Annotated in this window: 105 protein-coding genes and 1 tRNA gene (2 of these 106 running past the window's edge); 38 read left to right on the top strand and 68 right to left on the bottom strand. The window is 70.8% G+C overall.

All coding sequences use genetic code 11. The annotated features are described in order from the left end of the window. Positions 1–1323: the beginning of a hypothetical protein gene (locus AB0G10_RS24615; RefSeq protein WP_360925978.1), read on the bottom strand. The gene continues 3471 nt to the left of window position 1, outside the view; only the first 1323 of its 4794 coding nucleotides appear in the window; its start codon is at positions 1321–1323; its stop codon lies off the left edge, out of view. Between the two features lie 395 nt (positions 1324–1718). Here AB0G10_RS24615 and dnaB point away from each other — a divergent pair, with 395 nt between their 5' ends. Further along, positions 1719–3146, top strand: coding sequence for a replicative DNA helicase (dnaB, locus tag AB0G10_RS24610; RefSeq protein ID WP_360925975.1), 1428 nt, complete (start codon positions 1719–1721; stop codon positions 3144–3146). A gap of 68 nt (positions 3147–3214) precedes the next feature. On the opposite strand, the gene AB0G10_RS24605 is transcribed toward dnaB, so the two are convergent. From AB0G10_RS24605 to AB0G10_RS24590, 4 genes are all read right to left on the bottom strand, one after another. Further along, positions 3215–3523 carry a YbaB/EbfC family nucleoid-associated protein gene (locus AB0G10_RS24605; protein ID WP_360925971.1) on the bottom strand — a complete coding sequence of 103 codons (309 nt, stop codon included), beginning with the start codon at positions 3521–3523 and terminating at the stop codon, positions 3215–3217. A 525-nt stretch (positions 3524–4048) separates the two neighbouring features. Then, a complete protein-coding gene (locus AB0G10_RS24600; RefSeq protein WP_360925968.1) occupies positions 4049–4438 on the bottom strand; it encodes a zf-TFIIB domain-containing protein in 390 nt (129 codons plus the stop codon). Between the two features lies 1 nt (position 4439). Next, positions 4440–5675, bottom strand: a complete 1236-nt coding sequence (locus AB0G10_RS24595; RefSeq protein ID WP_360925965.1) for a glycosyltransferase 87 family protein — start codon at positions 5673–5675, stop codon at positions 4440–4442. Beyond that, on the bottom strand, positions 5672–8191 hold the full coding sequence (locus tag AB0G10_RS24590; RefSeq protein WP_360925962.1) for a bifunctional diguanylate cyclase/phosphodiesterase: 2520 nt from the start codon (positions 8189–8191) through the stop codon (positions 5672–5674). The genes AB0G10_RS24595 and AB0G10_RS24590 overlap by 4 nt, the downstream gene beginning before the upstream one ends. A 439-nt stretch (positions 8192–8630) precedes the next feature. Here AB0G10_RS24590 and moaC point away from each other — a divergent pair, with 439 nt between their 5' ends. From moaC to AB0G10_RS24570, 4 genes are read left to right on the top strand one after another with little or no spacing between them, the layout of a single operon-like run. After that, positions 8631–9122, top strand: coding sequence for a cyclic pyranopterin monophosphate synthase MoaC (gene moaC, locus AB0G10_RS24585; RefSeq protein WP_360925959.1), 492 nt, complete (start codon positions 8631–8633; stop codon positions 9120–9122). Next, on the top strand, positions 9095–9586 hold the full coding sequence (locus tag AB0G10_RS24580) for a MogA/MoaB family molybdenum cofactor biosynthesis protein (protein WP_360926465.1): 492 nt from the start codon (positions 9095–9097) through the stop codon (positions 9584–9586). Before moaC ends, AB0G10_RS24580 begins: the two co-directional genes overlap by 28 nt. A 23-nt stretch (positions 9587–9609) precedes the next feature. After that, a complete protein-coding gene (locus tag AB0G10_RS24575) occupies positions 9610–10815 on the top strand; it encodes a molybdopterin molybdotransferase MoeA (protein ID WP_360925956.1) in 1206 nt (401 codons plus the stop codon). 2 nt (positions 10816–10817) lie between these two features. Beyond that, positions 10818–11240 (top strand): molybdenum cofactor biosynthesis protein MoaE, encoded by a 423-nt coding sequence (locus tag AB0G10_RS24570; protein WP_360925953.1) that lies wholly within the window; start codon positions 10818–10820, stop codon positions 11238–11240. Between the two features lie 4 nt (positions 11241–11244). Here AB0G10_RS24570 and AB0G10_RS24565 read toward each other — a convergent pair whose 3' ends face one another. The 4 genes from AB0G10_RS24565 to AB0G10_RS24550 all read right to left on the bottom strand — a co-directional run bounded on the left by AB0G10_RS24565 (position 11245) and on the right by AB0G10_RS24550 (position 15275). Then, positions 11245–12570, bottom strand: a complete 1326-nt coding sequence (locus tag AB0G10_RS24565) for a glycosyltransferase 87 family protein (RefSeq protein ID WP_360925951.1) — start codon at positions 12568–12570, stop codon at positions 11245–11247. Between the two features lie 204 nt (positions 12571–12774). Further along, the gene (locus tag AB0G10_RS24560) at positions 12775–13353 is read right to left on the bottom strand and encodes a DoxX family membrane protein (protein ID WP_360925948.1); all 579 of its coding nucleotides are present in this window, start codon (positions 13351–13353) and stop codon (positions 12775–12777) included. Positions 13354–13381: 28 nt separating this feature from the next. Next, entirely contained in the window at positions 13382–14587 is a 1206-nt protein-coding gene (locus AB0G10_RS24555; RefSeq protein ID WP_360925945.1) for an AAA family ATPase, read from the bottom strand. A gap of 91 nt (positions 14588–14678) precedes the next feature. Beyond that, complete coding sequence (locus AB0G10_RS24550) at positions 14679–15275, bottom strand: hypothetical protein (protein WP_360925942.1); 597 nt, start codon at positions 15273–15275, stop codon at positions 14679–14681. Positions 15276–15400: 125 nt separating this feature from the next. On the opposite strand from AB0G10_RS24550, the gene AB0G10_RS24545 reads away from it, so the two are divergent. Further along, on the top strand, positions 15401–15901 hold the full coding sequence (locus tag AB0G10_RS24545; protein ID WP_360925939.1) for a prepilin peptidase: 501 nt from the start codon (positions 15401–15403) through the stop codon (positions 15899–15901). Here the strand turns inward: AB0G10_RS24545 and AB0G10_RS24540 are convergent. Together AB0G10_RS24540 and AB0G10_RS24535 are read right to left on the bottom strand one after the other, a co-directional pair. Further along, complete coding sequence (locus tag AB0G10_RS24540; protein ID WP_360926462.1) at positions 15888–19001, bottom strand: UvrD-helicase domain-containing protein; 3114 nt, start codon at positions 18999–19001, stop codon at positions 15888–15890. The two genes, AB0G10_RS24545 and AB0G10_RS24540, sit on opposite strands and share 14 nt — an antisense overlap. A gap of 65 nt (positions 19002–19066) precedes the next feature. Beyond that, positions 19067–20233: a metallophosphoesterase gene (locus AB0G10_RS24535; protein ID WP_360925936.1), complete on the bottom strand. Its 1167-nt coding sequence runs from the start codon at positions 20231–20233 to the stop codon at positions 19067–19069. A gap of 89 nt (positions 20234–20322) precedes the next feature. Between AB0G10_RS24535 and AB0G10_RS24530 the strand changes: the two genes are divergently transcribed. Continuing rightward, positions 20323–21000: a VOC family protein gene (locus tag AB0G10_RS24530; protein WP_360926459.1), complete on the top strand. Its 678-nt coding sequence runs from the start codon at positions 20323–20325 to the stop codon at positions 20998–21000. 241 nt (positions 21001–21241) lie between these two features. Here AB0G10_RS24530 and AB0G10_RS24525 read toward each other — a convergent pair whose 3' ends face one another. From AB0G10_RS24525 to AB0G10_RS24515, 3 genes are all read right to left on the bottom strand, one after another. Beyond that, entirely contained in the window at positions 21242–21484 is a 243-nt protein-coding gene (locus tag AB0G10_RS24525) for a MoaD/ThiS family protein (protein ID WP_360925933.1), read from the bottom strand. Positions 21485–21486: 2 nt separating this feature from the next. After that, the gene (gene moaA / locus AB0G10_RS24520; protein WP_360925930.1) at positions 21487–22503 is read right to left on the bottom strand and encodes a GTP 3',8-cyclase MoaA; all 1017 of its coding nucleotides are present in this window, start codon (positions 22501–22503) and stop codon (positions 21487–21489) included. 100 nt (positions 22504–22603) lie between these two features. After that, a complete protein-coding gene (locus AB0G10_RS24515) occupies positions 22604–23482 on the bottom strand; it encodes a fructosamine kinase family protein (RefSeq protein ID WP_360925927.1) in 879 nt (292 codons plus the stop codon). A gap of 56 nt (positions 23483–23538) precedes the next feature. On the opposite strand from AB0G10_RS24515, the gene AB0G10_RS24510 reads away from it, so the two are divergent. Together AB0G10_RS24510 and AB0G10_RS24505 are read left to right on the top strand one after the other, a co-directional pair. Continuing rightward, on the top strand, positions 23539–24042 hold the full coding sequence (locus tag AB0G10_RS24510) for a GNAT family N-acetyltransferase (protein ID WP_360925924.1): 504 nt from the start codon (positions 23539–23541) through the stop codon (positions 24040–24042). 82 nt (positions 24043–24124) lie between these two features. Next, positions 24125–25156 (top strand): DUF4192 domain-containing protein, encoded by a 1032-nt coding sequence (locus tag AB0G10_RS24505; protein WP_360925921.1) that lies wholly within the window; start codon positions 24125–24127, stop codon positions 25154–25156. Between the two features lie 6 nt (positions 25157–25162). Here the strand turns inward: AB0G10_RS24505 and AB0G10_RS24500 are convergent, their stop codons facing one another. Together AB0G10_RS24500 and fdhD are read right to left on the bottom strand one after the other, a co-directional pair. After that, complete coding sequence (locus tag AB0G10_RS24500) at positions 25163–26794, bottom strand: alkaline phosphatase D family protein (RefSeq protein ID WP_360925918.1); 1632 nt, start codon at positions 26792–26794, stop codon at positions 25163–25165. Positions 26795–26865: 71 nt separating this feature from the next. Further along, positions 26866–27693, bottom strand: a complete 828-nt coding sequence (gene fdhD / locus AB0G10_RS24495; RefSeq protein WP_360925915.1) for a formate dehydrogenase accessory sulfurtransferase FdhD — start codon at positions 27691–27693, stop codon at positions 26866–26868. 69 nt (positions 27694–27762) lie between these two features. On the opposite strand from fdhD, the gene AB0G10_RS24490 reads away from it, so the two are divergent. The 3 genes from AB0G10_RS24490 to AB0G10_RS24480 all read left to right on the top strand — a co-directional run bounded on the left by AB0G10_RS24490 (position 27763) and on the right by AB0G10_RS24480 (position 29733). Further along, a complete protein-coding gene (locus tag AB0G10_RS24490) occupies positions 27763–28362 on the top strand; it encodes an NTP transferase domain-containing protein (protein WP_360925912.1) in 600 nt (199 codons plus the stop codon). Next, positions 28350–28607: a DUF6457 domain-containing protein gene (locus tag AB0G10_RS24485; protein WP_360925909.1), complete on the top strand. Its 258-nt coding sequence runs from the start codon at positions 28350–28352 to the stop codon at positions 28605–28607. Before AB0G10_RS24490 ends, AB0G10_RS24485 begins: the two co-directional genes overlap by 13 nt. 64 nt (positions 28608–28671) lie before the next feature. Next, positions 28672–29733, top strand: a complete 1062-nt coding sequence (locus tag AB0G10_RS24480) for a hypothetical protein (RefSeq protein WP_360925906.1) — start codon at positions 28672–28674, stop codon at positions 29731–29733. A gap of 497 nt (positions 29734–30230) precedes the next feature. Here the strand turns inward: AB0G10_RS24480 and AB0G10_RS24475 are convergent, their stop codons facing one another. Beyond that, a complete protein-coding gene (locus AB0G10_RS24475; protein WP_127554179.1) occupies positions 30231–30686 on the bottom strand; it encodes an Lrp/AsnC family transcriptional regulator in 456 nt (151 codons plus the stop codon). A 68-nt stretch (positions 30687–30754) separates the two neighbouring features. Between AB0G10_RS24475 and ddaH the strand changes: the two genes are divergently transcribed. Next, entirely contained in the window at positions 30755–31579 is an 825-nt protein-coding gene (gene ddaH / locus AB0G10_RS24470; protein WP_360925903.1) for a dimethylargininase, read from the top strand. A gap of 34 nt (positions 31580–31613) precedes the next feature. Continuing rightward, on the top strand, positions 31614–32189 hold the full coding sequence (locus AB0G10_RS24465; RefSeq protein WP_360925900.1) for a bacterial proteasome activator family protein: 576 nt from the start codon (positions 31614–31616) through the stop codon (positions 32187–32189). A gap of 219 nt (positions 32190–32408) precedes the next feature. On the opposite strand, the gene AB0G10_RS24460 is transcribed toward AB0G10_RS24465, so the two are convergent. From AB0G10_RS24460 to AB0G10_RS24445, 4 genes are all read right to left on the bottom strand, one after another. Next, on the bottom strand, positions 32409–33203 hold the full coding sequence (locus AB0G10_RS24460) for an HAD family hydrolase (protein ID WP_360925897.1): 795 nt from the start codon (positions 33201–33203) through the stop codon (positions 32409–32411). Further along, entirely contained in the window at positions 33200–34015 is an 816-nt protein-coding gene (locus AB0G10_RS24455; protein ID WP_360925894.1) for an HAD family hydrolase, read from the bottom strand. The genes AB0G10_RS24460 and AB0G10_RS24455 overlap by 4 nt, the downstream gene beginning before the upstream one ends. Before the next feature lie 105 nt (positions 34016–34120). Beyond that, entirely contained in the window at positions 34121–35380 is a 1260-nt protein-coding gene (serS, locus tag AB0G10_RS24450) for a serine--tRNA ligase (protein ID WP_360925891.1), read from the bottom strand. Positions 35381–35435: 55 nt separating this feature from the next. After that, positions 35436–36206 carry a hypothetical protein gene (locus tag AB0G10_RS24445; RefSeq protein ID WP_360925888.1) on the bottom strand — a complete coding sequence of 257 codons (771 nt, stop codon included), beginning with the start codon at positions 36204–36206 and terminating at the stop codon, positions 35436–35438. A gap of 67 nt (positions 36207–36273) precedes the next feature. Between AB0G10_RS24445 and AB0G10_RS24440 the strand changes: the two genes are divergently transcribed. The 3 genes from AB0G10_RS24440 to AB0G10_RS24430 all read left to right on the top strand — a co-directional run bounded on the left by AB0G10_RS24440 (position 36274) and on the right by AB0G10_RS24430 (position 37906). Then, positions 36274–36702, top strand: a complete 429-nt coding sequence (locus AB0G10_RS24440; protein ID WP_360925885.1) for an OsmC family protein — start codon at positions 36274–36276, stop codon at positions 36700–36702. An 89-nt stretch (positions 36703–36791) separates the two neighbouring features. After that, a complete protein-coding gene (locus AB0G10_RS24435; RefSeq protein WP_360926456.1) occupies positions 36792–37139 on the top strand; it encodes a metallopeptidase family protein in 348 nt (115 codons plus the stop codon). A gap of 26 nt (positions 37140–37165) precedes the next feature. Then, positions 37166–37906 (top strand): AIM24 family protein, encoded by a 741-nt coding sequence (locus tag AB0G10_RS24430; protein WP_360925882.1) that lies wholly within the window; start codon positions 37166–37168, stop codon positions 37904–37906. A 234-nt stretch (positions 37907–38140) separates the two neighbouring features. On the opposite strand, the gene pheA is transcribed toward AB0G10_RS24430, so the two are convergent. The 5 genes from pheA to AB0G10_RS24405 all read right to left on the bottom strand — a co-directional run bounded on the left by pheA (position 38141) and on the right by AB0G10_RS24405 (position 41528). Then, positions 38141–39079 (bottom strand): prephenate dehydratase, encoded by a 939-nt coding sequence (gene pheA / locus AB0G10_RS24425; protein WP_360925880.1) that lies wholly within the window; start codon positions 39077–39079, stop codon positions 38141–38143. A 26-nt stretch (positions 39080–39105) separates the two neighbouring features. After that, the gene (locus AB0G10_RS24420; protein ID WP_360925877.1) at positions 39106–39732 is read right to left on the bottom strand and encodes a hypothetical protein; all 627 of its coding nucleotides are present in this window, start codon (positions 39730–39732) and stop codon (positions 39106–39108) included. Between the two features lie 24 nt (positions 39733–39756). Then, complete coding sequence (locus AB0G10_RS24415) at positions 39757–40149, bottom strand: ACT domain-containing protein (RefSeq protein WP_014448147.1); 393 nt, start codon at positions 40147–40149, stop codon at positions 39757–39759. A gap of 105 nt (positions 40150–40254) precedes the next feature. Beyond that, a complete protein-coding gene (locus tag AB0G10_RS24410) occupies positions 40255–40707 on the bottom strand; it encodes a hypothetical protein (protein WP_360925874.1) in 453 nt (150 codons plus the stop codon). An 83-nt stretch (positions 40708–40790) separates the two neighbouring features. Then, the gene (locus AB0G10_RS24405) at positions 40791–41528 is read right to left on the bottom strand and encodes a hypothetical protein (protein WP_360925871.1); all 738 of its coding nucleotides are present in this window, start codon (positions 41526–41528) and stop codon (positions 40791–40793) included. A 286-nt stretch (positions 41529–41814) separates the two neighbouring features. Here AB0G10_RS24405 and AB0G10_RS24400 point away from each other — a divergent pair, with 286 nt between their 5' ends. Then, positions 41815–43008 (top strand): arginine deiminase, encoded by a 1194-nt coding sequence (locus AB0G10_RS24400; protein WP_360925868.1) that lies wholly within the window; start codon positions 41815–41817, stop codon positions 43006–43008. 243 nt (positions 43009–43251) lie between these two features. On the opposite strand, the gene AB0G10_RS24395 is transcribed toward AB0G10_RS24400, so the two are convergent. From AB0G10_RS24395 to AB0G10_RS24355, 9 genes are all read right to left on the bottom strand, one after another. Next, complete coding sequence (locus AB0G10_RS24395; RefSeq protein ID WP_360925865.1) at positions 43252–44127, bottom strand: DUF5926 family protein; 876 nt, start codon at positions 44125–44127, stop codon at positions 43252–43254. A gap of 60 nt (positions 44128–44187) precedes the next feature. Next, a complete protein-coding gene (locus AB0G10_RS24390) occupies positions 44188–45348 on the bottom strand; it encodes a HAMP domain-containing sensor histidine kinase (RefSeq protein ID WP_360925862.1) in 1161 nt (386 codons plus the stop codon). 84 nt (positions 45349–45432) lie between these two features. Further along, a complete protein-coding gene (locus AB0G10_RS24385; RefSeq protein WP_360925859.1) occupies positions 45433–46227 on the bottom strand; it encodes a glycerophosphodiester phosphodiesterase family protein in 795 nt (264 codons plus the stop codon). Between the two features lie 12 nt (positions 46228–46239). Then, a complete protein-coding gene (locus tag AB0G10_RS24380) occupies positions 46240–46575 on the bottom strand; it encodes a rhodanese-like domain-containing protein (RefSeq protein ID WP_360925856.1) in 336 nt (111 codons plus the stop codon). A gap of 17 nt (positions 46576–46592) precedes the next feature. Further along, the gene (locus AB0G10_RS24375; protein WP_360925853.1) at positions 46593–47774 is read right to left on the bottom strand and encodes an LCP family protein; all 1182 of its coding nucleotides are present in this window, start codon (positions 47772–47774) and stop codon (positions 46593–46595) included. A 100-nt stretch (positions 47775–47874) separates the two neighbouring features. Next, positions 47875–49065, bottom strand: coding sequence for an LCP family protein (locus AB0G10_RS24370; RefSeq protein ID WP_360925850.1), 1191 nt, complete (start codon positions 49063–49065; stop codon positions 47875–47877). Positions 49066–49226: 161 nt separating this feature from the next. Then, positions 49227–50900, bottom strand: a complete 1674-nt coding sequence (locus tag AB0G10_RS24365) for a cation acetate symporter (RefSeq protein ID WP_360925847.1) — start codon at positions 50898–50900, stop codon at positions 49227–49229. Then, a complete protein-coding gene (locus AB0G10_RS24360) occupies positions 50900–51259 on the bottom strand; it encodes a DUF485 domain-containing protein (protein WP_360925844.1) in 360 nt (119 codons plus the stop codon). Before AB0G10_RS24360 ends, AB0G10_RS24365 begins: the two co-directional genes overlap by 1 nt. A 107-nt stretch (positions 51260–51366) precedes the next feature. Further along, complete coding sequence (locus tag AB0G10_RS24355) at positions 51367–51894, bottom strand: flavin reductase family protein (protein ID WP_360925841.1); 528 nt, start codon at positions 51892–51894, stop codon at positions 51367–51369. A 99-nt stretch (positions 51895–51993) separates the two neighbouring features. On the opposite strand from AB0G10_RS24355, the gene AB0G10_RS24350 reads away from it, so the two are divergent. Both AB0G10_RS24350 and AB0G10_RS24345 read left to right on the top strand, forming a co-directional pair. Continuing rightward, positions 51994–52245 (top strand): hypothetical protein, encoded by a 252-nt coding sequence (locus AB0G10_RS24350; RefSeq protein WP_360925838.1) that lies wholly within the window; start codon positions 51994–51996, stop codon positions 52243–52245. 45 nt (positions 52246–52290) lie between these two features. Then, complete coding sequence (locus tag AB0G10_RS24345; RefSeq protein WP_360925835.1) at positions 52291–52518, top strand: hypothetical protein; 228 nt, start codon at positions 52291–52293, stop codon at positions 52516–52518. On the opposite strand, the gene AB0G10_RS24340 is transcribed toward AB0G10_RS24345, so the two are convergent. The 12 genes from AB0G10_RS24340 to AB0G10_RS24285 form a co-directional block, all read right to left on the bottom strand. After that, positions 52515–54113: an ABC transporter permease gene (locus AB0G10_RS24340; RefSeq protein ID WP_360925833.1), complete on the bottom strand. Its 1599-nt coding sequence runs from the start codon at positions 54111–54113 to the stop codon at positions 52515–52517. The genes AB0G10_RS24345 and AB0G10_RS24340 overlap by 4 nt on opposite strands. Then, complete coding sequence (locus AB0G10_RS24335) at positions 54104–54877, bottom strand: ABC transporter ATP-binding protein (protein ID WP_360925830.1); 774 nt, start codon at positions 54875–54877, stop codon at positions 54104–54106. The genes AB0G10_RS24340 and AB0G10_RS24335 overlap by 10 nt, the downstream gene beginning before the upstream one ends. A gap of 40 nt (positions 54878–54917) precedes the next feature. Further along, entirely contained in the window at positions 54918–56543 is a 1626-nt protein-coding gene (locus AB0G10_RS24330) for a cation acetate symporter (protein WP_360925827.1), read from the bottom strand. Next, a complete protein-coding gene (locus tag AB0G10_RS24325; protein ID WP_360925824.1) occupies positions 56540–56911 on the bottom strand; it encodes a hypothetical protein in 372 nt (123 codons plus the stop codon). Before AB0G10_RS24325 ends, AB0G10_RS24330 begins: the two co-directional genes overlap by 4 nt. Before the next feature lie 31 nt (positions 56912–56942). After that, positions 56943–58430: a DUF4173 domain-containing protein gene (locus AB0G10_RS24320; RefSeq protein ID WP_360925821.1), complete on the bottom strand. Its 1488-nt coding sequence runs from the start codon at positions 58428–58430 to the stop codon at positions 56943–56945. A gap of 69 nt (positions 58431–58499) precedes the next feature. Then, complete coding sequence (locus tag AB0G10_RS24315) at positions 58500–59534, bottom strand: ATP-binding protein (RefSeq protein WP_360926453.1); 1035 nt, start codon at positions 59532–59534, stop codon at positions 58500–58502. A gap of 11 nt (positions 59535–59545) precedes the next feature. Next, positions 59546–60229, bottom strand: a complete 684-nt coding sequence (locus tag AB0G10_RS24310) for a response regulator transcription factor (RefSeq protein WP_360925818.1) — start codon at positions 60227–60229, stop codon at positions 59546–59548. 180 nt (positions 60230–60409) lie between these two features. Next, on the bottom strand, positions 60410–61147 hold the full coding sequence (locus tag AB0G10_RS24305) for a LytTR family DNA-binding domain-containing protein (RefSeq protein ID WP_360925815.1): 738 nt from the start codon (positions 61145–61147) through the stop codon (positions 60410–60412). Next, entirely contained in the window at positions 61144–62340 is a 1197-nt protein-coding gene (locus AB0G10_RS24300) for a histidine kinase (RefSeq protein WP_360925813.1), read from the bottom strand. Before AB0G10_RS24300 ends, AB0G10_RS24305 begins: the two co-directional genes overlap by 4 nt. Positions 62341–62873: 533 nt before the next feature. Further along, entirely contained in the window at positions 62874–63539 is a 666-nt protein-coding gene (locus tag AB0G10_RS24295) for a hypothetical protein (RefSeq protein WP_360925810.1), read from the bottom strand. Positions 63540–63681: 142 nt separating this feature from the next. Beyond that, positions 63682–65271 carry a sugar transferase gene (locus AB0G10_RS24290; protein WP_360925807.1) on the bottom strand — a complete coding sequence of 530 codons (1590 nt, stop codon included), beginning with the start codon at positions 65269–65271 and terminating at the stop codon, positions 63682–63684. A 166-nt stretch (positions 65272–65437) separates the two neighbouring features. After that, positions 65438–66298, bottom strand: a complete 861-nt coding sequence (locus AB0G10_RS24285; protein WP_360925804.1) for a DNA-formamidopyrimidine glycosylase family protein — start codon at positions 66296–66298, stop codon at positions 65438–65440. Positions 66299–66322: 24 nt separating this feature from the next. On the opposite strand from AB0G10_RS24285, the gene AB0G10_RS24280 reads away from it, so the two are divergent. Both AB0G10_RS24280 and AB0G10_RS24275 read left to right on the top strand, forming a co-directional pair. Then, complete coding sequence (locus tag AB0G10_RS24280; RefSeq protein ID WP_360925802.1) at positions 66323–67510, top strand: glycosyltransferase; 1188 nt, start codon at positions 66323–66325, stop codon at positions 67508–67510. 31 nt (positions 67511–67541) lie between these two features. Beyond that, positions 67542–69032 carry an arylsulfotransferase family protein gene (locus AB0G10_RS24275; protein WP_360925799.1) on the top strand — a complete coding sequence of 497 codons (1491 nt, stop codon included), beginning with the start codon at positions 67542–67544 and terminating at the stop codon, positions 69030–69032. Here AB0G10_RS24275 and AB0G10_RS24270 read toward each other — a convergent pair. The 3 genes from AB0G10_RS24270 to AB0G10_RS24260 are packed head-to-tail and all read right to left on the bottom strand — an operon-like array spanning position 69029 to position 71506. Beyond that, positions 69029–69751 (bottom strand): CDP-alcohol phosphatidyltransferase family protein, encoded by a 723-nt coding sequence (locus AB0G10_RS24270; RefSeq protein ID WP_360925796.1) that lies wholly within the window; start codon positions 69749–69751, stop codon positions 69029–69031. The two genes, AB0G10_RS24275 and AB0G10_RS24270, sit on opposite strands and share 4 nt — an antisense overlap. Further along, positions 69726–70787, bottom strand: a complete 1062-nt coding sequence (locus AB0G10_RS24265; protein WP_360925793.1) for an iron-containing alcohol dehydrogenase family protein — start codon at positions 70785–70787, stop codon at positions 69726–69728. Before AB0G10_RS24265 ends, AB0G10_RS24270 begins: the two co-directional genes overlap by 26 nt. Then, positions 70775–71506, bottom strand: coding sequence for a phosphocholine cytidylyltransferase family protein (locus tag AB0G10_RS24260; RefSeq protein WP_360925790.1), 732 nt, complete (start codon positions 71504–71506; stop codon positions 70775–70777). Before AB0G10_RS24260 ends, AB0G10_RS24265 begins: the two co-directional genes overlap by 13 nt. 107 nt (positions 71507–71613) lie before the next feature. Here AB0G10_RS24260 and AB0G10_RS24255 point away from each other — a divergent pair, with 107 nt between their 5' ends. From AB0G10_RS24255 to AB0G10_RS24245, 3 genes are all read left to right on the top strand, one after another. Beyond that, entirely contained in the window at positions 71614–72708 is a 1095-nt protein-coding gene (locus AB0G10_RS24255; protein WP_360925787.1) for a PLP-dependent aminotransferase family protein, read from the top strand. Between the two features lie 95 nt (positions 72709–72803). Further along, a complete protein-coding gene (locus tag AB0G10_RS24250; RefSeq protein ID WP_360925784.1) occupies positions 72804–73931 on the top strand; it encodes a magnesium and cobalt transport protein CorA in 1128 nt (375 codons plus the stop codon). A gap of 29 nt (positions 73932–73960) precedes the next feature. Further along, positions 73961–74971, top strand: coding sequence for a type VII secretion protein EccB (locus AB0G10_RS24245; protein ID WP_360925782.1), 1011 nt, complete (start codon positions 73961–73963; stop codon positions 74969–74971). A 5-nt stretch (positions 74972–74976) separates the two neighbouring features. On the opposite strand, the gene AB0G10_RS24240 is transcribed toward AB0G10_RS24245, so the two are convergent. Further along, positions 74977–75531, bottom strand: a complete 555-nt coding sequence (locus tag AB0G10_RS24240) for a hypothetical protein (protein ID WP_360925780.1) — start codon at positions 75529–75531, stop codon at positions 74977–74979. 194 nt (positions 75532–75725) lie between these two features. Between AB0G10_RS24240 and AB0G10_RS24235 the strand changes: the two genes are divergently transcribed. Both AB0G10_RS24235 and AB0G10_RS24230 read left to right on the top strand, forming a co-directional pair. Continuing rightward, positions 75726–76250: a peptidylprolyl isomerase gene (locus AB0G10_RS24235; protein WP_127544167.1), complete on the top strand. Its 525-nt coding sequence runs from the start codon at positions 75726–75728 to the stop codon at positions 76248–76250. A 23-nt stretch (positions 76251–76273) separates the two neighbouring features. Next, positions 76274–77185 (top strand): rhomboid family intramembrane serine protease, encoded by a 912-nt coding sequence (locus AB0G10_RS24230; RefSeq protein WP_360925777.1) that lies wholly within the window; start codon positions 76274–76276, stop codon positions 77183–77185. A gap of 3 nt (positions 77186–77188) precedes the next feature. On the opposite strand, the gene AB0G10_RS24225 is transcribed toward AB0G10_RS24230, so the two are convergent. After that, positions 77189–77590 (bottom strand): PH domain-containing protein, encoded by a 402-nt coding sequence (locus AB0G10_RS24225; protein ID WP_360925775.1) that lies wholly within the window; start codon positions 77588–77590, stop codon positions 77189–77191. 118 nt (positions 77591–77708) lie between these two features. On the opposite strand from AB0G10_RS24225, the gene AB0G10_RS24220 reads away from it, so the two are divergent. Next, on the top strand, positions 77709–78182 hold the full coding sequence (locus AB0G10_RS24220; RefSeq protein WP_360925772.1) for a hypothetical protein: 474 nt from the start codon (positions 77709–77711) through the stop codon (positions 78180–78182). A gap of 9 nt (positions 78183–78191) precedes the next feature. Here AB0G10_RS24220 and AB0G10_RS24215 read toward each other — a convergent pair whose 3' ends face one another. Both AB0G10_RS24215 and AB0G10_RS24210 read right to left on the bottom strand, forming a co-directional pair. Next, positions 78192–79052 (bottom strand): transketolase, encoded by an 861-nt coding sequence (locus AB0G10_RS24215; RefSeq protein ID WP_360925769.1) that lies wholly within the window; start codon positions 79050–79052, stop codon positions 78192–78194. A 5-nt stretch (positions 79053–79057) separates the two neighbouring features. Further along, positions 79058–79735, bottom strand: a complete 678-nt coding sequence (locus AB0G10_RS24210; RefSeq protein ID WP_360925767.1) for a transketolase — start codon at positions 79733–79735, stop codon at positions 79058–79060. A 60-nt stretch (positions 79736–79795) separates the two neighbouring features. Between AB0G10_RS24210 and soxR the strand changes: the two genes are divergently transcribed. Then, a complete protein-coding gene (soxR, locus tag AB0G10_RS24205; protein ID WP_360925764.1) occupies positions 79796–80239 on the top strand; it encodes a redox-sensitive transcriptional activator SoxR in 444 nt (147 codons plus the stop codon). Between the two features lie 473 nt (positions 80240–80712). Here soxR and AB0G10_RS24200 read toward each other — a convergent pair. After that, positions 80713–80797: transfer RNA gene (locus AB0G10_RS24200), tRNA-Ser, on the bottom strand. A 68-nt stretch (positions 80798–80865) separates the two neighbouring features. Here AB0G10_RS24200 and AB0G10_RS24195 point away from each other — a divergent pair. From AB0G10_RS24195 to AB0G10_RS24180, 4 genes are all read left to right on the top strand, one after another. Next, a complete protein-coding gene (locus tag AB0G10_RS24195) occupies positions 80866–81828 on the top strand; it encodes an NAD(P)H-quinone oxidoreductase (RefSeq protein WP_360925762.1) in 963 nt (320 codons plus the stop codon). A 137-nt stretch (positions 81829–81965) separates the two neighbouring features. After that, the gene (locus tag AB0G10_RS24190; protein WP_360925759.1) at positions 81966–82556 is read left to right on the top strand and encodes a DUF4352 domain-containing protein; all 591 of its coding nucleotides are present in this window, start codon (positions 81966–81968) and stop codon (positions 82554–82556) included. A 245-nt stretch (positions 82557–82801) separates the two neighbouring features. Beyond that, the gene (locus AB0G10_RS24185) at positions 82802–83617 is read left to right on the top strand and encodes an NlpC/P60 family protein (protein WP_360925756.1); all 816 of its coding nucleotides are present in this window, start codon (positions 82802–82804) and stop codon (positions 83615–83617) included. A gap of 270 nt (positions 83618–83887) precedes the next feature. Next, a complete protein-coding gene (locus AB0G10_RS24180; protein WP_360925753.1) occupies positions 83888–84418 on the top strand; it encodes a YbhB/YbcL family Raf kinase inhibitor-like protein in 531 nt (176 codons plus the stop codon). Between the two features lie 66 nt (positions 84419–84484). Here AB0G10_RS24180 and AB0G10_RS24175 read toward each other — a convergent pair whose 3' ends face one another. Continuing rightward, entirely contained in the window at positions 84485–85201 is a 717-nt protein-coding gene (locus AB0G10_RS24175; protein ID WP_360925750.1) for a class I SAM-dependent methyltransferase, read from the bottom strand. Between the two features lie 277 nt (positions 85202–85478). Between AB0G10_RS24175 and AB0G10_RS24170 the strand changes: the two genes are divergently transcribed. The 3 genes from AB0G10_RS24170 (at position 85479) to AB0G10_RS24160 (ending at position 89264) form a co-directional block, all read left to right on the top strand. Further along, a complete protein-coding gene (locus AB0G10_RS24170; RefSeq protein ID WP_360925748.1) occupies positions 85479–87467 on the top strand; it encodes a hypothetical protein in 1989 nt (662 codons plus the stop codon). A 143-nt stretch (positions 87468–87610) separates the two neighbouring features. Beyond that, positions 87611–88204: a SigE family RNA polymerase sigma factor gene (locus AB0G10_RS24165; protein WP_360925745.1), complete on the top strand. Its 594-nt coding sequence runs from the start codon at positions 87611–87613 to the stop codon at positions 88202–88204. Further along, positions 88140–89264, top strand: a complete 1125-nt coding sequence (locus tag AB0G10_RS24160) for a hypothetical protein (protein ID WP_360925742.1) — start codon at positions 88140–88142, stop codon at positions 89262–89264. Before AB0G10_RS24165 ends, AB0G10_RS24160 begins: the two co-directional genes overlap by 65 nt. A gap of 169 nt (positions 89265–89433) precedes the next feature. Here AB0G10_RS24160 and AB0G10_RS24155 read toward each other — a convergent pair whose 3' ends face one another. The 9 genes from AB0G10_RS24155 to AB0G10_RS24115 all read right to left on the bottom strand — a co-directional run bounded on the left by AB0G10_RS24155 (position 89434) and on the right by AB0G10_RS24115 (position 105186). Then, a complete protein-coding gene (locus AB0G10_RS24155) occupies positions 89434–89832 on the bottom strand; it encodes a ChaB family protein (RefSeq protein WP_360925739.1) in 399 nt (132 codons plus the stop codon). Between the two features lie 136 nt (positions 89833–89968). Further along, a complete protein-coding gene (locus tag AB0G10_RS24150) occupies positions 89969–90817 on the bottom strand; it encodes a GAF domain-containing protein (RefSeq protein WP_360925737.1) in 849 nt (282 codons plus the stop codon). A 147-nt stretch (positions 90818–90964) separates the two neighbouring features. Next, the gene (locus tag AB0G10_RS24145; protein ID WP_360925734.1) at positions 90965–97279 is read right to left on the bottom strand and encodes a PKD domain-containing protein; all 6315 of its coding nucleotides are present in this window, start codon (positions 97277–97279) and stop codon (positions 90965–90967) included. 249 nt (positions 97280–97528) lie between these two features. Further along, positions 97529–100744 (bottom strand): BTAD domain-containing putative transcriptional regulator, encoded by a 3216-nt coding sequence (locus tag AB0G10_RS24140; RefSeq protein ID WP_360925731.1) that lies wholly within the window; start codon positions 100742–100744, stop codon positions 97529–97531. Positions 100745–100878: 134 nt separating this feature from the next. Next, complete coding sequence (locus AB0G10_RS24135; RefSeq protein ID WP_360925728.1) at positions 100879–101943, bottom strand: alkene reductase; 1065 nt, start codon at positions 101941–101943, stop codon at positions 100879–100881. A 14-nt stretch (positions 101944–101957) separates the two neighbouring features. Next, positions 101958–102893 (bottom strand): NADP-dependent oxidoreductase, encoded by a 936-nt coding sequence (locus tag AB0G10_RS24130; RefSeq protein ID WP_360925725.1) that lies wholly within the window; start codon positions 102891–102893, stop codon positions 101958–101960. Positions 102894–102990: 97 nt separating this feature from the next. Then, positions 102991–103404: a hypothetical protein gene (locus tag AB0G10_RS24125; protein ID WP_360925722.1), complete on the bottom strand. Its 414-nt coding sequence runs from the start codon at positions 103402–103404 to the stop codon at positions 102991–102993. A gap of 107 nt (positions 103405–103511) precedes the next feature. Then, positions 103512–104327: a helix-turn-helix transcriptional regulator gene (locus tag AB0G10_RS24120; protein WP_360925719.1), complete on the bottom strand. Its 816-nt coding sequence runs from the start codon at positions 104325–104327 to the stop codon at positions 103512–103514. 286 nt (positions 104328–104613) lie between these two features. Next, positions 104614–105186 carry a hypothetical protein gene (locus AB0G10_RS24115; protein WP_360925716.1) on the bottom strand — a complete coding sequence of 191 codons (573 nt, stop codon included), beginning with the start codon at positions 105184–105186 and terminating at the stop codon, positions 104614–104616. A 267-nt stretch (positions 105187–105453) separates the two neighbouring features. Here AB0G10_RS24115 and AB0G10_RS24110 point away from each other — a divergent pair, with 267 nt between their 5' ends. Both AB0G10_RS24110 and AB0G10_RS24105 read left to right on the top strand, forming a co-directional pair. After that, positions 105454–108321, top strand: a complete 2868-nt coding sequence (locus AB0G10_RS24110; protein ID WP_360926450.1) for a chemotaxis protein CheB — start codon at positions 105454–105456, stop codon at positions 108319–108321. Then, positions 108322–110277, top strand: a complete 1956-nt coding sequence (locus AB0G10_RS24105) for a SpoIIE family protein phosphatase (RefSeq protein WP_360925713.1) — start codon at positions 108322–108324, stop codon at positions 110275–110277. An 823-nt stretch (positions 110278–111100) separates the two neighbouring features. Here AB0G10_RS24105 and AB0G10_RS24100 read toward each other — a convergent pair. The 3 genes in view from AB0G10_RS24100 to pglZ are tightly spaced (each overlapping or abutting the next) and all read right to left on the bottom strand, a layout consistent with a single transcriptional unit that may run on beyond the window. Beyond that, positions 111101–113206, bottom strand: a complete 2106-nt coding sequence (locus AB0G10_RS24100) for a DEAD/DEAH box helicase (RefSeq protein ID WP_360925710.1) — start codon at positions 113204–113206, stop codon at positions 111101–111103. Further along, on the bottom strand, positions 113203–114519 hold the full coding sequence (gene brxD / locus AB0G10_RS24095) for a BREX system ATP-binding protein BrxD (RefSeq protein WP_360925707.1): 1317 nt from the start codon (positions 114517–114519) through the stop codon (positions 113203–113205). The genes AB0G10_RS24100 and brxD overlap by 4 nt, the downstream gene beginning before the upstream one ends. After that, a protein-coding gene (gene pglZ, locus AB0G10_RS24090; RefSeq protein WP_360925705.1) for a BREX-2 system phosphatase PglZ crosses the window boundary here: on the bottom strand, positions 114516–114729 show its 3' end. Its footprint extends 2525 nt past the window's final position; only the last 214 of its 2739 coding nucleotides appear in the window; the start codon falls outside the window, past its right edge; its stop codon occupies positions 114516–114518. Before pglZ ends, brxD begins: the two co-directional genes overlap by 4 nt.

The raw sequence follows: 114729 nt of genomic DNA, 5'->3' as shown, positions 1-114729 counted from the left end.
CCAGTCGGTGGCACCCTGGTTGTAGCGGCGCGGCCGTCCACCCGGGGCCTGCGGGGTGTCGGTCGGGCCGGTGCCGGTGTCGGCGGGCGAATCGGCGTACGCATCAGGCTCGGCAGCCCGCCGGCGCGCGCGCCGCGACCCGGCGCCGTCGCCCGCTCGCGCACCCTCCGCGAAACCGCCGGCCTCCGCACCGCCGGGCCGGCCGCCGGAACGACCGTCGAAACCGCCCGAGCGCGCCCCGAACGCCTCGGCGCCGCCCTCGAAACCGCCACTCTCGAAGCCGCCGGGCCGACCGCCGTAGCCCTCGGAGCGATCGGAGTAACCGGCCGAGCCGGCCTCATAGCCGCCGGAGCGAGCACCGAAGGCATCCGAGCCGCCATAACCACCGGAGCGATCCTCGAAGCCACTCGAGGGGCTGTCCGAATAGCCATCCGGATAACCGCCCGGGCGCGCCGAAGCCCCCCAAGCCGGGATGCTGCCGGTGTCGGTGTGGCGTTCCCAGCTGTCCGGCTCGGAAGCCGTCGACCAGCCGGAGCCGCCGGAGGGCGTGGAGTCGGGTTCGGGGGCGCGGCGGCGGCCGCGGCGCGGGGACTGGTCGCGCTGCCAGGCCGCGCGGTCGTCGTCGCGTACCAGATGTTGTGCGTCCTCGGCCGGGGACGTCTGCCACCCGGGCGCGTCGGTGCGTTCCCAGCGGGCCAGTCCGGTCGTGTTCTCGCCGGGCGGCTGGTCGGGGGCGCGGTTGTTCCAGGAGCCGGTGCTGCGCTGCCAGGACGGCGTCTGCTCGACGGGTGTGGTGGCGCGGCGCTGCCAGGAGGCCGGGCCGGTGCCGGTGTCGTCCTGTTCGGGCGTGGGCCAGGCGGTGCCCTGGATGGCGGGTTTCTCGTTCGCGGCGGCGAGTTCCTCCTCGGACTGCCACGCCTCGGTGGTGGACCGCCACACGTGGGAGCCGGTGGACGAACGCCACTCGGTGGTCTGCCGCCAGCGGGCGCCGGTGGCCCGCCACTCGGACGTCTCGGTACGCCAGCCCTGCCCGTCCGCCGGGAAGGCGGTGCGGCCGGTGGACGCGACGTCGGACCAGCGGTTCGCGGTGGGTTCGACGTTCTGCCCGCCGCCGCCGTAGACCTCGACCTCGGCCTGTTGCGCCCACGCGTCGGCGCGGCGCTGCCAGCTGAGCGCCTCGTCGCTCGGCGCCATGCTGCCGGTGTCGGTCAGCGAGGCCCAGCGGGGTTCGGAATCAGGTTCCGGTTCGCGGGTGGGCCAAGCCTCCGCAGCGCGCCTCTCGCGCGACATGCGGGCGCCGTAGTCCCACTCCCGTTGGTCCACGTGCAAAGGGTGACGTGCTCAGGACGGAACCGCAACGCCTCAGCGCGACGGTTTGCTCACCCGGCACGTTATTTTCCCTGATCCGCGCTCTTTTCTGCCCTCCACAGGTGGGGATGACAAAACCCCGGGTCAGCGGGGTTGTCCCCAACCGTTGTCCACATGGTGTGCACAGGGCTACCCACAGGCGCGGCCCTTCCTGTCCACAGGTTGTCCCGAGGCTCGTCCACCGGCGTAGTTGGGCAGGTGGGGGCGGGATTCGTAGAGTGGTCCAGCCTCGGGTGCCGAAAATGATCGGAGAGTTCTTCTGAACTCGTCCCGAGGTTCAGCCGAAAGTGTCGTACCCAGGTTGTTCGATCGTCGACAAGCGGGCATGGCCAGCGGAAGGAGTCTCCGGGGTGTCGATCACCGATGACGCAAGGCCGGAGTCTCGTCCGCCGTCACAGCCGGGCGAGGGTGGTGGCGCGTTCAAGGGCAAGAGCAAGAACGAAGGCGCCGGCTTCGACAAGGCCCCGCCTCAGGACGTCGCGGCCGAGCAGGGCGTGCTCGGCGGCATGCTGCTCTCCAAGGACGCCATCGCCGACGTCGTCGAGATCCTGAAGGTCACCGACTTCTACCGTCCGGTGCACGCCACGATCTACGACGTCATCCTTGATCTGTACGGGCGGGGCGAGCCCGCGGACGCGCTCACCGTGGCGGCGGCGCTGGCCGATTCCGGCGAGCTCGGGCGCATCGGCGGGGTGCCCTACCTCCACACGCTGATCGAGAGCGTGCCGACCGCGGCGAACGCCTCCTACTACGCCCGCATCGTCTCGGAGCGCGCGATCCTGCGCCGGCTCGTCGAGGCGGGCACCAAGATCGTGCAGCTCGGCTACGGCACGGGCGGCAACGGCGGCCGGGACGTCGACGACATCGTCGACCTGGCCCAGCAGGCGATCTACGACGTCACCGAGAAACGGGTGAGCGAAGACTTCGCGGCCCTCGGCGACATGCTCCAGCCGACCCTCGACGAGATCGAGGCGGTGGGCGCGGCCGGTGGCGTGATGACCGGTGTGCCGACCGGCTTCCAAGACCTCGACCGCCTGCTGAACGGCCTGCACGCCGGCCAGCTGATCATCGTGGCCGGCCGTCCCGGTCTCGGCAAGTCGACGGTCAGCATGGACTTCGCCCGCAACGCGGCGATCCAGAGCGGCTGCGCCAGCGCCATCTTCTCGCTGGAAATGAGCAAGATCGAGATGGTGATGCGTCTGCTCTCCGCCGAGGCGCGGGTGCCGCTGCACACCCTCCGGTCCGGGCAGCTCTCCGACGACGACTGGACGAAGCTGGCCCGGCGGATGGGCGAGATCAGCCAGGCGCCGATCTTCGTGGACGACACGCCCAACATGAACCTCATGGAGATCCGGGCCAAGGCGCGGCGGCTCAAGCAGCGGCACAACCTGCGCCTGCTCGTGATCGACTACCTCCAGCTGATGAGCTCGCCGAAGAAGACCGAGAGCCGTCAGCAGGAGGTCTCCGAACTCTCCCGTGGCTTGAAGCTGCTGGCCAAGGAGATCGAGTGCCCGGTCATCGCGGTGAGTCAGCTGAACCGTGGTCCCGAGCAGCGGACCGACAAGCGGCCTCAGCTGTCCGACCTGCGTGAGTCCGGCTCGATCGAGCAGGACGCCGACGTCGTGATCCTGCTGCACCGCGACGACTACTACGACAAGGAGTCGCCGCGGGCGGGCGAGGCCGACTTCATCGTTGCCAAGCACCGTAACGGCCCGACCGACACCGTGACCGTGGCCGCCCAGCTGCACCTGTCCCGCTTCGTGGACATGGCCATTTAAAGATCAAGAGCAAGATCAAGAGCGACGAGGGTACGCCGGGAGCCCCGAACCGGCGTACCAGGCAGCTCTCAGGCCTCCGGCCGGTGGTTCGTCACGATGTTCTCGAGCTGCTGATACTTCCCGGCCGCGGCGTTCTGCACGGTCTGCACGATGACCCGGGCCAGGGTGTTGACGTCCCACTCCCGGCAGGCCTTCTGGTTCAGCATCAGGTCGACGAGCCGGCCGTCGGCGTCCACAGTGGCGCGCACGGCGCCGTCCTCGGACTCGGCGCTCACCTGCATCGTGGCGATGCTGCGTTGCAGTTCGTCCACTCCGGAGCGTAGTTCCTCATAGCGGCCGTAGACGTTTTCGAGGTCGTTTCGCAGGGTCTCGGTCACGGTTCTTCCTCCGTTCGCCGCGACAGGGGGCGACGTGACAATACCCAAGATCAGCGACGTTGCGTATTTCTGTAACTTCGTAACGCACACGAAAAGAGAGCCTTATCGAAATAGTTCGCTCTCAAGTGACCGAACGACTCCGCTTTGTGCTCACCGAGAGTGATCAATGCCACGTCACGTGCCGGAGAGTGATCACGCTGAGTGGACGGCGACCGGGGACGGCGACGCGGCGGACGCCAGGTGATCATCCCAATGCGCGGACACCGTTTCGGGAAACGACAGGGCCGACCAAGCCGCGACCACCGGACTGGTCGCGGCCTGATCGGCCGTAGGTCCTGTTTCGTAGAGGATGGCTGGGCTGCGGCGTGGCCCAGCCGCCGCCTGGCCGCACGTCGCGAACACCCGGATACAACCCCGGTATCCGGGCGCCCGCGCCGCACACCCAGACGACACCTGGACCTCGCCTCGCTCCTGCCCCCTCTACGAAACAGGACCTGAGCGCCTGATCAGCTGAGGAGCGGAGCCTCAGTCGAAGAGGTTGTGGAGGAAGCTGCGGCGGCGGTAGTGGCCGTGGTGCTGCCGGTAGTGGCCGTGGTGGCCGTAGGCGGGAGCCGGACGGCCGTAGCCGGGCGCGGGCGGCGGGTAGCCGGCCGGGGCGCCGTAGGCCGGCGGGGGCGGCGGAGGCGGCGGGTAACCGGGCTGGTGGGTCTGGTGCGGAGCGGGCGCGTGAGCCGGGGGCGGCGGAGCTTGCCCCGCGCCGGCCGGACGGGCGTTGTATGACTGCTCGGCAGCGAAGAGCTTCTCGAGCTCACCGCGGTCCAGGAAGATCCCGCGGCACTCGGTGCACTGGTCGATCGTCACGCCGCTGCGCTCGTAGACCCGCATCTCGCCATGACACTTGGGACAGGTCATCATTTCATTGACGGTACAAGGCTGTGTCATGCCGTGGGGCCGTTGTAGCTGTGTGGTTGCTGAGTCCGAGCAGCGCAGGGCTCCACAGCAGCAGCGCGGCGGGGTAGAGCAAGTAACCGAAACGAGTGGTCGGCATCAGCAGGATCGCCGCGAGCAGTCCCCAGCCGCAGAAGAGCGCCGCCGTGGCGGCCGTGCGCGGCGGCCGGCGCAGCAGCAGCACCCCGATCGCCGCGGCGGCCACGACCAGCAGGCCGGCGGCGACGTATCGGCCGCCGGGGACGAACTGCGAGATCAGGTATCCGGGGAACGGCGACTGCGCCGGGCTGGTGACCAGGCCGTGCCCGAGCGGGAACCGCAGCACGTTCTCGATCAGGGCGTCCGCGTCCACCAGCAGCGGCGGCAGCAGGGCCAGCAGCGGCAGGCCGATCGCGCCCGGCAGGAACCGGCGCCAGCGGCCGTTCACCACGGCCAGGACGGCGAGCACGGCGACGACCGGCAGGGCGAAGAGCTTGCAGGCGGCGGCCGCTCCCACGGCCACGCCGGCCCAGCCGTAGCGTCCGGTGGCCGCCAGCGCCAGGGCGAGCAGGCAGAGGGCGAGGACCGGGATGTCGTCACCTCCGGTCGCCAGGGTCAGGGCCGTCACCGGCAGGACCGTGGCCGCTTGGATCCCTCGTACGCGGGCCGGGGTGGAACGCAGAAGCGTGACCGCCGCAGCGAGCGCGACCACCGTCGTGATCGCGAACCAGATCCGGGCGTCGGTCCACCAGTGATCGTCGGCGATCGCGCGCGGAAGGCCGAAAACGCCCATGCCGGGCTGATAGGGGCGGTAGCCGAGCAGACGCTCGTCGAGCGGGATCGCGGCGATCTCGGCGCGGCTCAGATAGGGCGTGCCGGTGTGCAGCAGCGACTCGCCCATGTGCTCGACGACGACCACCTCCTCCTGGGCCCGGTCGGTGCGACCGGCGGACCGCTGCACCGCCTGGACGATCAGCGGGAGCAGGGCCACGGCGGTCCAGGTGACCCAGGCGACGGCCTCGCGGACGACGACCGAGCGGCTGCCGAAAGTGATCAGAAGCGCCGCCAGGTATCCCCACACCGCGACCGCACCCCAGGCACGATGTGGCAGCAGCGTCGACGTGAACGCGGTGATCAGCGCGAACGCCGCCGACACCCCGTAGAGCACCAGGTCGGCGACGCGGCCGTGCCACGCCCGGTCGAAGCGTCTGAGCAGGTCGGTCACGCCGGCAAGTGTGGCAGAGATGATCTGGTGGAGCGCCGCATCGGCATCCGGACCACGGCGCCGCCGTCGTGCAGGGCCGCGGCGAGCACCCCGGGCCGGCCGCCGAAGCCGCGCTGCAGGGCCGAGAGGAACCGTGCCGCGGAGTACGGCCGGGCGAAGAGGTGACCCTGGCCGGCGAGACAGCCCGCCTCCCACAGGGCCCGGCGCTGCGGCTCGCTCTCCACCCCCTCGGCCACCACGGTGAGGTGCAGATTGCGGGCGAGGTCCACGGTCGTACGGATGACCGCGGCCGCCTCCGCCGAGGTCTCCACCGACGCCACGAACTCGCGGTCGATCTTCAACTGGTGCACCGGGATCCGGGAGAGGACCGAGAGCGACGAGACGCCCGTGCCGAAGTCGTCGATCGCCAGCCGGACCCCGGCGTCGCGCAGGTCGGCGAGGGCCCGCTCGACCACGTCGAGCTGGCTGATCGTCAGCGTCTCGGTGAGCTCCAGGGTGAGCCGGTCGGCCGGCACCTCGTGGCGGGCGAGCCGGGCCAGGACGGTGCCCGGGAACTTCGGGTCGAGCAGGCTGCGCGGCGACACGTTCACCGCGACCGGCAGGTCGAAGCCGGCCTCCCGCCAGGTCTGCATGGCGATCAGCGACTGCTCCAGGACCGCGTCGGCGAACGCCGGCAGCTGGCCGGACCGCTCCACCGTCTCGAGGAACTGCACCGGCGTGAGGCTGCCCTGGGCCGGGTGCCGCCAGCGGGCCAGGGCCTCGGCCGAGACCACCTCGCCGCTGCCCAGGTCGACGATCGGCTGGAACTCGACGGCGAACTCGTGCTCGGCCACCGCCCGCCGCAGATCGCCGGTGAGCATGAGGCGCTCGAGGTCGGCCGTGTCCCGGGCGTGCACGTAGATGGCGGTCGGCTCGCCGGTGCGCTTCGCCTGGTACATCGCGATGTCGGCGCGACGCATCAGCTCCTCGACGCCGCCGGTGCCGGCCGCCAGCGCGATGCCGCCGGCCGCGTCCACTGTGATCTGCATGCCCTCGACCTCGATGCTGGCGTCGAGCGCCGTGAGCATCGAGGCGGCCCGGTGGGTCGCGAGCGCCGGGGTGGGCAGGCCGGTCATCAGCACCGCGAACTCGTCGCCGCCGAGCCGGGCCACCAGGTCGCCGCCGGCCGCCGCGCCGCTGAGCCGGCCGGCCACCTCGCGCAGGACGTCGTCGCCGGCGGCGTGCCCCAGTGTGTCGTTCACTTCCTTGAAGTGGTTCAGGTCGATCAGCAGCAACGCGAAGAGGCCGGCCTGACCGGTGCTCTGGTAGAGGTCGCCGGCGTGCTCGTAGAGCCGGCGGCGGTTGGCCAGGCCGGTGAGCGGGTCGTGGGTGGCGGCGTGCTCGTTCTCCGCGGCGATCCGGGCGAGCTCGGCGTAGGCCTGGGCGTTCCGGATCGCGGTGCAGACCGCCGAGGCGAACGTGCGCAGCTTGTATTCCTCGACCTCGGTGAGCCGGACCGCGCCGCCGAAGCAGAGGCGCAGCACCCCGACCCGGACACCGCCGTCGTGCGCCACCAGGTCGACCGCCTTCTCGTCGCGGTGCCCCGGAACGACGATCAGCGGGCCGTCGGTGAGCACGTGCGACTCGGTGGCCCGGACGGTGCGCCCCTGGCCGCCGGCCGTCACGTCGATCGTCGCCTCGGCCGCCGAGAAGATCTGCGCGGCCCGGGTGGTCGCCGCGTGCAGGACCTGGGTGAGGTCGACGGCGTTCAGCTCGTCGGTCGCTTTCGCCAGGCGCTGCCACGACTCGCGCTCCTCGCGGGTGCGGGCGCTGCGGGACTGCCAGAGGTGCATACAGGCCACAACGAGCGGGACGACCAGCAGGAGCAGCATGTCGGCGTCGGCGGCGAGCAGACCGGCGACGAGGAGGCTCGCGGCGAGCTGGCCGAGGAAGCCGAGGATCTTGCGCTTGCCGTTCTTGAGGGCGGCCCGGCGCATCGTGGTGCGGGTGTTCGCCGCCATGACCGGCACGAAGACCACGTTGTCGACGATCGTGAACGCGGCGAGCGCCACCACGATGGCGAGCGCCGGGAAGGACGGGTGCAGCAGGTGCGGCTCGGCGCCGAACGCGAGGAAGACCAGGCCGGCGGCGCTCGCGGTGAGCGCCTCCTTGGCGGTCGCGAAGGCGGTCTTGCGGGTGCCCTGGCGGGCCGCGAGTTTCAGGGCGGCGACCCCGGCGGTCGAGCAGAAGACCACCCAGGGCGCCGGGAACAGGACCAGGCCGACCAGGACCGGGACCTCGCCCCAGGTGGTGCCGTCCAGGCTGGATCGGATGCGGACCGAGACCTTGAGCCGGTTGGCGGCCACCACGGAGAGGCTGAGCAGGGCCAGCGCCCACGGCGGCGGCATCTCGACGGGGTGGCGGACGAGGTAGAGCGCCCAGCCGGCCGTCGCTATCGACGCACCAACGACGACGAGACCGATGAGCAGCCGGAGCCGCTGATCGGTCGCGTCGTCGTTGGTGCTGGTTTCCGTCATCTCGCCTCGTTGCCGAGCGTAAGCGTTTCGTCGCTCCAGGCCCACAGGCAATCCACTTCGCTTACCTCAGCTCCAGTCGTTGCTGCCGCGCATGGCTTTCTCCTCATTCTGGGCGGATGCCGCCGGAAACGTGTTCCGGTGACGGGGATCTGGCACTTGTCCGTCGCGACAGGACAGAACCTAGATTCCGGAGCATGTCGGTTTCAAGTGGATCGTGTCACTATGCGCAGAATGCGAGAATAGATCGCGTCTTCGTTACCGACAGTTTCGGAATGGCGACTCAAAGCGATGAAAATCGCATTCCGAATTTCATTGTCGTAAACTGCGACCCCACCGTTGACCAGTGCCGGAAGCATGCCCTGCCGGTATGGACAAAGTGTGAAGCCAATACAGCGGTGATGCGAACGCGGCGACCTCGAGCGCTCTATAAGCTCCCGGTATGCCCCAGGAATTCCAGCTGACTCATGTCGACGAGGCCGGCGCGGCCCGGATGGTCGACGTGTCCGCCAAGTCGGTCAGCGACCGCCGCGCCGTCGCCGCGGGCCGGGTCCGCACCACCGCCGAGGTGATCGACCTGTTGCGCCGGGACGGCCTGCCGAAGGGCGACGCCCTCGCGGTGGCCCGTCTCGCGGGCATCATGGGCGCCAAGAAGACCCCGGATCTGATTCCGCTCTGTCACCCGATCGGGCTGCACGGCGTCACCGTGGAGTTGACCCCCGGGGACACCACAGTGGAGATCACCGCGACCACCAAGACCGCGGACCGGACCGGCGTGGAGATGGAGGCGCTCACCGCCGTCGCGACGGCCGGCCTCACCGTGATCGACATGATCAAGGCGGTCGACCCGGCGGCGAGCATCGAGGACGTCCGGGTCCTGCGCAAGGAGGGCGGCAAGACCGGCCTCTGGACGCGGCCGGCGGACCGCCCGTGAAGGCCCGGGTGATCGTCGCCTCGAACCGGGCGGCGGCCGGCGTCTACTCCGACACCAGCGGCCCGCGTCTCGTCGCGGGTCTGCGCGAGCTCGGCTGCGAGGTCGGCGACCCGGTCGTGGTGCCGGACGGCGATCCGGTCGCCGAAGCCCTGAGAGCCGCGATCCGGGACGGCGTCGACGTCGTGCTGACCAGCGGCGGCACCGGTGTCACCCCGACCGACCGGACCCCCGAGGCGACCCGGGGCCTGCTCGACTTCGAGATCCCGGGCATCGCCGAGGCGATCCGGGCGTACAGCCGGGACCGGGTGCCAGCCGCCGCGCTCTCCCGCGGCCTGGCCGGCGTCGCCGGCCGGACGCTGGTCGTGAACCTGCCCGGATCCACCGGCGGGGCGAAGGACGGGCTCGCCGTGCTCGGCCCGATCCTGAAGCACACCGTCGACCAGATCCACGGCGGAGATCACTGACGGTCCGGCGATAGGCTCTGCGGGTGACAGTGGATTGGGAGCAGGCGCGGTCGCTGGCCTATCGGGCGGGCCGGGACCTGCCGAAGGAATCCGAGCGCATCCCGCTCGCCGACGCCGACGGCCGGACCCTGGCCGAGCCGCTGCGGGCGCTGACCGACCTGCCCGCCTTCCCGACCTCGAGCATCGACGGCTGGGCAGTGCGCGGCGCGGGCCCGTGGGTTCCCGAGGGCCGGGTGCTGGCCGGCGGGACGCCGCCGCCGCTCAGCGGTGACGGCGTCTGCGTCGAGATCGCCACCGGCGCGATGGTGCCGGAGGGCGCGACCGCCCTGGTCCGGATCGAGGACTCGACGACCGGCCCCGACGGCCGGGTCTCCGGCGAGCCGCGCCGGGGTGGACACGTCCCCGACTGGCGTCTGCCCGGCGAGGAGGCCCGCAGCGGCGAGGAGCTGCTGCCGGCCGGGACGCCGGTCGACCCGGCGGTGATCGGGATGGCGGCCACCTGCGGCTACGCCGATCTGCCGGTGCACACCACGCCGCGCGCCGCGATGCTGGTCTTCGGCGACGAGCTGCTGACCGAGGGGCCGCCCGGTGCCGGCCGCGTCCGCGACTCGCTGGGTCCGCAGATCCCCGGCTGGCTGCGCCGCAACGGCGCGACCGTGACCAGCGTGACCGGCCCGGTGAAGGACACCCTCGAGGCCCACCTCGACGCGATCCGGTCCGGTCTCGAGGAGGCCGACCTGGTCTGCACGACCGGCGGCACCATGCACGGCCCGGTCGACCACCTCCACCCGGCGCTGGCCGAGCTCGGCGCCGAATACGTCGTCAACACCGTCGCGGTCCGGCCCGGCTTCCCGATGCTGCTGGCGCGCATCCCGGGTGACCGCCCGAAGTTCATCGCGGGCCTGCCCGGCAACCCGCAGTCCGCGGTGATCGCTCTCGTCTCGCTCGTCGCGCCGCTGCTGGCCGGGCTGCGCGGCCGGGCGCTGCCGCCGCTGCCGCTCGTCGAGGCGGCGACCGCGGTCCCGGGCCGGGGCGACTTCACCCACCTGGCCCTCGCCGCGCTGGACGCCACCGGCCGCATCGCCACGCCGGTCGGGCACGTCGGCTCGGCGATGCTGCGCGGGCTGGCGAACGCGCACGGTTTCGTCGTGGTCCGTCCCGGCACGTCCGCCGCAGCCGGCGACCTGGTTCCCTTCCTGCCCCTTCCGCTGACCTCCGGGGAGCGTTGACCATGTCTCTCGTCGCCCGCGTCGAAGTGATCGACGCGCCGCTCGATCTCGCTGCTCACGAGGCCGCCGTGGCCGACCCGCGGGCCGGCGCCGTGGTCTCCTTCCAGGGCGTGGTGCGCGACCACGACGGCGGCAAGGGTGTGACGCTGCTCGAATACGAGGGCCACCCGACCGCCGAGAAGATCCTCCGTGAGGTGGCCGACGAGATCGCCGCGGATCCGGCCGTCTACGCGGTGGCCGTCTCGCACCGCGTCGGCACCCTGCAGATCGGTGACGTCGCGCTGGTCGCCTCGGTCAGCACGGCCCACCGGGCGGCGGCGTTCGCGGCCTGCGCCCGGCTGGTCGACGAGGCCAAGGCCCGGCTGCCGATCTGGAAGCGCCAGGTCTTCCGGGACGGGACCGAGGAGTGGGTCAACTGCCCCTGACGGGTCATCCGCCCCGGGGCCCGGGGATCGCGGCCGGGCGTTTCGGGGCGCGGCGGATCGGCGGCCGCGGGGCCGGCTCGTGGCGCCACGGCAGGGCGTTGACCAGGACGATCAGCAGGATCGCGTACCCGTTGCCGGGCACCGCCCCGAACGGGTCGAGCCAGAGCAGGACGCACCCGGCCAGGGCGAGCGCCGCGAAACCCGCGCCGGGGAAGCGGACGCGGGGACGCCGCGCTCCGGTCCGCCGCCGGTTCGCCTCGTCGACCAGGATGAGCACGGCCGGTAGCAGCCAGATCGCCTCGCCGGGACCGGTGACCGGGCCGGCCGCCGCACCGGCCAGCGCGATCAGGGTGAACGCCGCGGTCTCGTCGCCGTCGGCGTGCGCGGACCGGGCGCGGATCAGGCCGACCGCCAGCAGCAGCACCCCGAACGAGATCCAGACCAGCACCGGCGGCGCGGTCAGGTCGTAGAGCCGGGCCAGCACCCCGGCCAGCGACTGGTTGCCGGGATCGCTGATCGGGACGGTCCGGTCGAGCTCCCAGACCGTCGTGCCGTACCAGGTCAATGTCTCCGCGGGTGCCGCCACCAGCGAGCCGAGCGTGACCACTGCCGCGGTCGCGACGGCGGTCAGGGCGGCCCGGCGCTGCCTGCTGACCAGCAAGTAGACGATGAGCAGCAGCGGTCCGGCGGCGAGCGCGCCGGCCAGCCCGATGCCGGCGCCGGCCCAGCCGCCGGTCCGCCACACGTGCCGCAGCCAGGCCTTCGGCGTCCGTTCCCCGGCATGCCACCCGTTGCGAGACGACCAGGCTGCGGGTGAGGACGGGAACGCGCGGGCCCGGCGCAGGGCCAGCAGGTCGGCGACCACCAGGCCGAAGAGGATCAGGTCGGTCCGGCCCAGGCCGATCGTGGCGCGCACCGGGCCGGTGGCCAGGGCGAGCGCCGCGAGCGTCAGCACCAGCGTGGTCCGCCCGCGCCCGTAGCGGCGGGCCATCGGGCCGGTCAGCACGACGAGCGAGAGCAGCAGCGCGGCCAGGCTCGCGAGCGCCAGCAGCAGGCCGGCGATCGGCAGGGGGAGTGCGGCGAGAGGCGCGATCACCAGGGCGAGGGCCGGGGGGAGGGCGGCGCCGGCTTGGGAGCCGCTTTCCCGGTACGCGTAGAGCCCGTCCCCGACGATCCAGGATCGGATCGCCGAAAGCTGCACGTCCAGGGTGCTCAGCCCGTACCCGTGAATGCAGGCCGCGATGAGCAGCAGCGTGACCGAACCGCCCAGCGCAAGCAGTGCGAACCGCCTGCGCGCAGCGCGGCGCGCACCCTCGTTGATTGCCGGCATGGCGCGACCCCCGTCTCGTCCTCCGGGCACGGCACGGCTGTCGCCCGCCCTCGACCGGTCCGAAAAGGACGGACCGGAGGAGAGTGGGCGGCAGGTTTGTAGCCGGGCGGAAGCGAGCTTAGAAGGCGCAGACCGACCGTGCGGCCCCTCGTCCGCTTTAACGCAAAGGCCGCTTAGAGGTTGTTATTCGGACAAACTCGCCACTCAGCCGGGGAGCTTGCGCGCGGCGGTCGCCGACATTGCGGCGATCTTGGCCTCCCGCTTGGCGGTCCGGACGGCGCGCTTCATCTCGCGCTGCGACCGGTCCACCGCGTGGGTGAGCCGGCGCTGGCTGCGGGAAGCGGCGTGCGTGGTCCGGTAGCGCAGGTTCGGCCTGCCCTCGGTGTCGGCCGCGGCGAGCAGGAGGCCGCCGAGCAGACCCAGGTTCTTCAGGAAGTGGGTCTGCTGACCGGGCCGTTCCTCCTTCGGCGCGGACCAGAACGGGTGGCCGGCGACCGTGGTCGGGATCAGGCCGGCGGCGAGCACCGCGGCGGCCGGGCGGGTGAAGTGCCCGGTCGCGAGCGCGACCCCGGCGACCACGTCGGCCGCGGCCTTGATCCGGACCAGCGTCGCGGGGTCGGTGGGCAGGCGCGGATCCGCCTTCTCCAGCAGCGGCGTGAGCGGGTCGGTGACCCGCTTGGCCGCTTCGACCCGGCCCTCGCCGGGCTGAAGGAGCACACGGACCCCGCTGATCACGAAGATCGAGGCGAGCATGGCACGGGCGGCGCTGCGAACGGGCTTCATGAATCTCGTTATACCCGCAGCGACGGCCTCATACCGGTTGCGTTCTGAGGTAGCGGCCGAAGTGCGGGACGGTGAACGCCACCGTGCCGCGCTCGCCGGAGTAGATGAGTCCCTTTTTGATCAGAGCGTCGCGGGCCGGGGAGAGGCTGGCCGGCTTGCGCCCGAGCGACGTCGCGATGTCCGAGGTCGGCACGGCCGCGTCCATGTCGTTGCCGGGGTCGCTGGAGAGCGTCGCCATGGCCCGCATGTATTCCCGCTCGGCCGGGGTGGCCCGCTCGAATCGGGAGCCGAAGAAGCCGACCGCGAGCTCGGCCTCCGCCTCCGGCGCGGCGACCTGCACGTCGTTCGCGGTGATCGGGGTCTGCGGCGCGTGGTCCCAGGTCGCCTTCCCGTAGGCCTGGACGAAGTAGGGGTAGCCGCCGGACTTCTCGTAGAGCAGGTCGAGCGCCTCCTGGTCGTACTCGACGCCCTCCCGCTCGGCCGGCACGCCCAGCGCCAGGTCGGCGGCGTCCCGGTCGAGGCGGTCGATCCGGGCGTACCGGAACAGCCGCTCGGAGTAGGACTTCGCGGCGGAGAGGACGGCCGGCAGGTGCGGCAGGCCGGCGCCCACCACGATCAGCGGCGCGCCCAGCTGGGAGAGCTCGTGGCAGGCCGCGCAGAGCGCCGAGACGTCGGTGGCGCTGAGGTCCTGCATCTCGTCGATGAACAGGGCGATCCCGGTGCCCACGTCGGTGGCGAGCGAGGCCGCGTCGGTGAAGAGCTCGACCAGGTCGATCTCGATGTCGCCGGAGTCGGCGCGGCCCCGGGCCGGCGGCACGTCGATGCCGGGCGTCCAGCGATCCCGGAGCTTCGCGTTCTCGCTGTTGGCGCGAAGGGCGAAGGCCTTGAGTACGCCGAGGACCTCGTCCACCCGGTCGGGGTCGCGGTGGTGCGGCGCCAGCTCACGGATCGCCATGTGCAGCGCGCCGGAGACCGGGCGGCGCAGCGACTGGTCCGGCCGGGCCTCGATCTTGCCGGTGCCCCAGAGCCGGCCGATCGCGGCCGAGCGGAGGGTGTTGAGCAGCACGGTCTTGCCGACGCCGCGCAGGCCGGTCAGGACCAGGCTGCGCTCGGGGCGGCCGCGGGCCACCCGCTCCAGGACGACGTCGAAGACGTCCAGCTCACGGTCGCGGCCGGCGAGCTCGGGCGGGCGCTGACCGGCGCCCGGGGCGTACGGGTTCCGCACGGGATCCATGGCGTAGCACAGTATCGGCCTGTCTAGTGTGAACGCTAGAGTCCGCTCGATTTCACTCTCGACAGCCCTCTAGGGGTTTCTAGCGATTCTGCTAGAGCGGCCCATACTCGCGGAGACAGAGGACCACGTCGACGTCGTCGTACTCGGTGTCGTAGTAGTACCACTTGGTGTACCCCTCGACCTTCGCGCACTTGGACATCGCGTCCTTGTCGCCGGTGGTCTTGCCGTCGATGCGTTTCAGCACCTCGTAGGTGTTCGCGGCACACGCGACGACGCGCAGCTTCGGCTCCAGGTTGCTGCCGTCGTTGCGGACGCACTGACCCTTCGCGGCGAACCGGGCGTCCTCACTGGCCTGAGGGCGAGGGCCGTTGCCGCCCGGCGTGGTCGGCTCCGGTGCGGTCGCCTGCGGCGTGTCGTCCCGGCCGAACGTGTACCAGGCGGCCGTCGCGATGCCGCCGCCGACGAGCACGCTGAGCACGGCGACCAGGGCGCCCATGGCGAAGCCGCGCCGGGCCGGCTGCTGCTGCCGGTCCCACTGCGGAGGCACGTAGGCCGCCGGTGGCTTCTGCTGGTGCGGCAGCGGCGGCGCGGGAGGCGTATCCCAGGGCTGCTGTTCCTGATCGCTCCAGGGGTCGGACGGTTCCGAGTAGGGCTCCTCGGAGTTGCGGCCCGGCCACGGATGAGACATCGGGTTCCTCCTGAACGCTCCGTGCCACCGTAGCGTGCGGTACGGAACGGGACCTTGCCGGAATCGCGGGCGTTGTCGGCAACCCGATCCCCATCGGGGCGGACGGGGCGATACGGTCCCCGATCGTGTTACCCGCCCTCTCCTCGATCCTGGCCGCCGGGGCGCTGGTCGCCGGGCTCGGCCCGGTGCCGCAACTGCCGGCGCTGGCGCTCGCCGCCGTCGTGGGAGTCCGGCTCGCCGTGATCGACCTGCGGTGCCTGCGGCTGCCGGATCCGCTCGTCGGGTTGCTGGCGCTCGTGGCCGGCCTGCCCCTCGCGGTGCTGCGTCCGTCCGGGCTGCCCGTGGCGGTGGCCGCCGGTGCGCTGACCGGCGCGGCCTACCTCCTGCTGGCCCTGCTGCCGGGGGAGGGACTCGGGCTCGGCGACGTGAAGCTGGGCGCGGTGCTGGCGTTCGTGCTCGGCTTCGACGGCTGGCCGGCCGTGGCGGTCGGCCTGGGCGCGGCCCACCTGATCAACGGGGTGGTGGCCGGCTGGCTGCTGATCACCCGCCGGGCCGGCGGCGCGCGGGCGCTGCCGTTCGGGCCGGCCCTGCTGGCGGGCGCGCTGATCGGGCTTACAGCAACCTGAGCTGGCGGTCCTTCGGCTTCGCCGGCGTCGCCTCGCCCAGCCTCTCGAACAGGCCCGAGTCGATGACGTCGAGGAACGGCGTCGGCGACTGCTCCCGCTCGCTGCCGTGCCGGGACCGCTTCGCCGAGTAGCTGACGTACAGGCGGTCCTGGGCGCGGGTGAGGCCCACGAAGAACAGCCGGCGCTCCTCGGCGACGTCCTCCTCGGTGGGCGCCGACCCCGGCCACTTCAGCGGCAGCAGGCCGTCCTCGCAGCCGACCAGGAAGACGACCGGGAACTCCAGGCCCTTCGCGGCGTGCAGGGTCAGCAGGTTGACCGCCTCGGCGCGCGGGTCGAGGGCGTCCACCTCCGCCCCGGTCTCCAGCTGCTGGAGGAAGAGCGGCAGGTCGTCACCGGTCCGCAGGGCGAGCGGCACCAGCAGGTCGGCGGCCGCCCACACGTCCTCGGGGGCCAGCTGCTCGCCGTCGAGGGTCGGTGCGGCGTACCTCTGGGCCAGGACCTGCGCGGCGAGCTTGACCCGCGCCGCGAGCGATCCGCCCGGCCCGCCGGCGTGCCGCAGCTCCCGGGCGATCACCTGGACGCCGGGCCGGTCCCGCAGCCGGTTGTGCGACCGCTTCTGGACCGGCACGCCGGCCCGGGAGAGCGCGTCGAGGATCGGCCCGGACTGCGCGTCGGTGCGGTAGAGCACCGCGATGTCCGAGAACGACAGGGTGCCGGCGACCGCGGCGCGGGAGTCGACGCGGCCCGAGTCGAGCGACCGGTGGGAGAGGCCGCCGACCAGCTCGTCGATGGTCCGCACCACGAAGTCGGCCTCGTCCGAGACGCTGCGTGCCGGGTAGCGGCCGACCAGCGGCGCCTCCGGGTCGAGCCGGGCCGGGTCCAGCCGCCGGCCGCTGACCAGCGAGGTGGGCGCGATGGCCTGCACCGCGGCGGCCAGGATCGGCGCCGACGACCGGTAGTTGCGGGTGAGCCGGACCAGCCGGGCGTCCACGAAGTCGGTGTTGAAGCGCAGGAAGTACTTCACGTCGGCGCCGCGGAAGGAGTAGATCGCCTGGTCCGGGTCGCCGATCGCGCACAGGTTGCCGTCCGGCGGGCTGAGCAGGCGGAGCAGCTCGTACTGCAGCTCGTCCACGTCCTGGTACTCGTCCACGAAGATCCACTGCCAGCGCCGCCGGTACTTCTCGACGAGCGCCTGGTCCTCGCGGAGCAGCGTGACCGGCAGGCTGATCAGGTCGTCCAGGTCGACGAGGTCCTGCTGGCGGAGCAGTTTGCGGTACGCCGCGTCGTCCACCCCGGCCTGCTCGCGCGCCTGGGCCTGCTCGTGCTCGTCGGCGATCCGCCAGTTCGCGCCGAGCCCGGCCGCCTTGGCGTTCTCCTTCAGCACGGTGAGCCCGAGCGAGTGGAACGTGCCGACCGTGATGTCCTCGGCAACGTCCCCGAGCAGCGCCTCGAGCCGCTCCTCGAGCTCGGCGGCGGCCCGCCGGGTGAACGTGATGGCGAGGCAGCGCTCCGGGAAGACGCCGAGCTCGGCGCAGAGGTACGCGATCCGGTGGGTCAGCGTGCGGGTCTTGCCGGTGCCGGGACCCGCCACGATCAGCAGCGGGCCGCCGGGCGCGGACGCGGCCACCCGCTGCATCGCGTCGAGGCGGTCCAGCAGGCCGGTGCCGACCTCCTCCATCCCGGCCAGCATCGGCTCGAACGGCTCGTGCGGGCTGGGTGGCGGCGCGATCGGCGGCGGCGCCGGCTTCTCCTTGACCGGCTTGGCGCGGCTCTTCGGCTTCTCGGCAGCCGCTTTAGGCGTGGGGGAGATGTCGAACAGAGTCTCCATCTGCGGCGCGCTGGCCCGATTCCGCAGCTCTCCCGGCTCGAACAGCGTGATCACGCCGTACTCGCCGTCGTAGCCGGGAACCCGCCGCACATCACCGCGCCGCAGCCGGGTGATCGCCTCGCGGAGCTCCTCGCCGCCGGCCCTGCCGATCTCGTCGACCGGAACGTTGCGGAGGATGTCCAGCTCCGGCCCGAGCGTCGCGACCAGGTGGTTCAGCTGGCCCTCGACGGTCTTCGACTTCGGCCCGACGCCGTGGATCTCACCGATGATCTCGTGCAGCTGGATCAGGTGCTCGACGTGGTCGTCCTTCTGGAAGCCGAGCGGGCGGTCGGCCAGGTCCTCGACCCGGCTCAGCACGCCGACGGTCAGCGGGCGCCCGCACTCCGGGCAGCGGCCCTGCGAGGCGCGCGTCCGGGAGGGCTCCCAGTTCACGCCGCAGGCCCGGTGGCCGTCCGCGTGGTACTTGCCCTCCTCCGGGAAGAACTCGAGAGTGCCGGCCAGGCCGACGCCGTCCTTCACCGCGAAGTAGTCGGGCGTGCCGGTGAAGAGGGTGGCCTCGCGGGCCAGCGCGGCCGGCGAGTGCGCGTCGGAGTTCGAGACGAGGCGGTACCGGTCGAGGCTGGAGACCCGCCAGTTCATCTCCGGGTCGGAGGAGAGGCCGGTCTCCACGGCGGTGATGTGATCGGCCAGGTCGGCGTAGCAGTCGGCGATCGCGTCGAAGCCGGACTTGGAGCCGAGGGCGGAGAACCAGGGCGTCCAGATGTGCGCCGGGACCAGGTAGCCGCCGGACTCCAGCGTGATCTCGAGAAGGTCGCGCGAGTCGAGGCCGAGGATCGGGCGGCCGTCGGCGGTCAGATTGCCGATCCGGGCCAGCGCCGTGTTGATCTTCTCGACGCTGGCGAAGTCGGGCGCGTACAGAAGGTGGTGGACCTTGCGGGTGCGGTCGTCGCGCTTGTAGATCGTCGAGATCTCGACGCTGAGCATGAACCGGGCCGGCGCGGTGCCGCCGAGCGAGCCGGGCAGGCGCTTCGTCACCGGGGATTCATCGGCCAGCCGGAACAGTCCGGGCTCGGCCGGCCGGAGGTTCTCCTTGAGGTGCTCGAACCACGCCGGGTGGGTGAAGTCGCCGGTGCCGAGCAGCGCGATGCCCTTGCGCCGGGCCCACCAGGCCAGGTTCGGCAGGGTCAGGTCACGGCTGCACGCCCGCGAGTATCGCGAGTGAATGTGAAGGTCCGCGACATACGTTCCCGCGGTGTTCTCCACGCCCCGCATCCTGTCACGGCCGTCGGTTCCGCCACGAATCGCCACGCTCAAACACACTTACCGATCTTGATTAGCTATGCCGTACGGAGTTCGATGAGGGTGACTTGCGGTGGGGCGCCGACACGTACCGGCGGACCCCACGATCCGGCGCCGTTCGTCACGTACACCGGCACCCCGTCCACGGTCCCGAAGCCGGAGACTACCGGTTGGGCGAGGCGGACGAGCAGGTTGAAGGGGACCATCTGGCCGCCGTGGGTGTGCCCGGAGATCTGGAGGTCGACCCGGTAGGGCGCCGCGTCCTCGGCGGCGACCGGCTGGTGGGCCATCAGGATCGTGGGCCGGGTCGTGTCCCGGTCGCCGAGCGCGCGGGCGTAGTCGGCCGGCTCGCCGCCGTGTTCCGCCGCGTCGTAGTCGTTCACCCCGGCCAGGTAGAGACCGTCGATCTCCACCCGTTCGTTGAGCAGCGGCCGCATCCCCAGCTCGGTCACCTCGCCGATCCACTCCTCGACCCCGGAGTAGTACTCGTGGTTGCCGGTCACGAAGTAGGTGCCCCTCCGCGATCGCAGGCCGGCCAGGGGCTCGACGAACCGTCCCAACTGCGGCACCGTCCCGTCGACGAGATCACCCACGACGCAGACGACGTCCGCGTCCATTGAGTTGATCATGCGGGTGATCCGCCGCGCGTGTTCCACGCCGGTCCGCGGCCCGATGTGGATGTCCGAGACGACCGCGAGCCGGTAGCCGTCCATCGTCCGCGGCAGCTTCTTCATCGGCATCTGGAACCGGTCGAGCCGGGGAGGTCCGGCCGCGGTCCGCACGCCGTAGGTGGTGATGCCGGTGGCGGTGAGTCCCGCGAAGATCGCTGCTCCGCGCGCGAGGACCAGGCGTCTTTCGACGCCCGCTCTGTCGGTTGCGCTTGCCGGGGCTTCCGCTTCCCCTCGGGTACGGGGGGAAGCCCTCCGCCGTCGCGCGATGACCCATCGCGGAACCTCCAGGACGGCCAGCGTGACCATCAGGTAGAACATCACCGCGACCCACAGGTAGCCGGGCGGGCCCAGCCACTGCACGTATCCGTTCCGCACCCCGAACAGGGTGACCGCCACCGTGACGCCGAGGATCACCATGACGGCGGTGCCGGCCCGGCGCCGCCATCCCGGCCGGATCGTGTCGGCGACCAGTCGTTTCCACAGATAGAGGTGGACGACGACGATGCCCGCCACGACGAACGCGTAGAACAGCAACTCGGAAGTTCCTCCCCCGTACCGGCCTGCCCGGACCAGTGTCCCCGACCGGGGTTGCGGCGGGCTGGGAGGCTGGCCCCGTGGAACGGATGTTGAGCCGTGGTGAGGCTTCGGACGCGGTCAGTGGGCACGGGTGGCGGTTCCTGCTGGGGACGTTGCGGACTTCGGTACGGGTGGGTTCGCTCACCGACGCGGTGTCCCTCGCGGCCCGGGCCGTCGAGGCGTGCGGCGAGCACGCCGACGGTCACCTGCGCACCGACCTGAGGCCGAACCGGGTCGAGTTCGTGCTGGAGACCCGCGAGTTCGCCGCGCTGACCGATCGCGACGTCGAACTGGCCCACCGCATCACCGCGATGGTCGAGGCCCTGGGCCTGCACACCGAACCGGCGATCGACGCCGACCTCCGCTCGGTGCAGGAGCTCGAACTGGCCATCGACGCGCTCGACATCCCCGCGATCAGGCCGTTCTGGAAGGCCGTCCTGGGCTACGCCGACCCCCTGCCCGGAGCCGGCCCGGCCGACCCGCTGGTCGACCCGATCGGCCAGGGCCCGGCCGTCTGGTTCCAGCAGATGACCGAGCCGAGACGCCAGCGCAACCGCATCCACCTGGACCTCTGCGTCCCGCACGACGAGGCCCCGGCCCGAATAGCCGCCGCCCTGGTAGCGGGAGGCCGCCTACTCTCCGACCGCCGCTCCCCGTCCTTCTGGATCCTCTCCGATCCCGAAGGCAACGAGATCTGCGTGACCACCTGGCAGGGCCGCGACTGACCTCCCGGCACGCTGCCGCCCGCGCTGCCTTCGCTCCTCGACCGACATATCCGAAATGTCGGGCGAAGTCGAGGCGGTCGATGCCGATCAGGTCAGCCAGACCGGCGAGCTTCCATCCCTTGCCTGACAAATGCGAAATGTCCGGCAAGGGAGCGTCGCCAGCGAGATGAGCGGGCACGGCAGTTAGGCGGGCGGCAGCTGGGGGCCGGCGGCTGGGCGGGCGGCGGCGGGGTGAGGTGGATCAGCCGCCTGCGAAGGGGGGCAGCACGTCGATGGTGGCGTTCGGGGGCAGGGCGGCTTCTCGGTCGTGGCAGGTGAGGCCGTCGACGAGGAAGCTTGCTGCCTTCATGACCAGGGCCAGCTTCTCGCCGTGGCGATCGGCTAGGAGTTGGGTCATTTCGTCCAGGGTTGTGGCCTCGGCGGGCTCGGAGGACAGGCCGCCGGCTGCGGCTCGGGCCCCGGCGAAGTAGCGGACTGTCAGCACCGTCAGCCTCCGATCGCGGACATGGGGCGGGCCGGCTGGAGGAAGGCCGGGTTGTCGATGCCGTGGCCGGCTCGTTTGCCCCACATCGCGGTACGCCAGGCCTCGCCGATCCGGGCGTCGGTGGCGTCGCCGCGGAGCAGGGCTCGGAGGTCGCTCTCCTCGGTCGCGAAGAGGCAGTTGCGGACCTGGCCGTCGGCGGTGAGGCGGGTGCGGTCGCAGTCCCCGCAGAACGGCCGCGTGACACTGGCGATGACGCCGACCCGGGCGGGCTGGCCGGCCGCGTCGAGGTAGCCCGGGACCAGCCAGGTCTCGGCCGGCGCCGTTCCACGTGAAACATCGTCGGGACGGAGGTCGAACGTCTCGAGGGCGGCCAGGATCTCCGAGGCGGTGACCATCTCGTGCCGGTCCCACTGGTGCTGGGCGTCGAGGGGCATCTGCTCGATGAAGCGCAACTGGTAGCCGTGGTCGAGCGCGAACTTCAGCAGCTCGGCGGCCTCGTCGTCGTTGACCCCGCGCATCAGCACGGTATTGATCTTCACGGGGGTCAGCCCGGCGTCGACGGCGGCGCGCAGGCCGGACAGCACGTCGGCGTGGCGGTCGCGGCGGGTCAGCGTGTGGAAGCGGGCCGGGTCGAGGGTGTCGAGCGAGACGTTCACCCGATCGAGGCCGGCCTCCTTCAGCGCGGGGGCGATCCGGTCGAGGCCGATGCCGTTCGTCGTGACCGAGAGCTTCGGCCTGGGGGTGAGCTTCGCGGCGGCCGCGACGATGCCGACCAGGCCGCGGCGGATCAGCGGCTCGCCGCCGGTGAACCGGACCTCGGTGACGCCGAGCTGCTCCACCGCGATCCGCACGAGCCGGCTCACCTCGTCGTCGGTGAGCTGGTCGGGCTGCGGCATCCAGGCCAGACCCTCCGCGGGCATGCAGTACGTGCACCGCAGATTGCACCGGTCGGTCAGGGAGACGCGCAGGTCGGTCGCGATCCGGCCGAACCGGTCGGCCAGCACGGTCACCGAGACCACCGCGCGAGGGCGAGGTCGGAAGCGGAGATGCTCACGGATCGAATCTAGCCGCTCCGGGCGCACATCGCCGTTACGCATATCGCTGTGTGGACGGCGGGTTTCAGGAGCGGAGGACCCTATCGGCCGCCGCCATGACCGCGCCGCGATAGGAACCGCCGAACGCGGCGGTGTGCACGAGCAGCAGATGCAGCTGGTGCAACGGCACCCGCGCCTCCCATCCGTCGGCGAGCGGCCACTCCTCCCGGTAGGCCGCGAGGATCACGTCGAGGAAGGGCGCCCCGCCGAAGAGTGCCAGCGTCGCGAGGTCGGTCTCCCGATGGCCGCCGTGGGCCGCCGGATCCACGAGCCGGCAACGGCCGTCGGCGCCCCACAGCAGGTTCCCGGGCCACAGGTCGCCGTGGACGCGGGCGGGCGGCTCGCTCCCCCCGTACGCATCAATGGTCTTGAGAATCTCCTCCACGACCGTCGCGTCATCCGCGGAAAGGGCGCCTCGATCAACGGAGAGCCGCAGGTAGGGAAGGAGGCGGCGGGTCGCGAACCACGATCCCCAGGGGCCTGCGGAGGGCGTGTTGTCGAGCGGGAGCGGCCCGATCCATCCCGGCCAGGAGGCGCCGAACGCGGGAGCCCCACTGCGATGCGTCCGCGCCAGCCCACGCCCGAAATCGGCGGCCGCCGACCGCGACGGCGAGCCGGGCGTGATCCATTCGAGAGCCAGAAGATCTTCAAGAGCGGTGAAGACCTCGGGTACGTCGACCGCGCCCGCCGCCAGCAGCCACCCCAAACCGGCGGCCTCCGAGGTGAACATGCCGTCGGGGGCCGGACCCGACGGCCAGGACTTCGCGAAGATCGAGGTGCCGTCGTCGAGCGTCAGCCGCCGCGCCGTGCACACGCCACCGCTCACCGGAGTCTCCCGGATCCGCTGATGTGTCAGAAATGTCGGGAGATGCTGGGGATGCGCGCGCAGGTACGCCAGGTCCACCCGCTTATCTTGCGCTTCCGGTGACGAACATCCCAATGCGAAGGCATGATGGCGACATGACCCCTGTCGCTGTGCGTTCGTATCGCCCGAGCGATCACTCGGCGGGCCGGAACCTGTGGGCGGAGCTCACCCGGCAGCACAACGAGATGTACGGGGAACAGTCCAGCGACGACGGCGCCGGCTTCGAGGAATACCTGACCAGGCTCGATCTCTCCGGTCTCTGGGTCGCCGACCACGCCGACGACGGGGTCATCGGGATGGTCGGGCTGATCATGCGGGGGCGGGCCGGCGAGGTCGACCCGGTCGTCGTCACGGTCACCCACCGGCACAAGGGCGTGGGCCGGGTCCTGCTGCAACACGTCGCGGCCGAGGCGAAGAACCGCAGCATGACGTCGCTGACCATCTCGCCCGAGTCGCGCAACGTCGACGCGATCCGCAGCCTGCACGCCGCCGGGTACGACGTGGTCTCCTCGATCGAGCTGACCATGGACCTGAGCCGGCACAGCAACGCCTATCACCAAGAGGGCCTGCAGCTGCACGAGCTGCCGTTCCGCAGCTGACGGTTTTCCACAGGACGCGCTCGTCCACAGGGCGCCGACCGAGGCATGCGGGCCGGATCGCGGCGCGGCCACGCTGCCCCGCATGACTTATCCCATCACCGTCCGCTCCCCGTCCGATCTCATCGCGGTCCTGCCGTTCCTGCTCGGCTACCACCCGGCCGACAGCGTCGCCGTGGTCGGCCTCTCCGGCCCGGACATCGACTTCGGTGCGTGCTACGAGATACCGCCGCCGGGCAGCGATCCCGATCGCGTCCGGGAGGCCGAGCGGGTGACCGCCGGGACGCTGGCCCGGCAGGAGTCGGCGTGGCTCGTGGTCGTCGGGTTCGGGCCGGCCGTCCGGGCCACGCCGGCGGTGCTCGGCCTGGTGACCGCGCTGGACGCCGCCGGGGTGCGGGTGAAGGACGCCCTCCGGGTGACCGAGGGCCGCTGGTGGTCCTACTTCTGCGCGGATCTGCGGTGCTGCTCCCCGGACGGGACGCCTTGCCTGCCGCCGGACAGCGTCATCGCGGCCGAGGCGACGTTCCGCGGTCAGGTCGCCCTGCCGAGCCGCCGCGATCTGACCGCCCTGGTGGCGCCGATCGGCGGCCCGGAGCGGGTCGCCATGGGCGAGGCCACCGAGCGGGCCAGGAAGCGGTTCGCCGAGCTGATCGCCGGCGCCGCGGCGGATGAGGGGGACGGGAGGCGGCATGCTCGCCGGATCCGGCGGGCCGGTCAGATCGCGGTCCGGCAGGCGGAGACGAGATACCGGTCCGGCCGGGAGCTCGACGCGGACGAGACGGCCTGGCTCGGTGCGCTGCTGGCCGACCGGGCCGTGGAGGACTACGCGCTGGACCGGGTGACGCCGGAGGACTGGCGGATCCGGCTCTGGACGGACGTGCTGCGCCGGGTCGAGCGGGTGTACGTCCCGACGCCGGCGTGCCTGCTCGGCTTCACCGCCTGGCGGTCCGGGAACGGGCCGCTCGCCCGGGTCGCGGTGGACCGGGCCCTCGCCGCCGAGCCCCGGCACCACCTGGCCGGGCTGCTGCACGAGGTGCTCGGGTTCGGGCTCTCGCCGTACCTTCTGAACCCGGACGTGCCGCCGAGCCGGGCCCGCCGCTTCCGGCGGGCCCGGTGAAGCCTTCTAGGGCCGGTTGGTCTCCTGCTCCACAGTGGCGGCGCCCAGATCGCCGGCCGAGCGCAGCGACGCGGACGGCGTCGGGTCGTCCACGATCTGGTGCAGGCCGGGCACCCGGTCCTCGATGACGAACGTGGCCCGGGTGTGCGCCGGCGCGCCCGCTGTCGTCACGTAGGGCAGGGTCACGAAGTCCGCGGTCAGCGCATCCCGGGTGATCGTGGTCCGGACGTACCCGCGCTGGTTGTTGTAGAAGCGCAGGTGCGGGTTCCAGGCCGCCCACGGGTGCGTGCCGGCCGGCACGTCGGCGCCGTCGCCGCCGGACGTGATCGAGGAGCAGACCAGTTCGGTGCCGACGGTCTTCGAGGTCGGGTCGTCGTAGTCCAGCTTCAGCTCGTCGGCCCAGTGCGCGTGCACGTCGCCGGTGAGCACGACCGGGTTGCGGACGCCCGCGTCCACCCAGCCGCGGGTGATCCGGTCACGGGACGCCTGGTATCCGTCCCAGGAGTCCATGCTGAGCACCTTCTGCGGGCCCGCGTTGTTGTCCCGCTGACCGAAGAAGACCTGCTGGCCCAGTACGTCCCAGCGCGCCGTCGACCGCCGGAAGCCGTCGAGCAGCCACTTCTCCTGCTCCGGGCCGGTGATGGAGCGCGCCGGGTCGTACGCGGCAGGGCAGTCCTTGTAGCCGTCCCCGCAACCCTGGTCGTCCCGGTACTGCCGGGTGTCGAGCATGTGGAAGGTGGCGAGGCGTCCCCAGTGCAGCCGGCGGTACAGCTGCATGTCGATGCCGCGCGGCACCGAGGTACGGCGCAGCGGCATGTTCTCGTAGTACGCCTGGAACGCGGCGGCCCGGCGAGCCAGGAAGTCCGGATCGGCCTGCTCGGGCACCTCGTCGGCCCAGTTGTTCTCGGTCTCGTGGTCGTCCCAGACGACGGCCCAGGGCGCCACGGCGTGCGCGGCCTGCAGGTCCGGGTCGGTCTTGTACTGGGCGTGCCGCTGCCGGTAGTTCGCCAGGGTGACGGTCTCCGGTCCTTCGTGGTCGCGAGGATTGCCGCCGGGGATGTTGTAGGTGTCCGGCGCGTACTCGTACTGGTAGTCGCCCAGGTGCAGGATCAGCTCCGGCTCGTCCTCGGCCAGCCGCCGGTACGCCGTGAAGTACCCGTGCTCGAACTGCGAGCAGGACACGAACGACATGGCGAGCGCGCCGACCTGCGCGTGCCGGGCCGGCGCCGTGCGGGTGCGGCCGACCGGCGACGTGTACCGCTCGGCGCGGAACCGGTAGAAGAACTCCCGGCCGGGCGACAGGCCGTCGAGCTCGACGTGCACGCTGTGCCCGCGATCCGGGCGGGCCACGGCGACCCCGCGGCGGACGATTTTGCGGAACCTCTCGTCGGCGGCGAGCTCCCAGGTCACGGCGACGTTCCGGTACGGCATGCCGCCCAGGCCGTCCTCGGCGAGCGGGGTGGGCGCGAGCCGGGTCCAGAGCACGAAGCCGTCCGGGTCCGGGTCGCCGGACGCGACGCCGAGGGTGAACGGGTCGGATCGCAGCGGCCCCCGGTAGGGCGCACCGGCCCCGGCGAGCGGGATCACGGTGGCCGCGCCGGCGGTGGTCAAGAGCAGCGTTCTGCGCGAAACAGACATGACCGCAGCCTGTTGCGCATAGATGACTGTGACTTCCGGGCTGGCTTTACGGCCGGGGGAACCTCACATGGTCAGAAAGTGACGCGCTGCGCGCCCGCGTAGATGTTCATCCGCGGCTCGCGGAGGAAGCCGATCAGCGTCATCCCGGCCTCGTCGGCCAGCTCGGCGGCGAGCGTGCTGGGCGCCGAGACCGCGGCGAGCAGCGGCACGCCGGCCATCCACGCCTTCTGGGTCAGCTCGAAGCTGGCCCGGCCGGAGACCATCAGCACGTGCCCGGCCAGCGGCAGCCGGCCCTCCCGCACCGCCCATCCGATCACCTTGTCGACCGCGTTGTGCCGTCCCACGTCCTCGCGCAGCACCAGCAGGTCGCCGGCGGCCGTGAACAGGCCCGCGGCGTGCAGCCCGCCGGTCCGGTCGAACGTCCGCTGCGCCTTTCGCAGCTTCTCCGGCAGCCCGGCGAGGACCGTCGCCGGGATCTCCAGCGGATCGCCCGCCACGTCGAAGCGCGACCGGGTCCGGACCGCGTCGATGCTGGCCTTGCCGCAGACCCCGCACGAGCTGGTCGTGTAGAAGTTCCGGCTCGGATCGGTGACCGGCGGCGGCACGTGCGGATCGAGCACCACGTCGACCACGTTGTAGGTGTTCGGCGTGTCGGTGCCGGCGCAGAGCTGGGCGGTCACCACGTCGTCGGCCTTGCCGATCACGCCCTCGCTGAGGAGGAAGCCCATGGCGAGGTCGATGTCGTGCCCGGGAGTGCGCATCGTCACAGCGAGCGGCTGCTTCCGCACCCTGATCTCGAGCGGCTCCTCGGCGGCGAGCTCGTCCTGTTTGCGCCGGGTGACAGGCGTCGTCCCCAGGTCGACACTCACCACCGAGCGGCGCGTCACGTTCCTCCCCATAAGAGAACCCTACGGGCTCGAACTGAGCGCGCGGTCACGTCCGGCACGCGGTCGGGATACGGTACTCACGTGGGGGGATTTGCGGCGGTGGTCCTGGCCGGTGGTGCGGCGCGGCGGATGGGTGGCGCGGACAAGCCGACTTTGCCGGTTGCCGGCCAGTCGATGCTGACCCGCGTCCTGGCCGCTGTGCACGACGCCGATCCCCGGGTCGTGGTCGGCCGGGTGCCGGCCGACCTGCCGGTCTCCGTGCACGTGACCCGGGAGGAGCCGCCCGGCGGTGGCCCGGTCGCGGCCGCCGCGGCCGGTCTCGCGCTGGTGCCCGACACCGTGGCGTTCACCGCGCTGCTCGCCGCCGACCTGCCGTTCCTGACCGGCGAGGCGATCGACGTGCTGCGGCTGACCATGGAGTCGGCGCCGATGGAGGGCGCGGTCTACCGCGACGCCGAAGGCCACCTGCAGGTGCTCTGCGGGGTGTGGCGGACGAAGGCGCTGCGTGCCGCGCTGGTCCGGCTCGCCGAGGAGCGCGGCGATCTGAACGGCGCGCCGGTGCGGTCGCTGCTGGAGAAGGTACGGGTCGCCGAGGTCTCCTGGCGCCGGCCGGGCCCGCCGCCCTGGTTCGACTGCGACACCGACGACGACCTGCGCACCGCCGAGGAATGGGCCCGATGAGGGAAGAGATGGACGCCTGGCTCGCCGCCGCCGGCGCCGAGCTCGGCGTACGCCCCGAAGAGGTGCCGGCGACCGAGCTGCTCGACGTGGCCCGGGATGTCGCGCACAACGTCCTGCGTCCCGGCGCGCCCGTCACGGCGTACCTCATGGGTCTTGCCGTCGGCCGTGGCGCCGACCCGGCCGAAGCCGCCGCGAAGATCAGCGCCCTGGCGCTGAACTGGGGCAACCGGCAAGATCAATCCTGACCGGCGGACAGGGCATCCACGAGCCGTCGGCGCTCGATAGGGTGACGGGAACGGAGGTGCGATCATGCCGGACGAAGGCATCCTGCTCGACGAGCCCACCACGGCTGACCTACGAGCGAAGGTCACCGAGGCGTGGCGGGAGTTCGCCGGCGCGCTGGCAACGCTGCTGCCCACCCTCCCCCCGGGTGCGCACGTCGACATCACCCTCGACCCCACCGCCTCCGGCACCGGGACCGCTGTCTACTCGGTGAGCATGCGGGTCTCCGAGGACGGCGTCATCGAAGCCCTCGCGGTCGGCAACGCCGAACTCCCGGCGGAATACCGGATGGATCGGGCCACCGTCGCCGACATGGTCGCGCTCGGCTGGTCCCCGCCCGGCGTGCTGCCCGACTCGGGCGACTCGTTCGGCCTCCGCGGCGAACAGGCCAAGTCGCGGGAGATCGCCACCCTCGTCACGCGCACCCTGCGGGACATCTACGGCGCGCCGCACCCCGCCTTCCTCGTCTACCTGGTCCACGACGAGGAGGACGAGCCGATCGAGACGGCCCTGCTCGGGACCGCCCGGCACGAGCCCTCGGCGACCGGAACCGTCGACCTCGACAAGCTCGAGGGCGACGACGCGCTGGAAGCCGCGCTCGCGAGCGCCGACGCCGACGTGGTGCCGCTCGACGAGCGGGTCCGCACCGTCGTCGCCACCATGTCGAAGACCACCGTCGACCAGCTCCAGGTCGACGCGGACGGCGACATCGGGATCCGGGCCGGCTCGGCCATGGTCTTCGTCCGGGTCCGGGACAACCCGCCCCTCGTCGATGTCTTCTCGCCGATCCTCACCGAGGTCGAGCCGACCGAGCAGCTGTATGTGAAGCTCTCCGAGCTGACCAACCGGATGCCGATCGGGCGGCTGTACTGCGCGCAGGACACGGTGTGGGCGTCCATCCCGGTGTTCGGCCGCAACTTCCAGGCGATCCACCTGATGCTGGCGGTCCAGGTGATGACCGGCCTCGCTGATGAACTGGACGACCGGTTGCACGGGGAGTTCGGCGGCAAGCGCTTCTTCGGCGAGGGCGACAAGCCGGTGCCGCCGAAGACCGACAGCGGTGAGCACCGGCCCGGCATGTACCTCTGACGGGTCTCCTCCGAGCCTCTCTGCTTCGCGCCCTCTCTGCTTCGCGTCCTTCCTGCTCCGCGCCCTTGCTGCTCCGCGCCCTTGCTGCTCCGTGCCCTTGCTGCTTCGCGCCCTTCCTGCTTCGCGCCCTCTGTTTCCGCGATCTTGTGACTTTCCGCGGCACCGGTCCTGCGCAAAGTCACAAGATCGCGGCGGAGAGGGCGCGGGTGGCGTGGCACGGGCGCGCGCGGGGCGGCACGGCACGCGCGCGGGCGGGCGGGCGGCGAGGGTGGCGCGCGGGCGGGCGGCGAGGGTGGCGCGCGGACGCTGCGAGGGCGGCGCGGTACGAAGATGGCGCGGCATGGCGACGGCGCGCGCGGGCTGCGCGGCGCCAGGGATGGCGCGAGGCTGCGCGGGCGCGGGCGCCGTGGGTGGCGTGGGGGCTGCGAGTGGCGCCGGGGTTGCGCGGGGCGGCTCGTGGGCGGTGCGGCGCGGGCGGTGCTAGCGACGCGGGAGCGTTAGGCGGGGCCCACCGTCGTGGGGGTCTCCACGAGCCGCGACAACACCACCATGCTTCGTGTGGAAGTCACGAACGGCTCGGCTCGCAGCTTCTCCAGCGCCTGCTCCAGATGCCCGATGTCGGCGGCCCTCAGATGCACGAGCGCGTCCGCCTGGCCGGACACCGTGTAGGCCGCGACCACCTCGGGATGCCGCCGGGTCGCCACGGTGATCTGGGCCGGGGTCGTCCGTCCCGTACAGAAGAGCTCGACGAACGCCTCGGTGGTCCACCCCACGGCGGCCGGCTCGATGACCGTGGTGAAGCCCTTGATCACGCCGCTGGCGCGCAGCCTGTCGACCCGTCGTTTCACGGCGGGGGCGGAAAGGGACACCTTCGCGCCGATCTCGGCGTACGAAGATCGGGCATCGGCCACCAGCAACGCAATGATTCGCTGGTCAACGGCGTCCATCTGCAACGATTCGCCTCCGAGGAGCAAGATTTCCACCTGTTTGCTGCACCGCAGCCTACCTACTCTTTAGATTCATGAGCCACAGTGAGCGATTGCCGCGAAACAGGACATACCTCATGTGTCCCCCGGAGCATTTCACGGTCGAGTACGCGATCAACCCGTGGATGGACACCGAGGTCGCGGTCGACGCCGGTCTGGCCCTGAAGCAGTGGGACGCGCTGCGCAACACGCTCGTCGATCTGGGCCACCTGGTGCACGTGCTCGACGCCCGGCCCGGCCTGCCCGACATGGTCTACTCGGCGAACGGCGCCTTCTCGGTGGACGGCACCGTCTACGGCGCCCGGTTCAAATACCCGCAGCGCGCCGACGAGGCGGCGGCTCACCGGGCGTTCTACGGGAGTCCGTGGCGCTATCACGCCCCGGAGCAGGTCAACGAGGGCGAGGGCGACTTCGCCTACCTCCCCGGCGCCTACGGTGGCATCGTGCTGGCGGGGTACGGCTTCCGTACCGACCCGGCCGCGCACGCCGAGGCGCAGGAGGTGCTCGGCCGTCCGGTGATCTCGCTGAAGCTGGTCGACCCGGCCTTCTACCACCTGGACACCGCGCTGGCGGCCCTCGACGACCGGCACGTCACCTACTACCCGGGCGCGTTCTCGCCGGCCTCGCAGCGGGTGCTCGCCCAGCTCTTCCCGGACGCGCTGCTGGCCGACCGGGAGGACGCCGAGGCGTTCGGGCTGAACCTGGTGAGCGACGGCCGGCACGTGATCCTCAACACCGAGGCGGTCGGGATGGGGCACAAGGTGCGCGCCGCCGGATATCAGCCGGTCCACGTGGACCTCTCCGAGCTCAAGCGCGGCGGCGGAAGTGTCAAGTGCGCGGTGGCCGAGCTGCGGGCGTGAGCAGCACGAGAAGCGGTGCGCAAAGATAGAACCCATGACCGACGACACCCGCACCACTGAGCACGCCGACGACGGTTCCGTCATCGTCGTGGGCCCGGACGGCCGGCCGATCGGCACGTTCTCCGAGGACGGCTCGCTCACCCCGGAGGAACCGGGCAACCTCATCGAGCAGCCCGCGAAGGTCATGCGGATCGGCAGCATGATCAAGCAGTTGCTCGAGGAGGTCCGGGCGGCTCCTCTCGACGAGGCGAGCCGCGGCCGGCTGCGGGAGATCCACCAGCGGTCGATCAAGGAGCTGGAGGACGGTCTCGCTCCCGAGCTGCGCGAGGAGCTGGAACGTCTCTCGCTGCCGTTCGAGGGTGAGACCCCGCCGAGCGAGGCCGAGCTGCGCATCGCCCAGGCCCAGCTGGTCGGCTGGCTCGAGGGTCTCTTCCACGGGATCCAGGCCGCGCTGGTGGCTCAGCAGATGGCCGCGCGGCTCCAGCTGGAGCAGATGCGTGGCGGCGGAGCCGGGCGCCCCGCGCTGCCGATGGGCGGCGCGGGCCTCATCCCCGGGCGCCAGGCTCCCGCGAACGGCGAGGTCCAGGGCAGGACCGGCCAATATCTGTAAGTCCGGCTTCGCTTCGCTCCGCTGGGCAAAACGCCTTTTGACCCGGTGAGGAGGCAGCTGGTTTCCCGCCGCCCGCAAACCCCGCGGGCGTCGGCAAACCAGGTGCCTCCTCACCGGCGGCGTTTTGCGGGTCGCCCTGTGGCTACGCCTGTACTGGAGCGGAACACGTGGTCGTCCGGCCGGAGACACCGCTGTCACTCGTACCCGAGGGTGTGGCTCTTAAAGGTCGAAAGCCTCACGCAGGTAGCGCGCCACCCCGTCGTCGTCGTTCGACGCGCAGACGTCGTCGGCGATCTCCTTGACGGCGGGGTGGGCGTTTCCCATCGCGACGGCGCGCCCCGCCCAGGAGAGCATCGGGATGTCGTTGGGCATGTCGCCGAACGCCACCACCTGCTCGGCCGTGACGCCCTCGCGCTCGCAGAGCCAGGCCAGGCCGGCCGCCTTCGTCACGCCGGCCGCGGAGATCTCGACGAGCGCCGACGACGACGAGCGGGTGGCCACGGCACGGTCGCCCAGGGTCCGGCTGACCAGCTCGAGGAAGTCGTCCGGGTCGGCCGTCGCCGAGCGGGCCAGCAGTTTCACGGCCGGCGCCGAGGTGAGCTCCTCGGGCGTGCTGATCACCCGGATCCGGTGGTCGCCCTCCCAGAGCCGCGGCCAGGCCTGCTCGTGCAGGAACGAGCGACCGTCCTCGACCTCGACCGCCAGCACCACGTCGGGCACCGCGTCGCGCAGGCGCTTCGTCACGTCCAGCAGGACCTCGGCCGGCATCGACTCGGCGCGCAGGATCTGATCGGTGTCCGGGTCGTAGATCACCGCGCCGTTCGCGCAGACCGCGGGCAGCGGGTGCGGCAACTGGTCCTGGAGCTGGTCGAGCCAGCGCATCGGGCGGCCGGTCACCAGGATCACCGGGACCGGAACCTGGGCCAGGACGTCGAGGGTGCGCCGGGTGAGAACCCGCTCGCTGTTGATCAGAGTGCCGTCGATGTCGGTGGCGACCAGGCTGAAGCTCATCACCTCGACAATAGCCGGTCCAGGAAGACCGCCACCCCGTCCTCGTCGTTGGCGAGGGTCACCGCGTCGGCCCGGTCGAGCAGCTCCGGGTGCGCGTTCGCGACGGCCACCCGGCCCCACCCGGCCCAGGCGAACATCGGCAGGTCGTTGGGCATGTCACCGAAGACCAGCACGTCGGCCGGATCGACGCCGACCGCCTCGGCGACCACGGCGAGGCCGGTGCCCTTGTCGACGCCGGCCGGGCAGATCTCCACATAGTCGAGTCCGGCCTGGGTCACGGTCGCGAGGTCGGCCGGCACGACCCGCCGGGCGACCGCGAGCAGCTCGTCGACGTGGTGGTCGAACGACCGGGCGAACGCCTTGATCACTTCACCGGTGAGGCACTCGGCCCGGGTCCGCGCTTCGACGGTGACCGGGTATCGCCAGGTCGGGTCGTAGTCGCCCCAGAGCGGGGACTCGTCGTGCTCGAGCGCCTCGAACATCACCGAGAGCGGGCTGCCGATCGCCGCTTCCAGCGCGGCGAGCGCCCGGCCGAGCTGCTCGCCGGGGAGCCGGGCCTGCCGCAGATAGCGGGACTCGGCCTGGTCGAGGACCCAGCCGCCCTGCGCCAGGACGAGGTAGTCGGCGACCCGGATGTCGTTGCGCACGAGGGAGGTGAGGCGCGGCCCGCGGCCGGTCGCCGCCACGATCCGGATGCCCGCGGCGCGGACCCGGTCGAGGACCTCGTGGGTGTATGCCGAGACCGTGTCGTCACTGCGGACGAGGGTGCCGTCGAGGTCCGTGGCGATCAGCTTGGGGAGACCGGGCTTGAGCATCTGAGAGCCTCCGAGGGTTGGCGAACCCCCGCGGAGGGCGGAAGGAGAACGTTACACCCGTCCGGCTACCAGCGACCATGACAACTGGTAGCCGGACGGTTGCGATCACTTTTCCGGCGAGAGGACTTCCTTGCCGATGAACGGCTGGAGCGCCTTCGGCACCCGGACCGAGCCGTCCGGCTGCTGGTGGTTCTCCAGGATCGGGATGAGCCACCGGGTGGTGGCGAGCGTCCCGTTCAGTGTCGCCGCGGTCTGCGGCTTACCGTCCTCGTCGCGGTACCGGATGTTGAGCCGGCGGGCCTGGAACGTGGTCGTGTTCGACGTCGAGGTGACCTCGCGGTAGCGGCTCTGCGACGGCACCCAGGCTTCGCAGTCGTATTTCCGCGCGGCGCTGGTACCGAGGTCGCCGGCCGCCACGTCGATCACCCGGTAGGGGATCTCGACCTTGGCGAGCATCTCCTCCTCCATGGCGAGCAGGCGCTGGTGCTCGGCCTTCGCGTCCTCCGGCTTGCAGAACGAGAACATCTCCACCTTGTCGAACTGGTGGACCCGCAGGATGCCACGCACGTCCTTGCCGTGCGAGCCGGCCTCCCGCCGGTAGCAGGACGACCATCCCGCGTATCGCGCCGGCCCGTTGCTCAGGTCGATGATCTCGTTCGAGTGGTAGGCCGCGAGCGCCACCTCCGACGTGCCGACCAGGTAGAGGTCGTCCGCCTCGAGACGGTAGACCTCACTCGCGTGCGCGCCGAGGTAGCCGGTTCCCTCCATCGACTCCGGCCGGACCAGGGTCGGCGTGATCGACGGGGTGAACCCGTTCTGCACCGCCTGCTGGATGGCGAGCTGCAGCATGCCGAGCTGGAGCAGCGCGCCGACGCCGGTCAGGAAGTAGAACCGCGAGCCCGACACCTTCGCGCCGCGCTCGGTGTCGATGGCGCGCAGCGCCTCACCGATCTCCAGGTGGTCCTTCGGATCGGCGATGTCCGGGAGCGTCCCGACCTCGCGCAGCACCACGAAGTCGTCCTCGCCACCGGCCGGCGCGCCCTGCTCGACCACGTTCGGCACGGCCAGGTGCGCGCGACGCAGTTGCTGCTCGGCCTCGCCCGCCGCGGCCTCGGCCGCTTTCACTGCAAGAGCCAGATCTTTCGTACGGGCGAGCAGCGCGGCCCGCTCGTCGCCCTTGGCCTTGGCGACCTCTTTGCCGATGGACTTCTGCTCGGCCCGGACGGACTCGAACCGCTGGGTCGCGGCCCGGCGCTCCTCGTCGGCGCGCAGCAGCGCGTCCACCAGGTCGGTGGACTCGCCGCGCACTCGCTGGCTGGCGCGGATCAGTTCGGGGTCATCCCGGAGCAGACGCAGGTCAATCACGGTTGTCGAGCCTACCGGGAGGTGAGTCCGATCATCACCCGGATATCCCCCGGCGTCACGCTCGATGGGGTCGGTCGTGATCCCCAGGGAATTGGCTTCCGGGGAATTGGCTTCCGGGGAGTTGGCTTCCGGGGAACTGGTCTCCCTGAAGGTGGGCGAACGGCGCGGCCGGGGCGATGCTCAGCTCCAGCGGGGCGTCCGGGGTGTTCTCCGGCTCCTCGGCCGGCCGCGGCTTGACCCGGCGCTCGCGCGGCTCGCCCTCCTGCCGCTCGGCCAGCCACAGCGCGATCAGCGCCGCCACCGCCCCGGCCAGCGCACACCAGATGCCCCGGCCGTATGCCACCTCGGGCTCCCGCTCACCGATCTGCGCGCTGAGGAACCGGGAGATGAGCAGCGAGTTCTCGCCGAGCATCTGCACCACGGCCAGCATCAGGGCGAGTTGCACGCCGCCCAGGCTGAAGCCGGCGAGCCGGGCGTACCGCCGGGCGGGCGTGGGACCGAAGAGAGCCAGCACCACGGCGGTCACCACGAGGAAGAGCCCACCGAGGTACGCCGCGCCGGCCCCGCCCAGGTCGATCACGTTGGCCCGGAACATCTCGGCCTCGGCGACCTCGCCGTCGGAGAACGCGATGCCCTGCACCGTCGTCGTCTGCCACTCGGAGATCAGCGACGCGAACGCGGCGGCCGCGCCGATGCCCGCGACCAGCACCGGAAGCCGGTGGTCGGAGCCGAGGTCGCGCAGGGGCGCGAACCGGGAGGGCCTATCCTCCCGCTCCGGCCTCTCGGGCGCACCGAACTCGATCACGGCTTCGGAGTCGACGGACATGTGCTCCATAATGGCCCCTTGCGTCGAGTACGGGCCAGCGGCCGCTAATTGGGCTAGCGTTTCGGTCATGCCAATTCGTACTGCTTCGGCTCGCTGGGAAGGGAACCTCACCGAGGGTTCCGGCACTGTCAAAACCGGTAAGGGTGGACTGCAGGGGAACTACTCCTTCAAGTCCCGTTTCGAGGAGGGCGAGGGGACCAACCCCGAGGAGCTCATCGCGGCGGCGCACTCCGGCTGCTTCTCGATGGCGTTCTCCAAGGGGCTCGCCGACGCCGGCTTCACGCCGACCTCGGTCGAGACGGTCGCCAAGGTCCGGATGGACAAGGTCGACGGCGGCTTCGGCGTCACCGGCATCGAGCTCGAGACCGTCGGCGACGTCCCGGGCATCGACGACGCGACGTTCCAGAAGATCGCCGAGGGCGCCAAGGAGAACTGCCCGATCTCGCGGCTGCTGTCGCCGGGCGCTCCGATCACGCTGGTCGCGAAGCTCGCCTGATGTTCTGATTCCGGCGCGGTCTCCCACATCGGAGGCCGCGCCGGTTTTCGGTCGGACGCGTGATTGCGGGCACAATTGCCACCGTGCCGGTGAACATGAGTCGTGAAAGGTTCGAAGAGCTCGTCGGGGACGCCCTCGACGAGGTCCCCAACGAGTTGCTGTCCCTCATGAACAACGTCGTCTTCCTGGTCGAGGACGCCCCGCCGGACGGCACCGAGGATCTTCTCGGGCTCTACGAGGGGACCGCGCTCACCGACCGGGGCTGGGACTACGCCGGCGCGCTGCCCGACCGGATCACGATTTACCGCATCCCGACGCTGAAGGTCTGCGACAGCGAGGAGGACGTGGTGGAGGAGGTCGCGATCACCGTGGTGCACGAGATCGCCCACCATTTCGGCATCGACGACCAGCGCCTCCACGATCTCGGCTGGGGCTGATTGAACCGGCTTCCTACGCTGAGATCATGCGCAGCGAACTTTTCTCAGCGGAAAACCTCGAGAAGGAATCGTCTCAGCCCGGCCTCCGGCTGCAGAACTCCAAGCTGCTCAAGGCCGAGCTGAACGGCGAGTTCCTGGCCCGGACCGGCTCGATGGTGGCCTATCAGGGTCAGGTCCAGTTCGAGGCGCTCGGCTCGGGCGGCCTCGGCAAGTTCCTCAAGCAGAAACTCACCGGCGAGGGCGTGCCGCTCATGCGGGTGCGCGGCCAGGGCGACGTCTTCCTCGCCGACCGCGCCTCCGACATCCACCTCATCGACCTGGAGCACGGCGACGCGCTCTCCATCAACGGCGCCAACGTGCTGGCCTTCGACTCGACGCTGAAGTACGACATCAAGGTCGTCAGCGGCGCCGGGATGATGTCCAACGCGGGCCTGTTCAACTGCGTCTTCAGCGGCGCCGGCCGGATCGCCGTGATGACGCACGGCACGCCGGTGGTGCTCAACGTCGACGCGCCCACCTACGTCGACCCGCAGGCCGCGATCGCCTGGTCGGCCGGCCTGCAGACCGGTTTCCACCGGGCCGAGCAGTTCAGCTTCGGCAACCTGCTGGGCCGCAGCACCGGCGAGCGCTTCACGATGAGCTTCAGCGGCCAGGGCTTCGTCATCGTGCAGCCGTCCGAGGAGCCGCCGGGCGGCCTGGCCGGCGCCGGGAACGGTTCCTCCAAATCCAGCGGCGGCAGCATCCTCGAAAACCTCTTCGACGACTAGCAGCAGCCCTCTCCGCCCTCCGCCCTCTCCGCCCTCTCCGCTCCCTCGGCCCGCTCGCCCTCTCCGTCCTCCCGGCCCTCTCCGGCCGCGATCTTGTGGAATGGCGCAGGCCCGTTGCCGCAGAAAGTCACAAGATCGCGGAAGTGGCGGTCATTGCGGCGAGTGGCGTCGCTGCGGGAGCGGCGGGAGCGGCGGGAGTGGCGCTAATGGCGGGAGTGGCGGCGGGGGACGGGGCTAGGGGTTTCGCAGCTTGGTGAGCCAGGCCGCCGAGTCCGCGAAGTCGCCGTCCGTGAGGCCGGGCGGCGGCGCGACCGGCGGCTCCGGCTGCAGCCGGTGTTTCGGGTAGCTGCCGAGGAACCGCACCTCGGCGCAGATCCGGCGCAGGCCCTGCAGCGCCTCGCCGAGCCGGGCCTCGGCCACGTGCCCGGTGCAGTCCAGGAAGAAGACGTACGTCCCCAGCTGCTCCCCGGTCGGCCGGGACTCGATGCGGGACAGGTTGATGCCGCGCACGGCCAGCTCGGTGAGGACCGCGAGCAGCGCACCCACCTGGTCGTGCCGGATCGACACGGCCAGCGAGGTCACGTCGTCGCCGGTCGGGGCGGCCGGCGCGCCGGGGCGGGTGAGCAGCGCGAACCGGGTCACCGCCTCGGCCCGGTCGGCCACCTTCTCGGCGAGGACGGTGAGGTTGTTGCGGGGGATGCCGATCGGGGCGCAGAGGGCCGCGTCGTAGTCACCGGCCGCCGCGCTGATCGCCGCGGCAGCGTTGGAGAGCACGTCGACGACGACCGCGTCCGGCACGTTCGCCTGGAGCCAGTGCCGGCACTGGGCCGAGGCCTGCGGGTGCGCCGCGATGGTCCGCAGCTCGGCGAGCGGCGTGAGCGAGCGCGCCGCCAGCACGAACTCGACAGGCAGCAGCACCTCCCGCGTGATCATCAGCGGGCTGCCGGTGATCAGCTCGTCGAGGGTGACCGGGACGGCGCCGCCGACCGAGTTCTCCAGCGGGACCAGGGCGGCGTCGGCCTCCCCGGAGCGGACCGCTTCGAGGGCCTCCGGGACGCTGCGAGCGGGCGTGCGAACCCCGCGCTCGGCGGCCGGAATCGTGCGGAGGGCGGCCTCGGTGAAGGTGCCCTCCGGGCCGAGGTAGGCGAATCGCATGGGCGGCGTACCGGGCATCCGCTCAGTCTATGTCCCGGCGTTGTTCAGAAGCCGCAGGCCAGCACTCGGATCCCGGCCGGCGCCTCGTCCTGCACCCGGGTGCTGCACACGTCCGCGCCGAGTCCGACGATCGCCAGGGTCGTACCCTTGCCCGTCGCCACGACCTGCAGAGGCTCGTCCTCGTCGTCGCTCTCCCCGGCCAGCCCGACGGTGGTGAACGACCAGGTGCCCGAGCAGAACGGCCCCTCCACCACCTCGAGCTTCGCGTCCGGCACGCCCGGGTCGTTCTTGATCAGCGCGAGGATCTGCGTCTTCGTCGGGTCGCCGGTGCACTTCGCGGCGTGCGACGGCGTGGGCGTGGGCGACTTGGTGAGCGGCCCGGCAGTGGTCGGCGCGGTCGTGGTGGCAGCGGTCGTGGTGGTTCTCGTCGGATAGGTATATGTCGGATAAGTCGTTGTATAAGTAGGCAGCGGCACCGTAGTGGTGGTCGTCGCCGTCGGCTCCAGCGGCGCGAATGTGACCGGCGGCAGCGAGGGCAGCGGCGCCAGGCTCGGCAGGCTGGCCGCCGGCTCGGCGGTCCGGGCGGGCGCGCTCGGAGGAGGCGCGCCGCAGCCGCTCAGCAGGAGCAGGAGGCCCACTGCCGGCAGGCGACGACGTGTGCGGGGGGACACCGGCTCATCGTAGGAGCCCGGACGTCATCCGGCGATACGGTGACCGACGGAAGTCAGGGTGTTCACGGCCTCGGTGAGGCGCACCGACGGCACCAGCAGGTAGTCCGTGTCGTACGTCGAGAACGTCACGATGTTGACCCGGGCGTCGGCGAGCGGCCCGACCAGCGAGGCGAGCACGCCCGTCATGGTCAGGTTCAGGTCGAGGCCGGTCACCCGCAGGCATCGCCAGGCCGTGTCGGCCACCGCGCCGTCCGGCACCCGGTCCTGCGGGCAGATGATCGACAGCTCGTCGACGCCCCAGGTCACCGAGATGACGCTCTTGTCGTCCGGACCCGTCGTGAGCGTGGCGGGCAGGGTCGAGCCGGCCGGCAGCCGGCACACCGCGTACTCACCCGGTAACAGGTCTAGATCGAGCATGAACGCAGACTACGTTGCGAGCGTGTAACGACCAATGCCCCTCAGCTGCGGTGAACGCCACATCTTCGGGGACAAAGCGGACGCCGATGGTCTTCCGGGGACAGGTCAGTACCGCACCGGGGACAGGAAAGTCAGCGAACCGGCCACCCGGTCGCCCGACCGCAGCGGCGTGGCGATCGCGTCCACCGTCAGCGGGGGCTCGCCGGCCACCCGCAGGAGCCCGCGCGCGAGGCTCTCGCTGCGCACGGCGAGCAGCGGCGGGATCTTGTCGGCCTCCGGCTCGTCGAGCTGCCCGGCGCTCGCCGTGAAGTCGATCAGCTGCAGCGCCTCACCGAGGCGGCGGCCGATCGCCTCGGCCGGTTTGCCGAGGCCCAGCAGCTCGCTGCCGGACGGCGAGACGGCAAGGATCAGGCCGTTGTTGTCGACGACGAGACACGGCTCCTCGGCGCCTGCCACCGTCGAGGTCCAACGCTCGACACTGGTGACGAACTCGGCCTCGGCCGGTGTCCGAGCCTGGGGGACGAACGCTCCCGAGAGGGAGAGCTCAACATGCGCCACCCGCTCCTCCTCGCATCAATCGCGGCGACGGCCGGCCCACCCGGATCGGGCGCGCCGGCTGTCGACGGCGTCAGCAAGGAACGTTACCGGCGGGTGGGGCGCTTGTCAGCGGCCGTCTGTCCGTTCCCGTACCAACGGTAGTCACCGGCCGGCCGATAGGGCGCGTTCGCCCAGGTGCCCGGGTGGTGAGCGACGGCTGAGAGTTTGTTCGCGGTAGACGGAGAGATCTTCGCGCCACCCGCGATCAGCAGGCGGTCGAGCTCCTTGTCGGTTGCCACGAGACAGTCCTTGGGCAGGCCGTGGACGCTGATCACACCGTTGCCGACGAAGGCCAGCACGGCGGTGACCGGAACGTTGAGGCCGACGGCCGCGGACAGCGCCTTGGCGGCGCGGCGGGCGTCCCGGCGGGCCTCGGCGATGTATTGCGGGCGCTTGCCGTTGATCTGGACGACGTCTCCGGCGATCAGCACGCGGGACCGGCCGTGGTCGGCCACGGTCACCGCGTAGACCCCGCCGGGGCCGATCGCGAGGAATCCGGCGCGCTCGTCGGCCGGGTCCGGCTCGTGGTAGGCCTGCATCACGTCGGTGCGCGGCCAGTCCACGATGTGCCAGTTCGGCCCGAGGCGGTCGAGTCGGGTGAGTGCGCGCGCCCCGGCGGCCTCGAGCCGGCGGGCGTCGCGATCAGCGCGACGACGCCGGGCCCACTCGACGGGGGTCAGGCGGGGGCCCTCCAGCGCGGAGGTGCCTCGATGACCCTGGTCGGCGGGCTCGAGAGAACGGGTCGGGACGGGCAGAGCGGGGCGGGCGGGGAAGACAGTCACTGCGACCTCCGGCAAAAGGTCTGTCGGGCTCTCTTTTCCAACTACCGTACGTGCTCGTGTGCCTACGGAACAGGTCTGGAGTGGGACAAGAAAGGTGAAGGACTATGGATGAATGCCGCATTCACGGACAACATCTTCTTTCGGATGGTGCATGTGTACGCCTGAGTGCCGCAGTCTCGTCGCACTCTGACAAGTTATCGCCGTCGCCCGCGCGATGCATGGCCGTCCCAAGATCTAGTCAGAACGTCACGGCATGATCGCACTCGGTACGGGCTAAGTTCGCCATGTGTACGTCGACAGTGAAGTCAGCGCACTGCGCACGGTCCTGCTGCACCGCCCGGGACCCGAACTGGCCCGTTTGACGCCCCGGAACAACGATTCCCTTCTCTTCGACGCCATCCCGTGGGTGGGACGCGCCCAGGAGGAGCACGACTCCTTCGCGGAGGCCCTCCGGTCCCGCGGCGTGGAGGTGCTCTATCTCGGATCGCTGCTCACCGAGGTCCTCGCCGTGGCCGAGGCCCGCGACGAACTCACCGCCGGGGTGCTCGCCGACCCGCGACTGGGCGACTCGCTGCGGGCGGTCGTCTCCTCGTACCTCAGAGACCAGGAACCGGACCGCCTGGCCGGCGTCCTGATGGCCGGCCTGGCGCACGAGGAGATCAAACCGGGTGCCGGCGGCCTGGTCTACGAGATGATGGACAGGCACGACTTCGTCATCGACCCCCTGCCCAACCTGCTCTTCACCAGGGATTCCTCGGTCTGGGTCGGCGATCGCGTCGCGGTCACGAGCCTCGCCATGCCGGCCCGCCGCCGGGAGACGACGATCACCCACGCGATCTACCGCTACCACCCGCGCTTCGCCGGGGCGCCGCTGCTCTACGACCCGTCGCTGGAGCACGTCGAGGGCGGCGACGTGCTGGTGCTGGCGCCCGGGGTGCTGGCGATCGGCGTGGGCGAGCGCACCACCCCGGCGGGCGCCGAACGTCTGGCCCGCCGCGTCCTCGACGCCGGTCTGGCACACACGGTCCTGGCGGTTCCGATCGCGCAGGAGCGGGCCACGATGCATCTCGACACGGTGTGCACGATGGTAGATATCGACGCCATGGTGATATATCCGAATATCGCCACCTCACTCGTGGCCTGGACGATCACGGCGGGGCTGGGCGACGACGAGGTCCGGGTCAGCGCGCCCCGCCCGTTCCTGGAGGCGGCCGCCGAGGCGATGGGCATCGACCACCTGCGCATCATCGACACCGGCCTCGACCCGGTCACCGCCGAGCGCGAGCAGTGGGACGACGGCAACAACACCCTCGCCCTGGCCCCGCGCCTCTGCGTCGCCTACGAACGCAACGTCGAGACCAACGAGCAGCTCGAGCGCGCCGGCATCGAGGTGATCCGGATCAGCGGCTCCGAGCTGGGCAGCGGCCGCGGCGGTCCGCGCTGCATGAGCTGCCCGATAACCCGGGATCCACTCGTCTGAGGTCCCGCGCCCTGGCCGCGTGTTGGGTTGGGGTTCGATCCGCGCCCTTACTCAACACGCTGGGTGGGTTCCCTGGCCGCTACGCGTCCATCCCGCGAGTAGCGCGGCGCAACCCGCAAAACGCCGCCGGTGAGGAGGCGTGGGATTTGCCGACGCCCGCGGGGTTTGCGGGTGGCGGCAAATCACGCGACTCCTCACCGGTTACAAGGCGTTTTGCCGCGAAGCGAAGCGGAGCCAGCAAGCTCAGCGAAGGGTCAGCTGCCGGCCGATCAGGCCCTGCTTGGCGCGGCGAGCGGCCGCGTCGAGGGGCTCGTCGACCGCGAGGGTGTCGGCGTACCGCTTCGCGAAGTCGGCGAGCGGCGCCTCGAAGTCGGCGCCCTCCGGCTCGCCGGGCACGTCCCAGACCGGGACGAGCAGGCCGTGCGCGCGGAACATGCCGGCGAACTTGGTGTCCTCGCCGAGCAGCAGTTCGCCGGCGGCGGAGAGCCGGGCCAGCGCGTCCAGCGCCCGGTCCTCGACTTCCGGCAGCACCCAGCGGATGTGGCTCTTGTCGGGTGCGACCCGGCACCAGTACGCGGCCTTCGCGGCGGCCAGGCGCACGGTCGGGTAGATGGAGGCGTTCGCCCGTTCGAGGGACGCCCGCACGTTGGCGTCCTGGATCTGCTCGGCGTCCAGCCAGTATTCGAAGCCGTCGTGCATGGTGATCTCGAGCGGGCCGTCGACCAGCAGGTCCTGGAGGCGCGGGCCCTCGCCGGGCAGGGCCGGCACGGCCACCGTGTCGCCGGGCTTGGTCTGCAGCGCGCTGAGGATCGCCACGGCCAGGTCGCGGGAGACGTCACCGGACTGGACGTGCCGCTGCAGGCCGATGAAGACGCGGCCGTCCTGGCGGGTCATCGCGGGCCAGGCCATCGGCAGCACGGTGGAGAGGGTGACCGGGCGGTCCCCGTACTCCTCGACGACCGAAGGCTTGAGGGTCAGCGGCGCGGACGCGGCCGGGACCAGCTCACGCAGCGCGACCCACTCGGTCTCGTCCGCCAGGCCCTCGAAGGGGCGGGCGACGAAGATGTCGCGCAGCTTGGTCTTCGGTGCGGTTTCGCGGGACTTCCGACGCTTACTCACGAGGGACCAGCGTAGGCGGTCACTCACGGCTACCGGTGACGTGGGCCACCAAAGAGGCGGTCAGGCGCGCGGCAGGCGGACCTCGGCGACCGTGCCGCCGCCGTCCCGGGGACGCAGCGAGACCCAGCCGTTCTGCCGCTCCACGAGCCGGCGGACCAGGTAGAGACCGAGCCCGGCGCCGGCCTGCCGGCCGTTCTCGCCGGCCCGCCAGTACCGCTCGAAGGCCTGCTCGACGTGCTCGGGCGCGATGCCGATGCCCCGGTCGGAGACGCGGAACCGGAGGGTGTCGTCGTCGGTGCCGGCGCAGACCTCGATCGGCGTGCCCGGTTCCGAGTTGCGTTCCGCGTTGGTGGCGAGCTCGGTGAGGATGGTGACGACCGAGTCGCGGTTCCCGTACGCCTTGGGCAGGCCTGGTGGCAGCTCGCCGAAGCGGACCCGCTGGCGCAACGCCCCCGGAAGCTCGCCGGCCGCCTCCCGCAGAGCCTCGGCCAGATCGAAGGGCCCGGACGGCGAGGTGCCTGCGGACCCGTCGTCGGTGGTGGCGGAGAGGAGGCGGTCGAGCAGCCGGGCCAGTTCGCCGGCGCGGGTGCCGATCACCCGGACGGCCTCCCGGCGGCCCGGCTCGCCGAGCGTGTCCCAATGGTTGGTGAGGGTGTCGGCGTAGCCCTTGATGACGGTGACCGGCGTGCGCAGCTCGTGGCTGGTGACGGCCACCCAGAGGTCGCGGTCCTCCTGGCGGCGGGCCTGGTCGGGGGCGGGTTCCGGGTGGACCGGGAGGCCGGCCTGGCGGCCGTAGAGCCGGCCGAGGTGACCGGCGATCAGCTCCATGACGGCGTGGTGCTCGGGGCCGGGGTCCGGGCCGGCGCCGAAGTAGACGTGCAGCGACCCGACGACGACGCCGTTCATCTCGCAGCGGGCGCCGAGCATCTGCCGCAGCTCACCGCCCTCGATCCGGCCGGCGAACGCGTTGTTGACCGAGCTGAGGTCGCCGGTGTTCGCGACGCGGCGGCCGAGGGCGGGCTCGCAGACGCCGGTGGCCGAGATGATCCGGGCGTGGCCCGAGGAGTATTCGGCGAAGCCGGCGCCGAGCGCGCCGAGGGAGTCCTGGGCGAGCCGGACGAACTGCGCCAGCACGGAGAGGCCCGGCTCGCCCGCGTTGACACGGTCGAGCGCCGCGATCTGACCCCGGGTCAGTGTCACGTAGTCGGGACGGTCCGGCATGCCTGGAAGTCTGCCTCGCCCGCCGGGTTTTGGGCAGATGAACCTGAGCCGATCCTGGCCCGGACGGGCGATGAGTGTCGCAGGTCACACCGGACCGAGCTGGTCCAGCACCCAGCGGGGACGGTCGGTGATCACGCCGTCCACCCGGTGTGCGAGGACGAGTTCCAGGTCGGCCGGCTCGTTCACGGTCCACACGTACGTCCGGTGGCCGGCCGCCTTGACGGCCGGCAGCAGGGCCGGCTTGGCCCGGATCAGGTCGACGCCGGGCCCGGCTGTGCGGGCGCCGAACGGCAGCCTCCCGCGGCCGACGCCGGGCGGCACGAACTCCATGAGGTAGACCCGCGGCAGGCCGGGCGCCTGGGCCCGGATACGGCGCAGCGCCAGCGCCGCGAAGGACATGACCGTGATCTGTACGGGATCGTCCGGCTTGGGGTCGGCGAGCCCGTAGTGCCGCAGCATCCGGACGAGCCGGCGCTCGACCTCGGCGCCGTACCTCGACGGGTGTTTCGTCTCGATCAGCAGGCGCACCTGGCGGCCGCAGGAGAGCAGGGTCTCCAGCAGCCGTTCCAGGGTGAGCAGCCGGGACAGGTCGGGCAGTTCCTCGTCGGCCGGGTATCCGGGATGCCAGGAGCCGAAGTTCAGCGCGTCCAGGTCGGCGAGGGTCTTGGCGCTGACCCGTCCCCGCCCGTTGCTGGTGCGCTCGAGCCGCCCGTCGTGGAAGCAGACGAGGTGGCCGTCCCGGGTGAGCCGGACGTCGCACTCCAGGCCGTCCGCGCCCTCGTCCAGGGCGCGGAGGTAGGCGCCGAGCGTGTGCTCGGGCAGCGCGTCGGCCCCGCCGCGATGGGCGAAGACGAGCGGTCGGTAGACGTCGGCGGACATGGCGTCAGATTGTCAGATCACGCGGGCGGGCTGTCCGTTCTCGCTGACGATGTCGCGGCCCGCCGCGGCCCAGGCCTGCATGCCGCCCTCGAGGTTGCGCAGGTTGTCCCAGCCCTGCTGCATCAGGTAGGAGACGACCTGGCCGGAGCGGCCGCCGGCCCGGCAGATCACCACGACGTCGCCGTCGGTCGGCACCTCGGCCATCCGGGCCGGCACCTCCATCATGGGCAGGTGGTTGGCGCCGGGCGCGTGCCCAGCCGTCCACTCGTCGGGCTCGCGGACGTCGAGCAGGTATGCCCCGGGCTCGACCTCGGCGGGGGTCACGGTGGGTACGTGTGGTCCGAACACGGGACCAGCGTACGGGTTCACTTCTCGGTGGCGACGACGTCCGGGTTGTCGAGCACGAACTGCGCCAGGTTGTCGTCCTTGACCGCCTGGAACATCTCCTTGCTCTTCTCGTTCAGGACCTCGCGGCCGGCCCCGTTGCCGGAGAAGGTGCCGTTGTTCGTGCGCAGCAGGACCAGGTCGTTCGCGGCCACCCCGGAGAGCCCGAGCACGAAGTCGGTGAGCTCGATGTCGCCGATGTCCAGGACGAGCGCCTCGCCTGCGGCCTGGATGACCGAGCCGACCTTCACCGGGTTGCTCAGCGTCCCGCTGCCCGCGGCCTTCTTCGCCATCGCCTTGATCAGCTGCTGCTGGTGGCGCTGGCGGTCGTAGTCGCCGTTCTTGAGGCCGTAGCGCTGGCGGGCGTAGTCGAGGGCCTCCCAGCCCTCCATGTCCTTGCAGCCGACCTTGTGCACGACGTCCTTCATCGGCTTGCCCGACTTGCGGGCGTCGGCCAGCCACATCGGCTTGCCGTCGATGAGCTTCATGTGCTTCGAGGTGACCTGCTGGTCGACGCACATCTTCACGCCGCCGAGCTCGTCGATCACCTTCTTGAAGCCGCCGAAGTTGATGATGCCCGCGCCGTCGAAGCTGATCCCGGTCATGTTCTTGAGGGTCTTGGAGAGCAGCTGGGCGCCGCCGGTCCAGCCCGCTCCGTTCTGCGCGCCCCAGTAGAACGCCTCGGTGGCCTTGACCGTGCCGCCGGCGTACTTGCTCGGCTCGAACGCCGGCGCCTCGACCTCGGTGTCCCGCGGGATGGAGATCAGGTATGCCTGGTCGTGGCTGGCCGGGATGTGCAGGATGATGATCGTGTCGGACCGCAGCTCGTCGGCGGCCCAGCGCTCGCGGGCGTCGACGCCCATCAGCAGCATGTCGATCGGGCCTTCGAGGTCGGCGCCGCCACCCTCCTCGGCCGTCTTCTTCGCGTCGCCGGTCAGGTTCTCCAGCGCGATGTTCTCGGTGGTCTTGTCGAGCAGCACCTTGCCGCCGGCCAGGCCGCCCGCGCTCGCGACGAGCAGCACGATGCCCGCGGAAAGAGTGAGCCGGGCCCACAGCGGCGAGCGTTCCTTCTTCGCCTTGCGAGACTTGATCTCGCGTGGGCCCGGCTTCTCCGGGTCGAGGAGAGCGTCAAGATCCGATGGCTGGTCGGCCGTGACGGTCATGCGGCTCTCCAAGAGAACGGGGCCAGGGGCTGCATAACCTTACGGACACTTCGCGGCCAACTAAAGATCTAGCAAGTTTCAATATGAATTCGCGGCCGGACTAAGACTTCTTTGTCGGATTCGCCGCCATCCATTCGGACATCTTGTCTTCGGCCATCGCCTTGTAGAGCGAGAGCGCCTTCTCCCGGTCGGCGACCACCACGGACTGGCCGGCGATGGTGTCGCTGCCCTTGTTCGGGCTCGTCATGAACGTCAGGTTGTCGCCGCGCAGGTGCCGGAACTGCAGCGCCATGTCCTTGAGCGAGAACGTCTCGTCGACGGTGACCGCCGCCGAGACGGAGTCGAGGAAGGCGTCGAGCTTCGTCGGGCTGGTCAGGGTGCCGCCGCTCGCGGCCTTGTCCATGATCGCCTTCAGGAACTCCTGCTGGTGCTGCATGCGGGCGAAGTCGCCGCGGGCGAACTGCTTGCGCTGGCGCACCCAGTCGAGCGCCTGGGCGCCGTCCATGTGCATCATGCCCTTGGTGAACTTCCGGTACGGCTTGTGGATCGACGTGATGCTCTGGTCCACCTTCAGGTCGACGCCGCCGAGCGCGTCGGTGACCTCCTTGAAGCCGCCGAAGTCGATCGCCATGACGTGGTCGATGCGCACGTCGGTCATGCACTCGACGGTCCGCACGGCGCGCGGGATGCCGCCGAACGCGAAGGCCGCGTTGATCTTGGCCCGGCTGCCCGAGGTGCAGGGGTCGTTGTTGCCGCTCGGGATCTGCACCCAGAGGTCACGCGGGATCGAGACGAGCTGGGCCGTCTTGTGGTCGGCCGGCACGTGCATGATCATCAGCGTGTCGGCGCGCCAGGCGTTCTTCTCGTCCTGCTTCGCGTCCGGGTCCCGCGAGTCGCTGCCGACCAGCAGGATGTTGAACGCGCCCTCGACCGTCTTGGCCGGCCGGTCCGCGGTGATCTCGCTGAACGCGTCGGTGCGCTTGAGGTTGTTGTCGAGGCCGTTGAAGTACCCGTACGCCGAGACGCCCGCGATGATCGCGAGGACGACGAGCACGATGCCGACGACGAGCGCGATCCGCTTCCAGCGCGGGCGCGGACGGCGTCCCTTGTACGGCGCGCCGGGGCCACCGGGCCCACCCGGCCGGCCGGGCCCGCCGGGGCCACGGCCGCGCGGCGGCGCATCCGACGGCGCCTGGGCGTAGTCGTCGTAGTAGTCGCGGGCGCCTCCCCCATAGGCGGGCACGGACGCCCGTCCGGAGGGGTAGCCGCTGGGGGAGGAGGTGGCTGACATGGTCTCCAGATTACGGAGTGAAGGCGAAGGTTCCGGACCCACGGCTCGCTTCGGCACGAACGTGGGAGATTTTCCGAAGACCACGACGGGTGTACCCGAAGTTGTGAAAAACAGCACACGGCCCGGCGTGGCGACGCGCCGGGCCGTGTGGGGGTGAAGGGTCAGTGTGCCCCGTGCCCGGTCAGCGACCGGACCTCGAGCTCGGCGTACTTCTCCGCGTCAGTCTCCTTGGAGATGACCGTCCCGAGCCAGCCGAAGAAGAATCCGAGCGGGATCGAGATGATGCCCGGGTTCGACAGCGGGAACCAGTGCCAGTCCTGATCCGGGAACATCGCCGTCGGCGAGCCGGAGACGACCGGCGAGAAGAACACCAGGATCACCGCGGAGCCGAGGCCGCCGTAGATGGACCAGAGCGCCCCCGCCGTGTTGAACCGGCGCCAGAAGAGGCTGTAGAGGATCGCCGGCAGGTTCGCCGACGCCGCCACCGCGAACGCGAGCGCCACGAGGAACGCCACGTTCAGGCTCTGCGCGAAGATCGACAGGGCGATCGAGACCGCGCCGATGAGGAGGGCCGAGATGCGGGCGACCCGGACCTCGTCCCGCTCGGAGGCGTTGCCGCGCTTGATCACGTTGGCGTAGAAGTCGTGCGCGAGGCTCGACGACGACGCGAGCGTGAGTCCGGCGACCACGGCCAGGATCGTGGCGAAGGCGACCGCCGCGATCACCGCCAGCATGATCGAGCCGCCGGTGTCACCGCCCAGGTAGTCGATGCCGAGCTGCTGGGCGAGCTGCGGCGCGGCGGTGTTGCCGGCCTTGTCCTGCGCGGTGATGTTGTCCCCGCCCACCAGGGCCGCCGCGCCGAAGCCGAGGGCCAGGGTGAAGAGGTAGAAGGTGCCGATGATGCCGATCGCCCAGAGCACGCTCTTGCGGGCGATCCGGCTGGTCGGGACCGTGTAGAAGCGGGTCAGGATGTGCGGCAGGCCGGCCGTGCCGAGCACCAGCGCGAGACCCAGCGAGAGCAGGTCCATCTTGCTGTAGAACGTCTTGGCCGCGTCCCCGGCCGTCTCCACGCCGTAGCGCAGGCCCGGTTCCAGGAAGGCCGAGCCCTTGCCGGATCGTGTGGCGGCGTCGCCGAGCAGCGCCGACAGGTTGAACTTGTAGTGGGCCAGGACCAGCAGCACCATGATGAAGGCGCCGCCCATCAGCATGAACGCCTTGACGATCTGCACGTAGGTGGTGCCCTTCATGCCACCGACCGTCACGTAGATGATCATCAGGGCGCCGACCAGGATGATCGTGGCGACCTTCGCGGTGTCCGCGTCCATGCCGAGGAACTCGGTGCCCGGCTTGAGGCCGAGCAGCAGCGAGACCAGCGCGCCGGCGCCGACCATCTGGGCGATCAGATAGAAGATCGACACGACGATGGTGGAGACGCTGGCCGCGGTGCGAACCGGCCGCTGGCGCATCCGGAACGCCAGCACGTCGGCCATCGTGTAGCGGCCCGAGTTGCGCAGGAACTCGGCGACCAGCAGCAGCGCGACGAGCCAGGCGACCAGGAAGCCGATCGAGTAGAGGAAGCCGTCGTACCCGTAGAGGGCGATCAGGCCGGCGATGCCGAGGAACGACGCGGCCGACATGTAGTCGCCGCCGATCGCCATGCCGTTCTGGAAGCCGGAGAACTGCCGGCCGCCCGCGTAGAAGTCGGTGGCGGTCTTGGTCTGCCGGCTCGCCCAGACGGTGATGCCGAGCGTGATCGCGACGAAGACCAGGAAGAGCGTGATGGTGAGCGACCGCGAACCGCTGGTGGTCGCCTCGGCGGCGAAGAGGCTGCCCATCAGTTGGCACCCCCATCAGCGGACGAAGCGGACGAAGTGGCCGAGGGGGTGCTTTCCAGCTCCTGGTAGATGGCGTCGGCGCGCGGGTCGAGCTCCTTCGCCGCGTACCGGGCGTAGACCCAGGCGATCGCGAACGTCGAGATGAACTGCAGGACGCCGAAGATCAGGGCGACGTTGATGTTGCCGATCACCTTGATGCTCATGAAGTCCCGCGCGTACGCGGAGAGCAGCACGTAGAGCGCGTACCAGACGATGAACGCGATGGTCGTCGGGAAGATGAAGCGGCGCAGTCTGTGGCGCAGTTGAGCGAACTCCTCGGAGCGCTGGACTTCGAGGTATCTCTCGGCGGAGGCCGGCACGGGGATTCACCACCTTCGTCGGTGCGGACTTTCCGGCACCGTACGAAGGTGTGGGCCAGGTCACGGGGTGATGGTCTCGATGTGCGCCCAGTGGCCGTCTGACTGCGCTAAGCGGTGAGCTCGGTGTATCTCCCGCGGTAGTGGACCAGGGGTGCCGCGTCACCGGTGAAGGCCATCGATTCGATCACGCCCTCCACCAGCAGCGCCCAGCCGCACTCCCGGTTGCTCTCCAGCCGGCAACCGGCCCAGGTGGCCGCGCCGGCCGGCACCGGGCCGTAGGGGGAAGACTCCCACTCGCCGGTCGCGAAGAGACCGCCCGGCGACGGCATCAGCCCGGCGAACCGATCGGCGAGCTGCCGGTCGGCCGGCGTCAGCGGCACCACGGCGAAGCGCCCGGCGATCGAGGCGGCGTCCCAGAAGTCGCTCTCCTCGTCGATCAGCCCGAGGATCCGGCCGGGATCGCCGTCGGCCACCACCGTCGACGAGACGGTGAGCCCGCTCGGGCCGGGGGTGGTCCAGAGCGTCACCGGCGCGGCGAACCTGCCCCGCAGGCGCCGCACCGGGGACTTCGCCGAGTCCGGCACGGCGAAGGGGTCGGTTGAGTGAATTCGTCCGCCCGGTTCGTCGGTGTTCATCCGATCATTCTCCCGATTACAGATTGTGCTAGCCGCTATCCCATTCAATTGATCGCAAACTATTTTGGGGGAGGTCCGTCGTGTGGAGGGAGACAGCGGATGGTCCTGCGACCGGGCGATGTCGTCCAGGTCGGCGCCGAGGCGAGTGTCCAGTTCTCCGGCGATCGCGCGCTGACCTTCCGGATCATCCGGGTGGACACCAGGGTCACCTACGACGGCTGGGTCTGGCTGGAGGGCTACGTCCTCGGCCCGGCCGGGAACGCTCTCCAGCGCCGGCGCATCTTCGTGCGCCAGGGCGGCCTGCGGCAGGTGCTGATCAATCCCGGTCCACGGACCGCGGGGCGCGCTTGACCGTACTCGAAAGTGGACACCGGTCCGTGGGTAGAGTCGGCCCGCATGAGTGAGGCTCTGCCCCAGGCGGGGGATGTCCTCTATGTGGGCGGTGCGGCAAGTGTCCAGTTCGCCGGGAGCCGGTCGTTGACGTTCCGCGTGATCCGCGTCGATCCGCGGATCACCTACGACGGCTGGCTCTGGATCGACGGCTACGTCCTGGGCCCGACCGGCGACGCGACCGAGCGGCGGGTCATCTTCGTGAAGAGGGACGGGCTGCGGAAGATCCGTTAGCGCGTCGTCACGGCCGCCAGCAGCTCGGGCGTGCGGCGGTCGAGCATGGTGCCGGCCAGGTGGGCGCCGATCAGATAGGCGAGCACGCCGTAGGCGGCGCCGAGGAACAGGCCCAGCCACGTCCACACCGGACCGAGCAGGTAGGCGGCCACCACCAGCGGGATCGCGCCGATCAGGGCGCCTGCCATCGAGCCGAGGCTGGGCAGGGCCTTGCTGATGCCGCCGCCCGAGGAGAGCGCGAACGGCGTGGTCGGGTCGGGCAGGGCGTAGGCCGCGACGACCGAGATGGGCAGCACCAGGGCCAGCCCGACGCCGTAGGTGGCGAGCAGCATGCCGAAGGTGGCCGGCACCCCCTCCGGCCGGCCCGCGGCGAAACCGGTCACCACCGCCACGAGCAGCAGCATCGGCACGGTGAAGAGCGCGTGGGCGGCCGCCCGGGAATGCACCTCCAGGCGACCGGGGATCCCGGTGAGGACGTTCGTCGCATAGGCGCTCCCCTCGTACCCGAACTGGTTCGCCAGACCGATCGGCGCGATCGCGCCCACCAGGACCGCGAGTCCCCCGGCGCCCGCGCCGTCGGTGCCGAAGGCCGTCGAGATCGGCAGGAAGACGCCGGCCACCGCCAGGGTGATGAGGGCGGCGCGGCGGCGGGTCTCGCGCCACCAGTAGCGCGCCTCGCGGGCCGTCAGCGCACCGAAGCGCGACCGCGGCAGCCATCTCGGGAGCAGCGTCGCGACCGGGGTGCGGGAGATCGATCCGCGGGTCTTCGGGGAGCGGGCGCGGCCCCCGGAGGTTCCGGCCATGGCGGTCTCGATGGTGCGGCTCCACCATCGGAGCAGGCCCGCGATCGACAGGATGACGATCAAGAGCTTCACGGGTACGGCCCACAGCCGCCCCGCCAGGACGTCGACCCCGAGGGTGTACGGGGCGGCCGGCGGCGTCCAGCCGATCACCGTGGCGACCGTGGCGGCGCCGTCCCAGTCGGCCCGGTTCACCAGGCCGAGGAGCAGCAGCTGGGCCGGCCCGATCGACGCGGCCACCACGGCCAGCATGATCGTCGCCAGGTCGCGGGCCCGCCGGGACCGCAGCGCCGTGGCGAAGGCGCTGGTCAGCGCGCGGCTCACGGCGACGCAGAGGAGCAGCCCGGCCAGCACGCCGACCACCTGGGCCAGCGCCGCGAGGGGGCCGCCGAGCCGCGCCGCCGTGTCCACGGTCCCGGCCGTCGCGGCGAGCGTGGCGAGCGCCGGCAGCCCGGCGAGCGCGGCCGTGCCGAGCCCGATGATCAGCGTGCGGCGGGGGATCGGCAGCAGCGCGAACTGGGCCGGGTCGAGGGAGTCGTCGACGCCGAAGAAGAGCAGCGGCAGGAAGAGCCAGCCGAGCACGATCATCGCGCCGCCGAACGGCAGCAGCAGCTCGGCGGCCTGAAGATTGCCGAGCAGGCCGGGCAGGGCGAACACCGCGTACCCGGCGATCGCGGCGCAGCCGGCGGTGACCGCGCCGAGCACGAAGACGACGATCCGGGCGGGCCGGCCGCGCAGGCCGTTCCCGGTGATCCGCAGTTTGAGCCGGACGAACGACCAGGTGCTCACAGCCATGCCAGTTCCGAGCCGGTCGCCACCCGGCCGCCGACGACCTGCACGAACACGTCCTGCAGGGGGCGGTCGCCGCGGACCTGGGCGAGCGTGCCGTGCAGCCGCAGCACCCCGTCCGACATGATCGCGACGTGTGAGCAGAGGCGCTCGACGACCTCGAGCACGTGACTCGAGAAGACCACGGTGCCGCCGCCGGTGACGTACCGCTGGAGGATGTCCCGGATCAGCGCGGCCGAGACCGGGTCGACCGCCTCGAACGGCTCGTCCAGCACCAGCAGCCGGGGCGCGTGCAGCAGCGCACAGGCCAGGCCGATCTTCTTCTTCATGCCGGCCGAGTAGTCGACCACCAGGGTGCGGTTGTCGACGCCCAGCTCCAGCACGTCGAGCAGGTCACGGGCGCGCTGGTCGACCACGTCGGCGGGCATCCCGCGCAGCAGCCCGTGGTAGGCGAGCAGTTCCGGGCCGCTGAGCCGGTCGAACATCCGCACACCGTCCGGCAGCACGCCGACCAGCGCCTTCGCCTCGTGCGGGGACTGCCATACGTCGTACCCGAGAAGGACGGCCTGGCCCGCATCGGGCCGCAACAGGCCCACCGCCATGGAGAGGGTCGTGGTCTTGCCGGCCCCATTGGGGCCGAGCAGGCCATAGAAGGAACCCGCCGGCACGTCCAGGGTCACGCCCGAGACGGCGAGCCGGGCGTCGAAGTGCTTCACGAGGCCACGCAGCGACATCGCGGGTTCGGGAGCGCGTTGTGCCGGGATGGTCATGAGTTGAACGTATCGGCCCGAAGTGCCTGAGCGGAACTGGTCAGACCCTCAAGGACTCCGGTGCGTGCAGCCGGAGCATGGTCGCCCCTATGTCGGCGGGAACCCGCCGGCTGGTCAGCAACGAGCCACCGACCATCACGAGGAATGCCAGCGGAACGGTCCAGGCGGCCGGCTGTTCCACGAACGTGGCGGCCCATCCGTGCAGCGGCGGGCCGAGCACGGTGATCAGCACGGCGGCCATCGACGCGCCGCCGCCGGCGATCAGGCCGGCGATCGCGCCCGCGTCGGTGAGCCGCCGCCACCAGATGCCGAGCACCAGCAGCGGGCAGAAGCTGGACGCCGCCACCGCGAAGGCGAGGCCCACCACCTCCGAGACGTCCATGTCGGACACGTAGAGCGCGAACAGCGTCGGCACGCTCGCCGCCAGCACGGTGGCCAGCCGGAACTCGCGGATCGAGCCGCTGCGGCCGGACCGCAGCACGTCCGTGAAGATCACTCCGGCCACGCTGGTGAGCAGGCCGGACGAGGTGGAGAGGAACGCGGCCAGGGCGCCCGCCGCGACCAGCGCGCCGAGCAGCCGGCCCAGATGACCGCCGCCGAGCGCGGCCTCGGGCAGCAGCAGCACGACGGCGTCGGTGTGCCCGGTCATCAGCAGCTGGGGCGTGTAGATCCGGCCGAGCACGCCGTAGAGGGTGGGCAGCAGATAGAACAGCCCGACCATGGCGAGCACCACGAGCGTGGTCCGGCGGGCCGAGGCGCCGTCCGGATTCGTGTAGAAGCGGACCAGCACGTGCGGCAGCCCCATGGTGCCCAGGAACGTCGCGAGGATCAGCGAATACGTCGCGAACAGCTCCTGATCGCCGCTCGGCAGCAGCCAGTCCGCCCCGAACCCGGCGTCGACGGTGCTGATCGCGGGGACCCGGTCGCCCGCCGCGAAATGCAGGGTCTCGCCCGCCTCCACCGCGCGGATCCCGTCCAGGACGGCGTTCTGCTCGATCACCACGGTGGTGGCGGCCGGGAACACCGCGCCCTCCGGCGGCGTCGCGGCCGGGCGGCCGTCGGACTGCCACTGCAGAACCAGGAAGATCATGGGTACGGCCAGAGCCGTCAGCTTCAGCCAGTACTGGAACGCCTGCACGAAGGTGATCGCGCGCATCCCGCCGAACGCCACGTTCGCGGTGACCACGGCGCTGACCAGCAGGGCGCCCCAGACGTACGACCCGCCGGTGATCGTGGCGAACGTCAGCCCGGCGCCCTGCAGCTGCGGCAGCAGATAGAGACACCCGATGAACAGCACGAACGCGGTCGCGAGCCGGCGCAGCGGCCGGGACCGCAGCCGCACCTCGCAGAAGTCCGGCAGGGTGAACGCCCCGGACCGGCGCAGCGGCGCCGCCACGAAGAGCAGCAGCGCGAGGTACCCGGCCGCGAAACCGACCGGGTACCAGAGCATGTCGACGCCGTAGGCGAGGATCAGGCCGGCCACGCCGAGGAACGACGCGGCCGACAGATACTCCCCGCTGATCGCCGCGGCGTTCCAGGTCGGGCTCACCGAGCGGGACGCCACCAGGAAGTCCGAGGTGGTCCGGGCGAACCGCAGCCCGTACGCCCCGATCGCCACGGTCAGCAGCACCACCACGACCAGGCCGGGGCCGAGGTACGGATTCACCGCTCGGGCCGCCGGATCACCGAGGCGAAGTCCTGCTCGTTGCGCTCGGCCCAGCGGACGTAGAGCGCGCCGACCCCGACCAGGAACGGGAACGACAGCAGCCCGAGCAGCAGCCACGGCAGGGGTACGCCGGCGATCCGGAAGGCGCCCACCCCGGGCGCCGCCACGAACAGCAGCGGCAGCGTCCCGAGCCCGGTCGCCACCACGAGGGCGAGCCGCAGCGCGAGGGCGAGCTGGGCCCGGACCAGGCCCTTGACCAGCGCCTCGCCGATCGGGGTCTGCTCGGCCAGGTCGATGCCGGCCCGGTCGGTGGCGTTCCGCCGGGCCGCCGCCTCGGCCAGCACCACCCGGGTGCGTTCGGCTGCCATGTCCGGCAGTCTCTCCGGCCGGGGAGAATTGTCAATAGCAGTCGCCCGGCCGCCCGGCCGGGACCAGCTCGCGGGCCCGTTCGCGGCCGAGATTCCAGCCGCCCCAGCCGTCGTCCTCGCTCATGTCCTCGACGATCTTCCACAGCAGACACGGGCGGCCCAGCTCGGCCAGCGCGGGGACGGCGTCCGGGGACAGCTGGGAGAGGTAGGACAGGTCGATGATCTGGGTGCGCTCGTAGCGGTCCACCGCGCTCTCCGCGATCATCCGGTCCGGGTTCGCCGCGGCCAGGCCGATCAGGGCGAGCACGCCGGTCGCGATCGCCACCCGGGGCAGCCACGCCGCCCGGATCCGGATGCCCGCCACCAGCACCATCACCAGGACCAGGCCGAACCAGGCCTCGCAGCAGGCGACGAGCAGCCGCAGCCGGGTCAGCCCGTAGGTGTCGGTGTAGACGTTCATCCGGTGCAGCGCGGACGCCACGATCACCAGGGTCAGGGCGGCGAGGCTGCCGAGCACGGTGCGCAGCAGGACCCGGTCGGCCGGGGTGCGGCGCGGCGCCCAGCGGGCCGCGCCGGCCAGCACCACGAGGGTGAGGACGGTGACGGCGCAGAGCTGCCAGAAGCCGGAGCGGGCGTACTCGGCGTAGGTGAGTCCCTCGGTCTCCACGACGTACCGGACGCCGCCGAAGAGGACCGTCAGCTGGATCGCCACGAAGGCGCCGAAGAGCAGCACGAGCAGGCCGAGCGGGACCGCCCACTCCATCCAGCCGACCTTGCGGCCCTCGGTCCGGTCCAGCCTCCCGGCGGTCGGCGGCGCGGCGCGCAGGAACGCGGCGGCGGCGAGCACGCCGAACGTGATCCCGCCCACGAAGATCCAGCGGGCCAGCACGTCGCCGCGCAGGTCCGGGATGGCGGCCTCGAAGACCCGGGCGAACGCGGCGTCGGCCGAGGCGAAGAGCGCGCCGAAGACGCCGAGCAGCGCGATCGAGACGAGCGTGGTGCCGAGGATCCGGACCGGGGAGCCGGTCCGGCTGCTGCGCAGCCGGGACAGGCCGTGTGAGATCCAGGGAAGGCTGCGGGCCGCGGCGATCGGGACGCAGACGTACGCGACGGCGAGTGCCCGCAGGGACCGGCCGGTGCTCGTCGCGATGACCGCGGTGACCGTGCCGACCAGCAGGCAGAGCACGAAGAGCCAGTCCGCCGCGCGGAACGCACCGACGCCGAGCAGCACGACGGTGGCGGCGGCCCAGGCGAAGCGGTCCCGCGACCCCCTCGCCGGGGTGCGCCGCACCAGGGGCGGTACCGCCTGCCGGCCGGGCACCACCCGGGCGACGATCAGCGCGGCCGTCCCGGCGATCGCCGTGATCAGCCAGCCGATGCCGGGCCGGTCCACCGGCACCGCGAGCGCGGCCACGAGCGATGCGGCGGCCAGGGCCAGGATCGTGGGCCCGCTCGCCGGCGCGCCGGGGCCGGGCCAGTGCCCGCCGTCGATCGCGTCGGACGGCCAGGGCCCGTGCAAATCTCCCTTTTGTCCGGCCGGTAGGGCTGGAGGTGCCGTAGTCATGACTTTTCGCCTTTCGCGCTCTTGTCAGGCGTCGAGGGGAAGACGTACCTGGATGTGGCAGCCGCGGTCGCCGTCCGGCTCGACCACGGCGATGGTTCCCCGGTGCATCTGCACCACCCAGCGGGCGATCGCCAGGCCGAGGCCGGTGCCGCCGCCGGTGGCCCGCTCGCCCCGGGTGAAGCGTTCGAAGACCCGTTCCCGTTCGCCGGCCGGGATGCCCTCGCCCTGGTCCACCACGGCGAGCAGCAGATGTTCGGCACGGCGCTCGGCGCGTACCGTGACGGTCCCGCCGGCCGGGCTGTGCCGGGCCGCGTTGTCCAGCAGGTTCGCGAGGACCTGATGCAGCCGCTCGCGGTCGCCGGAGATCGCCATGCCGGGCGCCGACACCTCGAACCGCACGGTGTCGCCGGCGTTCATGGCTGCCTCCCGCACGGCCGTCTCGAGGAAGGCCGGCACGTCGATGACGTCCCGGCGCAGCGGCACGACGCCGGCGTCCAGACGCGACAGGTCGAGCAGATCGGTCACCAGCCGGCTCAGCCGCTGGGTCTGTGCCAGGGCCGTGCTCATCGTCTCCGGCTCCGGGTCGGCCACCCCGTCGACGATGTTCTCCAGCAGGCCCTGGAGTGCCGTGATCGGCGTACGCAGCTCGTGCGAGACGTTCGCGATCAGCTCGCGCCGCTGCCGGTCCGCGGCCGCGAGGTCGGCGGCCATCTGGTTGAACGCGGTGGCGAGCTCGCCCACCTCGTCCTGCGAGCGGGTCCGGATCCGGCGGGTGTAGTCGCCGCGGGCCATCGCCCGGGCCGCCACCGTCATCTCGCGCAGCGGCGTGGTCGCCCCGTGCGCCATGACCTGCAGCGTCACCAGACCGAGGGCGGCCGCGATGGCGATCCAGAGCAGGTCGATCCGATAGAAGTCGATGCTCCAGAGGAAGACCAGCAGGCCGATGCCGCCGGCGAAGCCGAGGGCCAGCGAGAGCTTCGCCTTGATCGACCGGACCGGGTCGAGCGGCCTCGGGAGCCAGCCGAACGCCCGCTCGGCGACGTCGTGGACGAACTGCATGAAACGGGCGGTCACCGGTCGACCTCGAGCGCGTACCCGACGCCGTGCACCGTGCGGATCAGGTCGGCGCCGAGCTTGCGGCGCAGCGCCTTGATGTGGCTGTCGACGGTGCGGGTGCCGGACGCGTCGGCCCAGCCCCAGACGTCGGCGAGCAGGCGCTCCCGGGGCAGGACCGTGCGCGGCCGGCCGGCCAGGTGCACCAGCAGGTCGAACTCGGTGGGGGTGAGGTGCGCCTCGACGCCGCCGCGGAACACCCGGCGCTCGGCCCGGTTGATCTCCAGGTCGCCGAGGTGGATCGCGTTCTCCACGGTGACCCGGGCCTTGTCGGCCCGCCGGACCAGGGCGTTCACCCGGGCCGCCAGTTCCCGCATGGAGAACGGCTTCGACATGTAGTCGTCCGCCCCGACCGCGAGCCCGACCAGCAGATCCGTCTCGTCGCCACGGGCGGTGAGCATGAGTACGGGCACCGGCCGCTCCGCCTGGATCCGCCGGCACACCTCCAGGCCGTCGAAGCCCGGCAGCATGACGTCGAGCACGACGACGTCCGGCCGGCCGGTCCGGGCCGCCTCCACCGCGGCCGGGCCGTCACCCACCACGTGGACCCGGAAGCCCTCGGCGCGCAGACGGGCGGCCACGGCGTCCGCGATGGCCCGATCGTCCTCGACCACGAGGACCCGCCGCTCGGTCGTCTCCACGCTCCGCACTCCCACTCGTTCCCGCCTCCGCTGTGATTCAGCAGCTTAAAGACCTGCTGGGGAGAGGAGGCGGTGGAGTTGTGAACGATCTGTGGAGACGATCCGGGAATTAAGGAAAGCGGCTCCAGCCTGTGGATAACTCTGTGGGAAAGCCTGTGGGCCTGTGGACAACCGTGTGGATTAACGGGTCCAGTCGTGCTTCACGGCCCTGATCAGACGATCTTTCAGCTCTCGGGTGTGCCGCCGGCTGACCGGGAGCTCGACGCCGTCCACCGATACGACGTATCCCGAGTTGGTCAGCCTGAGCTCGGTCACCAGCCGGAGCTGGACCAGGTAGGAGCGGTGGATCCGGACGAACCCGGCATTGGCCCAGCGTTCGGCGAGCGTGGCGAGCGACACCCGGACCAGATGGGAGGTCTCCCCGGTGTGCAGCCGCGCATAATCGCCCTGCGCCTCCACCCACCGCACCGACGACCGGGGCAGCATCCGCGTCGTGCCGGCCAGCTCCACCGGGATCGCCGGCTCGTCCGGCGGCAGCACCGGCGCGGGCGCGGCACGCAGGCCGGCCACCCGGCGCAGCGACTCGCCGAGGCGCTCGGCCCGCACCGGCTTGCGGACGTAATCGGTCACCCCCAGGTCGAACGCGTCCACCGCGCCGTCGTCGTAGGCGGTCACGAACACGATCGCCGGCGGCTGGGCGAAGCGGCGCAGGATGCGGGCCAGTTCCATGCCGTCGAGGCCGGGCATCCGGATGTCCAGGAAGACGGCGTCCACCTCGGTGTCGCGGAGCACGCGCAGCGCCTCGGTGGCGTCGCCGGCCCGGTGCACGTGCGCGACCCGGCCGTCCGCGTTCAGCAGGTAGGCCAGCTCGTCGAGGGCCGGTGGCTCGTCGTCGACGGCCAGGACGACGAGGCTCATGCCCTGACCTGCGGATGGAATTTCGGCACGCGCATGCTCACCTTCGTACCCGCCCCGGGAGCGGTCTCCACCACGAGGCCGTTGTGGTCGCCGAAGACGCTCCGCAGCCGTTCGTCCACGTTCACCAGGCCGACGTGCTGGCCGTCCTCGTCGCCGTCGTTGCCCCGGAGCGCGAACACCGCCGGATCCATGCCCACCCCGTCATCCTCGACCGTGATGTGACACTCGGCGCCGGCGTCACGAGCTTCGATGCTCACCATACCGACGCCGGGCTTGCGGGACAGGCCGTGCCGGACGGCGTTCTCGACGAGCGGTTGCAGGCAGAGGAACGGCAGGCCCACCGGCAGCACCTCGGGCGCGATCTGGAGGCGTACCTGAAGGCGGTCGCCGAACCGGGCGCGTTCGATCATCAGATAGCGGTCGATCGACCGCAGCTCCTCGGCCAGCGTCGTGAACTCGCCGTGCGCCCGGAACGAGTAGCGGGTGAACTCGGCGAACTCCAGGATCAGCTCCCGGGCCCGCTCCGGGTCGGTCCGGACGAACGAGGCGATCGCGGTGAGGGCGTTGTAGATGAAGTGCGGGCTGATCTGCGCCCGCAGCGCCCGCACCTCGGCCCGCGCCAGCCGTTCCCGCGACGACTCCAGCTCGGCGAGCGCCAGCTGCGAACCGGCCCACCGCGCGGCCTCCAGCGTCGCCTGCACGAGCCCCGGCGCCGGCTGATCGTCGGCCACCGCCACCAGCGCGGCGTCGGCACTGCCGTCCGGTCCGGCCAGCGGCGCGATCACGGCGCCGCGCACCACACAATCCACGCGGTCACAAGGCAGATCAGACCCATTGAGTACGACGGACCGCTGCATCGACGTAGCCCTCCGGGCCGCGGCCGTCAGCTGTTCCTCATGGTGAGCGCCGCGGCCGTCGTACCCGAGGCTCCGCTGCCCGTCCGTGATCGCCATCCCGACCGCGCCCACCAGCGTCCGCAGATGCCGCACCGCCTTGCCGGCGCTGGCCGTGGTGAGCCCGGCCCGCAGCGGTTCGGCGGCCAGCGCGGCCGTGTGCAACACGTCGTAGGTGGCCCGCTGCATGGCCGTCGCGATCCCCCGCCGAGCGCGGAGCCGGACCGTCGCGACGACGGCAGCCACGAGCGCCACGAGAACGGCCAGCACCGCGACCACACTGCCAACCTGTCCCGCCACGCACGAATGTTCGCGCGTCCGCCCCCCGAAATCCATCCCACCGTGTTGAGTGCCGGTGCAATCCGAGCCCCAACTCAACACACGGCGGTGCGAGCGCGGCAGCGTGTTGAGTTCGGGTGCAATCCGTGCCTCAACTCAACACGCAACGGTGTGGGCGCGGCGGTGTGTTGGGTTGGGGTTCGATTCGTGCCGCAACTCGACACGCAACGGTGTGGGCGCGGCAGCGTGTTGAGTTCGGGCGCAATCCGTGCCTCAACTCGACACGCAACGGTGTGGGCGCGGCGGCGTGTTGAGTTCGGGTGCAATCCGTGCCTCAACTCGACACGCAACGGTGTGGGTGCGGCGGCGTGTTGAGTTCGGGTCCGATCCGTGCCTCAACTCGACACGCAACGGTGTGGGCGCGGCGGCGTGTTGAGTTCGGGTCCGATTCGTGCCTCAACTCGACACGCAACGGTGTGGGTGCGGCGGCGTGTTGAGTTCGGGTCTGATGCGTGTCGACGATCGACTTGATGGAACTGCGGGAGCTTGGGGTGTCAGGGGGCCAGGAAGGCCTGGATCAGGGCTCGGGTTCGGGGTGGCAAGGCTACGGCGCTTGCGGGGTTGCGCGGGGCGTCATCCGCGTCCGGGATGGCGTCGTGCCAGGAGGTGTGGCCCCAGTAGTGGACCTCGTCGGAGAGGGCCGCCTCGGCCACCTCGGTCACCGGGCCGGTCGCGCCCAGCGTCCGCAGCGCTTCGGCCACGGTCGCGGTGGCCTCGGGGGTGGCCGCCGACTCGTCGCCGAAGGCCGGCATCAGCAGGAGGAGGGCCTGGGCACGGCTCCGAGGGGTGGGCTGGTGGGTGGCTATGGCCCGCAGGTCCTGCCAGGAGAAGGCCGGGCCGGTCTGGTGGCCGTCGAGCGCCGCCAGGGGGATGGAGTCCTGGTCGCCGCCCGGGAGGAGCAGGTAGTCGATGCCGCCGTCGTCCGGGTCGTTGCGGAAGACGACCGCCAGCTCGGCTTCGCTCGCCAGGGGGAGGCGGATCACCGGCCAGGCCGACTCGTCGAGGAGTTCGGGCAGGAAGCTCTCATCGGTCGTGGACCAGATCTCTTCGAGCAGGTTGTCGTCGTCGGGGATGAGGTGCTCGCGCCACAGCCAGGCCCAGAAGCCCGGGCGTTCGAGGAGGTGCCGGCCGTCGACCAGCGGGGCTTCGGGAAGCAGCATCGCGGAATCTCCGGGACTGATAGGAGAGGGGCGCAACCACTCACGCAGGTCGCCGGGCGCGGGAGCGCAGCGACTCCGCGCCCGGCCCTCGGCGTGAGCGGCGGTCTGTACCCACCGCCCCGCTGCGACAAGAACTTGATCTTTAGTAGGCGCCCTTGCGCTTGAGGACCACCCAGATCGTGCGCCAGAGGATCGACAGGTCGTAGGTGAGGGACCAGTTGTCGACGTAGTAGAGGTCGAGGCGGACCGCTTCGTCCCAGGAGAGGTCGGAACGGCCGGAGACCTGCCACAGGCCGGTGATGCCCGGGCGGACCAGCAGGCGGCGGCGGACGTCGCCCAGGTAGTCGCCGTCGTCGGCGGGGAGCGGGCGCGGGCCGACCAGGGACATCTCGCCCTTGAGCACGTTGATCAGCTGGGGGAGCTCGTCGAGGGAGGTGGCGCGCAGCTTCTGCCCGAACGCGAAGATCCGCGGGTCGTGCTTCATCTTGAAGAGCATGCCGTCGGACTCGTTGAGCTCCTCGAGCGTGGCCTTGCGCTCCTCGGCGTCCACATACATGGTCCGGAACTTCCAGACCCGGAAGGTGCGGCCGTCGTGGCCGACGCGGGTCTGGCGGAAGAAGACCGGGCCCGGGTCGGAGAGGCGGATGCCGAGCGCGATGACCGCGAGGATCGGGCTGATCAGCAGCAGGCCGAGGCCGGCGGCGACCCGGTCCATCAGGTTCTTGATGAGCCAGCCGGGGCCGGAGAGGGTGGGCTCCTCGACGTGCAGCAGCGGGAGGCCCTCGATCGGGCGGATGTGCACGCGCGGGCCGGCGATGTCGGTGAGCTGCGGGGCGACCACCAGGTCGACACCGGTGCCCTCCAGCTGCCAGGCCAGGCGGCGCAGCTCGCCGGGCTCGGCGCTGGCCGAACCGCAGACCGCGATCGTGTCGGCGCCGACCTCGCGGACCAGCGACAGCACGTCCCGGCCCGCGTAGATCGGGACCGGGGTCTCGATGCCGCGGGCCGCCGCGTAGCCGTCGGTCAGGTGGATCGCGACCGGGATGAGGCCGGCGGCCGGGCTGCGCGTGACGTGGGTGTAGACCTCGAGCGCCTCGGGCAGGGTGCCGACCAGGATCATCCGGTGCGCGCCGTGACCGGTACGACGCCGCGAATAGTGCAGGATCTGCCGGGCCATCGCGCGGTTGACCAGGATGAGCACCAGCGCGCTCAGCGACACCGTCGCGACCGTGCCACGGGACAGGTCGGTCTTGGTGGCGAACGCGAGCAGGGACACGCTGGCCACCACGGTGACCGAGGTCCGGACGACCCGCTTGAACTCCTCGCTGCCCAGACCGAGATAGCGCCGGTCGTAGGTGCCGTTCGTCCAGAGCAGGAGCAGCCAGCCGAGCGGCAGCACGACGTAGGCGAAGAAGTTGAACAGCTCGATGCCGTCGAAGAGGCCCCACGAGCGGTTGATGAAACCGCTCTTCGACTTCTCCAGCAGGGTGTCCGCGATGTAGCTCGCCACCAGGGCGGAGAGCAGATCGACGATCACCAGGGCGAAGGTGTAGGGCCGGTGCCAGCGGTTCAGGCGGCGGTGCTGCCGGGTCCAGGCGGACCGGGGTACGCCGTTGCTCGGCGGCGGCGTCTGCTGCCACTCGAAGCTGTCGTACCCCACGGGCTGGCTCCGGCTGCTGTCGGTTGTTGGGCGATGCAGGCTAGTCGTCACTTCGCCTACGTCCTCCCGCATCCGGAAAAAGATTACGCACCGCCACGACCTTTGGATCGTCGGCGGGTCCGCCGATACCCGTTCGCGTCACAACGGTTGCCAGGGACCGGGCCACTATACCGATGGATTGCCCGGAGAGAAGGTGACGTTGTGGCGGCAATCCCGCTGCGTACGCTCAGTAATCGGATCATCGCACCAGTTTGGAGAGCCGGCGGTCGGCAAGGGGCTTGCCGCCGGTCTGGCACGTCGGGCAGTACTGCAGGCTCTTGTCGGCGAACGAGACCTCGCGGACCGTGTCGCCGCAGACCGGGCAGGGCAGGCCGGTGCGGGCGTGCACCCGCATCCCGGCGCGCTTCTCACCCTTGAGCTCGGCCGCCTTCTGCCCCACCGAGCGCTCGACGGCATCGGTCTCCACTTCACGCATCGCCTCGTACAACGAGGTGATCTGGTCTTCGGTGAGCTTGCCGGTCAGGGCGAACGGGGACATCTTCGCCACGTGGAGGATCTCGTCGGAGTAGGCGTTGCCGATCCCCGCGATGACCTCCTGGTTTGTAATGATTCCCTTAATTTGTCCGTTTTGTGACTTGAGTCGCGCTGCGAACTCGTCCCGGGAGACCGCGAGCGCGTCCGGACCGAGGCGGGCCACGCCGGGCACCTCCTGCGGATCGTGGACCAGGTAGGCGGCGAGCGACTTCTGCGTCCCGGCCTCGGTCAGGTCGAAGCCCGAGCCGTCGTCGAGGCGCACCCGGATCGCGATCGGGCCGCTGCCCGGCTTGAGCGGGGCCGGCGACTTGAACGAGTCGCGGTAGTGCAGCCAGCCGGCGCGGGCCAGGTGGACGACGAGATGGATCTCCGGGCCGATGCCGACGTCGAGGAACTTGCCGTGCCGGCCCGCGCTGGTCACCGCGAGGTCCTTCAGGGCGGAGGGCGCTGGAGCGTACGTCTTCAGCGCGCTGAACGAGGCCACTTCGAAGCGTTCCACGGTGTGGCCGACCGCGCGCTCACGCAGGTATGCGGCGAGCGCCTCGACCTCGGGGAGTTCGGGCACCACCTCACGGTAGCGTCTCGCCCCATGAAGGTGGTGGTAGCGCACAACCGGTACCGCGAGGCGATCCCGTCCGGCGAGAACGTCATCGTCGACACCGAGATCGGCCAGTTGCGGGAGGCCGGGGTCCAGGTCGTGCCGTTCCAGCGGAGTAGCGATTCGATCTCGGGCCTTCCCCCCGTGCAGAAAGCGCTACTACCGATCTATCCGATCTATGGGGTCTCCGCGCAGAAAGATCTCGCGGCGCTCTTGCAGGCGGAGCGACCCAACGTCCTGCACCTGCACAACCCCTACCCCCTGCTCTCCCCCTGGGTGATCCGCACGGCGCACGCCCACGGCGTCCCGGTCGTCCAGACCGTCCACAACTACCGGCAGGTCTGCTCGTCGGGGCTCTACTTCCGGGACGGCCACAACTGCCGGGACTGCCGCGGCAAGGTCCTCGGCTGGCCGGCGATCAAGCACCGCTGCTACCGCGGCTCCGCGGCGCAGAGCGCGATCATGGCGACCACGCTGGCCGTGCACCGGCCCACCTGGCATTCGGTGGACCGCTACATCGCGCTGACCGACAAGATCGCCGCGCATCTCGTGGACTACGGGGTACCGCCCGAGCGGATCGTCATCAAGCCCAACGGGCTGCCCGACCCGGGTACGCCGGCGCCCCTCGGCGACGGCTTCCTCTACGGCGCGAGACTCTCCCCGGAGAAGGGGCTGGGCCTGCTGCTCGACGCCTGGAACCGGCACCCGGACGGCGCCCTCGGGGTGCTCCGGATCGCCGGCGACGGCGAGCTGCGCCCGCTGGCCGAGCAGGCCGCCGCCGCCCGCTCCGACGTGATCTACCTGGGACCGCTCGACCGGGCCGGGATGATCGCCGCCCGGAACGCCTCGGCCGTCGTCGTCGCGACGCCCACCTGGGAGGACGTCCTGCCCACGGTGATCCTCGAGGCGATGTCCTCGGGCCGGGCCGTGCTGGGTACGGCGGTCGGCGGGATCCCGTACATGGTCGGCGAGGGCCCCGAGGCGGCCGGCTGGCTGGCCGAGCCCGACCCGGCCGCGCTCGCCGCCGTGCTGCCTGCCGCCCGGGACGGCGCGGCGCACGCCGCCCGCCAGGCGCGGGAGCGGTACCTGCGGCACTTCCACCCGGACGTGCTGACGAAGCGGCTCATCGAGATCTACGCCGACATGAACTCACAGAATTCACAGCGGACGTCGAGATAGTTCTCGATCCGGCCGGGGAAGACTTCGCGGCGTGACCATTTCTCGTCGCGCCCTGCTCACCGGTTCGGCCGCCGTCACCGTGCTCGCCGCCGGCGGGGGATACCTCGCCGGCCGCCGCCACGAGCCGGAAGCCGCAGCCCCGGCACCGGCGGCCCCGCCCAAGTACCGCTCCCGGCCGGACCTCGACCTGCTCCCCGACGTCACCGTCACGACGCCGGGATCCTCCGGCGGCCTGATCTTCCTGACCCCGTTCGCCGCGACGGCGCTGCGCGGCCCGCTCATCGTCGACGAGCGGGGCTCGCCGGTCTGGTTCCGGAAGGTGCCCGACCCGGCCACCGTCGCCATCGACTTCAAGCCGCAGACCTACCGGGGCCGGCCGGTGCTGACCTGGTGGGAGGGGACCATCGGCGGCACCGGCGGGCAGGGCGTGGGCCAGGGCGAGTTCGTGGTGGCCGACCAGGCGTACCGGGAGATCACCCGGATCCGGGCGGCCGGCACCGAGCAGGCCGACCAGCACGACCTCGTCCTCACCGACCGGGGCACGGCGCTGTTCTGGGTCTACGACCCGGTGGCGTACGACCTGACGGCGCTCGGCGGGCCGGCCGACGGGGTCCTGCACGACGGCGTCCTCCAGGAGATCGACGTGGCGACCGGCCGCAAGGTGTTCGAGTGGCGGGCCCGCGACCATGTGGACGTCGCCGAGTCGTACGCTCCGCTGCCCCAGGGCGACTCGGCCCATCTCCCCTACGACTACCTGCACCCGAACTCGGTGAGCCTGGACACCGACGGGCATCTGCTGCTCTCCGCGCGGCACACCTGGGCGGTCTACAAGGTGCACCGGACGACCGGCGAGGTGATCTGGCGGATCGGCGGCAAGAAGTCCGATCTGCGGGTCGACGAGCGGTCGGCGTTCTCCTGGCAGCACGACTTCCAGCGGCGCCGGGACGGCTCCTACAGCGTGTTCGACAACGGCGCCGGGATCAGTGTCGAGCGGGAGTACTCGCGCGGCCTGGTCTTCCGGGTGGACGAGAAGGCGCGGACGGTCACGTTCGCGGCCGAGTACGTGCACCCGGAACGGCTCTCCGCGCCGACCCAGGGCAACTTCCGGGAACTGGCCGACGGCGGCTCGTTCGTGGGCTGGGGGCAGCAACCGCACTTCACCGAGCACGCGGCGGACGGGACCGTGCGGCTGGCCGGGCACCTTCCCGCGGACAACCAGTCGTATCGGGCGTACAAGGCGGAGTGGGCCGCCGCGGCGCAGGACCAGCCGGCGCTCGGCCTGCGGGTCGAGGGCGGGAACACGATCGTCAGCGCCAGCTGGAACGGGCACACCGGGGTGCGGCGGTGGCGGGCGCGCTCCGGCGGCCAGCCGGGCCGGCTCGCGGCGTCCGCGGAGGCCGAGCGGGCCGGTTTCGAGACGACGTTCCCGGTGGCCGGGATTCCGGAATACGTCGTGGTGGAGGCGCTGGACGAAGCCGGTCAGGTGATCGGTTCGTCCAGCGCCATTCCGGTACGGGTCTAACCGCGGAGGGCTTCGCGGCCGGTGTGCGCGATGCTGGCCGCCAGGAATCCGCCGTTGACCAGGGTGAACAGCGCGACGAACCAGACCGTCCACTGCGGCGCCACGGTCAGCAGCACGCCCGCGACCGTCACCACGAACCCGTAGTCCCGGATCAGCTTGACCGCCCGTACTGGGAACGACGTGCTGGTCACCATGCTCGCCGCCTGGCTGCCGGTCTGCATCACCGAGGTGACCAGGTTGACCATCCAGGTGGCGGCGAAGGCGGCCAGCAGCCAGGCCGGGGTGTCCGGCTCCTGCGCCTTCGCGGTCGCCGCGAGCGCCGCGACCAGCGACGACTGCACCGCCACGTCGCACAGCACGTCGAGCCGGCCGCCGGCCGGGCTGGCCTGCCCGGTGACCCGCGCGAGCTGGCCGTCGGAGCAGTCGAACGCGTACGCCAGCTGCCAGCCGATCAGCGCGAGCAGGCCGACCGGCGCGGCCGGGAACCCGTCGGCCACCGGGCCGGCCGCCACGATCACGGCGAACGAGATGATGCAGCCCAGACCCAGGTTGAACACGGTCAGGACGGTCGGCGACAGGTGGTGCTTGTGCGCCCGCACCGCGATCTGCGCGCCGATCCGCTGGCTGACCGCCTCGCTGAAGAGGCCGCCGCCACGGTTGGCCGCGTAGTAGTCCGCCGCGGTCGGCGGGGCCTCAGCGGGCCGCGACGGCGTCGTCATAGTCGGCCAGCTTCCGGTGGATCTCCTCGGGCGTCATCGCGAGGTGCTCCAGGATCGTGTAGCGGTCGGGACGGGTCCGCGGCGCGAACTCGATGACCTTGACGAACTGCTCGGCGTCCAGGCCGACGTCGCCGGGGGTCCGCGGCAGCTGGTGCCGGGCCAGGCAGTCGGCCATCTGGCCGAACCGGCGCTCGTCGCCCCGCAGGAACGTGCAGAAGAGCGCGCCCAGGCCGGCCAGCTCACCGTGCGAGGCGGTGCCCGGGTAGAGCGAGTCGGTGGCGTGGATGATCTCGTGGCACCCGCCGCTGCAGGGCCGGCTGCTGCCGCTGACCGCCATCGCCAGGCCGCTGGAGATCAGCGCCTCGGCGAGCACCGTGACGAACGCGTCGTCGTTCATGTCGCCGGGCATCGACAGGATCGCCTCGGCGCCCATCCGGGACAGCGAGGACGCGATGCCGTCGACCGGCTCGCCCCGGACCTCGCGGCCCAGCTCCCAGTCGGCGAGCGCGCTGATGTTGCTGATCACGTCGCCGATGCCGGCCCGGTTGACCCGGTCCGGGCCGTTCTCCACGAAGTCCAGGTCGACGATGACGCCGAACGGGATGTGCACCCCGTACGACCCCTTGATGCCGTCGTTGACCAGGCTCGCCACCGGGGAGGCGATGCCGTCGTTGGCGAGGCTCGTCGCCACCGACACCATCGGCAGGCCCCAGCGGCTCGCCGCGTACTTCGCCGTGTCGACGGTCTTGCCGCCACCGATCCCGACCACCGCGTCGTAGTTGCCGGAGCGCAGCTTGTCGCCGAGCTCGAGCGCGGCGTCCAGCGTGCCGCCGCTGGTCACGTAGATGCCGGCGGACGCCAGCGACGGCCGGAGCAGGTCGACGATCTGCTCACCGATGCCCGGGCCGACCACCACGGCGACGTCGCCGCCGGAGGAGATGCGGCCGTCGGCAAGAATCTTGCCGAGGTCAGCGACCGCGCCCCGCCGCACCTCGATGTGCAGCGGGGTCTGGACGCTACGGGCTAGTAGCGGCATGCGATGTCCCGGGCCTTGGCCAGGTCGTCGTGGTTGTCGACCTCGACCCAGGGCAGGTCGCCGATGGAGGCGCCCCGGACCTCGCCGCCGCGGTCGGCGTAGACCTGGAAGCCGTCCTCGTAGTACTGGTCGGGGTTGGCCTCCCAGGTGGCCTTGAGCGCGTCGGCCAGCTTGCCGGCCGCGGACGCCTCGATGATGTTGGCGCCGATGTACTCGCCGTAGGCCTCGGAGGGGTCCATCAGCTTCGTAATCTTGGTGAGCTGGCCATCTTCATTGAAGACGGTCTTCATCTCCTCGTCGGCCAGCTTCTTCACAGTGTCGACAGCGAGAAGGATGCTCGGGCCGCGGTTGGCCAGCAGCGTGTGCTCCACGCTCACCGGGTGGACGGTGTCGCCGTTCACCATGAGCGCGCCCTGGGCGAAGTGGTCCCGGGCCAGCCACAGGGAGTAGGCGTTGTTCCACTCCTCGGCCTTGTCGTTGTGAACCAGGGAGATCTTCACGCCGTACTTCTGCTGGAACGCCTCGACCCGGGTCTCGACGGCCTCGGCGCGGTAGCCGACGACGATCGTGACGTCGGTCAGCCCCGCGGCCGCGAGGTTGCGCAGCGAGATGTCCATGATCGTGGTTTCCCCGTCAACCGGGACCAGCGCCTTCGGCAGCGTGTCCGTGTACGGGCGCAGCCTGCGCCCAGCGCCGGCGGCGAGTACCAAACCGATCATGGGGTGGTTCCTTCCAAACTAAAGGTATGAAGGTGCTCAGCGAGGATAGCCGCACTCGCAAGGACCACCGAGAAAATGGTATAGACCCAGCTTCTAAGCTGGGGACCATGACCGCTGAGCAGCTGATCTCCTTCGCCCGTGGCGCTCCGTCGCTGGACATCGTCGACGTGGAGGGCCTGAAGGCCGCCGCCGCCCGTGCTTTCGACGCCGACCCGGCCGGCGTGACCGCCTACGGCACCTCCGTCGGCTACCTCCCGCTGCGGAAGTGGATCGCCGACAAGCACAACGTCTCCCCCGACCAGGTCATCGTGACGAACGGCTCGCTCCAGGCCGACGCGTTCCTCTTCGGCCACCTGGTCCAGCCCGGCGACGACGTGGTCGTGGAGAAGCCGACCTACGACCGGACGCTGCTCAACCTGCAGAACCTCGGCGCCAAGGTGCACCAGGTGACGCTGCGCGAGGACGGCATCGACATCGACGAGCTGCGCGGTCTGCTCGAGTCCGGGGTGCGCCCGAAGCTCGCGCACATCATCCCGAACTACCAGAACCCGGCCGGCCTCACGCTGTCGCTGGAGAAGCGGCAGGCGCTGCTCGCCCTGGCCGCCCAGTACGAGTTCATCATCTTCGAGGACGACCCGTACGTGGACATCCGGTTCCGCGGCGAGCCGCTGCCCTCGATGCTGTCCCTGGACGGCGACAACACCGTGGTGCACGCCTCCAGCTTCACCAAGACGGTCTGCCCGGGCGTCCGGGTGGGTTACCTGGTCGGCCCGGCCGCGCTGATCGACGCGATCGCGAAGAAGGCCACCAACCTCTACATCTCCCCGGGCATGGTCTCCGAGGCGATCGTGCACCAGTTCTGCGTCTCCGGCGACATCGAGAAGTCGGTGCGGACCGTCAGCGCGGCGCTGGGCGAGCGGGCCCGGGTGCTGGCCGAGTCGATCCGCAAGCACATCCCCGGCGCGACGTTCACCGAGCCGGACGGCGGGTACTTCCTCTGGGTCGACCTCCCCGAGGACGTGGACGTGGACAAGCTGTTCCCGGCGGCCATGAAGAAGGGCGTCGCGGTCGTGAAGGGCAGCGACTTCCTGCTCGAGGGCGGCAAGAGCTCGCTGCGCCTGGCCTACTCCGCGGTCACCGTCGACCAGATCGACGAGGGCGTGCGCCGGATCGCCGAGGCGATCGAAGAGGTCCGAGGCTGATGTCACGCCGCGCCGGTCCGGGAGAACCCGGTCCGGCGCGGGGCCGAACGGGTAGCCTCGAACGGTTTGTCGGGTGATCCGGGGGAGGTTTCGACATGGCTGAGCGGGAACACGGCGCTTGGACCAAGGGCCGTCCTCTCGGGAAGCTCTGGGCCGACCGGATGCGGGCGATCAACCCGTTCGCCGCGAACGGCGACCACCCGGACCACGCCGGCCGGGACGGGCACCACACCTCGGTGGTCGACTGCGGCGTCTACGTGACCGGCGAGCGCCTCGCCGGTGAGTTCACCCCGGACCAGGCGCTGATCGAGGCGTCCCGCAAGGACGGGTTCGTCTGGCTGGGCCTGCACGAGCCGTCCGAGCACGAGATGGCCGCGATCGCCCGGACGTACGGGCTGCACGAGCTGGCCGTGGAGGACGCCGTCAAGGCCGAGCAGCGGCCCAAGCTGGAGCAGTTCGGCGCGGTCCACTTCCTGGTGCTGCGCACCGCCCGGTACGTGCCGCACCAGGAGCTCACCGAGAGCTCCCAGGTGGTCGAGACCGGCCAGATGATGATCTTCATAGGGGAACGGTTCGTCATCACGGTCCGGCACGGTGACGCGTCCGAGATGGCGCCGGTCCGGGCCGACCTGGAGACCCAGCGGGCCGCGCTGCTGGAGCAGGGGCCCTGGGCGGTGGCGTACGCGGTGACCGACCGGGTGGTCGACCACTACCTCGAGGTCGCCGACCAGGTGGAGGCCGACCTCGACATCATCGAGGAGGGCGTCTTCTCCCGGGACCGGACCGCCCCGATCCAGCAGATCTACCAGCTGAAGCGCGAGCTCGTGGAGTTCCGCCGCGCGGTGGTGCCGCTGCAGCGCCCGCTCGCCGCGATCACTTCCAGCCACGGCGTGGTACCCAAGGAGATCCGGCGGTACTTCCGGGACGTCCAGGACCACCTCACCCGGACCGTCGAGCAGGTGTCCTCCTACGACGACCTGCTCAACTCGATCCTGCAGGCGCGCCTCGCCCAGGTGACCGTCGACCAGAACAACGACATGCGGAAGATCGCCGCCTGGGCCGGTATCGCGACGGTCTGGACCGCGTTCGCCGGCATCTACGGCATGAACTTCGAATACATGCCGGAGCTGGGCTGGAAGTACGGCTATCCCGGCCTGGTGCTGATCCTCTCGGTCATCACGGTCCTGCTGTACCGGGCGTTCCGCCGCAACGGCTGGCTCTAGAGATCCATCTCCGCCGATAGGATCGGTGGGTGTCGGAGCTGCATTCGTACCGGTTCGCGGTGCAGCGTGTCGTCGCCGCGGTGATCGCGCACGACCCGGATCCACCGCGTCCGCCGCTGCGCCGCGCCGGGGTGACCGCCCTCGCGGGCCTGATCGTGGCCGCCGTGGCGCTGGCCCTGGCGGGCGCGTACGGCCTGGTCACCGGGCACAGCCGGACCTCGCCGACGGATCCGGGGGCGATCCTGCTCGACCGGGTGAGCGGCGCGCGCTACGTCTATCTGCCCGCCGACGGCCGGCTGCACCCGGTGCTCAACTACACGTCCGGGCTGCTGCTGGCGCAGGCCGAGCGGCCGGCCGTGAAGACGGTCCGCCCGGAGCGGCTGGCCGCGGTTCCGCTCGGGGAGCCGCTCGGCATCCCGGGAGCGCCGGATTCGCTGCCGGCCGCGTCCGAACTGCTGACCGGGCCGTGGTCGGTGTGCACGTCCGGGGGCAGGACGACGCTGCTGGTCGGCGAGGTGCCGAAGGGCGGCCCGGCGGGCGCTCTGCTGGTCCGGGACGGGTCCGGGCGTACCCATCTGATCGCCGAGGGCCGCCGTTTCCTGATCCCTTCCGGTCAGGCGCGCACCCTGGGTTGGTATGAGCCGTGGCCGGTCCCGTCCGCGTGGCTGGAGGCGATCCCGCCCGGTCCGGTGAAGGTCAAGCCCGGCCTTCCGGCCGCGATTCCCCAGCTGAGCGCGGCGCCGGCGAGTGCGTGCGTCACCCTTGCGGGCGACGAGGATCGAGCGATCGTACGGGCGGACGCGCCGTTCCCGTCGGGTTCACCGATAGCCGTGGCCCGTGGGCACGGCGCCGTCGTCACGACCGGCGGCGACGACGTGCACCTGGTCACCGACGCCGGGGTGCGGTTCGAGCTGGCGAGCCCCGATCTGCTCGGCCGTCTCGGGTATGCCGGAGTCTCACCCCTCCGGGTGCCGGAGCGGCTGCTGGCGTACCTGCCGGCCGGGCCGGCCCTGGATCCTGTCCGGGCCGGCCGAGCCTGACGGCGTTACCGGGGGTCCTGCTTGGTCGAGTCGGTGACCGTGCCGTTCGCCGTGGTGTAGACGACCGGCTCCACCGGCTCGAAGGCCGCGTCGTCCGCGCCGGCCGGGCGCGACGTGGCGGGCGCCGGCTCGTACTCGTCCCACTGCGACTCGCGGCGACGGCGTGCCACGTAGGCGGCGCCGAGGCCGACAGCGGTGCCGAGCAGCGCGTACCCGGCCAGCTTGCCCTTGCGGCCGGACTTGCGCCCGGTCGCCTTCTCGGCCTTCTTCCGCAGCTTCTCGGCCTGCTTCTGCTGGGCCTTGATCTGCTTCTTGGACTGCTTCTTGGTGGTCTTGCCGGCCTGCCGGACGTTGTCGGTGGCCGCCGTGACCAGCGGGGTCAGCGCGGCCAGGGCGCTGTCCCAGCTGTCCGTGGCGGTCTCCTTGGCCTTGACGGCCGCCGGCTGGACCCGGTCACGTGCCGCGTTGAACTTGGGCGAGACGGTGGCGCTCGTCTCGTGTGCGGCGATCGACGCGGCGCGCTTGAAGTGATCCACGCTCTGGCCGAGCTCGTTGCGCATCTTTGCCTTCCGGCGGTTGCGACGCAATGTTGCGAACACCAGTGCCCACCTCCTGTGGTCTTCTCCCAGGTAACCCTGTGCACTTCGTTGAGGCAATGTTGCCTTCTCGGGTACCCCCGCGCGGCCGGATCCCCGACATGGGGGAGGATCCGAATTGCACGAGAACAGTCCCATCACCGCAGACGGGAGTACCCGTGGCCGAGAACATTTACGCCACCCTGCACACCAATCACGGTGCGATCCGGCTCCAGCTCTTCCCGGATCACGCCCCGGCGACCGTCCGCAACTTCGTGGAGCTGGCCGAGGGCACCAAGGAGTACAAGGACCCGCGGACCGGTCAGACCGGCAGCGGCCCGTACTACGACGGCACCATCTCGCACCGGGTCATCGCCGGTTTCATGATCCAGCTGGGCGACCCGACCGGCACCGGCCGGGGCGGTCCCGGCTTCCAGTTCGGTGACGAGTTCCACCCGGAGCTCTCCTTCGACCGCCCGTACCTGCTCGCCATGGCGAACGCCGGCCCGGGCACGAACGGCTCGCAGTTCTTCATCACGGTGGCGCCGACCCCGCACCTGAACCGCCGGCACACGATCTTCGGTCAGGTCGCCGACGAGCAGTCCGCCAAGGTCGTCGACTCGATCGCGAACACCCCCACCGGCCCGGGCGACCGGCCGCGCGAGGACGTCGTGGTCGAGCGCGTGGAGATCGAGCGTTCCTGACAGCTCAAGGTACCTTTGGTGCCATGAGTGAGGCTCCCTCGACGATTCCGATGTGCTACCGCCATCCGTCGCGGGAAACACTGATCAAGTGCAGCCGGTGCGAGCGTCCGATCTGCACCAGTTGCATGAACGACGCGTCCGTCGGCCACCAGTGCCCGGACTGCGTCAAAGAGGGACGCCGTGGTCAGCGGCCGGCACGCACCGCCTTCGGCGGGAGCCGTGCCGGCCAGCTCGGCTACGCCACCATCACGATCATCGCGATCAACGTGCTGGTCATGGTGGCGTCCGTGATCGTCGGCGGCCCGCGGGCTATCGCCGGCGGCGGGGGCGGCTTCGGCGGCCTGCTCGGCTCCGGCACCTCGGTGACCGACTTCGGCGAGGTGCTCGGCCTCGCCTACTACCCGGACGGCGAGCTGCACGGCATCGCCAACGGCGAGTGGTACCGGCTGGTCACCGGCATGTTCCTGCACTACGGCGTGCTGCACCTGCTGCTCAACATGATGCTGGTGCTCCAGCTCGGCCGCTATCTCGAGGCCCAGCTCGGCCCGCTGCGCTTCGTCGCGCTCTACCTGCTCGCCGGGTTCGGCGGCAACGTGGCGGCCTACCTCTTCCAGGCGCCGAACCAGCCCTCGGCGGGCGCCTCGACGGCGACGTTCGGCCTGGTCATCGCGGCCATCGTGCTGAACCGGCGCACCCGGCGCGACTCCAGTCAGCTGATCCCGCTCCTGGTGATCAACCTGATCTTCACGTTCACCATCCCGGGCATCTCGATCGCCGGGCACGTCGGCGGTTTGGTGGCCGGCGCGGTGGCGTGTGCCGCCCTGGTCTACGCGAGCCAGCCGAACCGCGCGGTGAAACAGGTGGCCGGCTGCTCGCTCATCCTGGTCGCGCTGGTGGTGGCCGCCGTGGCGCGGACGATGAGCCTGCTGGCCTAGGTTCTAGGTGCGCAGGTCGGCGAGCCGGGTGACGACGTCCTCCGGCAGCGCGCCGAGGTCGTTCGCGCTGTACAGATACAGGGCGTCACCCGCGTCGATCTCGAGCAGCTCGCTCTTGAGGCCCCGGCGGGTGCTGTGCTCCACCCGTACCCTCTCGATGGCCGACCATGGCAGATGCCGGCGGCGGGCGATGCCGGTGACCACCGTGATCCCCTCGGTGTCCGCCGCGAGGCGGACCGGCACCAGAAGATCCCGCAGCGCCCACCCGGTGAGGCCCACCGTGACCAGGCCCGCGAGAACCCAGCGCACCGGATCGCCCTGCGCGAACGCGGCGGCCAGCACCAGCGCGGCGACCGCGCCCATCAGCTTCGTGACCGGCAGGACCGGCTTGACGCGCCATTGCATGTCACAACTATGTCAGCGCGTCACAGAATGACCAGCGCCACGTTCGCCGGGCGGCTGTAATTCGATATTCAGTGAGGTCGGCCGACTCCTCATCCGTTCATCCCGCGTTAAGAATCACATGGACGTGTTCGCCAGGACGTTCCACCAAGCCGCAGACGCCGGATCGGCCAGCCCGGCCGCGAACCGGCACATGACGATCTTCCGTAGTTGCGTCGACCAGGATGACGCCGCCGTGCTGGTGGCCCGGTGCGCCAAGTCCGGCCTGCTCTTCTCCGGCGGCTCCTACCTGATGCTGACCCAGCGCCGCCTCGTGGTCATCCAGGAGATGCGGCCGCTGCACCGGCAGCGCCTGCACCTCAACGCCAATCTGCGCCATCTCAGCAACGTGAGCTGGCAGCTCTCCCGATCGGGCATCGAGCTCGCCCTCACCGCCGTGGACGGGGTGCGGGAGAGTTTCCGGCTGCGGCTCGGGGACGCCGCGACGGTGTGGCGGGTCGAGGAGCTGCTCCGGCAGGCGTTCCACGGCCGGCGTGCCGAGCCGGTCGCCGTTCCCGCCGCCCGCAGGCCGCTGGCCGCGCCGGTCCTCGCCTGATCGCTCTCTCTACGCCAGGAATTCGGTTATCGAGCGGCGTAGGCCCGCCGGGTCGAGGCCGTGCTCGCGGGCGTGGTCGCGCCAGGTGCCGTAGCGGCGGACCTCCGCACTGCCGGGCCCGAGGTGCAACGAGCGGTGCGGGCGGTTCTGGAGGATCTCGCTGATCAGCCGGGCCGACGTGCCGGCCAGGTAGGGCTCCACCACCACTATCTCCTGATTCATCAGCGTATTGATGGCGTCCTTCGCCATCGGGCGCGGCGTGTTCGTGTAGAGCACCGTCACGTCGAGGCCCTCGACCGCCTTCAGCACCGGATCCAGCATCGGGCCGACCGCCACCACCAGGGGGCCACCGGTCCGGAGCACGCTGCCGTCGGCGTGCGCCTCCCGGTTCTCCTGCACCGAGAGGCGCACGTAGACCCGGTCGTCGTGCCGCGCCGCCGCCCGGAGCAGGCCGGGGACCTCGTCCCGGTGACCCGGGACGTGCACGGTCCAGCCCTCCAGGGTGTCGAGCAGCGCGACGTCACCCGGCGACTGGTGGGTGTATCCCTCGGCCGCGGCGTCGTACGAGGCGCCGATGCTCACCAGCACCGCGCCCGCCTCCTGATGCCCGAGGTCCAGCTTGATCTGCTCGTAGGCGCGGTCGACCAGGAACGGCGCGTAGGAGTGCAGGAACGGCCGCATCCCGGTGAGCGCCAGCCCGCCGCCGACGCCGGCCATCAGCTGCTCGCGGATGCCGACGTTGAAGACCCGATCGGGATGTCTCCGCAGCGCCGGCGCGAACGCGTCCCCGGAGATGTCGGCGATCACGAGGGCGGTACGCGGGTCCTCCTCGAGCAGGGCGGTGGTGGTGGCGACGAATGTCTCGCGCATGATGCTCAGCCTCGCTTCGGTTCGACGGTGGCGACGACGAGTTGCGTCTCCGCCGGGTTCTTCAGGGCCTTCTCGATGGCGTCGTGGTCCCGCCCGTCGACGACGTCGACACTCCAGCCGGGGAACCGCGCCGCGATGCCGCCCGGCCAGCCGTGCGTCGACGATCGGTTGTCGATGACGATCGCGGTGAGCGGCAGCCGGACCGCCGCGGCGTACGCGATCGCCTCGTGGTTCGACCCCTCATCCAGTTCCGCGTCGCCGACCAGCACGAACGTGCGCGTACCGGTGAAACCCTGGGCGCGCAGGCCGAGCGCGGTCCCGACGGCCAGGCCGAGCCCGTGCCCGAGCGAGCCGGTGCCGGCCTCGACGCCCGGGATCAGCACCCGGTCCGGGTGGTGGCCGAGCGGGCTCTCCCAGCCGCCGAGATCGTCGAGCCACTCCTCGGGGATGAAGCCCTTGGCGGCCAGGACGGCGTAGTAGGCGGCCGGTCCGTGGCCCTTCGACAGCAGGAAGCGGTCGCGGTCGGGTTCCTCCGCCGTGGCGGGCGTGACGTTGAGGACCCGGTCGTAGAGCACCCAGAGCACGTCCAGTGTGGAGTGCGCGCTCGGGGCGTGCTTCGCGTCACCGGTGATCCGGCTCAGAAGCGTGTGCAACGGATTGGTGGGTGCGCTGAGAGCGGTCATGTGTCTAGGCTGCAAGTTGAAGTTCACTTCAGCTCAAGCTTGTTTCCCGGGGGGATTTCGATGGAGTCGCTGACGATCGGCGAACTGGCTGCCCGCAGCGGAGTGGCGCCGTCCGCGCTGCGCTTCTACGAGCGGGAGGGCCTGATCCACGCCAGTCGCACCGGCGGCAACCAGCGAAGATACGACCGCGCCGAGCTGCGCCGCGTGGCCTTCATCAAGATCGCTCAGCAGGTCGGGGTGTCGCTCGACGAGATCCGCGAGGCGCTGGCATCCCTCCCCGAGAACCGCACGCCGACGAAGGGCGACTGGTCCCGCCTCTCGGCGCGCTGGCGGCATCGGCTCGAGGAGCGGATCGCCGTCCTGGAACGGCTCCGCGACCAGCTCACCGGCTGCATCGGCTGCGGCTGCCTCTCCCTGCAACGATGCAAGCTCGTCAACCCGAGCGACCGCCTGGCCGGGCGGGGCGCCGGCCCCCAGATGGTCCTCAACCCACCCGGCGACTGAGCCGCCCTCCTCATGTGGGGAGTTGAGGCGCGATCCGCACCCGAACTCAACACGCTGCTGGGTTAGCGGCGCCGTGTGGGAAGTTGGGGCGCGGATCGCACCCGAACTCGACACGCTGCCGGGTTGGTGGCGCTGTGTGGGGAGTTGGGGCGCGGATCGCACCCGAAGTCGACACGCCGGTGGTGGGCGCGGTTGGGATGGCGAACCCCGAGCCGGGGCTGTGGCCTTGCCCACCACTGGTGGTTGGTCTGGAGCTCGACCGGCCGCCCGGCGTGAGCCGCGCCGCCGGGGCCGGGCCGCGGCGGGATGGTCGCGGGCGTGCCCATGCACCGGTAGCGAAACCCGCGCAACGGCCGGGACCGGGCGTCCCGGCCCGCGTCGTGGCCCCGGGGCGGCCATGGTCGGCGGGACGGCCATCGCCTCGTACTCATGCTGGTCTTGCGTTTCAGCAGCTCAAGGCGGCTGGTTGAGAGCGGAGGACGTGGGATTCGAACCCACGATGAGTTTCCCCATACCGGTTTTCAAGACCGGCGCCATCGGCCACTAGGCGAGTCCTCCAGGCGGTGCCGCTCCAGTTTGCCACCCGCCCGCGTTTCGTGTCGTACCGGTGGGGCAGAGTCGGCCTCATGCACGCCATCGTGATCGAGGACAAGCGGCTGGTCTGGGCGGATGTGCCCGACCCGGAGCCGAAGACGGGCGAGGTCGTCGTCGATGTGACGGCTTCGGCGGTGAACCGGGCTGATGTGCTTCAGCGGCAGGGGTTCTATCCTCCGCCGCCCGGCGCGCCCGACCATCCGGGGCTGGAGTGCTCCGGGGTGATCAGCGCGATCGGGGAGGGGGTGACCGGTCATCACGTCGGGGAGCGGGTGTGTGCGCTGCTCGCCGGCGGGGGCTATGCGGAGAAGGTCGCCGTGCCGGCCGGGCAGATCCTGAGCATTCCGGCCGGGTTGTCGCTCGTGGAGGCGGCGACGCTGCCCGAGGTGGCGTGCACGGTGTGGTCCAACGTGGTCGACCGCGACCGGCTGAAGACCGACGAGACGCTGCTCGTGCACGGTGGCGGGAGCGGCATCGGCACGTTCGCGATCCAGCTGGGGGTGGCGCTGGGCGCGACGGTCCTGGTCACCGCCCGGGCGGAGAAGCACGAGCGGTTGCTTGCGCTGGGTGCGTCGCTCGCGGTGGATTACAAGACCGAGGATTTCGTACGGTCGGTGCTGGACTTCACGGGCGGGCGGGGCGCCGATGTGATCCTCGACATCGTCGGGGCGAAATACCTGTCCCGCAACATCGAGGCGCTGGCCCCGAACGGCCGGATCACCGTGATCGGCATGCAGGGCGGCGCGAAGGCCGAGCTCGACCTGGGTGCGCTCATGGCGAAGCGCGGCCGGGTGTCGTCGACGTCGCTGCGGGCCCGCCCGGTCGACGACAAGGCCCGGATTGTCGCCGGCGTGCGCGACCAGGTGTGGCCGCTCGTCGCCGCCGGGCTCATCAAGCCGATCATCCACAGCACGTTCCCGATGGCGGAGGCGGCCGAGGCGCAGCGGCTCATGGAGTCCAGCGAGCACCTCGGGAAGATCGTTCTCACTCTTTAGAGGGAACAATCCTGGAGGCATATGCCGGATAAAGTCGGATATGCGGCGAGTCGCCACGGTGATCGGACGTGCCGAACCCAGCATGGACGGACAGCGCGTCCGTTGGTCGCGTCTGCAACCGACCGCTGGGGGACTCCGTGACGTACGCACCGCACCGTTCCGCGCCGCCCGCCGTCGTGGAGGACTACGACGGGCTGGACCCCGGGACGGCGGCGCTGCGGACCAGGCTCTGGATCGCCGGAGGGATCGTCGCGGTCGTCGCGCTGATCTCCTTCGGCGTCTGGGCCGTGGTGACGGCCGAGAGCCGGCCCGCTGTGGTCGCCTCGAACGCGCCGGGTGTGGCGACGGCCGGCCACTTCGAATTCGTCGTGAAGGGTGTCCGATGCGGCCTCGACTCGGTCGGGCCGGACGGGCTGCAACAACGGGCGAGCGGCCATTTCTGCCTGCTCGACGTTTCGGTGAAGAACACCGGCTCCGAGCCGGAGCTCTTCGACAGCGGTTCGCAGCGGGTCTACGACACCAACGGCGTAGCCTACGCCGCCGCTGATCAGGCCGCGGTGTTTCTGAACGATCGCAACCCGACATTGCTCAACGAGATCCCGCCGGGTGGCACGGTGGACGGGGTCCTGCCGTTCGACGTGCCGACCGACGTGGAGCTGGTCGAGGTCTCGGTGCACGGGGCGCTGTCCACACCGGGCGTACGCATCACCCTCCCACCGGCCGGGTGACCGTAGCGAGTTTATCTTTTCGAGATCGGGGGGATCAATTAGCTGAATCCTGCCCCGAATCATTCGATGTTGTGTTGGCATGGTCCACGGAATACGCATGGTTGTCCGGGTTCCCATTGCCCACCTTCGACGGAGGCAATGGCGCGGCAAGCAGTATCCGCCGCGCTGCATGGGATTCGCGTGAGTGCCCCGGGCCTATTTCGGAGGCAACACTGCACGGTTCGTCCACCCGCCGGGTGCTGACCGTGGGCGCGCTAGCGCTCGCCGTCATCGCGCCGGCCCTAGAGCCCGCCGAGCACGCCGCGGAAGCAATGCCCGCCGCGCCCCTGCCGGCCACACCGGAGGCCCCCGGCCTCGAACTCCCCGACTTCAACACCGGGCTGCTCCAAGCGCGTATGGCGGCCCAGCAGAGGGCCTCCCGTTCGATGGTGCGCCGGCCGGCGGTGCTGCGGCCCAACGTCCGTCCCGTCGCCTCGCCGGCGCTCCGGCGCCCGGTGGCGGTCCAGCCGGGTCGCGCGGCACGCGTGGCGGCGCAGCCCGGACGCGCGGCACGCGTGATCGCGTCCCGTGCGGCCGGCGGGGTCGCCCGGAAGGCGGCGGTCTCCCGGAATCGGATCGCCGTGCAGCAGAAGCGCGTGACGGTCGCGAAGCGCGGCGCCCTCTCGGTGCGCAAGACGACGCGGAGCACCACGGTCCGGCGTCTGCGGTCGGCCGGCGCCGGCGCGGGCCGGAACATGAGCGCCGTGATCGCCTTCGCCCGCTCCCAGGTGGGCAAGCGCTACGTGCGCGGCGGTGAGGGCCCGCACGGGTTCGACTGCTCCGGCTTCACGAAGCGGGCCTACGCGAGGGTGGGGATGAGCCTGCCGCACTCCTCGGGCGGGCAGGCGCGGCGCGCGCGTACCGTCTCCCGGTCCCAGGCCCGTCCCGGCGACCTGGTGGTCGGTCCCGGGCACGTGGGCATCTACATGGGCCGCGGCATGATGATCGACGCCGGGAACAGCCGGACGGGGGTCGTCTACCGCAAGGTCTACCGAGGTCTGCGAGTGGCTCGCGTCAACTGAGACGGAAAGCAGTAGGCACCCGCCGGAAGGCGGGTGCCCACTCGCTCTATCGCAACCGGGCGCGGGGATCTCTGCCGCACACACCCGGTCGGATGTCTGACACCAGAGTCGCCCAGCATGCTCACAGGTATGCGCACCACCTGTGCGTTTACCCGGACGAGTGACGGCTCGCCGCAATGCGGACGAAAGGCGCTCGTGACCTCGGACGGTTAATCTCGGCCCATCGTGGGAAAACCTGATCAGTTCATCACCACGCCGCCGGAGGCCTTCATGAGTCTTGACCGTGCCCTGGCTCCCGACCCTTACGATCTCTTGCCGCCGGTCCCGTCCTTCACGGTGACCAGCACGGACGTGACGGACGGGCAGCCGCTCGACGAGCTGTTCGCGCACACCAGCGTGGGCGGGAAGAACCTCTCGCCGCAGTTGACCTGGTCCGGCTTCCCGGACGAGACGCGCGGATTCGTGGTGACCTGCTTCGACCCGGACGCCCCCACGGGCAGCGGTTTCTGGCACTGGGTGCTGGTGAACCTGCCGGTGTCGGTCACGTCACTCGACCGCGGTGTCGACCCGCTCCCCGATGGTGCGTTCTGCGTCCGCAACGACTACGGCGAGCAGAACTACGGCGGTGCCGCGCCGCCGCCCGGCGACCGCCCGCACCGCTACGTCTTCGCGGTGCACGCGATCGACGTGGACCGCCTCGAGGTGACGCCGGACGCCTCGCCGGCCTATGTCGGCTTCAACCTCGCGTTCCACACCCTGGCCCGGGCCACCCTGCGCCCGACGTTCCAGGTTCGGGGCTGAGGTGCTCGGTTCGGATCCGACATGAAAAGGCCGCCGGTTCGCCGGCGGCCTTTTCCGTGTACGAGATCAGGCGGCGGGCACCTTCGCCACGCAGAAGACGGACTGGCCGAACGGCGGCCGGACGATCTTCTCGGCGGCCTTCGTCACCGGCAGCACCAGCGAGTCGTAGATCTTGACCATCGGGCCCTCCTTCGGCGCCAGCTTGAAGATGCTGGTCGCCGTGTAGTACCCGAGGAGGCCCAGCGCGTTCGCGTAGTGCAGCTTCTCGATCTCCAGGCCGGCCTCGACGAACGCGGCGGAGAGGGTCTTCTTGGTGTAGCGCCGGATGTGCCCGGTCGCGTAGTCGACGTCACTCATCGCGAACATGAACGCGGGCACGATGATGATCACTCGACCGCCGGGGCGGACCAGTTCCTTCATGCTGGTGAGCGCGCCGACGTGGTCCTCGATGTGCTCGAGGACGTTGTAGGACACGGCCGCGCTGTACTCCCCGTTCGCCTCCGGCGCCGGCAGGAGCATCTGCTTCACGTCGATGTTCGGATAGTCCGCCATCCGCTCCTTGAGCAGGACGAGACGATCCGGGTCGGCCTCGGTCGCGGTGAACCGCGGGAGGTGCTCCGACCATTCGATCGCGTAGTCACCGAGGCCGCTACCGATCTCGATCGGGTTGTCCCCGAGGTACGGGAGCGCGAGCTCGACGAACCACCGGCGGTGGTTCACGGCCGTGGCGAGGCCTTCGAGCACTTCGGACTGGATCCGCTGGTCTCCAGTGATGTCTGCCATAGGTGAGGTTCCCTCATCTTGCCGATCTGAGCTGACAGCGGGACCGGAGAAGTTAACCACTTGACGCGCCTATCCGAAAGTTGACCACCGGGCGCCGCCGATTTTTTGGCCTGATTGAGACATAGGCGGGTCGGTACTCGTTCGAGTTACGCGCTGAAAGCTTCCTGTGTAGCCGGACACGGAGAGCACGCGGAAAACACGCGTACATATCGGCTCTATCACGCATCGGGCGCTCGCCGCTGAACTCTTCGGAACCTCGGTTAGGCTCGCCGATGCTATGACGATTACGGGTTTTGACTCGACAGGCCAGTCGACCGGCGAGAACGTTCTTCCGCCGCGCCAAGCGACCGCCGACGACGACCTGGACGCGGAACTGATCGCCCTCGAGGGCGACGTGCAGGTGAGTGCGCCGGCCGCTGTCGCGCCGGCTGTGGAAACCACTGAAGAGCAGGAGATACGCCCTGCTCGACGCCGCCTCCCGTGGCGTGCGCTCACGTGGCACGACGTGCTGGCGATCGGCACTTTCCTGGCCGTCGCCCTCTTCGTCACCGCGCCGTTGTGGCTCAATCTTGATCATGAGTTGCGCGATGATCCACAGGATCAGGCATTCTTCGAGTGGATGCTGGCGCACGGTGCCCGGGTGCTCACGGATGGCGTATATCCGTTCTTCTCGGACCGGCTGAATTACCCCGACGGGGTGAACATGATGGCCAACACGTCAGTGCTGGCCGTTTCCCTGCCACTGACGCCGATCACTCTTCTGTTCGGTCCGCATGTGGCCTTCAACGTATTTCTCACCGGCGCATTGGCATTAACCGGCACTTCGTGGTATCTGGTGCTCTCGCGCAGGTTCGTCACGTCCCGCCTGGCGGCCTGGGTCGGCGCGCTCTTCTGCACCTTCGCGCCGAGCATGGTGTCGCACGCCGGCGGCCACCCGAACATCGTCTCGCAGTTCCTCGTCCCGCTGATCATCTGGCGGACGCTGGAGCTCCGCGTCCCGCGCCGGTCCATGCGCAACGGGCTGATCCTCGCCGGGCTGCTGATCTGGCAGGCGTTCATCAACCTCGAGATCCTGTTCATGACCGCGGTCGGCGTCGGCATCTTCTGCGTCGTCATGGCGATCGTCCGGCGTAAGGCGCACCGCGGCGAGGTGCTCACCTTCATCCGGGGCCTCGGCGTGACCGCGGCGGCGACCCTGGCCGTGCTGGCCTACCCGCTGAGCGTGCAGTTCTTCGGGCCGCAGAGCTACCAGGGCCTCGCCACGTTCGTCCGGAACTTCGGCGCCGACCTGGCCTCGTTCCCGGCGTACGCGAGCCGGTCGGTGGCCGGCAACGAGACGGTCGCGGCCGGCCTCACGCAGAACCCGGCCGAGGAGAACGCCTTCTTCGGCTGGGGCCTGATCATCCTCTTCCTCGGCCTGGTGCTGTGGATGCGCAGGTCTGTGGCGGTGCTCACGGTCGGCGCGATCGCGGTCTTCTTCGCGGCGATGTCGCTCGGCCCGCGCATCTACGTGAACGGCGTGAACACCGGCATCCCCGGCATCTGGTCGATCATGCACAGCATCCCGGTGCTCGACTCGGCCGTGCCGACCCGCTGGGCCATGGCGATCGCGCCGATGGTCGGCATCGTGCTCGCCCTCGGCTGCCAGCGCGCGGCCGACATGATCCGTACCCAGCCGCAGTCGCGCGGCCCGGTCCGGGTGGCGATGATCACGGCGGTGGCGATGGCCCTCGTGCCGCTCGCCCCGACCCCGCTGCAGACCACGCTGATGGACCCGGTCCCCGAGTTCGTCACGTCCGGCGCCTGGAAGCAGTACGTCGACGAGGAGCACACCCTCGTCGCCCTGCCGCTGCCCGACTCCAGCTACCCCGACCCGCTGCGCTGGACCGCTTACACCGGCCAGGACATGCGGATCGCCGGCGCCTACGCCCTGCTGCCGAACCAGGACCCGCGCAACCCGGACGACCGCACCGCGATCTTCTCGCCCCCGTGGCGGCCCACCAGCGGCCTGATGTCCTCGATCCGCCAGGGCAACCCGATCCCGGAGATCACCGACACCCGGCGCGAGATGACCCTGGCCGACCTGCGGTTCTGGAAGGCCGGCGTGGTCGTACTGACGCCGCAGACCCGCGACATCGAGATGCTGCGGGCCTTCTCCGACCTGATCGGTTTCCGCCCCACCTGGACCGCCGGGGTCTGGATGTGGGACGTGCGGGCCCTGGTCGACGACCCGGACGCGACAGTCACCGCGACCGCCACCCGCTGACCGTCCCGCGCCGGCGGCTTCTCGCCGCCGGCGTGTGTCGGCGTCGGCTCTCCGCCGCCGGCGTGTGTTCAAAAAATCGGTGATCGCGTGCAACCCTTTCCGGTCGGCTGAGCCTCTTAGCTCGACGGAGGGAGCACAACCGAGTGGACACCGAAGACGCGGAGGATTTCCGCGAGTTCGTCCGCGGCCGATTCGACCAGTTGCGCGCACTCGCGTTCGTGACGTGTGGTGACTGGCAGACGGCGGAGGACGCCACGGCCGGCACCCTCGCGAAGCTGTACCGCCGCTGGGACAAGGTCACCACGCCGGACGCGTACGCCCGCACCATGGTGGTCCGCGCGGCCATCAACGAGAAGCGGAAGCCGTGGCGGCGCGAACGTTCGTACGGCAGCGATCTGCCGGACGCGGCGCTGCCCGATCACGCCGGCGTCGTCAACGAACGGCTGCGCCTTCACCATGCGCTCAGGAAGCTGCCGACCCGGCAGCGTGCGGTGCTCGTCCTGAGGTTCCTCGAGGGCCTCAGCGTCGAGGAGACCGCGGACGTCCTCAAATGCCGGCCCGGCACGGTCAAGAGCCAGTGCGCCCGGGGGCTGGCCTCGGCGCGGGCCCTGCTGGCCGCCGAAGACATCACCCTGTACGACGACGAAGAGGGGAACGAACGTGGGCTACGACATGCGGGACGTTTTGAAGTCGCTCGAGGCCACGCCGCCGCCTCCGGCGCGTACGACAACCGATGACATCATCGGCCGGGCCCGCCGGGCACGAGCCTGGCGCAACGCCGCCCTGGGCACCGGCGCCGCCGCCTGCCTCGCCGTGGCGGTGGCGGTCTCCGCGACCGTGCTGACCCAGCCCGGCCTCGACGACGCGCCGGCGGCCGGGCAACCGGGCCCGGACGCGTCGTTCTCGGCGCCGCCCGCCGAGCGGACCGATCCGCCGCTGCCCGTCGACCGGATCGACTTCAGCAGCGAGCTCGGCCAGTACCGGGTCGGCGCCTACCGGATCGGCCCGGCCGTCAAGGTCACCGGCGGGTACACCGAGCTGCCGGTCTACCACGACGGCACGACGCTGGGCGACGGCACTGCCACTCCGCTGGAGGTCGCGACCGTCGCCGTCTACGACGAGGGCGTCTACGACACCGCCCTGTTCGGCGGCGCCGGCGACACCACCCTGACCATCGGCGACCAGTACCCGGTGACCGTGGACGGCCGGGACGCGCTGGGCCGGGACTGGACCTACACCTCGCCGACCGACCCGGCGAAGAAGACTGTCATGTCCGCCCTGGCCTGGCAGTACGCCGACGACGCCTGGGCCACCCTGCTGCCCGGCTACGGGGGCCCCGACCTGTCGCGGGAGCAGGCGACGGAGATCGCCGCGGGGCTCACCACGTCGGGCAGGCGTGACCTGAAGGTCCCGTACCGATTGAAGTTCCTGCCCGAGGGCTGGCAGGCCGTCGCGGTGCGGCAGGCCGTCCCCGGCACCACCGACGCGGTCTCGGAGGTGTTCCTGCACGAGGGCCCGGTCGCCGACCCGGCCACCCGCATCGACGAGGTCCTTCCCGGCCATCTGAAGATCTCGGTGATGAAGGGCCTCGAACCCGGAAAGGCCGACTACATCGAGGACGAGGGCGTGCACTGCGTCGCCGGCCGGGAGAGCTGCGCGGTCGTCGAGGGCGAATACCGGATCGACCTGGAGGGCTACGGAGGCGCCCTTTCCAGCGACGCCATCAAGCGGATCGCCGAGGGCGTGCAGCTGCGCGACCCGGCCGATCAGGACACCTGGGTGACTGTCGACTTCTGATCCACTCACCGGTCGGCAGCTTCGGCCGCGCACCTTCCTGGTTGCGGGCCACGGTCGACCAGGCTCAGCAGGCGTCGTACTCGGGCGACCCGCACGCCGACCCGGCCCGCTGGCTCCGGCGGCGCGCCGCCGGAGCCGCGTCAACGGCGCTCCGGCGGCGAGGTGCCGGCTACTTGCCGCGGGACTTACGGGTGCTGCTCTTGTTGGCCTTCTGGATCGCGTCGACCAGCTCCGGCTTGGTCATCCGGGAGCGGCCGCTGATGTCCAGCTTCTTCGCCACGTCCATCAGATGCTGCTTGCTGGCGTTCGCGTCGACGCCACCGGCCGTCTTGGCCTTGGTGTCCCGGCCACCGGCGGCCTTGGAGTCGCTGGGGCCCTTCTTGCCCTTGGGCTCCCAGTGGTCGCCGACCTTCTCGAACGAGTGCTTGAGCGCCGCGAACGCCGTGCGGTGCGCCCGCTCGCCCTCGCCGTACTCCTCGACCGCGGAGTCGTGTGCCTTGACGTAGGTGTCCTGCGCCTTCTTCGGCGAGCGTTCGATCGTGCTCGGCATGTCCTTACGCGCCGGCATGACTACCTCCTTCACGACGATGACATCCCTGTGCGTGCCCGGCCGTGCGCCGCTGAAACCGTCCAGCGCAGGTCCTGGCCGCACCGCGGACCCGGATAGGACCTGGCGGACCGGTCCCTGCCCCGTGCTCGATCACTCAGCGGCGGAGGTAGGAGCCCAGACCGCCGAGTTCCTCACTGGCGATGAACACCGATCGCACGTTGAGGATCACTTCCTCGACATGCCGGGGACAGCCCCACGCCGAATCTCCCCACGAGTCAGCGACCTTGATCTCCGCCGGGGCATCGCACCCACCGTCGGCACCACCGAGTTGGCACACCCCCGGATGCGGCACACCGACCTGCGCCGCCGCGGCCACCCGCATCCGGGCGGCGAGCTCCGCGGCGGCATCGGCCCGCTGCTCCGCCTCAGCACGCAGCCGCTGCTCCTGGCGGGCCAACGCCTCCAGCTGCTGCGCCTGAGCCCGCGTGCGATCCAGTTCCTGCCGTAGCTTGATCTGCGCACTGGCCGCCTCCGCCAGCGTGTGCAGCGTCCGCACCTGCACCGGCGACCAGTCGCGGGCCTCGTCGGCGACCACGCACAACCCGCCGATGACGAACCCGCCCCGGTCGTGCACCGGCACACCCGCCCAGGCCCCGATTCCGAGCTGCTCGACCGCGGGCACATCCTTCATCCGTACGTCCTGACGCGCGTCCTCACTGATCAGCGGCGCATCGGTGGCGATCAGAATGTGGCACGGGCTCTCGTGCACCAGGTTCTGCCGCTGCTCCACCGGCAGGTCGGGCACGCCGACGCAGCTCTTCCAGAACGACCGCCGGTCGTCGACGACCGTGACGAAAGCCCGCCGGGCGCCGGTCACCTCCGCGGCCAGCCTGGTCAACGCGTCGAACTCCTCCTCCGGCTCGGTGTCCAGCAGCCCGGTGGACCGCACCGCGGCCAGCCGACCCGGATCGAACACCGCCGCCGGCAGCCCAGCAGCGCTCACCACGCCCACCCGACCAGCGATTCCACCATGGCCACGAGTGTAGAGAGGCGCCGACCGCCTCGCCCGCCGAGACGCCCGGCGCGCCCGGGGATGTACGGGCACGGCCCGCCTCCCCATGGGGAGACGGGCCGTGGGTTCGCTACCTGGTCAGTCGCTGATCCGCACCACACCCAGCACCGGGTTCTTCGTGCCACCCCGCTGGTTGTCGTAGATCACCTGACCACTGCGGGACGTCACGACCAGGCGCAGCGAGTCGGTCCGGTCGAGCGGCCGCTTGGAGTCGGTCGCGGTCACCTCGAACGTCACCTCCGCGCCGTTCGCCGTGCCGGCGCCCCGCAGCACCGCCTTGCCGTCCGCCGCCGCCAGCACCGTGAACGACGTGCCGCGCAGGTCGATTCCGGCCGCCGTGAAGCGCAGCTCTCCGGTGGGCAGGGTCGACTTCCTCGGGTACGCGGCGTGCAGCGCGAACGTGGCGGCGGACGCATGGCCGCAGGCCTTGTCGATCGTGCAGGAGCCCGCGGGCGAGGCCGTCACGCCGGCGCCCACGATCGCCGTCGCCGTGTCGTAGACCAGCACGTACGACTCCTTCGTCGCCTTGCCACCGTCGTCGTCGGCGACGGTGACCGTGATCGGGTAGCGGCCGGCCTTGGTGAACACGTGCGGGAGGGTCGCCGTGCCGCCGGCGGCGCCGCTCTCGTACGTCTTCGTGCCGATCTCCCACTTCGCGGTGTGCGTGTCGGCCGCGCCGGCGTCGGTGAAGGACGCTTCGAGGCGAACCGGGGCGCCGACCGCGACCACCGCACCGGCGGCCGGAGCCGTCAGCGTGACCGCCGGGGCCGCGTTCGCGACCTTCACGAGCCGGGTGGCGACGGCGTTGCCGCCCTTGTCGTCGGTGACCCGGACCTCGACGGTGCGGGCGCCGTCGTCGGTGAAGACGTGGCTCAGCGCGAAGGACCTGCCGTCGAGCCGGACCGGCTGCGGGCCGGATCCGTCGCCGAAGTCCGCGGTGGCCGTCCACACGTCGTCGTCGGGGTCGGTGATCGTGCCGGTGGCCGTCCACGTGCCGCCCTCGGTGAGCGACGCCGAGCCGGTGAACTCGACCGTGGGGGCCGTGTTCGGGGTCTGCGCCGGAACCACCGTGACGGTGAACTTCGCCGTGCTGGTGAGGCCGCCGTCGTCGCGGACGGTGACCGTCACCGGGTAGGCGCCGGGCTGCGCCCAGGTGTGGTCCAGGGTCAGTTCGCGCTCGTTCGGCTTCAGGTCCCGAACCGTTCCGTCGCCGTAGTCGGCCGTCGCCGTCCACGACTCCGAGGTCGGGTCGGTGAAGGTGACGGTCCGCTGGAACCGCTCGCCGGCGGTGAGCTCGGCGTCCGGACCGGCGGTGATCTCCGGTGCGGTGTTCGTTCCGGCCGCGGTGATCTCGTACCAGAACACGTCGACGGTCGAGTCACGCTTCGAGTCGGTGACCGTCAGCACGACGATGCCCTCCTCCGCCTCGGGGAACGTCCGGTTGATGCGAATGGTGCCGCCGCCACGTCCCTGTTCCATGTCGGCTTTCTCGTCCTGCATCCCGTTCCACGAGATGAGGGCGGTGTGCGTGTCATCGGCGTCCTCGTCGGTGAAGGGGATCTCCAGCTTCAGCGGCTGCCCTGCGGCGGCCTTCTGGATCTCCTCCGGAATCTTGATCACGGGGCGGTTGTTGGGCTCGATGCCCTTGCCGGACAGCTTCACCGTGAAGGCCGGCGCAGCGCCCTCCTCGGTGATGAACCGCAGCTCGCCGGTGGCCGGCCCGACCTCGGTCGGCGCGAAGCTGACCTCCACCGTGCACTTGTCGCCGGGTTTGAGCTCCGGGCACGCGTTGGTCTGCCGGAACGGGCCGGTCGTCTCGATGGCCAGCAGCTTCATCGCCGTGGGCTGCCGGTTGGTGAGCGTCACCGGGACCGGCCAGGCGGCCTGGCCGACGCGGACCGGGTCACCGAACGCGATCTCTTTACGGTCCAGCGCCTCCATGGCGGTCGCGGTCACCGACGCCGTGTTGTCGGCGAGCTGCGGGTCGGGCACCGCGACGCTGATCGCCTCGGCCGTGCTGACCAGCTTCTCGTTCTCCTTCGTCCCGGCGGTCACCTGACCGGTCACGGTGACCGTCGCGGTCGCGTCCTCCGGCAGCGACGAGACCGTCAGGCGAGCCGCGCCGTCCACCGTCTTGCAGGCGCCCCGGGTCGTCTCGCACTCCTTGATGCTCACCTGGCTCGGGAGCGTGACCGTCGCGCGGACGCCGGTGGCGGTGTCCGGGCCCGAGTTGGTCACCGTCGTCGTCCAGGTCACGGTCTGACCGGGCGCGGGAGTCAGGTGTGACACCGCGTGGTCGACGCGCAGGTCCGCGCTGGACGACGTCGGGTCGAGCAGGAACGAGCGGGCCTCCTTGGTGACCCTGCCGTCGGCGCGCAGCTCGGTGGTGGAGCCCATCGCGAGCAGCTGCCCCGAGGAGTTCACGTCGACCAGCGTGTCGATCGTCAGGCAGGGGCCGCTGACCCCGGCGCCGCAGAGCCGCTGGGCGAGCAGGTCGGCGAGCTGGTACTGCACGCCGTCCAGCCAGAGCACCGGCTTGCGGGAATTGTCGCTCCCGGCGAAGCCGGCGACCAGACCGGAGTTGTTGATCGCGGTCGCCTCACCGGGACCGAGGTCGACGCGCTCACCGTCCTTCCACACGTAGCCGTTCTCGCGGACCGTGTCGCCGTTGTTGCAGAGGTAGGTGCCGGCGATGTCGCCACGGTGGTTCACGCCGCTGGCGACACCGGATTCCCAACCCGGCCCGCACTCCGGTACGGGAAGCTTGGTGACCTGTCCGTTCGCGTACATCGCGGGCATCCACCGGTACGGGCCGGAGAAGTCCGAGGCGGTGACGTAGCCACCCACCACCGTGCCCCGGTCGTTCATCCGCCCCGCCGGGCGCCGGTAGTCCGACGTCCAGAACTTGGGGCTCTCCGGCGTCCGCTTCACGCTGCCGTCCGACCACAGGATCACGTTCGAGACGTTGCTGTTGTACGGCGTCACCGAACCGGCGATCTGACCCTTGTCGTTGATCGCCTCGGCGGCGCTGTCGCGTCCCCGTACGGACTCGTCGTGCAGATCCTTGACGGCGCCGCCGGACCAGACCGTCGCGTGCGAGACGTTTATCGACCCGTCGCCGACCGAAGCCGAGCCCACCACGTCACCGGCCTCGTTGATGCCGGCGCCGTAGGAGCCGCACGGCCCCTTCGCCTCGTCGCAGGGGAGCCGGTCCAGCTCGGTGAACGTGCCGTCCTCCCAGCGCACGGCACGCCTGCGCTGATCGGTGCCGGTACCGGACCCGGCGCCGGTGACCACTGTCGCCGCGACCTGGCCCCGGTCGTTGAGGTCGTTGGCGACGGTGTTCATCGCCCAGCCGCCCGGCAGCGCGCCGAGCTCCTCGACCGCGTACCGGCCGAACTTCGCCACCACCTCGTGGTCGCGGTCCATGGTGAGGGTGAGCGCACCGGCCGGCTTGGCGACCCCGTCCACGGTCCAGCCGAGCGGCATTCGTCCGGCCTCGGCCTTGGCGGTGAGGGTGACGGTGGTGCCGGCCCGGTAGACCGGCTGCTGCGGGTCGACGGCGACGGTGCCACCGGGCTGCGGCGTCACGTCGAGCTTGAACTCGCGGGTGTCCGGTCGCTGCACGTGGATGGTGGTGTGCGTGATGCGCTTGCCGGCCGCGGTGTCGGCGCGGACCGTGGCCGAGTAGTCGCCGTCCGGCAGAGCGTCGGTGACGACCCGGAAGACGCCGTCGCCCTCGTCGGTGAGCGTCAGGTCGGTGCGCTGCTTCTTCGCGTCGAGCAGCGTCGCCGTCGCGTTGCTTCCGGCGGCGCCGCTCACGGTGGCGGTGATCGTCGCCCGGCCGGTGTCGTCGGCCTTCGCGTCCGCCTTGATCGTCACCGGGTTGCCGGCCACCCAGGCGGCGAACGCGGCCGGGATCTCCTCGGCGCCCGTGTTGGTGACCTCGATCGTCCACGTACCCGTGACCTGATTCGTCACCGAGAGCGTCTGGATCGGCTGCCGGGCCTCGGCGCTCTGCGGCTCGTAACCCGATGCGACGGTGCCGTCCGGCTTCTTCAGCGTGACGCCGACCGTCGGCGGCAGGGCCGCGGTGACACCGAACGCCTCGCCCTCCGGCACCTCGAACGTCAGCGTCTTGCTGTCACCGGCGGCCACCGTGGCGGCCGGCACGGCGAACGTCGTGGCGGAGTCGCCGGCCGGTGCCGCGGCCGCGGCCTTCTTCTTCGCCGGCTCGTAGGCGCCGGCCGAGAGCGAGGCCAGGCGCGGCTTGACGTAGTTCTCGAACTCGTCCGCGGACTCCGTCATCTCCAGGTGGTCGATCCCGGTCCACGGGATGTCCTGGTAGATGTACTGGGCGCTCGGGATCGGCACCACGATGTCGCCGTCCGGGAACGGGAAACAGGGCACCCGGTGACCGTGCCCGACCATGTTGGACACCGGCACGCCGCGGAGATTGGTGATCTCCTGGTTGAAGACCCCGGTCATGTATTTGGGCGTCAGCTGCAGGGTCGCCGGCATGTACGGGGCGATGTCCGGGATGCGGTAGGTGTCGCTGCCCGGAAGGTCGAGCAGGAAGTCCGCGCAGGGTGAGCCCATGTTCGGCGTACCGAGCTGGATCAGGCGGTTCACGACCGGCTTGTCGTCGAGCGACGGCGGCATGTCCTCCTGGATGTACTGCCGGGAGATCAGCCCGCCCATCGAGTGGGCGACGATGTCGACGTGGTACGCCCCGGTCACCTTCCGGATGCCGTCGATGTACACGGCCTGCTCCGTGGCGTTCTGCAGCAGGGTGTTGGTCGGCATCAGCGGCCGGAACATGTCGCCGGTCTTCAGCACGCCGGGAGCCTGGCCGTCACCGACCGCGTAGCCCTTGAGCAGCGGGTGGCCCTTGGCCAGGATCGGGGCGTACTTGCCCCACGACGCCTCGGCGTTGCTCTTGTAGCCGTGCGTGAGGATGACCGGCTTCGGCCGGACCACGATCGGCGCGCTGCGGGAGTCCTTGACCACCCCACCGCTGACCAGCTTCGCCTCGATGGTCCGGTCGGAGCCCGGCTGATCGCCGTTCTTCCAGGCGAACCCGGCCGTATCCCACTCCACCCGCTCGAACGTCGTCTCACCGGGGTTGAGGATCACGTCGAGGGTGCCGCCGGGCAGCTTCTTGCCGGAGACCTTCTCGGTCAGCTGCAGCTGGGTGAAGATGAACCAGTCGCTGCGGTTGCGCAGCTTGACACTGATCCGGACCCGGTTCCCGTCGACGGTGCCGCTCTCGGTGACCGGATTCCACGCGGGCGACGGGTAGCTCTGCGTCTCCAGCGTCACCGACTCGATGACCGGGCCCTGCGGCGCCAGGTCCATCAGGAACGCGTGGTCGAACTCGGCGCCGGCCGGGCGGCCGATGCCGGCGATCTGCCCGACGTCGTTGATGGCGACGGCCTCGGTGAGCGTCCACCCGGACCCGGCGGGCAGCAGGGTGTTGAGATCGGTGTAGGTGCCGTCCTGGAACAGGGCAGCACGCGTCTTGCCGTCGACGAGGAAGAACTTGCCCACCGCCGTGCCGGCGTTGTTGATCCCGTTCGCGGTGCCGCCCTGCGGTGTGATGGGCGACCGGGGCCGGCCCTCGGCGTCCCAGATGACCGGCACGTATCCACCGGTCGGGTCGACGGCGTAGCCGGCGACCTCACCCTTCTGGTTGATGCCACCGGCCGAGGTCCCCTCGCCGGCCCACTGCAGCAGGTCCTTGTACGGATCCAGCGGCATTCCCGGCCGCGAGCGGAAAGCGCGCAGGTTCCGCTCCTTGTCGTCGGTGATGTCGCCCATACCGACGACCTGCCCGGCGTCGTTCATGTCCATCACGCCGAATTCCCAGGCGTAGGAACCGCTGAGCACCATCTTCTCGCCGTTCGGCTCACGGACGTAGGAGGTGCCGGCGGTCTGGCGCTTCTTGTTGACGGCCCCCGGCCAGCCGGAGTCGAGGAACTCCACCTGCCCGTTCTCCCACAGGAAGGCCTGTTTCTCCTTCTTGTAGTCGGCCTCACCCAGGACCACACCGTCGTCGGTGATGTCCAGGGCGTAACCGTCGTGCAGATCCTCCGGAAAGCTCTCCGCCAGGGACGTCTGTCCCCCGCGTTCGAAGAGCGTGGGCACGATGTGCTGCCCATCGGGGGTCCAGACACCACCGACGACCTGACCACGGTTGTTCATCGCGCGGATGCCGCCGCCGTGGGAGAGAACGCCGAGATCGGTGAGCTCCACGCCGGCGGATGTGGGCGGATCATCAACTGCTGCGGCCGGTGACGATGGGAGCGCGACGATCGCCGTGGCGGACAGCGCGAGAAGCGCCGGCAGCACGGCGAACCGGTGGAACCGGCGGCGCGCGACTTTCGCTGACAAGAGAATCTCCGGGATCGACGGGCCACCGCAGAGTGCGGCGGATCGTCGGAAGCCTCCCGCCCCGGCCTTGGCGCGCCCTTGTCGTCGGCGGGCGCAGGCGGCGACAAGAAAACGACAAGGTCGGTGGGCGACCCTTCCCCGGTGGACGATCCTTTACCCGAGGGCGACCCTTTCCCTCTACCCGATCCCGTGGCCGAGCCGGGGGACACCCTCGAGGACCTCTTCGGGCCGGCGAACCCCCAGCCGGTGTCAGCGGGTCTTCAGCCGCCCCAGGAAGAGGCCGGCTGACTGCTCGCGCGCGATCGCGCCGGCGCGCTCCCGATCCGCGGTGACCTGCTCCGCCGAGCCGCCGAGCCGCTGCGTCAGGGCGGCGTGCTGCAGGTGCAACCCGGCCAGGAAGAAGCGCTCGCCGATCCGCTCCGCCTCGGCGATGCCTCGCCCGCTGGCCGCCAGGGCGTCCTCCGGGCGTCCGGCCAAGCGCAGCGCGTCGGCCAGCGCGTACTCCATGATGTGCCCGAACATGTGACCCGCCGGCTGGGCCGAGAAGATCGCGATGCCGAGCTCGACGTCGGCGACGCCCTCCTCGGCGCGCCCGTGGTGCGCCCGGCCCCAGCCGCGTGGCAGCAGGCTGAACGCGACCAGCTGGGCGAACCCGTGTTTCTCGGCGACCGCGTACCCGTGTTCGCCGTGCCGCAGCGCATCCGCCGGGCGGTCCAGGAACACGGCTCGCCAGCCCTCCAGGATGTCGATGTAGGTAGCGGTGTAGGGGTCCCCGAGCGCCCGGTTGCGTGCCTCGGCGTCCCGGGACACCGCATCCGACGCCTCGATCTCACCCATCAACGCGAGCACCTTCGTGAGCCAGCCGCGTGCCGCGACCGCCGGGTGCTGCAGAAAGAATTCCAGGCGTACGGCGTCAGCGTGCCGATCGGCCAACTCGGCAGCCTGTTCGAGGTGCCGCTTCGCCTCCAGCAGCCGGCCCTGGTGGTAACGGACCTGGCCGGCGGCGTGGTGGAACGCCAGCGTCAGCATCGGATCACCGGTTCGATCAGCCGCCGACTCCATCTCCGCGGCGACCGTCTCGGCCATCGGGAAGTCGCCGGAGACCAGCGCGACGCCCCAGGTGCCCCAGAGCGCCGAGAGCAGATGCTCGGTGGAGCCGGTCTCGACCGCGAGCCGCAACGCGTGGCGGCGGTGCACCGCGACCTCCTCGGCGTTGTAGCCGTGGGTGAGGGTGAGCAGCGATCCGATCCGTACCCGGGTCTGCAGCTCCAACAGGCCGGCCGCCGCGCCGGGCACCGATCGGACCAGCTCCAACGCCCGGTCCAGATGACGCCGGGCTTCGCCGAAGGCGAGCCGGTCCTGGGCCGCCTCGGCGGCGACCAGGCTGAAGCGGACCGCCTTGGCCGGGTCGCCGACCATGCCGGCCGCCGCGTGGTGGTGCGCCAGGGCCGCCGCCACCGCCGTCAGGTTCCCCTCGTGCCGCCGCTCGAGCACTTCGGCGACCTGCGCGTGCAGGGCAGCCCGCCGCATCGGCCCGGTCACCGCGGCAAGCGTGTCCTGCACCAGGGCGTGAGCGAAGGACCAGGTGCTCGGGCTCTCCTCGCTCGGCGCCAGGATGCCGGCGGCGGCCGCCGGGTCCAGCGCCCCGGCCAGCTCCAACGGGGTACGCCCGCAGACCTCGCCGAGCACACCGACGTCGAAGCTCCGGCCGATCACCGCGGCCGTGGCGAGCAGTTCCCGGGTGGGTGTCCGGAGGTGCCGCAACCGTCGCTCGATGACGGCCCGGACCGTGGTCGGCACGGCCACCAGGGCACGACCCGAGATCTGGCGTTCCTCGCCGAGCAGCCGGACCAGTTCGGCGATGTAGAACGGGTTGCCGTCGGTGCGCCGGCGCAGCCGCTCGGCGGCCGCCTCGTCCACATCGGATCCGAGCCGGGTGGTGGCGAACAGGCGCACCTCCGGGACGCCGAGGCCGTGCAGCGCGATCCGCTCGGTGCCGGGGCGGCGGGCGAGCGCGGCGAGCAGGGTCTCACCCTGGACGCCGCCGTCCTCGGCCGGCGTCCGCACGGTCATCAGCAGGGCCAGCCCGCCGGACCGGGCGGTGAGGGCGACGTACTCGGTCAGCTCGGCCGACTCCGGGTCCGCCCAGTGCAGATCCTCCAGGACCACGGTGACCGGCCGCTCGGCCGCCATCGTCTCGAGAAAGGCGGTGACCGCGTCGTACAGGCGGGCGCGTGCCACCTCGGGCGCGCCGGCGACCGGGACGGCATGGCCGGCCGGAACCGCGTCGGACGGCAGGAGCAGAGCGGCCTCGGCCCCGCGGCCGTTCAGCGCGTCGGCCACGGCCTGCCCGCCACGGCGTCCGGCGAGCGTCGCGAGCACCTGCGCCCAGGGCCCGAAAGCCGGGCTGCCCGGGTGATCGAAGCATCTGCCCCAGGCCACGTCGGACACCTGGGCACTGCTCAGCACGACCTCCTCGACCAGGCGGGTCTTGCCGATGCCGGCCTCGCCGTAGATCACGATCCCGGCCGGCGCGCCGTCCCGGGCCCGCGCCAGCGCGTCCAGACATCGGCGCAGCTCCGGATCGCGGCCGACCATCTCGTCCCGGGTGCACCGCGGCGCCTCCGGCCGTGCCGCCGTGCCGAGTTCTGCCGCCGCGTCCTGCCGTGCCGTCGTGCCGGGCTCTGCCGCCGCGTCCTGCCGTGCCGTCGCGCCTTGTCGTGTCGCGGCGTCCGTTCCCGCGCCCGCCGCCGGGCCCGGCACCACGGCCGGCGGCGCCGGGTCCAGGCTGGGGTCCTGACGCAGAACCAGCGTGTGCAGCCGTTGCAGCGCCGGACCGGGGTCGACCCCGAGCTCCTCGGCGAGCAGCCGTTGCGCGTCCTCGTAGAGCCGCAGCGCCTCCGCCTGCCGGCCGAGCCGGTAGAGGGCGGTCATCAACGTGCCGCGCATACCCTCACGCAACGGGTGCGCGGTCACCACCTCGGGCAGCCAGCCCACCAGCGCCGATTCCCGGCCGAGGGCGAGATCCAGTTCGGCGGCCAGTTCGGTGGCGGCGAGGACCTGGTCTTCCAGCCGGCTCACCTCGTGGGCCAGGAAGTCCCCCGGGATACCGCCGTACGGCGTGCCCCGGTACAGCGAGAGCGCGTCGGTGACGTGCTCCCGCGCCACGTCGGGCCGCCCGGCCGCGATCGACCGGCGTGCCGCCGAGACGAGATCACCGAACCGGACCGCGTCGATGGTGGCGCCGTCCACGTCGAGGCGGTATCCCGGCGCCTGGGTCACGATGATGGGGCCGAGCCGTTTCCGCAGCCGGGAGATGCAGGAGTACAGCGACGCGGTGCCACCGGCCCCGGCGCCCTCACCCCAGATCCGGTCCAGCAGCACATCCGCCGGAACCACCCGACCGGCATCGATCAGCAGCGCGGCGAGCACGGCCCGGTGTTGCGGGCGGCCGACGTCGACCACTCGGTCCCCGTCACGTACCTGAAAGGGGCCGAGCACCTCAAAACGCACGTCGTTCCATCCCCCGCGCCGAAACTTGATCGCCGCGGCACCCTACTCGCAGACCCGCACCACGTCGACCGAAATTGATCCTGGGCTCAGCGGTCCGCGCTGGTGAGGGTCGGGTAGTCGGTGTATCCGCGGTGGTCGCCGCCGTAGAAGGTGGCGGGGTCGGGGTCGTTGAGCGGCGCGCCGGCCCGGATCCTGGCAGGCAGATCGGGGTTGGCCAGGGCCGCCGCACCCACCGCTACAACGTCGGCCAGACCCGCGTCCAGATCGGCGACCCGGCTGTCGAGGGGCGCGCCGGCCCGGTTGAGCAGCAACGCCGTCGGCCAACCGGCTCTCAGTTCGCCCAGTAGTTTTTCGTCACCGGCGTGGATCAGGTGCAGGTAGGCGAGGTTCAGCGGAGCCAGGGCGTCGATCAGGGCCGGGTAGAGCTCGCGGGTGTCGTTCTCGGTGATGTCGTTGTAGGGGTTGCCCGGGGAGAGCCGCAGGCCGGTGCGGGCAGCGCCGATCTGCTGGGCGACGGCCGCGGCGACTTCGAGGGCGAAGCGGATGCGGTTGGTCACCGTGCCGCCGTAGTCGTCGGTGCGCTGGTTGGCGTTGCTGGACAGGAACTGGTGGACCAGGTAGCCGTTGGCGCCGTGGATCTCGACGCCGTCGAACCCGGCCGCGACCGCTGCGGCGGCCGCGTGCCGGAACTCGTCCACCACGCCGGCGATCTCACCGGTCTCCAGCGCCCGCGGAACCGGCATCTCCTGCGGGCCGGAGGCGGTGAACATGACCCCCGCGGGGCGGACCGCGGACGGGGCGACCGGCCGCCGGTGGTGCGGGGTGTTGTCCGGGTGGGCGATCCGGCCGGTGTGCATGAGCTGGACGACGATGCGGCCGCCGGCGGCGTGCACCGCGTCGGTCACCTCGCGCCAGCCCTCGACATGGTCCTGGGTGTAGATGCCGGGGGTGAGCAGGTAGCCCTGTCCGTCGTCGGAGGGCTGGGTGCCCTCGGTGATGATCAGCGCCATCGACGCCCGCTGGGCGTAGTACTCGCGGTTGAGGTCGCTGGGTACACCGTCGGCCCGGGAGCGATCGCGAGTCATCGGCGCCATGGCGAGACGGTGCGGCAGCTCGATGCCGCCGACGGTGGTGGGGGTCCAGAGAGTCATGGGGAGATCGCTTTCTATCGGGAGGTGGGGGCGAGGACGACGACCTTGCCGGTGATCGGCGCGGTGAGCGTCTTGGTGTGCACCTGCGCCAGGTCGGCCAGCGGCACCCGCCGGGTCGGGCCGAGGCGCAGCGCACCGGAGTCGAGCAGCGTCACCAGCTGGGCGAGCTGCCCGGCGTCGGGGTGGAAGAAGAGGTTGATGCCGCGCACGCCGCGGGCCTCGTCGGCGGGGGCGGGCATCCAGACCGTCGTGTTCACGGCGACGCCGCCGTCGCGGATCAGCCCGGCGGTGGCGGCCAGCTGCTGCGGGTCGACCGGCGCCAGGTTGAGCACCACGTCGACCTGGTCGGTCAGATCGGGGAGGCCGGGGCCGTGGACCTCGTCGGCGCCCGCGGTCTTGGCCTGCTCGGCGCTGCTCGCGCCGGTGGTGGCGATCACGTACGCGCCGGCGTTCTTGGCCAGCTGGACGGCGTATCCGCCGACGACGCCGCCCGCGCCGTTGATCAGCACCCGCTGGCCCGCGGTCAGGTTCGCGTGCTCGAACAGCGCCTGCCACGCGGTGAGGCCGACCAGCGGGAGTCCGGCGGCGTCGGTCAGCGGGACGCTCGTGGGCGCCGCCGCCAGGATCGCGGCCGGGGCGATGACGTACTCGGCGGCGGCGCCGGTGCTGGTCAGCGGCAGGGCGCCGATGACCTGGTCACCGACCGCGAGGCCGGTGACGCCGTCGCCGAGAGCGTCGACCGTGCCGGCGATGTCGATGCCCGGGGTGTGCGGCAGGGCCACCGGGATCGGGCCCTGCATGCGTCCGGCCCGGATGTTGCCCTCGACCGGGTTGAACGACGTCGCCGCCACCCGGATCCGGACCTCGCCGGCGCCGGGGACCGGCTGGTCCACGTCCTCGTAACGCAGGACGTCCGGGTTGCCGTACTCGTGGAAACGCACTGCCTTCATGGCGGGACTGCCTTTCGTCTAGGTTGCTTCGAACTCGAAGCAATATGAACGTAGCATGCTTCGAATTCGAAGCTATGCTGATGCGGTGTGATCCGGGCTACAGTTGCCGGAGCTTCTCGTCGGTGACGGAGCCGGGAACCGCGGTGAAGACCAGCAGCAGCTGACGCTCCACGGGATCCACGAGGAGCTGGCGATACAGCGTGAGCACACCCAGCTCGGCGTGCCGGTAACGCCGCAGACGGCCGTACGCCGGGCCTGCCTCGACGAGGAAGCGTCTGCGCGCCGACGGGTCCTGCCGCCAGCGATCTACCACGTCGTTCCCGCTGTAGTCGCCGAACAGGGCGATCGCCCGGCGCGTCTGCAGCAACACCTCGCCGAACCCGGAGAACACCGTCGCGAGGTCGTCCGGCAGGTGCTCGACGACGAGCTCAAGGACCGGGCTGACCCGGCATGCGGGTTCCACCTGGCCGTGGCGTACTCGCAGGAAGTACGCCAGCAGTTGCCGATCCACGTTCGTCCACCGCCTTCCCGGTTCGACCACTTCAGCGTGGCGGGAAACGGCGGGCGGATGAATGGCGCGGTCATCCACGGTATGTCAGACCATGGATAACGGAATCCTCACTCGATCAGCCGTTTCAGGGCCGCCTCGCTCGGCGAACCGGGCTCGGCCATGAAGACCAGCAGCTCCTGGTTCTCGTCGGGGTCGACCAGCCGGCGGCCGTACATCTCCAGGTCGCCCAGCATCGGATGCCGGTACCGCTTCAGGTCCAGGTGGTGGGTGACGCCCACCTCGTGCCGGCGCCACACCTCGGCGAACTCGGGGCTGACCGCCAGCAGCGCGTCGACGATCTCCCCGGCGGTGCCGGCCGGATCCGCCGTGTAGGCCGCCCGCAGCTCCACCGTGAAGACCCGCCCGCGTACGTCATGGTCCTCGGGCGGATACAGGGCGCGCTGTACCGGATCGGTGAACCAGCGATAGGTCAGATAACGCGCCATTCCGGTGAACCGGGTGTAGTCACCGAACAGGGCTTTCGCCGCCGGAGTCTGCAGCAGGGCCTCGCCGAAGCGGGAGAACACGATCGCGGGCGTGTCCACGAGTTGCTCCACGATGTGCCTGATGGTCGGGCTGACCCGCTCGTCGAGCGAGACCCGCCGCGGTGCCGCGTGCCCGCCGAGCGCGAACAGGTGTTCCGTTTCGCTTTGGCTGAGCTTGAGCGCCCGGGCCACGGCGGTCAGCATCGGCTCGGACGGCATCGGGCCGCGCTTCTGCTCGAGCCGGCTGTAGTAGTCGGCCGACATGCCGGCCAGCACCGCGACCTCCTCGCGGCGCAGCCCACCGGTCCGGCGCCGGGACCCGCGCGGGAGCCCGACATCCTCCGGCTGCAGCGTTTCACGCCGGGCCCGGAGGAAGTCCGCCAGCAGCGCACGGTCCATCACCCTCTCCACCGTCACCGGCCGGGCCCCGCGTCGTTCACGCCGCGATCTTACGTACTCCCGTCGAATACGAAGTGCGCCGTCGCGGTCCGTCACCGCTCTACAGAGGCCGGAAAACAACCGCCACGCGAACATGCTGATGCGGTCGCGTGCGTGATGAAACGGTCGCCGACATCAGATCACCACCGGATCACCTTCCCCGCGGTGGCCACCGGCGGACCCATGGAACTCTGTCGATGACGGTGGGCGCTGACGGCCGAAGACCTTCGACCCGGAGACCCGTGTTCTATCGATCATCGCGTGGGCCGGCGTTCTCGTTGATGGCGCGTTCGAGAGCGGCTTGCTGGCGTGTGGCGTCGTTGGCAGCGCGGTCGGCTGCTGAGGCGCCTCGGTCGGCACCGGCCTCCGCCCGGTCACGATCGGCGGCGGTACGGTCCCTGGCTGCTGCCGATCTTTCGCCTCGAACGTGATCCAGGTAGTCGAGGAAGGCGATCCGGTCGGCGGCTGCCTGGTCGCGGTCAGCGGCTGCGGCGTCGCGGTCGGATGCCGCCTGCTCCCACAAGATCAGCAGTTGGTCCGGGTCGGGTTGGTGGCCGGCTGCCGCCTGCTCGCGTCGGCGGGCGCCCTCCGCTCTCTCGGCCGCCGCTCGGTCACGAAGTTCGGCGGCTCGCAGCCGATGCCGTGCGACCTGCTGTACCTCATAGCCGGTCTCGTCGCGGATGGCCGCCGTCCGGTCACGGGCATCGGCATCGCGATCGCGGTCGTGCGCCGCCGTGTCACGGGCGTCAGCGGCATCATCGCGTGCCTGTCCGGCCCGGTCTCGATCGTCCGGGCTGTCCACGCCATAACGCGCCACCACTCTTCCATTCTGCCCCCGCAGGGCTCCTCAGTGACACCGGCATCCGACACGTCTTCCTGGCATCGTGTCGCGAAGCGGCGCCGTATCTCTGGCACGTCTACCCAGCACCCCGGACTTACTGGCATGTCCTGCCGGTTCGGGGCGGACGTCGTGACTCGGCGTCCGAGCTAGGTGATCACGAATGGGCCAGAAAGCCCTTCGGTCCTCAGCGCTGTAAGGGCTTGTTGGTCTGTCGGCGGTCGGGGCGGGGCGGGGGACACTGGATTGGTGGCTGAGGTTTCTCGCTATTCGGTGGTGGTGATCGGCTGTTCGCTGGGTGGTGCGGAGGCGTTGCAGGTGGTGCTGGGCAGCCTCCGGACGACGCCGTCGGCTGCGGTTCTGGTGGTGCTTCACATCGGCCCGGCGACGTCGCGACTCACCTCGGTGTTGGAACGGGTGACGCCGCTGCCGGTCGACTGGGCGGCCGACGGAGCGCACATACTGCCGGGCCGGGTCTACTTGTGTCCGGCTCGGTCGTCGATGCGGTTGGAGCCCGACGCGACGTTGTCGGTGCGCCCGCACGGGCGACCGTCGTCGCTGCGCACGGTCGATGAGCTGTTCACTTCTGCCGCTGACACGTTCGGCGCGGGAGTTCTTGCGCTCGTGCTGACGGGTAACGGCCATGACGGATTGGTGGGGGCCCAGTCGGTCAAAGAGGCCGGCGGGACGGTGCTGGTGCAGGACGAGGTGACGTCGCTGGCATTCGGGATGCCAGGCGCGGTGGCCGAAGCCGGGCTTGCGGATCTGGTACTGCCGCTGGGTGAGATCCCGGAGGTGCTCGACGCGGTCGTGGGTCGCGGCGAGCGGTTGCCGCTGCCGCAGGTGCTGGCCGTGGAGGCGGTGTTCGCCGCCGGGAACGAGATGGGCGAGCGCATGGCCGCCGTGAACTGGGCGGGGACGCCGCTGGGCCCGCTGGAGGCGTGGCCCGAGGTTCTGCGAAACACGGTGGCCACGGTGCTGGCCGCGCAGGTGCCCATGAATCTGATGTGGGGCCGCGACATGGTGCAGCTCTACAACGACGCTTATCGGGATCTGGCCGGTGACAAACATCCCGCCATGCTGGGTCAGCCGGTGCTGGTGACGTGGGCGGAGGCGGCGGAGCAGTTCGGGCCGGTGCTCGATGAGGTGTGGCACAGCGGGCGTGGCCGGCTGCTGCGTGATCAGGCGTTCACCGTCGACCGGCACGGTACGGCGGAGCTGGTCTACGCGACGGCCGACTACAGCCCGGTGCGCGACGGCGGCCGGGTGGTGGGGGTTCTGGCGACGTTGATCGAGACCACGGGGCAGGTGGTTGCGAACCGCCGGTTGCGGTTGTTGCAGCGGCTGGCCGCGGCCACCGATGACGACCCGGACAACGAGCATGTGGCGTGTGAGCGGATGGCGGACGCGTTGAGCACCGGCCGTCAGGACATTCCGTTCGCGCTGGTCTACCTGCCCGATGAGACCGGCGCCGAGCTGCATCTGGCGGCCGCGGCCGGGGTCCGGCCGGGATTCGGAGTGGCGCAGCGGCGGTTGAGCCTGCGTGAGGGTGCGTCGTGGCCGGTCGCCGGCGTGCTGCGGGAGCGCCACGCGGCGGTGGTGGACGACCTCGGCACCCGGTTCCACGGCTGGACGCTGGGCGAGAACCGGCTTCTGCCGGCCCGCGCGATGGTGATCCCGGCGGGGCGTCGTGACGACGGCAGGGTGGCGGCCGTGGTGATCCTCGCTGTGGAGGCTCTGGTGCCGTTCGACGACGATCACCGAGCGTTTCTCGAACTGGTCGCGGAACACATCGGTGCCGGGGTGCTGGCCGGTCGCCGGCGACGGGACATGCAGGAGCGGATGGCCGCTCTGGCCGCGCTGAACCGGTCCAAGGACGAGTTCTTCGCCAGCGTCAGTCACGAGTTCCGCACCCCGCTGACACTGATGCTGCTGCCCCTGGAGCAGCTGCTGTCCAGCCGGCTGGCGGCCGAGCAGGCTGAGGCTGTCCGGTTGGCGCACCGTAACGCGCTGCGGCTGCTCAAGCTGGTCAGCACGCTGCTGGAGTTCGCCCGCATCGAGCAGGGTGCGACCCGCGCCCGGTACGAGGACGTGGACCTGGCCGAGCTGACCACCGACATAGCAAGCGTGTTCCGCTCCGCCGTTGAGCACGCCGGCCTCGCCTACGTCGTCGACTGCCCGCCACTGGGCCGCACCGTGCCGGTCGACCCGGACATGTGGGAACAGGTCGTGCTCAACCTGGTCTCCAACGCGCTCAAGCACACCTTCACCGGATCGATCACGATCACGATGCGGCTGCGCACCAATCACGCGGAGCTGCAGGTCACCGACACCGGTGTCGGCATAGCGGCGGACGAGATCCCGCACCTGTTCCAGCGGTTCCACCGTATCCGCGGGGTGCTGGCACGCAGTCATGAGGGTTCCGGGATCGGGCTGGCGCTGGTGCAGGAGCTGGTGCGGTTGCACCGCGGCTCCGTGCGGGTTCGCAGCGCACCGGATCAGGGCACTACCTTCACCGTCTGGCTGCCGCTGGCCCAGCGACGCGCCCCGCACTTCGGCGACGACACCGAGACCGGACGTTCGCCGTCGTCATCGCGTCGGCAGGCCTTCGCCGACGAAGCGCGCCTGTGGCTGACCGGTGCTGAGACGGCGCCCGCCGACATCCAGGACGCGCCCGCGCCGGATGCGGTGCTGCCGGGCCGGCGGCCGGTCGTGCTGCTCGTCGACGACAATCCGGATCTGCGTGCTTACCTGAGCCGGCTGCTGGACGACCGCTACGAGGTGGCCGCGGCCGCCGACGGGGCGCAAGCGCTGCAGGTCCTCGCCACCCGGCCGGTCGACCTGGTGCTGACCGACGCGATGATGCCTCGCCTCGACGGGCTGGCGCTGCTGGCCGCGATCCGCACCGACCCGGCGCTGCGGCAAACGCCGGTCATCGTGCTCACCGCCGTCGCCGACCCCGACGCGGCCGTCGCCGCCCTCGCCGCGGGTGCGCATGACTACGTGGTCAAGCCGTTCACCGCCCGGGAACTGGTCGCCCGGATCGAGGCGCAGCTCGCTCTCGCCCGTGGCCGTGCCGGACGAGCCGACACCGACGACCCGATTTATCCTCGGTGAATGGCCGACACTCACGCCGTCCCGGCACGGACCTGGGATGAGCTTGTCCGGCAGGTGGGCGAGCCGAAGGACGTGCTGGAGAGTCTCGACGAGCTGCCGCTGTTCTTCGCCGCGTGTGAGGGACCGGACCTGATCGTCGTGGCGGCCAACGCCGCGTCCCGGGCGGCCTACGACAAGCGGGAACCGGTCGGTAAACCGGTCACGGACTTCGCGTTCACCATGGTCGGGCAGGAGCTGCTGGAGAACTACTACCGGGTCTTCGCCGAGGGCAAGCCGTTCACCGCGTCCGCGTGGCGGCTGAACCTCGACCCGTCGGACCCGGAATCGGAGATCCTCATCAACCTGACCGTCAACCCCTGGCGTCATCCCGACGGCCGGATGCGCGGCATCATCACCTGGGGCTTCGACGTCACCGAGGAAGTCCTCGCCCAACGCACCGCCGAAGCCAGGGCCACCGGCGCTGAACAGCGCCTCGCCCGAGCCGAGCAGGTCGTGCTCGACCTGCAACGCAACCTGCTCCCCGACGCGCTGCCCGTGTTACCGCAGGCGCGGCTGGCAGCGCAGTACGTCGTCGCGGGCACCGAACTGCAAGCCGGCGGCGACTGGTTCGACGCCGTCGCGGTCGGCTCCGGCCAGGTGGCGCTGGTCGTCGGCGACGTCGTCGGCCACGGCGCGGCCGCAGCGGCCGCGATGGCCCAGCTCCGCACCATCCTGCACGAAGCCCTGCAATCCGGCCAACCACTCGCCGACGCGGTCGACCGGCTCGACCGATTCGCCGCCACCACCCCGTCCACCCGGGCCGCGACCGTATGCGTCGCCGTGCTCGACCCCGCCGACGGCACCCTCACCTGGACCGCCCGCGCCCACCCCCCGCCACTGATCTGCGCCGCCGACCACACCGTCCGATACCTGCACGACGGACACGGCGACCCCCTCGGCATCGGTGGCTCGCCCACCACTTTGGCGACCACCACTCTGGGCCCCGGCGAAGTCCTGCTGCTCTACACCGACGGCCTGATCGAACGCCCCGGCGAAACCCTCGACGACGGACTCACCCGGCTCGCCAGAGTGACCGCCGCCGCGGCCGGCACCCACGGGCGGACCGTCCCCACGTCGCCACCCGACCGGCTGTGCAGCCTCACCGTCGAACGCATCACCCGCACCTCCTACACCGACGACGTCACCGTCCTCGCCGCGCACCGCCTCCCCGCCGCCACACCGCCGTTCGTCCTGGACGTTGCGGCCCGGCGTGACGAACTCACCGGGCTGCGCGACGCTGTCGGCTCATGGCTCGACGCGTTCGGAGGCCGGCCCGACGACCGCGTGGCGCTCACCCTCGCCGCCTACGAAGCCGCCGCCAACACCGTCGACCACGCCTACCACCACCAACGCCACGACGATGACCACCCCGGCCGGCTGCGCCTTCACGCCACCCTGGACAGCGACGGCCGCGCCACCATCCAGGTCAGCGACGACGGCCGCTGGCGGACCCCGGACGGCACCGGCGGCGGCCGTGGCCTGGCCTTGATGCGCGCCTGCACCGATGACATGCGGGTCGACCAGCGCGACACCGGCACCACCGTCACCCTGCGCCGCAGCATCGCCCACCCCACCGTCGTCGGACGAACCGACACCACCCCACCCGAGCCCGGCCCCGCCCCACGCACCTTCGACCTCGCGATCACCCGCCGGGAACCAACCGTGCTCAGCGTCCGGGGACCGATCGACGCCTCCACCGTCCATCTCCTCCGCACCGCCGTCACCACCGAAGCGGGCCAGGACCTCGTCCTCGATCTCACCGAGGTCACGTTCCTCGCCAGCGCCGGGGTACAACTCCTGCACGAGTTGGTTGCCCGCGACGGCGTGCGCCTGGTGGCGCCGACCACCAGCACCGCCCACCAAACACTGGGTCTCGCCGCGCTCGAATCGCTGATCATCGGTCCGACCGCCGCCTGACATCCGGCCGGTCGCCTCGGACAAGCACACAGTCGCGATCCTGTGGGCACACCGCAGCCGCCAGCTCGCCCACCGTGACAAGCGGCCCGGCAGCAATCGGGTGTGTGTCGACTCCGGCTATGTGTTCACCCGCAAGGACGGCGAGCCGATCAACCCGAGCTACGCGGCCACCCGGTTCTGGAAAAGTGACCGCCCGAAGAACCGGCCCGCAGGGCGCAACGAAAAAGAAACACCTTCCGGGAAACGGCCCGCAGGGCAAAGGCGAAGCCGCAGGTCACGCAGCCGCCGCCACCCGTTCCGTCACGGAAAGTAGTGACACCCATCGCCACCCAGCCTCTACAAAGGCTGGACAACGAGAAAGGCCCGAACCGCGTTTCCGCAGCTCAGGCCTCGATCAAAGAAGTGCGCCCGAAGGGACTCGAACCCCTAACCTTCTGATCCGTAGTCAGATGACTAGTGGTCGGGTGCACTCTGCAACCTCCGCACTCAAAGCCGTTCTCGAAGACATATTGGCAGCTCAGAGCGACTCCAGGTGTCCGCAGGTCCGGGCCGAGTGCATGATTCAAGCGCCTCGGTGATCGATAACCGCCACTCGAACGTGCTGATGCGGTCGCGCTCGTGCTGAAACGGTCGCCGACACCCGATCACCACCGGATCACCACGCGAGGCCATCACACAGCGTAGGACCCGCTTCAAGCAGCGCCATGCGACCACCTGCGGATCACCATGCTCGACACGGCCGCGGCCCATCAGCCCGAGCCGCCGCCAGAGTCCGTTGCTGACAGCGACCGCGAAGAGAGCATCTGATCCATAGAGCGAACCGTCACAAGTGAATGAACATCGAAGGCTCGGTGAGCACCGTACCGGCACCGTGAAGGTCCGCCAGCCGGGCGGCCAGAGTTGCGGTGGCCAGGCGCTCGGGTAGTGCACTGTTGAACTTCAGGCCCTCCAGTGCTTTCAGGCTGATCTCGGGAAGGCTCAGGTGTTCGGTCGCGTCTTCCCGCGCTTCCAGCCACTCTTCGCGTGTGACATCGGCCCGCAACCGCAGATACGTGTCGCGATGGTCCTGAACAGGTTCGGTGACTCGGCTCAGCGTGCTGACGAGTGTGGCGTTCGCCCGGTAGCCAGCCCACGTCCACCAGCACAGATAACCGGACGGGGTACGCGTGACCGTACTGCCCTGACGAGTCACCGTGTGGGCGTCCGTCTCGCGAAGCTCGGCAAGGCGTTTCTCGGCTCGTCGTGTCATCCGTACCGCCGGATTGTCGCCGAGGAGCACCTGCCTCATGGCTTGCGTCAAAGCGAAGGAAAGACCCGAAAGCTCGCTGGCCGTCCACCGTGCTTTGCCGCCGCTGTCGACCGGTTCGACGAAGCATCGCCGCCGGTTCCAGTCGATGTAGGTCACCTGCCAACTGCGGCCGCCCAGGAGCAGCCGGCGCGGACCGGTAACTTCCTCGATGAGCAGGCTCGGGTCGATTCTGCCGATTTCCGTGCGTCCTGCCATGACCGTGAATTCCGGTGCTGCGGTGAACACCGCGGTCATGCCCATGAAGTGGCGGCGACCGAAGCGCAACTCCGCCTCCGGGCCGATGAAGAGCATCCCGCCGTCGGATTCGAGGTAGCCGTGCTCCACCAGGTGCCGGACGATGACGGCGGAGCGTTCTGTGAACGGTTCGAGGCCGTTCCATGCCTGCGCCCAGAGACGGTCGCCGACTCGGCCGTCCTGCAGTGCCAGGGCGAGTATCTGTTGAGCAACGATGTGCCGGGGCTCGGGCGGTACGACGATCGGCTCAACCCAGCCGCGAGACCACAGGCTGAGCAGACCCGCGGCGTGCAGAAGCGACCGGCCGTCGAGTGTGAGGAAGAGGCAGTTGCGTGTCGTGTCGGCCCGGCGGCCGGTTCTTCCCAGCCGTTGCAGGAAAGCGGCGACGGTCTGCGGTGCGTCGATCTGGATGACCCGGTCCAAGTCGCCGACGTCGATGCCTAGTTCCAGCGTGCTGGTGGAGACGATGACGCAGTCCCGGCCCTCGGCGAAGGCCTCCTCGGAGCGTCGTCGTTCGTCCACCGACAGGGAGGCGTGGGAGAGGAACGTGGTTACGCCGGCGGCTCGCAGCAGGGCGCCCAGTTCTTCGACGCGCTGCCGTGACTCGCAGAAGACCAGTCGTTTCTCGCCTCGGTGCAGGCCGGCGACGACCTTGGCAGCGTTGTGCAGGGAGCCGACGTAGTCCAGTTCGATGTCTCCGGGCGGGGTGCTGCCGTGCGGTACGGGTGCTGCCGGTGGGGCGATCACTGTTCCCGTGCGTTTCCCGCGGCCGGAGCCCTGGAGCCAGGTCAGCAGTTCCGCAGGGTTGCCGACGGTGGCGGACAGCCCGATCCGCTGGATGGGGCGGCCGGTGATTCGGGTGAGGCGTTCGGTGATGGCGAGCAGGTGCCAGCCCCGGTCGTCGCCGGCAAAGGCGTGCACTTCGTCGACGACGATGGCCCGTACGTCCCGAAAGAACATCTGGTGGTCGACGTTCGCACTCACCAGCATCGCCTCGACGGATTCCGGGGTGGTTAACAGGATGTCGGGGCGATCCGCCAGGATGCGGCGACGGGACGACGCGGTGACGTCACCGTGCCAGAGCGCAGCGCGACGGCCCAGCCATTCGGCATACCGTTGCAGCCGCGGGGTGAGGTTGTTGAGCAGCGCTTTGAGTGGACACAGGTAGAGCACGGTGGTGCCGGTCCAGCCCTCCGTGGCCATCCGGGACAGCAGTGGGAAGATCGCCGCTTCGGTCTTTCCGCTCGCCGTGGCAGCCAGCAGAATCGCGTCGTGGCCGTCGGCCAGTGGCTCGATGGCCCGCTGTTGCAGATCACGGAGCCGAGGCCAGCCCAGGGTGTTGACGATGTGGTGGACCAGCACAGGGTGTAGTAGCTCGGTCGTCAAAGGTCGAGTTCTATCTCGTCGGCGCGCCGGGCGTTGCGTTCGACGTCGGTGAGCTCGGCGCCGGAGACGGTGAGCGTGAAGTGTCGGCGTGGGTCGAAGTCGGGGTGCAGTTCGACCGGGTCGAGGACACCGGAGACCAGTTTCTTCAGAAACAGCCTCGGGACGATGCCGACCTTGCCCCCGAGTTCTCCGGTGAGGGCCCGGCCGAGGTCGGCCAGGTAGGTGTCGTCGACGAGGCGCAGCACGCGGTCCTTAGCGTCGGAGCCGCCCGCGTAGAGGTCTCGCACCCGGGCGCCGAGTTCGGTGAGGGAGTCGAGCGTGAATCCAGGAAGGCGTAGTTGAACCGCCCGGGGGTTGTCGAAGCGTGGCTCATCTGGGAAGTCGGTGGCGAGGCGCTGGGCCAGCGGCGCGAGCCGGGAGGCGCCCTGGGGGCCGTCGAAGAACGCGGGTGTTCCGGTGATGACGAGGTAGAGCCCGGGAAAACGGCCGGAGTGCACCTCGTCGACGAGTTGGCGCAGTGAGTTGAGTGCCTTGTCCCGGGCATCGGAACGGACCCGTTGCAGCGTCTCGACCTCGTCGAGCACGAGCAGGAGTCCCGGATAGCCGCAGTCGCGCAGCACGACGAGCAGGCCCTGGAGAAAGCCGAGCGCACCGAAATGGTCGAGGTCGCCGCGGATGCCGGCGTGCCTTCGGGCGGCGGCGGACACGTGTGGCTGCCCGCCGAGCCAGGCCAGCACGGCGTCGGCGCCGGCCGCATCGCCGGCTGCGAGGGCTGCCCGGTACCCGCGCAGGGCGTTGGCGAACATCGGGGCGGTACGGCCGACCGCCGCGAGCCGTTGGGTCAGCAGCCGGTCGACGGCTGCGTCCACGGCTGACTGGTCCTCCAGATCGACGTCACCCGCAGCAGCCGCGTCGTCTTCGAGGGCATAGAACCAGGCGTCGATGATCGGGCGCAGGGCGCTGGCCGGAAAGGTTGCTGTCGACAGCCGTTCGATGACTCGTCGGTAGACGGTTTCGAGTCGGTGCAGCGGGGTCTCGTTCTCCGAGATCTGCACCTCCGCCGTGGCGAAGTTGGCCCGTCTGGCCTGTTCGGCGAGCCACCGCGCGAAGAACGTCTTGCCGGCCCCGTATTCGCCGCGCACCGCTTTGAAGACCGCGCCGCCGGACGCTGCCGCGTCGATCTCTTCGCGCAGCGCCGAAGCGAACCGGTCCAAGCCCACCGCGAGGAGATCAAGGCCGCTTTCGGGTACGGCACCGCGGCGTAGCGCGTCGATCACCTGACGGCGCCGGACCGTACTGATCGACGTGCTCATCGGATGCTTCCCGGGACACCGAACTGTTGCCGCAGCAGGGCGAGGTCGAGCCGGGCGGTTCGTCCGTCGTCGATGACGGAGATCACGGCAAAGTTGTCCACGTTGAAGATCCGTTGCAGGGTGGTCACGAATCCGCCGGCCCGGGTGGCGGCCTCCCCGGCGCTCTGGGCCACCAGGACGACCGGAAGTGTCCCGTTGGCCTGCACCAGC

The organism is Actinoplanes sp. NPDC023714 (assembly GCF_040639855.1).
GTDB lineage: Bacteria > Actinomycetota > Actinomycetes > Mycobacteriales > Micromonosporaceae > Actinoplanes.
The sequence above is the reverse complement of the archived record's forward strand: the minus strand, read 5'-3'. Positions and strand labels throughout refer to the sequence as shown.

Coding starts and splice junctions, on each gene's coding strand:
- AB0G10_RS24600 (WP_360925968.1), bottom strand. CDS start 4,438: ATGATGACCTGTCCCAAGTGTCATGGCGAGATGCGGGTCTACGAGCGC.
- AB0G10_RS24590 (WP_360925962.1), bottom strand. CDS start 8,191: ATGACGGAAACCAGCACCAACGACGACGCGACCGATCAGCGGCTCCGG.
- moaC (WP_360925959.1), top strand. CDS start 8,631: ATGCCCCAGGAATTCCAGCTGACTCATGTCGACGAGGCCGGCGCGGCC.
- AB0G10_RS24570 (WP_360925953.1), top strand. CDS start 10,818: ATGTCTCTCGTCGCCCGCGTCGAAGTGATCGACGCGCCGCTCGATCTC.
- AB0G10_RS24565 (WP_360925951.1), bottom strand. CDS start 12,570: ATGCCGGCAATCAACGAGGGTGCGCGCCGCGCTGCGCGCAGGCGGTTC.
- AB0G10_RS24560 (WP_360925948.1), bottom strand. CDS start 13,353: ATGAAGCCCGTTCGCAGCGCCGCCCGTGCCATGCTCGCCTCGATCTTC.
- AB0G10_RS24555 (WP_360925945.1), bottom strand. CDS start 14,587: ATGGATCCCGTGCGGAACCCGTACGCCCCGGGCGCCGGTCAGCGCCCG.
- AB0G10_RS24550 (WP_360925942.1), bottom strand. CDS start 15,275: ATGTCTCATCCGTGGCCGGGCCGCAACTCCGAGGAGCCCTACTCGGAA.
- AB0G10_RS24540 (WP_360926462.1), bottom strand. CDS start 19,001: ATGCGGGGCGTGGAGAACACCGCGGGAACGTATGTCGCGGACCTTCAC.
- AB0G10_RS24530 (WP_360926459.1), top strand. CDS start 20,323: ATGTTGAGCCGTGGTGAGGCTTCGGACGCGGTCAGTGGGCACGGGTGG.
- AB0G10_RS24510 (WP_360925924.1), top strand. CDS start 23,539: ATGACCCCTGTCGCTGTGCGTTCGTATCGCCCGAGCGATCACTCGGCG.
- AB0G10_RS24505 (WP_360925921.1), top strand. CDS start 24,125: ATGACTTATCCCATCACCGTCCGCTCCCCGTCCGATCTCATCGCGGTC.
- AB0G10_RS24500 (WP_360925918.1), bottom strand. CDS start 26,794: ATGTCTGTTTCGCGCAGAACGCTGCTCTTGACCACCGCCGGCGCGGCC.
- fdhD (WP_360925915.1), bottom strand. CDS start 27,693: ATGGGGAGGAACGTGACGCGCCGCTCGGTGGTGAGTGTCGACCTGGGG.
- AB0G10_RS24485 (WP_360925909.1), top strand. CDS start 28,350: ATGGGCCCGATGAGGGAAGAGATGGACGCCTGGCTCGCCGCCGCCGGC.
- AB0G10_RS24480 (WP_360925906.1), top strand. CDS start 28,672: ATGCCGGACGAAGGCATCCTGCTCGACGAGCCCACCACGGCTGACCTA.
- ddaH (WP_360925903.1), top strand. CDS start 30,755: ATGAGCCACAGTGAGCGATTGCCGCGAAACAGGACATACCTCATGTGT.
- AB0G10_RS24465 (WP_360925900.1), top strand. CDS start 31,614: ATGACCGACGACACCCGCACCACTGAGCACGCCGACGACGGTTCCGTC.
- AB0G10_RS24455 (WP_360925894.1), bottom strand. CDS start 34,015: ATGCTCAAGCCCGGTCTCCCCAAGCTGATCGCCACGGACCTCGACGGC.
- AB0G10_RS24445 (WP_360925888.1), bottom strand. CDS start 36,206: ATGTCCGTCGACTCCGAAGCCGTGATCGAGTTCGGTGCGCCCGAGAGG.
- AB0G10_RS24440 (WP_360925885.1), top strand. CDS start 36,274: ATGCCAATTCGTACTGCTTCGGCTCGCTGGGAAGGGAACCTCACCGAG.
- AB0G10_RS24430 (WP_360925882.1), top strand. CDS start 37,166: ATGCGCAGCGAACTTTTCTCAGCGGAAAACCTCGAGAAGGAATCGTCT.
- pheA (WP_360925880.1), bottom strand. CDS start 39,079: ATGCCCGGTACGCCGCCCATGCGATTCGCCTACCTCGGCCCGGAGGGC.
- AB0G10_RS24415 (WP_014448147.1), bottom strand. CDS start 40,149: ATGCTCGATCTAGACCTGTTACCGGGTGAGTACGCGGTGTGCCGGCTG.
- AB0G10_RS24390 (WP_360925862.1), bottom strand. CDS start 45,348: ATGCCGGACCGTCCCGACTACGTGACACTGACCCGGGGTCAGATCGCG.
- AB0G10_RS24385 (WP_360925859.1), bottom strand. CDS start 46,227: ATGTCCGCCGACGTCTACCGACCGCTCGTCTTCGCCCATCGCGGCGGG.
- AB0G10_RS24375 (WP_360925853.1), bottom strand. CDS start 47,774: ATGACCGTCACGGCCGACCAGCCATCGGATCTTGACGCTCTCCTCGAC.
- AB0G10_RS24370 (WP_360925850.1), bottom strand. CDS start 49,065: ATGTCAGCCACCTCCTCCCCCAGCGGCTACCCCTCCGGACGGGCGTCC.
- AB0G10_RS24365 (WP_360925847.1), bottom strand. CDS start 50,900: ATGGGCAGCCTCTTCGCCGCCGAGGCGACCACCAGCGGTTCGCGGTCG.
- AB0G10_RS24355 (WP_360925841.1), bottom strand. CDS start 51,894: ATGAACACCGACGAACCGGGCGGACGAATTCACTCAACCGACCCCTTC.
- AB0G10_RS24350 (WP_360925838.1), top strand. CDS start 51,994: ATGGTCCTGCGACCGGGCGATGTCGTCCAGGTCGGCGCCGAGGCGAGT.
- AB0G10_RS24345 (WP_360925835.1), top strand. CDS start 52,291: ATGAGTGAGGCTCTGCCCCAGGCGGGGGATGTCCTCTATGTGGGCGGT.
- AB0G10_RS24340 (WP_360925833.1), bottom strand. CDS start 54,113: ATGGCTGTGAGCACCTGGTCGTTCGTCCGGCTCAAACTGCGGATCACC.
- AB0G10_RS24335 (WP_360925830.1), bottom strand. CDS start 54,877: ATGACCATCCCGGCACAACGCGCTCCCGAACCCGCGATGTCGCTGCGT.
- AB0G10_RS24325 (WP_360925824.1), bottom strand. CDS start 56,911: ATGGCAGCCGAACGCACCCGGGTGGTGCTGGCCGAGGCGGCGGCCCGG.
- AB0G10_RS24315 (WP_360926453.1), bottom strand. CDS start 59,534: ATGCAGTTCGTCCACGACGTCGCCGAGCGGGCGTTCGGCTGGCTCCCG.
- AB0G10_RS24305 (WP_360925815.1), bottom strand. CDS start 61,147: ATGAGCCTCGTCGTCCTGGCCGTCGACGACGAGCCACCGGCCCTCGAC.
- AB0G10_RS24295 (WP_360925810.1), bottom strand. CDS start 63,539: ATGCTGCTTCCCGAAGCCCCGCTGGTCGACGGCCGGCACCTCCTCGAA.
- AB0G10_RS24290 (WP_360925807.1), bottom strand. CDS start 65,271: ATGCGGGAGGACGTAGGCGAAGTGACGACTAGCCTGCATCGCCCAACA.
- AB0G10_RS24280 (WP_360925802.1), top strand. CDS start 66,323: ATGAAGGTGGTGGTAGCGCACAACCGGTACCGCGAGGCGATCCCGTCC.
- AB0G10_RS24270 (WP_360925796.1), bottom strand. CDS start 69,751: ATGACGACGCCGTCGCGGCCCGCTGAGGCCCCGCCGACCGCGGCGGAC.
- AB0G10_RS24265 (WP_360925793.1), bottom strand. CDS start 70,787: ATGCCGCTACTAGCCCGTAGCGTCCAGACCCCGCTGCACATCGAGGTG.
- AB0G10_RS24260 (WP_360925790.1), bottom strand. CDS start 71,506: ATGATCGGTTTGGTACTCGCCGCCGGCGCTGGGCGCAGGCTGCGCCCG.
- AB0G10_RS24255 (WP_360925787.1), top strand. CDS start 71,614: ATGACCGCTGAGCAGCTGATCTCCTTCGCCCGTGGCGCTCCGTCGCTG.
- AB0G10_RS24250 (WP_360925784.1), top strand. CDS start 72,804: ATGGCTGAGCGGGAACACGGCGCTTGGACCAAGGGCCGTCCTCTCGGG.
- AB0G10_RS24240 (WP_360925780.1), bottom strand. CDS start 75,531: ATGCGCAACGAGCTCGGCCAGAGCGTGGATCACTTCAAGCGCGCCGCG.
- AB0G10_RS24230 (WP_360925777.1), top strand. CDS start 76,274: ATGAGTGAGGCTCCCTCGACGATTCCGATGTGCTACCGCCATCCGTCG.
- AB0G10_RS24225 (WP_360925775.1), bottom strand. CDS start 77,590: ATGCAATGGCGCGTCAAGCCGGTCCTGCCGGTCACGAAGCTGATGGGC.
- AB0G10_RS24220 (WP_360925772.1), top strand. CDS start 77,709: ATGGACGTGTTCGCCAGGACGTTCCACCAAGCCGCAGACGCCGGATCG.
- AB0G10_RS24215 (WP_360925769.1), bottom strand. CDS start 79,052: ATGCGCGAGACATTCGTCGCCACCACCACCGCCCTGCTCGAGGAGGAC.
- AB0G10_RS24210 (WP_360925767.1), bottom strand. CDS start 79,735: ATGACCGCTCTCAGCGCACCCACCAATCCGTTGCACACGCTTCTGAGC.
- soxR (WP_360925764.1), top strand. CDS start 79,796: ATGGAGTCGCTGACGATCGGCGAACTGGCTGCCCGCAGCGGAGTGGCG.
- AB0G10_RS24195 (WP_360925762.1), top strand. CDS start 80,866: ATGCACGCCATCGTGATCGAGGACAAGCGGCTGGTCTGGGCGGATGTG.
- AB0G10_RS24180 (WP_360925753.1), top strand. CDS start 83,888: ATGAGTCTTGACCGTGCCCTGGCTCCCGACCCTTACGATCTCTTGCCG.
- AB0G10_RS24175 (WP_360925750.1), bottom strand. CDS start 85,201: ATGGCAGACATCACTGGAGACCAGCGGATCCAGTCCGAAGTGCTCGAA.
- AB0G10_RS24170 (WP_360925748.1), top strand. CDS start 85,479: ATGACGATTACGGGTTTTGACTCGACAGGCCAGTCGACCGGCGAGAAC.
- AB0G10_RS24160 (WP_360925742.1), top strand. CDS start 88,140: ATGCGGGACGTTTTGAAGTCGCTCGAGGCCACGCCGCCGCCTCCGGCG.
- AB0G10_RS24155 (WP_360925739.1), bottom strand. CDS start 89,832: ATGCCGGCGCGTAAGGACATGCCGAGCACGATCGAACGCTCGCCGAAG.
- AB0G10_RS24135 (WP_360925728.1), bottom strand. CDS start 101,943: ATGACTCTCTGGACCCCCACCACCGTCGGCGGCATCGAGCTGCCGCAC.
- AB0G10_RS24130 (WP_360925725.1), bottom strand. CDS start 102,893: ATGAAGGCAGTGCGTTTCCACGAGTACGGCAACCCGGACGTCCTGCGT.
- AB0G10_RS24120 (WP_360925719.1), bottom strand. CDS start 104,327: ATGGACCGTGCGCTGCTGGCGGACTTCCTCCGGGCCCGGCGTGAAACG.
- AB0G10_RS24105 (WP_360925713.1), top strand. CDS start 108,322: ATGGCCGACACTCACGCCGTCCCGGCACGGACCTGGGATGAGCTTGTC.
- brxD (WP_360925707.1), bottom strand. CDS start 114,519: ATGAGCACGTCGATCAGTACGGTCCGGCGCCGTCAGGTGATCGACGCG.